Genomic DNA, 115,343 nt, shown 5'->3' on the forward strand with positions numbered 1-115,343 from the left:
ATTGGCGAATTTTAATGGCAAAAGAACCTTTCGTATGGATTGCTATGACCCTAATCGTTTAAAATTTAGCTTTAGTATGGAAAGAATTCCTGTAATTGATACTGAAATTCAGTATTCTGATCATTTTCATGAGGTGTGCAATTTATCCGGCTCAGTAGAATTTAAACTGAAATATAAAGATGGAAATGTGACATATGAAGATGGTAAAGTGTTGCTTACAATTCCTAAAGCATTAGAAGACTACAGAGCTGGTAATGACAATCTGCTCGATAAGCTTACTGATATTATTAACAAGGTTGTTGAATATTTAAAAAAGCTCTGTGAGAAATTGGGCTTTAAGTTTGATACAAAAATAGAGTACAATTCTGAGCGTAATATAAACATAGAGCACAACCTTGGCAAGCCACTGCTGGTGATGGATGAACCAGATATATATGCTGTCAATGGCTTAAGGCACAGAGAACACTGAAGCTTTTCCTAAAATATTTTAGCTAGAAGCAAGGACTTTTAGTTGAGTTTTTTTGCTAAAATCTCATTATAACATAAATGTGTTAAGGTAAAATAATGATCGGTAATGTAAAAAAATTATCAAATGAAGCGCCAATAATACTAACTTGGGTACCAAGAGTATATGGTGCATCTTTACCTGATGGTAAAAACAGTGACTTTAATTACTTAGAAATAATTACAAATCATAAATCAAAAAACAAAGAGGAGAGGGACATATATCTGGTTATAAATGGTCCTGGATTTGAAGAAAATCAAATAGATTATTTAAAACATGCACTAGAGGACACTAAAGGAGTGCATGTTATAGACTTGCATCAATATGACTGGAGTGAAATAGACACAGGATGGAAGATAGATGGAGAGGATATCAGTATAAAGGAATTCTTTGAGAATATGTATAATATGGAAGAAAAGCAAAGAATGTATTTTGCTGTTGAAATAGATACTTTTAGATTAGTTGCTCTGGCACTCTTAAAGCAGTTTACAGGACACGAAGGTGGGATATATATAGATTTTGATTCTTTAAAAGCCATTGACTCTCATATAGGGAAGGATATAACAATTCCTGAGGGAATTTTATTAGGGCAAGTTACTGCACATGTTAATCAAGAGACCGGCAAAATTATTAAAACGGATTTAAATAATGATCTGATTGCAGTAAGTTGTCCACATATAGCGATTAATATTTTATCTCAATATAAAAGCGCAATACTGAGTCAAGAAAAAATGTGCTATGAGTTAGCAGAGCGTTTATCTAATTTTGTGAAAAAAGAAAAACTACGGTTTTTTGCTATTTATAAAGGGTTGGGAGAGAAACAGCTGTTAGATGATGAAGCGAAGAAAAAAGGGAAGAGTGTTATAGAGGAATTAGATAAGATAGAGCACAAAATAGTTGATCTAAGAAATGGTAAGATAAGAGAACTATATGATCCGCTAGTCTGTCATTATTCTAGGTATCGTGAAATAGGTTTAAATTTAGGTCAATTTTATACCGTGGAAGTAGTCCGTAATGAATTGATCGGTCAAGACGAAAGCAAACTAGGGCTATTTTTTTTCGAAAAGAACAATGGCAATTACGTTTGTACAATAAATGGTGACCTATCCTGGATGAAGGGAAAAGATCTATACCATGAACGAGTAGATAACAAGCTAGAAGAAGCAGAAGTAGACCAGGCAGCAATGGAAAAGCTATCATTGAAATAAATTGTTGGAACTTTCTATCATCAAACAGTGCGAAGTAGGGGATGTGTTCTTCGAAATGCAGCTAAGAAAAAGATTTTGCCTTAAAATAGTTGCTGCGGTGGCAACATCTGCGTTAGCGATTGGTGGGATTACATATATAATTTTGAAGCCTAATTCCGAACGAAAAATAAGTGCAAATCTTTGAAGCATAACCTTTACTTATTGTGGAAAATATGGAATAAAAATTAGTGTTAAAATTAATACATATAATATGAAATTATGATATGGCAAAAAAAAATAGTTAATGCATTAAAATCTGAAGTGGAAAAGCTCAAGTATGCTGATTTAAAATCTGTGCCAATAAAATCAGATTGTTGGAACTCTGGTTACAACACATATATTGACCTTAGTAGATCGCACAACCTTACTATTAACGAAAAGGAAGTAACCAATGAGCTTGTCAAGGAGCTATATTCAAAACATAAAGATCTCATTTTAGAAGATGAGAATGGAAGAAAGAACTATAGTCCATTTCTTAAGCAAATTTTCATAAAAATATTTGAATATGCTGGTGCAGAAGTTCCGAGTGACTCTATCATGGAAGAATTGATAACTAACTATCATCAAGAAGGGTATAATCATTTTCTGTTTCTTCATATATTAAAGGCTCTTTCTCCATTTGGCTTGCTTGTGTTAGATTCTAGCATAACAATAACTTATAGTATGGATTGCCGTGACTCCAATTGTCTAAAATTTAATTTTAGCATGGATTGTATAAAGGTGTGCAGCAGTGATCTTGTTAATGATATTAAAACACCAAATTTTCACAGTTCAATAAAATTTAAGTTAAAATCTAAGGGTAGAAGTATAACATATGAGGATGGTAAAGTGCTTATTACTATTCCGAAAGAGCTGAAAAATCATAAAGCAAGTGGTAGAAATTTTTTTGATATTGCTACTGAACGTTTTCAAGAATTTTGTGAGAATTTAGGATGTAATTTTGAGACAAAAGTGGAACATAGTCTAGGTGAACCACTTAAAGTGTTAAAAGATGTAAACACATACCATGATAAGAACTTAAACTTGAACCAACAGTTAAGTAATTCAAGATAAGATATTGAGATTCGCATTTTTAAAGCTAGAAAACACATTCATTGAGAGAATAATTTCGCTACTGAAAGCAAAAGGCGTTTTTATAATCTTCTATCTACTACTCCCTCATGAACAGACACGTTAATCTCATCTAACTGCTCACTAACTTCTTCATTACTTGGCAAGTGTCCTCTAAGAGATAAGTTACGTACTGCATGCTGACATCGATCCAAAGGAGTTTGTAATCGCTCAACATATACTTTTGCTAGCAACTCAGCGTCAATTAGCGCTCCATGTAACTCCCTACTCTCTAGTGATATACCAAAACGCTCACACAATGCACTTAAAGAAGCCGGTGGTCCAAATTTCTTTCTTGCAAGCGGTAATGTATCTAACACTCTGTCTGAAGAGATTAATTTGGCATTCAGTTTACCAAGTTCCATGTTCAAAAATTTAATGTTAAATCCAGCATTGTGAATTACCAAAGTATCGCTAGATATAAAATTAAGAAATTCAGATGCAATCTCTGAAAATAATGGCTTATCCTTTAGAAATTCTTCGCTGATACCGTGAACTTTAAATGCACCTTTGTCTATGCTCCTTTCTGGGTTGATGTATCGATGAAATACTTTGCCTGTTGGAATATGATTAATTAGTTCTACACACCCTATTTCGATAATTCGATGGCTATTGACATCAAGACCTGTAGTTTTAGTGTCAAGTACTATTTCACGCAGCCCATCTTGTTTGAAAAGTTCTATACTTAACCTACTACTAGGATCTGACTGACTATTGGTAGCTTGTATCGTTTTTTTTCTTTTAGCTACTAATTTTTTTGTAGCACCTTCACCATCTTTTACTCTAGAGTGTCCAGGCGCTTCGGTTATTGAGCTTTTTTTTATACTATCAAGGATAACTTCTTTATCATTTAAGAATTTTTTACCGTTACCTTCTACATAAAGTGAGGTGAGATTTTTGAGTGCTATATCTCCTCCATAGTGGTGGCGCCACACTCCAACAATGTTGTTGTTTTCTACATTTAATAAAGTAAGATTTGGGAGACGTTTGCTGCTAATCAAAAATGCAAAACCTCTGTCTCCAATATTGTTATTACTTATTTCAAGTAAAGTAAGGTTTTTTAGATTGCATTGACCTATATATCCTGCACCTTCAAAACCGAGTTTATTGTTCCTTAGAGTGAGCGAAGTAAGATGTGTAAGTTTACTTAACTCTTTTACATCTTTACTATCAATCTCTACATTTATTAAATTAAGCATCGTTAATGCCTTTTTTACTCTGTAGAAAGTTTGCTAGCTCTCTTATATCAATTTTAGCACTTACATCTGATATTGTTAAAGCTTTATCATGTACATATCCACTAAAACCCACCTTACCCTCTGTTAATATACTATGTAAATATTTTAGCTGGCATCTCAGTGGCTGTCAATTGCTTATATAAGATCTTAAACAGCTGGTTTAGGTGCTGTAAAATTCGTACTTTTTGTGATCAGCTAAGTAAAAAGTCAAGCCTAGGGCAACTCACTAAGCTTTTCTGATTTATTGTTATACAGTTCTTGAGTTTTTTTCTTCCTTTACAAAAGAATCTGTTACTAAATCCTTTAAAGTTTCACCAGGCTTTTCTAGCAATTCAGGTTTAAGTAAATACTCAAGTTCATATATTGCTGCTGTAATTGCTATAGCAGCTAAAGCTGCAATTAAAAATGGTGAACTTATTTCTTCTGTTATGAGTGTTAAAGTTATTAAACCTCCTAGAAGCCCAATTACTGGTGGAACAATAATTGCTGCACCTCTTTCCCATAATTGTGTTTTCTGTACTCGCCCCCGTATTAACAGAAAATATGGTGAAGGCGCCGGGTACTGCCCTCGGGTCCAATTCTTTTTTTTGCTCTGTTTCTTTTTCTTGCGTCGTTTACACTCTCCTTTTTTTTTCCTTCAAGTGGAATTTCTTTAACTTGGACTTGCTGAAAAAATGTTACCTTTCTTTTTGGCTTTATTTTGTCAGAAAAAGAACATTTTGATAACTCAGTGTAGTCAACTTTTTCGTTAGAATCGCCCATAACTTTTTCGCTTCATCAATACCTATATTAAATTATACTCTAAATAAGGTCGAAATATTAATTACTATATTAAACTGTACTCTGAAAATATTAAGATATTAACTACAAGCCTTGAGCCTGTTAAAATCTTCTTCAGCGTGGTACGATGACCGAGTCAATGGGCTTGATGCAACTACCAAAAAGCCTTTGGAATAAGCAATATATTTATAATGCTCAAACTCTTCTGGGGTAACATATCTATCAACCTTTACATGCTTTGGAGTTGGTTGCAAATATTGACCAATTGTAATGAAGTCAACTTCGGCGCTACGTAAATCATCCATAACCTGAAAGATTTCTTCTTTTTTTTCTCCAAGACCAACCATAAGCCCTGACTTCGTGAAAAGTTTAGGATTAATCTGTTTCACCATCTTTAGCAAATATAGTGAATGAAAATAACGAGCTCTTGGTCTTATTTTTGCATACAGCCTTGGTACTGTTTCGATGTTGTGGTTATAAACATCAGGTGATGCAATAGCTATTGCTTCAAACGCTCCTTTCTTATTTAAAAAATCAGGAGTGAGGATCTCTATTGTTGTTTCCGAAGTTATCTTTCTAATTTCTTCTATACACCTTATAAACTGATTTGCACCACCATCTGGTAAATCGTCACGGTCAACAGAGGTAATGACAACGTGCTTTAAATTTAACTTTTTTATTGCTTTTGCTAAATTTCCTGGTTCATGAGGATCGAGCTTATCAGGAATGCCAGTTGCAACGTTGCAAAACGCACAAGCACGAGTACAAACAGAACCGAGAATCATCACAGTAGCATGACGTTTATTCCAACATTCACCAATATTTGGACACGCAGCTTCTTCGCATACTGTATGTAAGTTATGTAGCTTAACAGTATTTAAGGTTTTATTGAATACTTTACCAGCTGGAGCTTTTGCTCTGAGCCATGTAGGCTTACTATGCATTTGAAACAGCTAGCTCTACCTCTTGTTTTGCTAAAACTTTCTTTAATCTTCTTTTTATCTTTTGCGCTTCTTTACTTAGTTTAATTGTTTTTGTATTGAGCAAGAAAGCATCAAGATCACCTTTGTAATCTATAGTTCTTAAAGTTCTTGTTGCTATACGAAAGCTAAACTTTTTGTCTAATATATTACTCGTTAATGTAACCTTATGTAAATTTAAGAGAAAGGTACGCTTTGTTTTACGATTTGAGTGCGATACCTTATTACCAAAAGACTTTTTTCTATTTGTTAATTCACAAATTCTACTCACTTCAATATACCAATTTATCCTATGTAACTAGGTTAACCTGATATAGTTAAATAGTCAACTCCCTTGCTTGATTTTTATACCGTATACTGCTTTATAGCCAAAAAACACTGTAATTTTTTCTATTACAAGAGAAACCATATGCTGCATTTCTAATGCTTTACTGCCATTTGTTACTAACAGATGCAGAACACCAGAATTTACGTTTTGTGCGTATGAGATCTTTTGTGGTTTTGTACATTCTGCTAATTCCTCTCCAACTATACTTTTCCAGTTTAAAATAAGACGTATTTCATTTTTGCTGATCTTATTTTTCATGCATTTTAATGCATAGTTTTCTATTATAGATTTTAATTTCTTTGGCCCGCTATATTTAAACATCTTTCCAGTGCTTAAAATTAAATTATATTACAACTTTCTTATACAAAAAACTAACTTATTGTTTTCATGATCCTCGGCCTCACACATAAAAAGCAGTATTTGTATATCTAGCATTTGCCAGAATTTTGTGTTTCCTACCTTGTAATCATTTTTAATTTTAATTTGTTAAATTATTATGAAGCTAATTAAAATTCGGGTAAAGTATAGTATTTCCAAGAAAATTATCTTTTTACTGTATGCAGTAATTTTCTTATAGCTATCTGTTTTTTAAGATCTTTCTGCAATCCAAGCTGCTTGAATGGCCTCTAATATTTTTTCATTACAATACTTTTCATCATCATCAAACTCTTCTAAATCCAAGACTTTTCTTTTAAGTTCAGTGAATCTAATACTAATTATATCTTCATTTGGAAATTTCTCTTCTAGAGCTTCTGCAATATCTTCTATATCAAGCCATTTCATACTTTTTTAATAAATTAAACTGGTGCCCATGGGGAGACTTGAACTCCCAAGGTTGCAAAACCCACGGATTTTAAGTCCGCTGCGTCTACCGATTCCGCCACACGGGCCTTATGTTGTTTATCTAGAGTAAAATTCTACTACTAAATTGACTTCCATGTCTGCTGAATAGGGGACTTCGGAATATTGAGGCGCTCTCAAATACTTCACTGAAAGTGCTTTGCTATCTGCCTCTAAATAATCTGGAGCCTTACGTTCTTGTTTTTGTTCAGCCTCTATTAATATAGGAATTTTTGCTGCTCTTTCCCTTATTTTTACTATATCACCAGGCTTCACTCTATAACTTGATATGTTAACCACCTTATCATTAACTGTAACATGTTTATGAGATATAAGCTGTTTTGCCGAGTAAATTGTTGGCACAAAACCAGAGTGATATAAAACAGAACTTAACCTTGATTCCAAGGCACCAATAAAATTATCAGCCGTATAACCTTTTCTTTTGTAAGCATCTAAAAATGTACGTCTAAGCTGCTTACTTGAAATTGCATAGTAGAACTTAAATTTCTTATGTGCAGCAAACTGCTTACCAAAATCAGATAACTTCTTAAATCCAAGAATACCATGCTGACCTGGAGGGTATTTTCTTTTATTGACTGAATCTTTTGCTCTACCCCATAAGTTTACACCAAGCCTGCGACTGATTCTATACTTTCTATTGATAACAGTTGTCATACAAAAATTCTCACAATCTAACTATAAATTATTAATGATTTTAACATTAAGTGTCAACTTGTTTTTACCACTATGATATAGTATACTTCACTTTTAAGTTTTCCTATTAATACATGAATCATCTACTACTAAAATCCATGGCAAATGCTGTCCGCTTTTTATCAATTGATGCAGTACAAAAAGCAAATTCTGGACATCCAGGTATGCCACTTGGCATGGCAGATGTTGCCACTGTATTATTTGCTAAATATCTAAACCATAACCCTGATGATTCTCAATGGATCAGTAGAGATCGTTTCGTCCTATCAAATGGTCACGGTTCAATGTTGCAATACTCTATATTATATCTGACAGGCTACATTAGTATAGATGAACTAAAAAACTTCAGGCAACTTACATCAAAAACTCCAGGTCACCCAGAATTTGGCTTAACTTCTGGTATAGAAGCAACAACAGGCCCGCTTGGTCAGGGATTTGCCACTGCTGTTGGCATGGCACTTGCTGAATCGATTCTTGAAAAGCAGTTTGAAATCAGTCACTACACTTATGTAATGCTAGGAGATGGTTGTCTTATGGAAGGTATAAGCCATGAAGCAGCGTCCCTTGCTGGGCATCTTAAATTAAATAAGCTGATAGCACTTTTTGACGACAATGACATCTCTATAGACGGCTCTACTAGCCTCTCTTGCTCTGATGATGTAGAAAAGCGTTTTTCAGCGTATGGATGGAATGTTGACAAAATCGATGGGCATGACTTTGATGCTATATCCCTTGCAATAGAGCAGGCGCAAAAGTCTGATAAACCTACACTAATCTGTTGCAAAACTATTATCGGAAAATTTTCAAGCCGTGCTGGCACATCTTCTGCTCATAGTGGTGCCTTTACAGAGGAAGATGTAAAACAGATGAGAGAAAAATTAAATTGGGACTATGAACCATTTCATGTACCAGAAGATGTGAGAAACGCTTGGATAGAAACAGTTAAGAGGGCAAAGCAAAACTATACATCCTTGATCAATAAAGAACTACAAAGAAGACTTGAGAAACGTTTGCCGAATAATATCGAGAGTGATTTGGCTGATCTGAAGAAACAAATATGTAAGCTAATGCCAAACGAAGCTACTCGATCTTCTTTCGGCAGAGTAATGGAACTATTAACTAAGTCTATGCCAGAACTAATTGGTGGCTCTGCTGATCTTACCGGTTCAAATTGTACTAAATATAAGCATATGCAGACAATAGATAGTAATAATTATAGTAGCTCTTATGTCCACTATGGAGTGAGAGAGCACGCTATGGCAGCTTGTATGAATGGTATGGCTCTTCATGGTGGAATTATTCCTTATGGTGGAACTTTTTTAGTATTTTCCGATTACTGCCGCCCTGCTATACGTCTTTCAGCTTTGATGAAACAGCAGGTTATATATGTAATGACTCATGACTCAATTGGAGTAGGAGAAGATGGTCCAACTCATCAGCCAATAGAGCATTTAGCCTCTTTGCGAGTTATACCAAATCTATATGTTTTTAGGCCAGCTGATGCAATTGAAACTTTAGAGTGCATTAGCATTGCACTTAAAAAAAAAGAGTCACCTGCACTATTTGCGCTTTCAAGGCAGAATATTAATTACATGCACTCTTATACTGACCAATTGGCCAACCTATCAAAATTTGGTGCATATATACTATGCGAATATTCAGGGAAGCTAGAAGTGACGATATTTGCTACCGGATCTGAAGTTGAAATTGCAGTTGAGGCAAGAGAAAAATTACAGGAAAAAGGTGTAGGTACAAGGGTCATTTCTATGCCGTGTTGGAGGCTTTTTGACGAGCAAAGTGATGAATATAAAGGGGCAATATTAAATAATGACAGCATTAAAGTTGCAATTGAGGCTGGAAGTGAAATGGGTTGGCATAAATATGTAGGCTCAAACGGTATATTTATTGGCATGAAAAATTTTGGAGAATCAGCACCTTATGAAGCTCTTTATAAGCATTTTAATATTAGCGCTGATTATGTAGTAAAATGTGTTTGTGAATAACACTTTTTGTCATTACGCTGCGCATAAAATTACTTAATGAACTCAGCCAGTACCGTTATTATGATAAGAAAGCTAGTGAAATGTTTCGAGTAACTTTTTCTTTTCTATGAGCTACTTGACGGCAAGAATAAAGTTTTAATCATTCCATGGTTTCTGTATAATTTTCAAAACTTAATTGGTATATATGAAGGTAATAATAGGTAGCGCTAGTAAACGATTAGGAGATTCAATAGCAAGTGGGCTAAATGCTCAGCTATTCCCCAATCAGGTGTCAAGATTTGCCGATGGTGAGGTAAATGTAGAAGTAGCAAATGATCTACGTAATCAAGAAGTATATATAGTACAATCTCTTTCTTCCCCTGTAAATGATAACCTTATGGAGCTTCTGCTTACAATTGATGCAGCAAAGAGATCTGGAGCCAAGAGAATAACAGCTATTATTCCTTATTACGGATACAGTAGGCAGGATAGGGTTATTAAAAACAATAATATGCAATCTGCTTTAAGTGCTAAATTAACTGCAAATCTTATTCAAACAGCTGGTGCAAACAGTGTTGCTGCTATTGATTTGCATTCAAGTCAAATTGAAGGTTTTTTTGATATACCAGTTACTAATCTAAGCTGTTTTGAAGTATTTGTTAACTCTATATACAAGGAAAACTTGGCAATAGTTGCGCCTGATGTTGGAGCAATTGGCAGAGCTCGTGCTTTTGCAAAGATTTTAGAGGAAAAACACAAGTTGGATAATGATATTGTTGTAGTAGATAAATATAGAGAAAAAGCAGGTACATCTGAGGTAATGAATGTAATCGGAGAAGTTGCAAACAAAAATTGCGTCATTGTTGATGATATAGTTGACTCTGGCGGAACATTATGTAATGCAGCTCTTGCTTTAAAAAACCGAGGAGCAAAGTCTGTAGTTTCGTGCATTACACATGGAATACTTTCAGGAAATGCAGTTGAGAAAATCTCTTCCTCTTCTTTGGATAAAATAGTAATTACGGACACCGTATTTCACAAATTTGAAAAAAATGATAAGATAGAGGTTGTTTCAATTGCAAATATTTTAATTTGCTTTATGCAAGGAGGTAAAAGTGCCAGCTAGATCAACAGAAGATGTTATCACTTCGTTAATAGAATTTGCAAATAAGAGAAAAATAGCAATTACTAAAGAAGAAATGCTTAAAACTGCACAGCTTGTGAGGATTAAGTTATCCGATGATGAGATTCAATACTACTCAAAAGAACTGACAATGCTGGATTGGATACATGATACTTTGTTGAAAGTTAATACTGAAGGTGTTTCTCCTATGCGTTATGGAACTATAGATAAGGATGTCCATGTACGCGATGATATTATAAATTCTCAAAACATTAAAGAAGAAATATTATCCAATACAAAATCGGAGCATGGGTATTTCGTAGTACCGAAGGTTATAAACGATTAAGATAAAGCAAGATTTATACCGATTTTATAGATCTACTTTCAAAAATAAGACCAATCTGGTAAAGAAGCATTCGTTGGAGTAAAAACCATTTTTTGATTTTTCTTTACTAAATCTACTAAATATAATTTAGAGTTGCTTGGTGATTCTGCGTTAGTAAAGATAATTTCTCTGCCATTTGGTAGCCATGCCGGAGATTCAATTTTATGTCCCTCTGAAAGCAAGCGCTCTTCTTTGCCATCTGGCTTCATAACTCCTATGTAAAATTTTCCTGACTGAATTTTTGTAAAAGCTATCAGATCTCCTTTTGGCGACCAAACAGGTGTAGCATATCTTCCATTTCCAAAACTAATTCTCTTGGGTTTTTTGCTTTTTTTAGTGAAATCTATGATATATAGTTGCTGACTTCCACTTATATCAGAACTAAAAACCATGTACTTTTGATCTGGAGACAAAGAGGGAGAAGTACTTATAGCTGAACCTTTAGTAATTTTTTTTGTTCGTTTACTGCTTAAGTCTAGAGATAATATATTTGTTTCACCACTCAATGAGTGGGAAATAAAAAGAGATTTACCATCAGGAGAAAATCTTGGTGCAGAAATAACTCCTTCAAATGCGCTGATTATTGATTCAGTGTTATCTTTTAAATTTTTTAATATTATATAACTTTTACCATTTGTGTATGAGATATAAACAATACCCTTTCCATTTGGTGAAAATCTTGGTGTTGACACAAATTTCTCACCATTTGTTAAGTACTTTATATTACTTCCATCTTGATTCATCACAGCAATTTTACGGACGGATTTGTAATTGCTATCTTTTTCTTCAGCGATATATGTAATTTTTGTATTGAAATGCCCTTTCTCACCAATCAATCTATCATGTATCACATCTGAAACAAGATGACTAATTTTCCTCCAGTCTTTTGCTAGAAAAACAACCGACTGAGTAAGTAATTCTCTGTTTGTAAAGCTGTCAGATAAACGAAAAGATAGCTCTAAATTTCTGTTTGATACTTCACTTAAACTTACTGTGACTACAGTATCGCTTTTCCAAGACTCAACTTTCGTGTTACGTTTCACATTAAATAAGCCACAATTAGATAGATTTGTTTCAATTACTTTTGTGATGCTTTCACTTAGCTCACTTTCCACTTCTGTCTTGCATGCACATTTAGATACAACAAGATCAATATTACCAATATTGCTTTTTTTTATATCAACATATAAAACAGCTTTTGTGGAATAAGGAATAAATAACGAAATAAATAACACCAGTTGAACGAATAGCTTCATTAGATTTCTTGCATTACCTCCTGTCATCTCAGCAAATAGCTTACTTTTGAAGTTAAACTGCATGACAGTAGAGTAAATCAATTTCTGCAGTACTTGACACTGGAATCCAGAAATTTGACTGCAAGTAAGTGCACTGAGGTGGCAAGCATAAAAGTAGCTGTTTTATTCTAAAATAAACGTCTTTGACAAGATTGCATGAAAAACTGGATTCCAGTGTCAGAGCACTGGGATGACACTCTACTGGTGGAGATTGCTCTAAAACTACAATGTTTGCCTGGGCGTTGAGATGCCACCCTTCTGGTAGATTCAAATCACAATGTTTGTATAGTTGTGTGATCTGACACTGATTTTTTTTTACGGATTCCAGTATTTCATGCTGAAATAACATCAAAGAATACATTGTTAACTTCTTACTCAAATAATGGTTAATAAAAAGAGGTATATTTCTATACCTGTTCTATTTGGACTTCAATTATAGGTCTTTTTAGTAAATATTCCTTTAAGATACTAAATATTGAACTTTCAATCTTATTTCTTATTTTTTTTATCGGTTGTGGACTAAATGCTGACTCAACCTTCTCTATGATCTTTTGCATAATGGCTGCATCTTCTTGCGCTTCGAAAACACCAGGTGCAAATACTTTTGGCTTAGCGAGCAATTTGTTTTTCTTATTCACAATTGCTGTTACTACAATAACCCCAGCATCTCTCATTCTCTCACGCATCTTTATAACGCTGCATTCTGGATGGCGTAGCAACGTACCATCAATACCAAAGTAGTCAACATCAATTGAACTAACTTTTTCTCCATTCTCCAAATTAACAATATCACCTGGTGCAATCATTATTGCTTTTTTCACACCGCACTCTTTAGCGAACTTTACATGTGCATCCGTATGAATATACTCACCATGAACTGGAATAGCTATCTTAGGTTTTATCAAAGAATACATTTCCCTTAGCTCTGCTTTTACTGGATGTCCGGAAGCATGAACATTCTCTGTTTTTTCAGTAATAACTTCCACTCCCATCTCAATAAAGGCATTGAGCATGTTATGTGCACGAGTTTCATTGCCAGGAATGATTTTTGATGAAAAAATCATGGTATCACCTTGCTGCATTTTAAATGCTTGATGACTCTTAGCGGCAAGTCTTGCGGTAGCTGCCAGTGGCTCACCTTGACAACCTGTGCAAAGTAGCACCAGCTTTTCCCTTGGAAAATTTACTGCCTCCTTTGCTTCTAGAAACTCAGGAGAATCAGTTAAATAACCACTATCCTGCGCAACTTTCACTATTCTCCATAAAGATCTGCCAAGTAAAACCACTTTTCTATTTAGTGCTTTTGCAGCTTGGCTTATTGTTTCAATTCGCGCCACATTCGAGGCAAATAGCGAGACAGCAACCAATTTTTTAGACCGCTTTATTATATTGTAAATATTATCATAAATTTCACTTTCTGACTCAGGGTGATGCTTGCTTAATATATTGGTTGAATCGCAAATTGCTGCAAGCAGATCACCTTTATCGCCAATTTCTTTTAGACGCTCCATATTAGAAGTTAATCCAACAACAGGTTTTGGATCAAATTTCCAGTCCCCAGTATGAAGTGCACTACCTGCTTCAGTGCTAATTAATATTGAATTTGCTTCAGGAATTGAATGAGTTACATTTATAAACTCAACGGTAAAAGGACCCAAATTTATGCTGCCATTTATGTCCACCTCTTTCAAAGGCACTATACCTTCCAATCGAAATTCTTTCAATTTTTCTTTGAGAAAGTTAACCGTAAACTTTGTTGTATATATGGGACATTCTAACTCTTCCCACAGATGAGGCACTGCACCACAGTGATCCTCATGTGCATGTGTAATGATTATTCCAAGCAAATCTTTTTTTCTTTGAGCAATAAAATCTACATCAGCGATGAGCAGCTCAACACCTGGCATAGTTTCATCTGCAAAACCGATACCAAGGTCGATCATAATCCACTTGCCTTGATAATGATATAGGCTAACGTTCATCCCAATTCTTCCTACTCCTCCAAGAGGAAGAAATAAAAACTCATTTTTGTTTATGTTCATTAATTTTAAATTATTAAAATGCGAGGATAGCAAAACTTCGACCTTAAATAAAGGAATTTATCACTTTTGCATAACTTAAAAAAATCTTTTCACTAAAAGAGAAGGCTTTCAAATTGGTAAAAAGAATTAAGTGTAGACAGCTACCTCTTTATATCATTTAGCAAATTTCTCATTTTTTTTTACTTTTTCAAAGAATCCTTCAGATTTCTGCTCTACACTTTCATGTTCCTCTTCCTCAAGCGCTTTTAATAGCTCAATCTGCTTTTGGGTTAAATTCTTTGGATTTAAAGTCTCAACTATTACCTGTACGTATAAATCACCACGAGCATGTGAGTTCATATATGGCATACCCTTTTCCCTACAACGTAGTTTGGTACCAGTTTGAGTGCCTTCAGGGACCTTTACTTTTATTTTAGCTCCATCAATTGATTGAATATCGATTTCACCACCAAGTACTGCTAGTGTCATTCTTATAGGCACTTTACAGTGTAAATCTGCTCTATTGCGAGTGAAGATCTGATGAGTAGCTATTTTCACACATACGTATAAATCTCCGCTTTTTCCACCTCTTGCTCCAGCTTCTCCTTTACCACTGACCCTTACCTTAGCTCCTTCTTCTATGCCTTTTGGAATTGAAACGGAGATATTTACTTCATCTCTTTTACGCCCACTTCCACCGCATTTCTTACATTTATTTTGTATTATTTCTCCTTCCCCATAGCATGTAGTACACGTTCTTTCAATGGTAAAAAAGCCCTGTTGAGTTCTAATTCTACCGCTTCCCTGGCATGTGTTGCACTGAACTGGTTTGATTGCTCCTTCGCTACCTGTGCCTTGGCATGTATTACATTTTATATTTGTCACATAATGTATAGGTGCTTGTATTCCTTTAAATGCATCTTCTAAGGTAATTTTAAGATCGTAGCGCAGATCTGCTCCAGATACTCCTGTTGTACTTCTTTTTGTTCTTGACCTACTTGTACTACCGCCGAATCCTCCACCAAAAAAATCGTTAAATATATCGCTAAAATCCCCTCCAGCTTGGCTGAAATCAAATCCACCGGAAGCACCATCGTGACCATAACGATCATAACCTGCTCTTTTTTCAGAGTCAGATAGAACTTCATATGCAGCTGTTACTTCTTTAAATTTTTCCCCTGCTTCCTTATTACCAGGATTTCTGTCAGGATGATATTTTAATGCTAGTTTTTTATATGCTTTTTTTATCTCGTCAGTACTAGCATTTCTGCTCACTTCTAGCAGATCATAATAGTCTTTTTTGTTCATATATAATAGCTCAGTATTTTACCTTTAAAGATAGGTATTACACATATGAATTTCAAGTATGACCTCTATTTCCTATAAAATATGGTGCACCCTGAGCGACTTGAACGCCCGACCTTTTGATCCGTAGTCAAATGCTCTAATCCAACTGAGCTAAGGGTGCTTGCACAAAGTTGACTTTAACAGATTTTATAGCTTATTTCAATTGGTTTAGCTAAAAATAAAACTCTTATCATGTATGAAACCTGTAAGAAATTGTACTAGCTCTCTTAAAGGATAACTTAAGTTAACAGTTTCCAATTACTTTGATTTTAGAACCGCTATCCGAATAAAAGCTTTTCACATTATACTGCCAAGCTGCTAACAAATAGCGGAATGACGGTTATAGTTAAATCTAAACTATTTTGGCTATATCAGAAGACGGGTTATGCAGAAACCTTAAAATACTTCTTGCTTGCCAAGGAGAATAAATACATTCCTACAAACAAGCAGATACTCAATATCGATGCATAGGAAAACTTGAAAATTAAATCTTTAATATATCTTGATAAGCATTTACCTGCAGAAATTTTGTATAGTAGTCCAACACAAACAATCGTACTATCAATGACTGATGCTATAATTAAAGTGATGAAATTTGCCATATAAAAATTCAATTTCGACTTTAATTCTTCAAAAACAACTATGCTTGAGAGAAGAGAGATTAAAATTGCAGTATATAGAACCAGTATCATAAAACTAAAATTTTGCAATTTAAAAAGACAGCATATCACTGTACACACTATTAAGCTGTAAGTAGCTTTGCTTCTACCATAAAACTCAACCATTGAGTTTACAACTAAAGTAGCTCCCACAAATAAGGCAGCACATATCATTAATTTATTTGAAGTGTTAAGTAAAGAAAGACTGATAAGCAAGAGTATTGATAAAATGGACATAATCACCTACCCAAATTTAATAATATGCATTTATTTTAATCAGACATTACACATAATGAAAAATTTGTCTAGCGTAATCAAAAGTTATTTAAACTAGTACCTAAGTCTTTCAAATCTATTCTTATAATATCCTTTATATTGAGAGCTTTCTCCTCTGTCACTTTTCCAATACATGAAAAAACTATACCTTTAAACAATTCTTCAAACTTCCGCTGATTTTGCGGGGCAATGGTTACTAATATTCTACTTTGCGATTCAGAAAACATTATTATCTTGTTTATTATGTCTGTATTTTGTGTTTTTCCTATTGGCACTAGTGAAAGATCGATTTCAGCACCAAGGTCTCCTGCAATTAGCGATTTTGCCAGAGCAATAATTAATCCGCCTAAGTTTGGTGTAATTGCAGAGGCAATTATGCCATCTTTTATTGCCTGGTTGTAATGTTCATACAACTTCCTAGCGCTCTTTGCATTAACTTTTGGCACGTTGTTATTATCTATTCCACTATATAACTGATATTCAGATTTACCAAGCTCATCGTGGGTTGTACCAAGCACATATATCAAGTCCCCTGGCATTTTCACATCAAGCGATACCGCATTTTCAATATTGTCTATAACTCCAATTGCTGAAATGAGTAGTGAAGGTGGTGCAGATATCATCACTTTCTCGCCATTTTCATCATATCCCTTGAAGTCATTAAACATACTGTCTTTTCCGGATATGAATGGTGTTTTAAATGCAGTTGCAAAGTCGTAACAAGCCTCTGCAGCTCTCTTTAGTTGCCACAGCCTTTCTGGATTATAAGCATCATACCAGCAAAAATTGTCGAGCAACGCTAGATGATTTATATTTCCTCCTGCGGCTACATAGTTGCGTATTGCAGTGTCAATCGCACATGCTGCCATGTGATAAGTGTCAATTTCTCCATAACTTGAGCCAAATCCCTGCGATTTTACAACACCTTTGTTTGAAGAAAGGACTGGCCTCGAGACAATAGCTTCACTGCACACTCTTCCCTTGCCTTGCAGTGGTTTCAGTATTGACGATCCTTGAACCTCATGGTCATATTGCACCACTATAAACTCTTTGCTGCGTATGTTTGGTCTGCTTAGCATTTCTTTTAGTGCAAAGGTGTCATTCCAGTGCTTGACACTGGAATCTATCTCAAGCTCAACTCTGCCATCGCACGTATTTTGACATAAAGTTTTAGATTTATTTGCAGACAAAGCCTGCTGGGTTCCAGTGTCAAGCACTGGGATAACAGGAGAGAATTCTGGAATGACAGCGTATGGGTTAGATTTTCCAGACCATGGCTTTGTTTGTAAATGCACTTTGGGATTACCGTCATGCAGAAATTCAGTTTCGATGTCCATTATTACTGCCCCTGGGGGACATTTAACAACGGCTTTGCCACTTTTGTTGAATTCTCCAATTACACAGACCTCCACATCATGTGTTTTCATGATTTGCTTAAACGCAGGAAGATTTTCTTCTGGCACTGCTAAGGTCATTCTCTCTTGTGATTCTGATATCCATATTTCCCACGGAGCCATACCATCGTTTTTAAGGAGAACCTTGCTCAAATCAACTTCAAATCCGTCTTTTCCCATTTCACCAATGGACGATGATAGACCGCCTGCTCCATTATCCGTTATTGCATTATAAAGACCAAGATCTCTTGCTTTTACGACGGCGTTGGATAATTTTTTTTGTGTTATAGGATCACCAATTTGCACAATTGTTGAAGGGCTGTTTCCCGACAATGCCTCTGAAGAAAAAGTTGCACCGTGAATTCCGTCCCTTCCAACTCTTCCACCAATAATTACGATTTTATCACCGTTTTTGGGTTCTTTTATGTGTGAAGGTGCATTATTTATATTCCGTGGAATAATTCCGATGCTTCCAACAAAAACTAATGGCTTTCCACAGAATCTATCGTCAAAGTATACCGATCCAAGTTGCGTTGGAATACCGGAGCAATTACCAGCAACATTAACACCGTGAATCACTTCTTTCATTATATATTTTGGTGGTAAGATTTTATCAGTACGCTCTTTATCTCTATAAAGTTTGCCTTTTGATTCTTTGGCAAAGCAAAAGTAATAAGTATTCATGATAGGTTCTGCACCTTTGCCAAAACCGACTATATCTCGATTAACTCCAAGCACTCCAGTCATTGCTCCACCGAACGGATCGAGAGCTGAAGGACTATTGTGAGTTTCAACTTTATCTACAATCAAGTAATCGTCATCAAAAATTATTCCTCCTGCGTTGTCGGAGAAAACTGACACGCATATGTTAGAATTTATCTCACGCGTTGCACGCTTAATATAATGAGCATATAGACCATCTTTTATTTCATCAATAGGGGAGCAAAAAATATTGTGTTTACAATGTTCAGACCAAGTCTGTGCCAGAGACTCAAGTTCAATATCATATGGATTTCTACCGAGTTTTTTAAAGTAATCCTTTATAGCTTTCATTGCTGCCAGCGAGAGCCCTAAAGTGCCATTACCATCGATTCCATCTCTGCTGATTTTTTCAAGCTCTTGGTCACTTACATTGAGTTTGACAGATTTTGCTCCATTATTACCTGGTGTCATCCCAGTGCTTGACACTGGAATCCATTCTTTTTTTTTTTGGTCACGCGCTGTAATGACACCAGGTGGGGTATTTGGTTTACTGTAATACTTCCAATGGCAATTGCCGTTTTCTTTATAGACAAGTGTGCAATATTCAGTAATAGGATTGAATTCCTGTTTTATGTCATCTTCGGTTGGAAAACCTCCTTGACTTAGAATCAATTTTGAACTTCTTGCCTTGATAGAAACACTTTCATCAATGTGGCCTTTGCTCATTAGATATTCTCTAACAATTTGTTTTGCCGTGTTTCCTACGTTATCGGTCATGCCAGGTAAAAAGCTTATCTCCAAGCCCCACTTTGCTTGTGATTCTATGAAGTTATATTGAACTTTTTTAAGGTTTTCATTGTAGGAATAATAACGGCAGTCTTGTATGACTTTATTATAAAATAGCCCACAAATTTCTTCATGTAATTTTGATGGTAATTCTTTGCTTATGTAAATCAAGTAAACATTAACTACCCTTCTGCGGCCAACTTGTTCACATTTATTAAAAACTTCTATTCTGATGTTTGCCATGTAATATTGTGAAAGACTTTAATATATCATAGCATAAGAAACTGCGAGCACATTTATATTTTAAATAATTTCTATACAATAAAAGTGTTGTATTAATTGTTACTGTTAGTGGGAAGAGTTTTTACCGTTAATGTGAATGAGTCCTTTTTCAATGTATTGGTTCAGCACATATTTTCTGAATATGAAAGAGAAAAAATTCCCGAGATAAAGATCATACTTCCCTGCAAGAGGGATGTGATAGCATTGCTGAGTGCATTCAAGAATTACAGAACTATAATTTTGCCAGAGATAGTTTTACTAGAAAACATTGATGAAGAAGATTTAATATTAAATCTTGATAGAGTTAAAGTTATTAACCCGACAAAGAGAACGCTGCTACTCATTCAATTTATATTGGAGTGGAATAAAAAACACAATGATAGTTTTCCAATCGATCTAGTTTACAGTTTGCCGTCATTACTTCAATATACCCAAATAGCGGATTGTTATCAGCTTGATGAGCATTCGAAGAAAATGGAGAATTTCATAAACTTACTTATCAAAACTTGGAGTAACACTTTAAAAAAGTTAGGAGTAGTAGATATACTAAAGCATAAGAGTGACTACATAAACAATATGATAGCCTCCCTGAATAAAGATCAGCATATGATCTTTATTGGAATTGGAAAGGAGGAGATTTATAAGTTGTTGATTAAAGCTGTATACGACCTGCCATTTGGAAAGATAATTTTACCTAATCTGAATTTGAAAATTAAAGAGAAAGATTGGCAATCACTTGATAAAAAACATTATCAATATTGCCTAAAAGATCTGCTCGATTATTTAAGTATAGGCAGAGAGGATGTAAGTTTTCTGTCAGAAGCGTGTTCTGATGTCATTCCAGTGTCCAGACACTCGGATCCAGAAAACTTAACTTTAAATGAGTGCACCAGGTGGCTGTACAATAGAAACTGGATTCCAGTATCAAGCACTGGAATGACATCATCTACTACTCAAATTACCTGCAAATTACAATGTTCGTACACTAAAAATCAGAGGGCTGGGATGACAGGCAGTCCTGAACTAGATTATGTCTTTGATACAACTGCCGATCTAAGTAAAGTTAGTAATGGATATATTGGCAATATTGAAGTCATCACTTGTGATTCCAGAGAGGAAGAAGCACAGGTGACGTCACTAATTATGGAGAATGAAGGTTATGAAAACGTTTCTTTGTTTGTCTTTGATAAATTACTTGCAGCTCGTATGGTGTGCCCCATATCGAAAAACTATTCTTATGTGACGCTTCTGCTTTATAGTATTGAGATTTTGAACTCAAAATGGAACGGTGTGGCATTGCTTTCTCTTCTTAAACATAGGCTAGTGACTTTTGGTTACGCTCAAGAAGAGTACACTCGTATTTTATCTGAGTTTGAGATAGAAGTATTGCGTAGCTTTGATATAAATGGTCTTAAGGATATTATCAACGCTATTAGTACTTGTAAAAAGCTAAGATATAAAGAAGATATATTAATTATTATCAGTAGATTAGAAACTATATTTAATCTTTTACTTAATCTTATAAATTATCCTATTTCTGATATAGCAGCAGCTCATTTACAGTGTGTTAATGTGCTTTCTAATGTGAATTTTCTAGAGCTAAATGGTGAAATAGGTAATTTTACTCGTGATTTCTTAAATGCATGTGACGGTATAGCAATTGAGTGTTCCTTAGAGTTATATAGTCAAATCCTGATATTATTTTTAAAAAGGAAGTTTTTTTCTCCAGAAAATAACTTTGATAAATTTAGCTTATATCAAAATAAAGTTGTAATACTTGCTGGATTTAATGATATACCAAATTTTCAGAATCCGTTTTTGAGTGCACTGAATAGAGAAAAATTTAACCTTCCTTCTGTGCAAGAAGAGCAAGGGTACTTTTTGTATACTTTGCGCAATTTATTTGGTGCCGGCAAGGTTTATATTACGAGGCTAGTGAGTGATAGAAAATCAATTCTATTGCGCCGTTTAGAAGTTCTGTTACAAGAACCAAAATATCCTTATCGCAATTGGCTAAGAATATTAAATACACCTGAGTGCATTGTTCCATGTACTCAGCCTATGCCAAAACCTCAAGCCAAAGTCAGAGAAGAAAAAATGCAAGTGATGTCTTGCAGTGCGGTAGAAAAACTGATTCGTAACCCTTATTCATTTTATGTTGAATACATACTGAACCTTAGACAGTTGAAAGACTTAAATTTTAAGCCATCGATATTGGAGTTTGGCACTATGGTACACAATATTCTTGCAAGATATTTACGCAACGAAAAGTCGCTGATGAGTATTGCACGAGAAATATTCTCGTCTAATCGATTCCACTTTTCAAATATGTGGTGGGTAAGGTTGCAGAGGATAATTCAATCTTTTGTTGAGTTTGATAGGACTGGAAACAATCAAGTTGAGTTGGAGAAGAGCTTTTCCTATCCGATATTTCATATTCCAGCGCGTGACACACAACTGCGCGGATGCTGTACAACTTCCACTAAGAATAAGGGTGTCATCCCAGTGCTTGACTACTTGGATCCAGAAAATTTGATTGCAAATGAACACACCAGACAATTGTGTAATAAGAGCTGGTCAGATACTCGAATGACAGAGGAAATTTTATTGACAGCAAGATGTGATAGAGTTGAGTATCTACCAGGTGGGCAAGTAGCAATTATAGACTATAAACTTGGTTCACCACCTTCCAATGAGGAAGTTATGTCAGGATTTTTCCCGCAATTAATTTTACAAGCTTTAGCAGTGGAATACACAACAAAAAAAGAAGTCTCGGAGCTTGCTTGTTGGAAACTTGATTATGATAAAATAAAGGTTATTGCTTTGAAAGATTATAGACAAAAAATGCATGAATTTCAGAATATTCTACCAGATTTCTTATCTAATTATTTAAGAGATACTACTCCCTTCATTGCCTCTCCTTATTTTGATAAATTCCTGAGATTTAACATCTACAAACAACTAGAAAGGATAGGGGAGTGGTTATAAATTATATCTCCTCTCATCCAGATCAAAATAGCTGGTTGTACAGCTGGTTTACTAAGTGCAGTAGGAGAATTACTAGATTGTGATATAGACTCATCTTTGCTAGACTCAAATAACCATAAAAAAACACTAAAAAGTGATTCAATCAATTTTAGCCATTAAAACTTGAATAGTGGCTAAAATAGCTTTAAATTGTATATTTTTGGGGAGGAGTATATGCCATCACAAAAACAGCTAAATGCGCAGCTAATTGATGCTGCTAAAAAAGGACAGCTAGATTTTGTTCAGCAAGCTATACAGGGTGGAGCAATTATTAATACAATAGATGATGATTATGGGAGAACTGCTTTAATATGGGCTGCTGACAATGGTCAACTAGAGATATTACAATACTTGATAGAAGAGGGAGCAAATGTTAATGCAGAATCTCTGGGAAACATAACTGCTCTAATTCATGCTGCTGCCCATGGTCATCTTGAGGTAGTACAACTTCTAATAGCAAATGGAGCTGATTTAAATGTGAAACGTAAAGGTCAATTCTCTGCCCTAACATATGCTATTGTAAATGGCCATACGGAGGTAGCAAAGCTTCTAACTAGATATCATTTAATAGCTAATCTTGATATGTCAATACCTCGCTTGCCTCTTCCTACTTGTATACCAGAGTTATCATCTCATTGGTATGACTGTAAGGATGAGCTCAATAAAATGAAGGAAGAAGATAGTGAATTATATAATTTTCTTGTAAGTAAGAGAATTAATGAACAGGTAAGAATTTGGACAGAGAGTGAGACAATACAAAATATTTCACAAGATAGATTAAATATAGAATACTCAATCTATGCTAAAGATTTAACAGGTAAAATAGAATTAGTGATATTTTTTCTTAACAACAGGGAAATAATCAATTCTTTATTGCGGTATTATAAGGTAAGAATTCAAACAATTGATCAGGTAAAAAGCCTACTTGATCGTTTCACAAGAGAACATGTAGAGCTTGAAGTAGAAATTGTTCCAGCACAATTAAACTTTAATACTAAAGAGTTACAACCCTCTAAACTAAAAATATTATCATTTGCACAAATGATTAACAATCATGCAGGATTATTTTTAGCTGCCAAAAATGGTCAATTAGAAACAGTAAGATACCTGATAGAAAAACAGAAAGAAGATATTAATTCAGCAGATCACTATGGAAGAACTGCTCTAATGTGGGCTGCTGGAAGTGGCTGTTTAGAGGTAGTAAAGTACCTGATAGAAACAGCAAAAGCAAATGTTAATGTGAAAGATGGCTATGAAAACACTCCTCTGAATTATGCTACTAGAAACGGGCATTTAGATGTAAAAGAATATCTAAAAAGTCATATACAAAAAGAGCTACGGAAGAAATACGTCTGCATTGGTGTTAGTGGTATAGTAGGTTATGTTGCTGGTATGACAATATCATGTTCTGCGGGAGCAGTGATTACAGTTTGTGCAGCATCAGCGACCGTTAGTCTAGCGTTAGGTGCAATGTTGGGTTATATGATTGTAGAAGTAAAAAAAGAGAAAGCAAACAAAGGTATAGCTTCTGCGCTTAAAGATGTTTTCACTATTCAATCTCTAAGTAGAATAGCCTTATAGAGAGTGAAAGTAGGTTTATTGCTTAAGGTTGCATGATTGCCTTAATAACAATAAAAAAGTAATAGAAGCAAAAGATATGGCTTGAAAATTTTCTACGGTCTGGACTAAAAATGTCTCAACTTGACACTAAAATACAATTTGATTTAACTAATCATATATGTAGGTAATGTCAAACACTAGAATGAGGAAATATGGATAAAAAAGTTAGAATAGAATCAGATAGCTTAGGAAAAGTAGAAGTACCAAGTGAACATTACTGGGGAGCGCAGACTCAGCGTTCTTTGGAAAATTTCAAAATTGGTACAGAGAAAATGCCAGAGCCGCTGATTAAAGCGCTAGCAATAGTAAAACTTGCAGCAGCACGTGTTAACATGAAACAGAGTAGCATAGATAATAGAGTAGGGGATGCAATCTGCACAGCGGCACAGGAGGTAATAGACGGTAAATTTAATAATCAATTTCCGCTTGTTGTTTGGCAAACCGGGTCTGGGACGCAGACCAATATGAATGTGAATGAAGTGATCAGCAATCGTGCAATAGAAATTTTGGGCGGTGATTTAGGTAGTAAGTCTCCAGTGCATCCAAATGATCATGTAAACTGTGGTCAGTCATCAAATGACACTTTTCCAACAGCAATGCATATAGCAGTAGCAGGGCAAATAAACCGCTTGCTTATTCCCAATCTTGAAGAATTATATAAAGCGCTAAATAATAAGGTTCATGAATTTAAGGATATAATAAAAGTAGGGCGTACTCATCTGCAAGATGCAACTCCTCTAACACTTGGGCAGGAATTTTCTGGCTATGCAGTTCAGATTAAAAAGGGAATAGAGAGAGTAAAGTCAACTCTGATCAATGTATATGAACTTGCACAAGGTGGCACCGCGGTTGGCACGGGAATCAATACTAAAAAGGGTTTTGCTGAGGATTTTGCTGAAGAAGTGGCAAAAATCACTAACTTTCCATTTATTTCAGCAAAAAATAAGTTTGAAGCACTAGCAGCAAATGATGCTTTAGTTGAGCTCAGTGGAGCACTCAATACAGTAGCAGTAAGCTTGATGAAAATTGCAAATGATATAAGGCTACTTGGTTCTGGTCCAAGATGCGGAATTGGAGAAATAATGTTACCAGAAAATGAGCCTGGCTCTTCAATCATGCCGGGTAAGGTGAATCCAACTCAATGCGAAGCAGTGACTATGGTATGTGCTCAAGTTATGGGAAATCATGTTGCCGTGACAATTGGTGGCTCAAATGGTCACTTTGAATTGAACGTGTTTAAGCCGGTGATAATTTACAATGTTTTGCAGTCTATAAGACTTTTAGCTGATGCAAGTTTAAATTTTTCAGAGAAATGCGTAGTTGATATTAAAGCAAACGAAGAAAGAATAAAGGATTTACTAAATCAGTCGTTAATGCTAGTTACTATATTAAATACGCATATAGGATATGACAATGCAGCAAAAATAGCGAAGCTTGCTTATAAAGAAAATATCACTCTAAAAGAAGCAGCAGCAAAACTTCAACTGATCACTGAGGAGGAGTTTGAAAGTATAGTGAAACCAGAGGAGATGGTAGGTTAAACTACCACCTTTTTAAGGGTTCTGTCGCATTTGTAGGGAAGTAGAAAGAAGAATGATATAATTGTCTAAAAAAAAAACAAAGATGTTTCGTATCAATCAAAAATTGTTGCCATATTTCAAAGGATTTAGCTTTTTAGAGGATGTTATCTGTATACATGAAATGTCGATTCTCTTTGAGCTATCGAGATTTGGAAGAAATGATGAGTATAAGGGGAGCAAAATGCTACGTTACAAAGGTGGGTTATCACCACTGATAGATGAGGCAGTAAGGAAAAGAAAGAAGCAGGTTGGTAGTAGTTGGAGAGACTTACATTAAATTAAATGGTAAATGGGTTTATTTATATACTGTACTCTTGTGTGTTAGTAGAGACAAGTCTGCAGCACTTGCATTCTTTCGTAAAGCCTTCAGGAGTAACTATCTTCCTGAGAAAATTGTAATTGATAAAAGCGGCAGTAATACTGCTGCTCTTGATGATTTGAATGCAGAAATTTCTGAAGATTACAGTTCTTCAAATAAAATATCTAAATAATATTGTTGATAGATTTATCAAAAAACTAATAAAGCCAATGCTTGGGTTTAAAAGCTTCCATTCCGCAAAGATTACCATCACAGGCATAGAAAATATTCGTATGATTCAAAAAAGACAAATTATTAAATAATGTTTCTACTTTTGAGAATTTTGCTATGTTAATGGCTTCATAACTCCTATAATCCCACCTTTAATGATCTTCTTTCCTATGGTTTATAGATGCGACAGAACCGTTTTTATAGGATTGGGGCTAAAGAAAACTTGCATGTAAATGTATCAAGGTATAAAATTATAAATATTAAGAATGAATAGGTTAGTTATGAATCTTGTAACAAAATCCGCTATCGATTTTACTGCTTCGGCTGTTCTTGCTAGTGGAAAAATAGTTGATGATTTCTGTTTAAGTAAACATATAAAGGATAAGTATGCTGTCCTTTTTTTCTATCCACTTGATTTTACTTTTGTCTGTCCAACTGAGTTGATATCATTTAGCAACAAAATAGAAGATTTTTCAAAACGTAATGTTGAAGTGATAGGAATAAGTATAGATTCAAAATTTTCACACTATAAATGGCGAAACACTCCAGTTAATGATGGTGGTATTGGAGAGGTTAGCTACAATTTAGTGTCTGATATCAAAAAGTCTATATCAAGAGACTATGGGGTCTTATATGATGACTCAATTGCACTAAGAGCAACTTTTGTTATTGATGATAAGTTTGTTGTACGTCATCAATCGATAAATGATTTTCCTTTAGGGCGTAATATTGATGAGTTTATTAGAATTATTGATGCAATAAAACATAATGAAGAGCATGGTGAAGTATGTCCAGCAGGGTGGAAAAAAGGTAAGCCAGCAATGCAGGCAAGCGATGAAGGAGTGGCTGATTATCTAAACTCACACAGTGCAGAATTATAAATTGAGTACAAAAGTTCTTATTATTGGATCTGGAGCAGCGGGTTATGCTGCTGCTATATATGCAGCACGTGCAAATTTAGAGCCAATTGTAGTAACAGGAATGCAACCTGGTGGTCAGCTTACACTTACTACGGATGTTGAAAACTATCCAGGTTTTGTTTCTATACAAGGTCCAGAACTCATGGAACAAAAGAGGTTGCATGCAGAGAAGGTGGGGGCAAGGGTAATAAATGACGAAATAAAAAGCGTTGAACAACTTGAGGATTCTAATGAGTATAGATTTAGATCTTGTGGTAATGCTAGTGACTACTATTCGAATGCAATTATAATCGCAGCTGGTGCGCAAGCGAAGTGGCTTGGCCTGGAGAGTGAAAAGAAATTTCAAGGTTACGGAGTTTCGGCATGCGCAACTTGTGATGGTGCATTTTTTAGAAATAAAGTTGTAGCTGTGGTTGGTGGTGGAAATACTGCTGTTGAAGAAGCAATATTTTTAACTCGATTTGCTAAGGAAGTTATACTGATACACAGGCGTGATAAGTTAAGAGCAGAGAAAGTAATGCAAGACAGGCTCTTTAAAAATGATAAGATAAAGGTAATATGGAATCATACCGTAGAGCAGATTCTTGGAGAAGAAAATCCTAAAAAAATTACTGGCATTACAATTAAATCGACAGACATCAATAAAACCCAGGAATTGAAAGTAGATGGAGTGTTCATTGCAATTGGGCATGCACCAAATACAGGTATTTTTAAGGGCTTTGTTGAAATGGATCAGCAAGGTTATATAATTACGAAACCTGGAACAACTCTAACCAGTAGGGCAGGGGTGTTTGCTGCTGGTGATGTTCAAGATAAGGTATATCGCCAGGCAGTAGTTGCAGCAGGTACAGGGTGCATGGCTGCACTTGATGCAGAAAAGTTTTTGGAATCATAATTAGTTCTAAAATTTTTAACTAAATTGCTTGCAATTTTCTTTGTTTTTTTTTTATAATTATGTTAGTAAATTATAGTTTAGGGAGAATTTAGTATGCTTTCGGGAGGTAATGTAGATTTTAGAAGAAGGGTTGTTAATGATGCAGGATTACGAGCTCAAAATCAAACAACTTCAGGACAATCAACAAAAAAATTATTTAAAGCTATTCAATTTTAAGGCACTGATGATGAAAGAGTAACACCTGAAGAAGCTTTGAATCATTTTCAACAAGCATTGCAAGAAGGTGCGGATGTTAATGCGTTTAATGAAGAAGGCATGACACCTTTGATATCTATAATTTATGATTTATCTGCAGGCTCTGAAACAGAAGAAGAAAAAGAATATCAGAGTATGATTAGGTTACTTCTACTTCACCGAAGCATAGATGTTAATATTCAAAAAAAAGGTGATGGCAATACAGCTTTGCATCTAGCAATGTCCTTTCAACAAAGGAAAGTGTTACAACTCTTACTAAGTCATCCGAGAATAATGATGTATCTACTAAATAAAAGACTTCAAGATCCTGAGGAATGTGCTAAAAAAATCGTGCTGAGCATTTGATCATAGAAATACAAAAAGCACAAACAGGAAAAGAATTATTGAATGCTCTTTCTCATGGAAATTTCCATGAAGCAAAAAGACTATTAAATGAAGAATTCAACCCTAATTGCTGGAAAAGAAATTTCAATGGAGAAATAGAAACGCTGCTTAGCCTGATTATCAAATCATGTTTACAAGGAATAACACAAGATAACGCGGAAGTATTGACTAAACTTTTAGAACATAAAGACCTAGATTTTAATCAAATAAAACCGATACCAGCTATAGAGCAAAATCTATGGGTGAAGCAAATAATTGAGCAAGTTATGAAAGAGCGATTAACTGATGCTATTAATAGAAAAGATTTGGATGATATAAAAAAAATTAGTAGAAGATAATTGCTTTATGAATGATCAAATTGTTATTGAGTTGCTTAAAAGTTTTAATCCTGTCAGAGAATATCTAAATGGAAAATTCCCTGCAACTGTGGAACAGTCTTCAGCAAATGTACATAATGTTGCCCCGGAAATAAACGATGATTTGATTGCTCAAGAATTGCAGCAGCTCGAAAACCTTAGAAATGAGCTTGAAAGAACAAAGGCTCAACTTACAGAAAAAGAGCAAGAGCTGAATAGGGTCGTAAGTGAAAGAACAAGAGACACTGACAAAATTTCACAGTTAGAAAGGGATTTAAGGCAAGAGAAATTAGAACTTCAAGCTCAAAATCAAGACTCAAAGAACAAAAACAGAAAACTTTCAGAAGCAAGCATTTATAATAGAAGGCAAAGTAACTATGCCTCTGCCTCTTTTGTGTTATCTGGAGCATTTGCTGTTGGTACAAGTCTAACAATGGTTCATTTAGCAATGTGTGTTTCGCTTGCTGTAGCTGCATTAACTTTTCTTGCAGTAGGATGTTACTGTTCTTATAACGCAAATACCGCACTTAATAACGTTGAAATCGAAAATGGTAGTTATAGAATAGCTGCTTGAGTATTAATTTAAATATTCTTTATTGCTAGTTTTATATCATCACTTTAATTTGGTTGTGTTTTACTAAAAAAACTTTAGATTATATTTTATAATTGATACTCAAATATGATTTTGAATTTATTGCAGACAGGGCAAAAGGAAGGCTATAAAATTGCGTATACCAATGCTCGTATTATTGACCCGGAAACTAAACTTGATATAAAAGGTTCATTATTGACTGAAGGGGATAAAATTGTTGATTTTGGCGAATCATTATTTTCAACAAGTGGAGTTGATGAAACAATAGATTGTGAAGGGCTTGTTCTAATGCCAGGTCTTATTGACATTCACGTGCATTTTCGTGAACCAGGTCAAGAGCATAAAGAAACTATACATACAGGCAGCAAATCTGCAGCTGCAGGGGGCGTTACAACTGTAGTTTGCCAGCCAAACACTGTTCCAGCGATTGATAGTGTTGTCTTGGCTAAGTATTTGAAATATAGAGCATTTGAAACTTCGCATGTGAATGTTCAATTTTACGCTAAAATCACCACTTCGGAAGAAAAATTAACTGAAATGGCACTCTTAAAGGAAGAAGGTGCAGTTGGGTTCACCGATGATGGTATGCCAGTTATGAATCCAATGATTATGAGACAGGCACTGCTTTATTCAAGTATGCTTGGTGTTCCTATTGCTCAACACGCAGAGGATTTGAATCTATCTGCTGGTGGCGCAATTAACGAGGGTAAGATTTCTGAAGAATTGGGAGTAAAGGGAATCTTGAGTGCGTCAGAGTCGGTCATGGTAACTCGTGATATACTGCTAATGAAGGACATAGAAAATGTACACTATCATATTTTACATGTCTCTTCAAAAGATTCACTTGATGCTATTAAACGTGCAAAAGATTTGGGATTAAATGTTACATGTGAAGTAACTCCTCATCACTTTACTTTAACTGAAGATATAGTAAAGCAACATGGGGCAATCGCAAAAATGAATCCGCCACTACGTACTGAGGAAGATCGTTTAGCTATGATTGAAGGTTTAAAAACAGGTGTGATTGATTGCATTGCAACCGATCATGCTCCGCATGATCTTAGTTCTAAAGATCTTCCACTTAAAAATGCTGCATTTGGTATTGTTGGCCTTGAAACAATGCTGCCCCTTTCACTTGAACTATATCATAGTGGACAAATGGGTCTACTTGATGTGCTTGCAAAATTGACATATAAGCCTGCAGATATCATACATATGCCACGTGGCCGCATACAGAAAAAACTTGTAGCGGACTTAATTTTAGTTGATTTGGATCATGAATGGGAAATTAAAGTTGACAACTTTGCTAGTAAATCAAAGAATTCGCCTTTCGGTGGACGCAAAGTGAAAGGGCACGTAGTACGTACCGTTGTGTCTGGCAAAACTGTATATTTACAGAAGAGTTAGTTATTATACAATTGTGCTCTCAACTTCAATCAATTGTAAAGATTTAATATAAGTGGTAAAATATAGCCACTGAATAAAAAATATATGCTAATTAGTACGACATCGGAACTGGAAAATGCATGTAAAGAATTGATGGAAAAAGATCCAAAATTTATAGCAATTGACACGGAGTTCATTAGAAATAATTTAACCTACTACCCAAAATTATCGTTAATTCAAATTTCTTACGGAGAGAAGAGTTTTATTGTAGATGCATTAGTGCCAGAAATTGATTTATCATTCATTAAGAAAATGATGCTAAATCAGGGAATAATCAAAGTGTTTCATAGCTGCCGGCAGGATATAGAATCCTTACTCACTGTGTTTAAATGTGTTCCCACTCCTATTTTTGATACCCAAGTTGCTGCTATGTTTTGCCATTATTATCATGACTTTATTGGTTATTCAAAAGTAGTAGAGCAATATCAAGGAATAGCACTGGATAAAATTAAAGCTAAAAATTCAGACTGGTTAAGGCGTCCATTGTCTGAGGATCAACTAGACTATGCAATAAACGACGTGGTATATCTATATGATCTATACCAAATATTGTGCAATAAACTTGAAGAAAGTAATAGGATGAGTTGGTTTCAAGAAGAGATGGAATTATTGGTTGATATAAATAAGTATTTGCATAGTCCAAAAGATGCATGGAGGAGGATTAAATTTAACTATGAAGCAAATCCGAGGCTAATGTTAGTTGTTAAAGCAGTGAGTGAGTGGCAAGAGACTTTAGCACAACGCTATAACATCAATCGTAATAAAGTAATTAATAATGCTGTAATAATTGGTCTTATTGAAAAAAATGTGGAGCGTATTGACGAGGTTTTAGATGATCTTGAGAGGAACACAAAAAATATAAAAGAGGAAGATTTATTAGAATTTATGAATATTTTCAATGAGAATGAGAAGGAGTTTGTGCAGCAAAATTATACTCTGTCAGATAATTATGATAAATCTGTATTTGATATACTCTCGATTATTTTAGAGAGCAAATGTAAGGAAAATAACATATCAAGAAAGTTAGTTTCATCAAAAGATGAGTTAGCTGGTTCAATATCTGGGCAGATAGATAAACTATTCAAGGGGTGGAGATATGATTTTTTCGGTAAGTCAGTTGAATCATTTTTGAACGCAGGCTCAAGGTTTGAGATTTTAATGGTAAAATCTGCTGATAGTACAGCTAAAATTCGGAGTAATCTCGTGAAAAATAACCGTATCACGTGCTGAGGTCTAACGAGTTTATTATGTCTTTCACTTGAGAAAAAACATTTGCGCTGCTATCGATTATGAAGTTACTCATTTGCCTTTTTTCTTCAATAGGTAGCTGAATACTGAACATTAGATTCAGCTTTTCTTTATCCATATTACGCTCACTAATCCTTTGAGCTTGCACAACGCTATCTGCATGGATAAAAACAATAAAATCGCAATACAAATGGAATCTCGTTTCCAGCAGGAGTGGAATGTCTAGAACTAGAAGTTTTCTGTTGTTTTCTTTCTCATGATCAATAAAAAATTCTAATTCATTTCGCACAGCGGAATGTACTAAAGACTGGAATTGCTTCCAATTTTCATCATGTGCTAAAAAATATTTAGACAATACTGTTCTATCAATTTTTCCATTTACTACTACCCCAGGAAATTTTTCTTCTGCATAACTTATTATGTTTTTGTCCACTTTATAAAGCTGGTGCACGACAGAGTCGGCATCAAACAAAGCGGCACCAAATTCTTTAAAGCAATTGGCTACAAAGCTCTTTCCAACTGCAATCCCACCTGTTAAACCTATGATCATATAGCAAATTTCTTATAAAACTATATTTATAGCATCTCCTATGCCTATTTAAAACTGAATGCATAGGTATAAAAAGAAAAGCTATTATTTTTTTAGTAATTAAGTAAAATAGAGTGAAAGATTAAGAGGAAATTTTGAAAGATAAGATAAAAAAGATAGTGATTTCAGGGAAAGAAGTGTGGCCAATCATTGAGGGCGGTAAAGGTATTGCAATCAGTGATGGAGGATCAAGTGGGGCATTTGCTGCAGCGGATGCTGTTGGTACGTTTTCTGGTGCAAATGCTAAACTTATCGATGACAATGGCGAGCTGGTACCACTAATTTATAAAGGTAAAACAAGAAATGAAAAGCACGAAGAGTTAATCAAGTATAGTATTGAGGCTGGAGTTAGTCAAGCAAAAATAGCGAATGAAATATCAAAGGGCCGTGGAAGAATACATATGAACGTGCTTTGGGAAATGGGAGCAGCAGAACAAGTCCTTCATGGCATATTAGAAAAAGCAAAAGGCTTAGTTCATGGCATCACTTGCGGTGCTGGTATGCCTTACAGGCTTGGAGAAATTGCAGCTAAATATCAAGTTTATTACTACCCTATTATCTCATCGGCGCGCGCTTTTAAAGCGTTGTGGAAACGTGCTTACCAAAAAATATCTTCTTTTTTACTTGGTGGAGTAGTATATGAGGATCCGTGGCTTGCTGGTGGTCACAATGGGCTCAGTAATAGTGAAGACCCAGAATTACCGCAGGCTCCATTTGAAAGAGTTGCAGAGCTTAGATCTTTCATGAACGAGGTTGGTCTTGCTGAAACGCCAATTGTTATGGCAGGGGGAGTGTGGCATTTGAAGGATTGGGAACATTGGTTTGACAATTTACAAATCGGACCAATAGCTTTTCAGCTTGGTACTCGTTCACTTTTAACAAAAGAAAGTCAGATTTCTACAGAGTGGAAAAAGAAGTTACTTACTTTAGAAGAAGGTGATGTATTTTTAAACAAATTTAGTCCAACAGGGTTTTACTCATCTGCAGTAAGAAATAACTTCATACATGAGCTACAGGAGAGGAATTCACGTCAAATAAAATTTTCGGAAAGTGCAAGCGGAGAGTTTAATAATGAATTTGCAATGGGTAGCAGAGGTAGAAAGATTTACCTCACTGTAAAAGACAAAGAGCTAGCAAATGCATGGATTAAAGCAGGGTATACAGAGGTAATGAAAACTCCAGATACAACTGTTATTTTTGTGACACCAGGCAAATTTGCGGAAATAAGACAAGATCAAATTAATTGCATGGGATGTTTAAGCCATTGTCTGTTTAGCAATTGGAAAGATCATGGTGACCATTCAACAGGGCGAAAGCCAGACCCACGGAGTTTCTGTATACAAAAGACACTGCAAAACATTGTACATGACGGCAATGTTGAAAATGAACTCATGTTTTCTGGACACAATGTGTACAGATTTAAGCAAGACCCATTTTATGAAAATGGCTACGTACCGACAGTAAAAGAATTGGTGGAAAGGATATTAACTGGGTATTAGGGTATGGTTGAATTGACAAGTAAACTTTACTTTGTTATAATAAATATTTATTAATTTAACCTTAATTTAGGGGGAACTTTTATGCGTGATAGTGTTTTAAAAAGGTATGCACTTGCCTATATAAAAGAAAATGGCAGTGACAATGGTGTTCAAGAATTTTTATGTTCTTGTGGTATGCAAAATATTGAGAACTGGAGTGATAAAATTTTTGAAGATGCGTATAAGGGATTTAAGCGCAGTAATCCAACTAATGATCAGCACAGTACAGAATATGATAGAAGCAATAGGCAACAAACTACAGGCCCTCAAGTCACGCACGTACATGATAATAGAGGTTTAGATTTTTGGGATTATTTACTACTTAGCAACCTGTTTGGTGGTCGTACTACAGTTATAAATAACCCTGGTTTTGATACTGTTGGCTACCAAAGCAGAGAAGATAAGAAAAAAGACTCAGAAGACAGCAGGAAATTATTAGCTTTAGGGATAGTAGCTGTAGTTGCGTGTGTTGCTTTCCATGCTTTAATGTGTGTTTGGTACAACAGCAGCGAAAAAACGGCTAGAAAGTCAGAAAAAATAGATTATCTAGATAGTCAACTTAAAATGTTCAGAAATATAGAATTTGCAGTTGGTGCAATTTCTTTAGCAGCTTTGATAGGTTGCGCTATTAACCCAGTCTTACCAGTTTGGGGTTTAGTCATTCTTGGCATTAATTCTCTTGTGTGTCTTGCTGGTGGTCTGGCTTTTTATATGAAACATAAGAAAGAGTCAGAAAATATTAAGAAGGCTGAAGAAGCGGTAGATAGCTATCCTGGACAAGGGCGTAGTTGTGGAGGTTATGATTCATCACCACCTCCTTACCCTAATACTGTTCCAAGTGCTCCTTCTTATGATGAAACCAGACCTGGTGGGTTGTTTTCTCATTCTAATGCGGAAAAACATTCTGGAAATCATGGATGTAATGTATGAACATTGATTTTAGAAGGTAAATTGTACAGCAAATAGTGTCATTCCAGTGCTTGACACTGGAATCCAGCTTTTTTGTAATTTTATTGAACATGTTGTATAGTCGTTTGTTTACAATTAATTTTTCTGGATCCCAGTGTCTGGGCACTGGGATGACATTTTTGTGTTTGAGGCAAAATCTGCTATAATATTTAACACACTGCTTTCACAGACGAATGTTTGTACAGTTGTGAAGTTATGGACAACAATATCATAGCAACTCAAACGTAAGTTACTCACATTATACCGCTGCAAAACGCAGCGGTATAATGGCTTTTCAGATTGCTTGTACGATAGGATATATATTGATTTTTATTACTAGTGCAGATACGATAAAGCTTTAAGCACTACAAGATGGAGCAATTTGAGAGCTTTTACATCACTACGCCAATATATTACGTAAACGACAAGCCACATATCGGCCACGCATATACTTCCCTTATCTGTGATGTTACAGCTAGATTTATGAAATTAGCTGGAAAGAACGTCAAATTTACCACTGGTACAGATGAACATGGACAGAAAATTGAAAAAGCGGCTAAGGTAAAGGGAATAGAGCCAAAAGAATTTACAGATGAAATAAGTGTTACGTTCAGAAAATTGGCTGAGCTAATGAACTTTGATTATGATGATTTTATTCGCACCACAGAAGAACGTCATGAAAAAGCAGTTATAGCTCTATGGAATAGGCTTGAAGAGAGAGGGCAAATATATCTGGATTCTTACTCAGGTTGGTATTCAGTTCGTGATGAAGCGTTTTATCAGGAATCAGAGTTGATAGATGGCAGAGCACCAACAGGTGCTGAAGTTCAGTGGATAAAAGAAGAGAGCTACTTTTTTCGTTTGTCAAGTTGGCAAAATAAATTACTAGAGTTATACGAAAATCAGCCGAATTTCATCTTTCCTGAGAGCAGAAAAAACGAGGTGGTATCGTTTGTAAAATCAGGACTTACTGACCTTTCGATTTCTCGTACTATAGTATTTTCTAAAATGAATGATAAATTTCCATTATGGTATTACCAACCAAAAGTTGTAAGTCTGTACATTTATACATTAGAGGTCTGAGGCGGCTTTTGATGGTATGCCAACAGTGTTCTATGGGATTCAAATCTGGTGAATATGTTGGAAGATACAGCACATGACAGCCAAAAGACTCTATTAATGATTTTGTTTTAGTGGTCTTATGAAATGTAGCATTATCCATAACTATGGTTGTGCCAAGTGGCAATTTAGGTTTCTCCAACCATATATTGAATACCTCTTTGTCACACCCACCTTTGAAAGTCATTGGTGCAATAAATCTCATTCCAATCCACCCGGCTACTATACTGATTCTCTCTCGCTGGAATATCTGCATAAATTTTCTTTCCTCTTGGAGCACGTCCATATTCTCGGTATAATTTATTATCAACTCCTGCTTCATCTATATATAAGATGCTGGAATGGTCTATTTTTGAGATTTTATCAATAAACTGCTTCTTGATTGCGCTCTTGATATAGTGTGACTTTTTTTAAAAGTAATTTTTAGCTGTTTTAGTCTATACCAAATTGAATTTATTCCAAATCCAAGATTTTGTTTCATCTCTGCCAGAGTATGATCTGGATTCTTTGTAACATATTCTTCGAGTATTTTGGGGTCTATTTTTCGAATGAAGCTGCCGTTTTTAGATGGCTTGAGGCTTTCACCAGCAGCTTTCTTTTTTAACCAGCGGTACAAAGTTGCTATTCCTATCTCCAGAAGCTCTGCCACCTCAACCTTCGTCTTCCCTTTTCCTATCATCGATATTGCCTTTTCTCTTAAATCCACACTATACGCCATTATAACCCAAATACCTTATTATACCTTTATCATTTACTTTGGGAAATACTATAGTTTCAAGAGATGCTAATATTGATAAGGCAATAGACAGTATTTGTAGAGTATGTCTACAAAATCAAGGGCAAGATTGTGCAGCTCCGAATTCAATACTAGTACATTCAAAAATTTCGAACTTGGTTGTTAATAAATGTATTCAAAGATTGGATTTGATTAAGAATTGTATTGGTGATTATGCTAATTATAATAATATTATTGGACCCAATACTGACTGCTCTCACGCTCTAAAAATTGCACGAGTGTTATATGAAAACAGAAATTTCCTGCAGTATGGTGGAGAGATTAATCCAGCAACAGGCTTAATTAAGCCTACAGTACTTGTTAAACCCTTATTAGAAGGCGGTAATTTTTCTGAACTTTTTGTGCCAGTTATTATTTTACAGCCTTACGAGACAGATGAGGATTTAAAAATGTTGAACATCCTAATTATAAGTCACATGCTATGTATGTAACCTTGTTTGGTACAAGCAAATATGTTTCAACATTAATTGAAAAAGGTTTGCATACCAGGGATAACATATTGCGTGATACGGATCTTCATGTAGAAGAGAGAGGATTTAAGCCATATGGAGGGTTAGGCATAGAGGCAAGTTGTATACAGTTTTATAATAAAATTATACCAGGTGCAACTTTGCCACAGCGTGATATATATACTTACTTAATTGGCCCAAGCATAAAACGGACAAAAGGAATAAGTATTTCCCATTAATAACTGTGATCTTACTTAGAAAAAGTGGTGAAAAAGTTAGGGATGTTTTTATTTAGTGCAGATGCGTTTTCTACTGAAAATGATGATATTAATCAGAAGGATTTTATTCCATTTGGGATAAAAACTATTACAAATTTTCCTGTTATTTCCAAATAAATTGCTTTTAATTTAGTAAAATATATTGCTAATAACTTAAGCAATTAATCATTTTCAGCAACCAAAACCAGCTAGTGAGAGAAGAGTTTGTTTTGGGATGGCATGGTCTACCATGTGTACCGTGCGAACTTTTATTTATAATAATTTTACTATACGCTAAAATCAGCTATATTAGCTTACTTTTGCTAAATTTACATATGAACTAATTTACCTAGCTTTGTTACAGAAATTTTGCTCCCCTTATACTCATCATTTCTTCTAAATCTCGATAGCTCAAAGAGAATCGACATTTCATGTATACAGATAACATCCGCTGAAAAGCTAAATCCTTTGAAATATGGCAACAATTTTTGATTGATACGAAACATCTTTGCTTTTTTTTAGACAATTATATCATTCTTCTTTCTACTTCCCTACAAATGCGACAGAACCGAAAAACTTCCTCTTATGGCTGTAAAAATGTTATGATAAGAGCTAATTTTCATGAGTAGGAAAATACCAAAATATTACTATCTTCCATCTTTTCTCTTTTCAATTCGTGCAACCATTTCTTTTACACTTACATTCGTGGAAGGTAAATTTTTGCTGGCAAGATGGTTGATCGAAGATTTTTTATTCCCTACTGGAAATGAACAAGATTGTTTTCTCTTCACACTGATATCCGTTTGTATTACTGAAGTAGTTTTGTTTTAGCAGGCAACACGTTCTTTACTTGATTTCGCTCAAATCTTTCTTTTAATGCCTTTACTTTACTACTCTCGCGAGTCACTTCTTTTTTCATAGCAACTACTAGTACTTTTGGTCCATCAGCTTTTTTTGCTGATTCTTTACCATCTTGATTTTTAGATTTTAGTGGTAGTATAGGGTTACTCTCAGCTGATTTTTCCACTACTATTTTTTGCTCTGTGCTTACTTTTTCGCCTAAATCTTTAGGCTTTGGTGGTACTGCAGGTTTATCTTTTTTCGGTTCTTGTCTAATTTTTTGATTGGCAGTAAACATTTTCTCTGGTACTGGTGGTACTCTTGGTGGTTTTGGTGGTACAAGAGATTGAAGTTGTTGTTTCTTCCTATGTTCTCTTTTTGCTTCTATATGTTCTTTAGAGATTGTTGCATAAATCGGCTCCTCTTTAATTGATTGTAGATTACGCAAATCTTTTGTTAAAGATTTACTTTTTTCCTCTTGATAATTTGATATTTCTTCATACTGAGGATCTTCGTTTAATGAACCTCCATAACCTGAATCTTCTCGCTCATATAAGAGATTTTTCTTTTGCTGTCTATTTTCTAAATTTACTCCATATGACCTATATTTATCTTGACTTCTTTCTATTCGCTCTAAATCTAAAATTTTTTGAATAACATCTGTATATTCGATTACTGTTCTAGCAGTTGAAGGAGGCAATTTATCTTTTATAAAATTACTTATATTCCTAATCGAAACATCTCTTCCTAATATTCTATTGAATATCCTAAGAATTAATGGCTTTTTATTTGCCTTCTTTACACAATTACTCAAGTCATCACGTATAACAAGTTTAGCTACATCTTCTGCCTTATCTGTAAAACCCTCTAAAGCATGAGATAAATCTGTTACTGTTTTACCATATTGTTTCTCTGGATTTCCTAGCTTTATAGCTTTGATCAGAGAATCAAGATTTTTTTTATAATCCTCACTTTTAAATGGATCATGCATACTAATTGTAATATTTTATTGAAATATAGATCTAAAATATTAAGATCTAGTGAATATTACTTTTTTAGTTCACATATAGCTATAGTTATACGGCGATAATGCGTAGCAGAATAACGATTTTGTCATTCTAGTGTCCGCTGTTACCCCTTATCTAGGTGTGTAAAGGTGAAATCTAGTTTCGCTATATAACACAGTCTCATACAAGTAGCTTCTCGATTGAGAGTTGTCTTCTGCATTGAGCTCAACATTATTTACTACTTTTTCAGTAATAATTTCGGCAAACTCAGGAGAAAGTTCTTTTGCAGAAAATGCAGCATGTACATCATTTTTAACAAAGAAACACGTAGCAAGTGTAAATACTGCTGTTGGTACAAAGCACCAAGGAAAAGCTATACTAAAAAAAGTTGTAGAAGCTACTAAAGTAAATATTGCTTGAAGCATAATATACTGTTTATCAATGCCAACATATTCAGCCATCAATTTTCTAATTTTGTTATTGCTGTCGTATGGTAAAAAAATATCTTAATAAAAGCTGTTACACTATTACTAGCAAGATATCAATCACGCTCTATTGGATCTACATTTTGATTTAAAATCGCCTATTTTCTTGCACCTTTTTGCCATTCATAGAATGTTAACTTTAAACCTCTTGGCTACAAATGCTCTACTTCCCCCTACATCCTAATGCTTTTTTCCTTAAATCATAACTATATGCTACTGGCATTCACATCTCCTCGCTACTTTACCTATTCCACCATGTTCACACTATTAGGAAAAGAGCTATAATTTTCAATACTAACAAAACTACTTCCCAATCTTTTACACAGCAACCTATCGAACTTAATTCTGTGAATATATGATCAACAAAAAAAACTTTGAGAAAAGGAAGAATAGACTTCTTCCTTTCACTTAACTACGCTGTTATATTTACCCCTGTATCAACAACTCCTTGTCCTACATTAACTCTATCTAGATTCTCACTAAGCTTTGAAATTACATATGTAATACCACCAGCAACAAGTCCTGTTACTAGAGCAGCAGCTATAGCTATACCAATTAAAGCCAATATCGGTAATGCAACACCAGCAGCAAAACATCCACCACCAGTTGCCAATGCAGCTATAGCACCATAAACACAGCCAATTATTATTGGTTTATTAGTAGTTTTTACTTTGTCTTTTTGTTTACTACTCTCTATTTCAGATGTACTACTTTCATCAGTTATATTTCCTTCAGTTTGAGGTACGCTGCTTTCATCTACTAAAGACTGTTCTTTACTTTCGTAATCAGGCTGGTTCTTTCTAATTAATGTTATCATATCAGCATTTCGCTGTGAATCTAATGATACTTTGAAAGTCTCCTCGTTAAAAATCTTAGAAAATATTTCACACTTGTCTTTATTTTCGTGATTAGGCACGATCCTTTCAAGGGTTAATTTCCAATCCTCTTGCTCTTGCTTTTCACATATCTCCTCAACTCTATCGTACATTTCAATTGTGTTAGGATCATCTTTACTTTCACAACTAGATATGCTCTTTGCAAGTATTTTTAGCCAACCATCAATTTTAGCTTTTTGCTCTTCATCTTGCTCTTGATTTTTTAGTATTTCTAAAATATTCTTGGTTTTGTTAAGATGATCTTTTTTTATACTAGCGAAAACTTTTTCTAACATATCATTATCTTGAGCTACATCTATAATAGCTTTAATACTTTTCTGACTAACTTCCTGATTAATAAGATTTATAGCACAGCCAAGCGGTGTTAGAGTATGTTCTTGATCATCTGAAAGCCTGATCTTTATATTCGCAGTAGTAAGAACTTTTTCTAATATACTATTTCTTTTAGCTACATTTAGGATAGCTTGAATGCCTCTCTGTTTATTAAGAATAATAGCATGGACAAGTGGTGTTGAAGTATATTCTTGACCATTTAAGAGCTTGATCTTTATATCCGCAGTAGTAAGAACTTCTTCTAATATATCTTTCTCTTTAGCTACACTTAGAATATTTGTAATATATCTCTGACTATTTAACGAGTTCTTAAGATTTATAGCGTAGGCAAGCGGTGTTAGAGTATGTTCTTCACCATCTTCAAACTCTATACATTTCACAGTAGTAAGAATTTTTAGCAAATCCTCTTTTGAAAATCCTGTAAGAAGATCAATAATCTTCTCATGTTCTTCCATCGCAGCCTGTAACTTACCATATAATTCTTGTTGTGTTCCGTTTAACTCTTCATATTTTGGCATATAAAATTCTCCTATTCAAAATAATAATATACTTTAATTATTATATATTTAAGCAAACAAGTCAATAAATTAATAAAATGCTGTGGTGCCAAAAACACTCAAACAAGAAAAAGCGCTCCGGTGCTCATTCTTTGTTTATAAATAATATTCTTGATTCAATCCTTTGCTTTCTTTTCAATGTATCTACATATCAGAATAGACAGCTCATATAATACCAACATTGGAATTGCAAGCCCTACTTGGCTTAGTACATCAGGTGGAGTTAAGATTGCAGCAATAATGAAAATTACCACTATCGCAATTCTGCGTTTATTTGACAAACTTTGTGCAGTGATTAGCCCTACTCTCACCATTAAGGTTAGTATGACTGGAATTTGAAATGCAGTACCAAACGCAAACATGAATTGAAGAACAAGGTCTAAATATTCACTAACTGATGGCATAAACTCTATTGGTATACCGAAAGATTTACCGCTATGTTCAAAAGCAATAAAAAATTTCCAGGCTAAGGGAAATATGTAGTAGTAAACTACAGCGGCTCCCGTTACAAACAAAACCGGTGTTGCAATTAAGTATGGCAATAACACTGCCCTTTCTCTTTTATATAAGCCAGGTGCTAGAAACATATAGAATTGCCATGCAAACACAGGAAAAGAAAACAACAGTGCACTCATTATTGCAACCCTGAGATATACAAAAAACGCTTCTGTTAAGTCTGTATAGATTAGAGAAAAATCATTGCTATCTTTTGTAACTTCTATTAAAGGTGCAAGTAAAAAGCGGTATATATTTTCTTTAAAGTAGTAACAAAACCCGAAGGTAACACAAAAAAATAGAAAGCAAAAAATAACCCTTTTTCTAAGTTCCGCAAAGTGCTCATAAAATGAAGCATATTTTTGTGAGTTTTCGTTCATACTTTACAATAAAGCTATATCTAACATTCTCAGTGAAAAAGCCCATTCATTGTCATACCACGCTGCAACTCTACAGATATCACCTGTGACATATGTACCAGCTAAATCCACAATTGCACTATAAGGGTTATGGACAAAGTCTATTGAAACTAAAGGCTCGTTACATACGGAAAGCACATGATTTGCTGAATTCTTAAACATTTCATTTATTTCTCCAGCTGTTACCTTCTTATCAGTCGTAAATTTAAAATCAACCATAGAAACGTTGCTAACCGGAACTCTAATAGCAGTACCATCTAGCTTACCCTTTAACTGAGGAATGACAGAACCAATTGTTTTTGCTGCTCCAGTTGTAGTTGGCACCATAGAAAGGCCACAAGCTCTTGCCCTACGTAAGTCTCTATGGTTGCCATCAAGAATATTTTGATCATTCGTATAGGCATGTATAGTGGTCATAAAACCGCTTTTTATACCTAAATTGGAGTGTAAAACGTGTACAATCGGAGCCAGACAGTTTGTAGTACAAGAACCTGCTGAGATCACTTTATGCTCCTTTTTTAGCATATCGTTATTTACGCCGTAAACTACAGTTACATCAGCATCTGAAACTGGAGCAGAGACAATTACTCTCTCTGCATTATGCTTTGCTGCTTCCGCACGCTTGTTGAATGCACCAGTGCATTCAAGCACTACATCAACATTCCAAGGAATATTTTTAGGGCTACGTTCTCTATATAAAGAAAATTTCCTGCCATTTATAGATAGCCAATTTTCAGACTCGTTAAAATCAATATCGCCGTTAAATTTGCCATGAACAGAGTCATATTTAATCAAATGTGCATGCTGCTCAGCACTGAGCGACCCATTTACCGCCACAACTTCTATTTGCTCGCTATAGTTTTCTACTTCAAAAATAGCACGCAATACACTTCTGCCTATTCTACCAAGACCATTAATTCCTACACGAATTGTCATTTTTCCATCTTAAAAGTTTAATTATAGAGGATATTGCCTGATATTTCATTCTATTCTTTTAGCTGTTAATCCTAATGTTATAATATATTGATTGACTAAAGAAACTGTATCACTTAATTAATAATATCTAAATTTTAACTTGGAGTAGGTTATGCATGGATTACCAATGACAAATTCAGATAATCAGTATCAGCAAAGAAAAATAGAAGCATTGCAAAAAGAAAATAAAGGACTGTCAGAAAAAGTGAAAACACTACAGAAAATGTCAGTGCTGCACAATGAAATGCTAGTAATGCTACAGTGGAAATCAATACCAGAGAAACTGCGCACAGAAATATTAAAAAAACTGCTAGAAACACCTCAAGCAGCAGCATTTCAATTAGAAGAAAGAGATGAAGATCAGCAAGTAATAGAAGACATACTGGATATGCAAGAAGAATTTGAATCTTCACAAAATTTGGAAATGTGGGAGTGTTAAATAAACTGTGTCAAACCGAGAAGTAAAGTAATAAATTGATAAAAAAATGGAGGTTTGACAATGAGTCAAGCAAACAGAACTACCGGTTTGGTAGACTATAAAGAATTAGAAACAAATATCTTATCATCTATACGAGAAGGAAGACCATTGACGGAAAGAGATGGAGCATTAACACCATTCATAAAAAAAACTGCTAGAGGAAAGGCGAGATAGAAAACCATTTGTCGGCTGAAAGCGAAGAAAACAACCGAAGAAATTCAAAGACTTTACGGACAAGTATTTGAACTATTGACACCAAGAGATAGAGAAGGAAGTTTCGAGCCACAAGTAGTCAGAAAAAGGCAAACAACCGAACTTGAAGCAAAGGTTTTAAGTACATATGCCAGTGGCATGGGATATAGCATCGCATGTAGAAGAAATATAAAATATCTGCAGCAGAGATATCAAGTATTACTGACAAATTGTTACTGGTAATCAACGAATGGCGCAGTCGTCCGCTGCAATCTGTATATCCAATAGTGTTCATGGTTTTTTAAGGTCAAGGAGGACGGGCATTGTGTAAGCAAATGTATGTATAACATATTAGCAAAATGGCAGAAAAGAAGTTTTAGGCTTTTATATAGCAGAAAGTGAGGGAGCTAACTTTTGGCTAGGGATGTTAAATAACTTAAAAGAGAAAGGAGTAGAAGATATCCTGATTGTATGTGTTAAAAAGCTTTCCTAAAGCAATAAACAGTGTATTTCCTAAAGCAGAAATGTATAGTACATCAGATAAGAAATTCACTGAAATATGTATCGAGCAAAAGTTTTCATGAATGATTTTAAAAAAAACATATCAAGTAGAGAAATAGCCGAGAATTTACTAAAACCAAGGGCTCATTTACTAGCACAAATGCCTTGTATAAACAGGCATATTGTGCTATAAAGAAGGCAGGAGAGAAATGGACTATGCCTATACATGATTGGGCTTTAACTATCTCTCAACTTGATATCTTTTTTCCTGGTAGGTTAAAAATCGAGTTGAACTAAAAATGCGATTTGACACAGTTTATTTAACACTCCCTATTTATCTTATTTTTTATTGGCAGACAGCTTGCTTAAACCCATAAAATCTCTCCATCTGCTCACTCCACAGCATCGGTATTTCTCTCAAGTCAACCAACTTCAAATCTCTTGGCTGCCTTCCATTTACTATATCTTCTTTAATTTTTGGTGCTAAATAATTTAATCTTAAAATTTGGTGTATACGTCTTGTACCTATATTAATTTTGCACTCAGCTCTTTCACACTTTCGTATTTTCCTTCTTCTAGTTCCCGTTTCCACAGGTAGGCTCTTACCACTGCTTTTAGCAATGCATTATTTGTTTTTCCTTCTGGTTCTATTACTACACATTTGTTTCCTTTCTTTTTTATTGGTATAAATTTTTCCTCTGATTCAGAACTCACCTCTATTCCATCCTCTCTCACCAATACTGTTCTTATTAACTTTTTCACTACTTCTTTCTGTTTTCCAAAACTTAAATTTTTCCACTCTTCTGCTTTTTCTCTCCATTTTTCATATAGCTGCTCCGCTTTCTTCATTATTTCTTTTTCCACTTCTCCTGCTACTATTGTTCGGTTTATTGATTCACAATTCTTTCCCCTTAAGTGATTGTTGCATACGTAATATCGGTACCTTTTATTCTCTTTTTTTGAGTACGTCAAAGGGTTCTGTCGCATTTGTAGGGAAGTAGAAAGAAGAATGATATAATTGTCTAAAAAAAAAGCAAAGATGTTTCGTATCAATCAAAAATTGTTGCCATATTTTAAAGGATTTAGCTTTTTAGAGGATGTTATCTGTATACATGAAATGTCGATTCTCTTTGAGCTATCGAGATTTGGAAGAAATGATGAGTATAAGGGGAGCAAAATGCTACGTTACAAAGGTGGTTATCACCACTGATAGATGAGGCAGTAAGGAAAAGAAAGAAGCAGGTTGGTAGTAGTTGGAGAGACTTACATTAAATTAAACGGTAAATGGGTTTATTTATATACTGTAGACTTGTGTGTTAGTAGAGACAAGTCTGCAGCACTTGCATTCTTTCGTAAAGCCTTCAGGAGTAACTATCTTCCTGAGAAAATTGTAATTGATAAAAGCGGCAGTAATACTGCTGCTCTTGATGATTTGAATGCAGAAATTTCTGAAGATTACAGTTCTTCAAATAAAATATCTAAATAATATTGTTGATAGATTTATCAAAAAACTAATAAAGCCAATGCTTGGGTTTAAAAGCTTCCATTCCGCAAAGATTACCATCACAGGCATAGAAAATATTCGTATGATTCAAAAAAGACAAATTATTAAAATAATGTTTCTACTTTTGAGAATTTTGCTATGTTAATGGCTTCATAACTCCTATAATCCCACCTTTAATGATCTTCTTTCCTATGGTTTATAGATGCGACAGAACCTTTTTTTTGACTCTGTTGAATTAAAAAGGCTAACTACAGAACGGCCAACTCAGTCTAGTCTTGTAACGGCTTACTAAGGATTCTTTAAATATCGATCCTCAAAAAAATCGGCGTAGGTTTAGGCAGTGTAATGCCTAAGCTTACACATGCGTTGCACAGAGATTTTAAATCACGTTGTTCTTTTGGAATTTGCAACTGATCGAGTATCATTTTTGCTGACTTTGGAGCAATTGGCTGCAGCAAAATGCCAATCATTCTAATGTATTCAAGTAATTTGTAGATTACTAAATCCATGCGCTCTCTATCGGTTTTACTGAGTGTCCAGGGTGCACTTTTATCTATGTAAGCATTGGCCTTGGAAGAGATATTGATAATCAGGAGTATAATCTGGTTAAATTCATACTTTGATAGATGATCCATTACTTGATCAATTATGGCTTTGCAATTTGGTAAACTCTCATCATCTTTAAGCAAATTGCGATCGACCACTGGTACAACTCCAAAGCATTGCTTGTGCAGAAATGAAATTGTTCTTTGCACTAAATTGCCTATATTGTTTGCCAGCTCTGAGTTTATGCGGCTGATCATGTTCTTCTTACTGAAATTACCATCTTGACCGAAACTTGCTTCCCGAAGGAGAAAATAGCGTAGTTGATCAACACCAAACTCTTCTGCCAGACCAATTGGATCTATAACGTTACCAAGGGATTTGGATATTTTTTCCCCCTCGTTCAGCCACCAACCATGAACTGCAATTTGCTTTGGCAGTGATAAATCTGCTGCAAGGAGGATCGCTGGCCAGTATACAGCGTGAAAACGCAATATGTCTTTACCGATCACATGAACGTTGAAGGAGTTTGTCCAAAATTTCTTATATTCCTCATCTTCCATATTAGGAAAGCCTATTGATGTGAGATAGTTAGTGAGCGCATCTATCCAAACATAAATTACGTGCTTGTCATTCCCTGGTACTTTTATTCCCCAATTAAAACTAGTACGAGAAATCGAAAGGTCAGTAAGTCCTGATTTTACAAACGATACCACCTCGTTTTTTCTGCTCTCAGGAAAGATGAAATTCGGCTGATTTTCGTATAACTCTAGTAATTTATTTTGCCAACTTGACAAACGAAAAAAGTAGCTCTCTTCTTTTATCCACTGAACTTCAGCACCTGTTGGTGCTCTGCCATCTATCAACTCTGATTCCTGATAAAACGCTTCATCACGAACTGAATACCAACCTGAGTAAGAATCCAGATATATTTGCCCTCTCTCTTCAAGCCTATTCCATAGAGCTATAACTGCTTTTTCATGACGTTCTTCTGTGGTGCGAATAAAATCATCATAATCAAAGTTCATTAGCTCAGCCAATTTTCTGAACGTAACACTTATTTCATCTGTAAATTCTTTTGGCTCTATTCCCTTTACCTTAGCCGCTTTTTCAATTTTCTGTCCATGTTCATCTGTACCAGTGGTAAATTTGACGTTCTTTCCAGCTAATTTCATAAATCTAGCTGTAACATCACAGATAAGGGAAGTATATGCGTGGCCGATATGTGGCTTGTCGTTTACGTAATATATTGGCGTAGTGATGTAAAAGCTCTCAAATTGCTCCATCTTGTAGTGCTTAAAGCTTTATCGTATCTGCACTAGTAATAAAAATCAATATATATCCTATCGTACAAGCAATCTGAAAAGCCATTATATGCAGCGGTATAATGGCTGGTTCTGTCGCATCTATAAACCATAGGAAAGAAGATCATTAAAGGTGGGATTATAGGAGTTATGAAGCCATTAATATAGCAAAATTCTCAAAAGTAGAAACATTATTTTAATAATTTGTCTTTTTTGAATCATACGAATATTTTCTATGCCTGTGATGGTAATCTTTGCGGAATGGAAGCTTTTAAACCCAAGCATTGGCTTTATTAGTTTTTTGATAAATCTATCAACAATATTATTTAGATATTTTATTTGAAGAACTGTAATCTTCAGAAATTTCTGCATTCAAATCATCAAGAGCAGCAGTATTACTGCCGCTTTTATCAATTACAATTTTCTCAGGAAGATAGTTACTCCTGAAGGCTTTACGAAAGAATGCAAGTGCTGCAGACTTGTCTCTACTAACACACAAGAGTACAGTATATAAATAAACCCATTTACCGTTTAATTTAATGTAAGTCTCTCCAACTACTACCAACCTGCTTCTTTCTTTTCCTTACTGCCTCATCTATCAGTGGTGATAACCCACCTTTGTAACGTAGCATTTTGCTCCCCTTATACTCATCATTTCTTCCAAATCTCGATAGCTCAAAGAGAATCGACATTTCATGTATACAGATAACATCCTCTGAAAAGCTAAATCCTTTGAAATATGGCAACAATTTTTGATTGATACGAAACATCTTTGCTTTTTTTTAGACAATTATATCATTCTTCTTTCTACTTCCCTACAAATGCGACAGAACCGTCTTGAGCGCCCATGCCTTTCTGCTTAGACACTTGCTTAGTTTTCTGCAATGGTTTAACATTATTATCTGGTTGCTTGTCAATATTTGGTGTGTCTTGAAGCTGTGTCATACCTGTTAAGTAAAATCTTATACCAAAATAAGTATATTAGTTAATTATGTAAAAATGATTAACATAGAATGAGCAACTCTTTATGCGGACACTTATGATTTATGATTATGGATTTTTAAATTTTTTCTTGTTGTAAGGTGACTCTAATCATTATTCACAGGCTGCTATATTAAAGAAGGAAAGAGTATCTAATGCTAATGGCGAGATTAACTGGCCACAAGTTTCTCAGGTTAGCCAAAAAGATTGGCAAGATGCAAGAAAAAGTTATCAATATTGGAATGATACTGATGACGGTAGTTTAATTGTCACCTAGATATGTCCATGCTATGAAAATTAGAAGCTGAATTCTTTATTACAGGCGTATTAATCAACCCTCATTCTAGAGCTAGAAGTTAGTAAAATCTCCTGTATAATAAACTTATATGACGCAAGTCTATTATACAGGCTATGTGCATTATCTTCCGCGACCTGTGTTTGTTTTTTCTACTTCAGGAGTATTGACAGGCGTTACCGATGGATCATCAATTTGCTTTAAACCTTCACTTGCGCTTTGGTCTTGATTTGAAAGGAGCTCATTTTGTTGTTGCCCTTCATCATTTAGCGTACTTTTTTGAGCAGTTCCTTTTATATCCTTTACACTCTTTTTATCTTTACCAAAAAGTTTTTCGAATATTTTCTTCAGAAAACGTACCAAAAAGCCTTCTTCTTTTTGATTTTCTTTCGTTTGAGCTATATTTTTCTTTTCACTCAACTGAGATTTTTTATTATTAGATTTTTTTTCTGTAGCATTCCTATCCACTGAGACTTGTTTTAACGAAATTTTAGGCTTTTTGTCGTTCGGTTTATCTTTTATAGGATCTTTGCTTACTGAAGGTTGTGACTTAGTTACTGTATCTGTTTGGACAGAAATCTTTTCTTGTTCAAAGTTTCTACCTTCTGAAACAGCTTTTTCATAAGTATCTGCCTCACTAACTGAGTCATGAATTTTGTCTGTTTGCACAGAAATTTTTTCTTGTTCAAAGTTTTTATCTTCTGAAACAGCTTTTCCAGAAGTGTCTGCTTCACTAACTGAGTCATGAATTTTGTCTGTTTGAGCAGTGGTCTTTTCTTGTTTATTTTGCTCAGAAATTTTGTCTTCTAGTATAGTTGCGGTATCTTGAGATTTTTTACTACTTTCAAACTCTGCAGCTTTTTCACTTGTAAAAACGTCTTTTCCTTCATATTTTTGTTTAAATTCAGTAACCTTTTCAAAATCTTGAGCTATTCTTGTAGCTGCACGATCCATTCGACCTTCAAGATTCTGAATCAATTTTGCAATAATCTTCACTTCATCTTTACGCCCTTTTTGAGCTTTAAGTTCCCGGTGCAATTCAACAATAATTTTTACTTTGTCTTCCAATGAAGAGTCTCTGGTTTAAACTCCCGATTCAATTCGACGATCTTTTCAAAATCTTTAGCTACTTTTTTAGCTGCACGGTTCATTCGATCTCTAAGACTACGATTCAATTTTGCAATAGTCTTGATTTTATCTTCTAGTGAAGAATTATCTGCTATAGAAAAATCTTTTAACCTTTTCTCGAGACTTTGTCTAGTTACTTGCCTTTTGTAAGCTTTAAGATCTAGACGCAACTCATTGATAATCTTCACTTTATCTTTCAGCGACGTGCTTTCTGGAAAAGCGCCTGCAAAAGCATCTTGAAATTTCTTCTCAATATTTGATATATCTTGAAGCTGTATCATACCTACTATATAAAAGCTTATGCTAAAATAAGCATACTAGGTAATTATGTAAAAATGATTAACATAGAAGCTTTATCATCAAAATATTATTTACTTATTAGTTTAAAATACGTCACAATATAAAAATGAAAAATAGCCGATTAGCGGTAGTATTCGATTGGGATAATACCTTAGTTGATACTCAAGATAATATTTCTAATGCCATTAAGCATACTTTAGATTTGATGGGATCTGGCAGTAAAGTTGTTGATAGAAATTCTCATGAATCAAGAAAGAGCTACATGGTCAATTTGTTTGGTGATCAGTGGAAAAAAGCGAATCAGATATATCAAAAATACCTAGATAATGCATTGTTACAAAATATTACTCTGAATGAAGGAGTAGAGAAAATGCTGCAGACACTGAAAAGCCACAATATTTACCTAGCGATAGTTAGCAATAAGAAAAATACTAATTTACGTCAAGAAGTTGCCTACTTTAAACTAGATTCTTACTTTGAAAGAATAGTTGGATCATGTGATACTGCAGAAGATAAGCCATCTGCAACTCCACTGCTATTTGCACTAGAGGAGAGTACGCTACCTGTAAATAGAGAAAATGTGTTTTTTGTTGGTGACAGCATCACAGACATTCTATGTGCACAAAATGCAAATTGCTTACCTATTGTATACGGACAATCAATAAGAGGTTATGAAGATTTGTTATATTTTCAACATTTTAATAAACTTACAGAATTCATAGTAAAGTATTTGAAAGATAGGTGGTAATGACAGAGATCGCTAGTGTACACAGGCGCTTTTGCGCATATTTAATAGATGTAGCAATTTTATTAATTCCAACCTTACTAATTGTGTTGTCATTAGGGGATTTTCCATTAATTTTACACCTGTCATACATGTGTATAAATTGTGGCTACTTTACATATTTTATATCTTCAACAGCTCAAGCAACTCCTGGTCAACAGTTAATGAATATATATACTATCACTTTAGATAGTTCTAAAATAGGTTTGAGCTTAGCATTTGATCGCACTATCTCTCAGTTTTTCCTTCCTATGCTAAATAATTCAATTATCACCTTTATCAAACTTTTTCAAACATCAGTAAATGCTTTAAGTACACTAGAAGTGATTATAGTGATGCTTACCTTCAGTTGGTATTTAGTTGCTTACTTCTCTCAGAGGAAACAGGCATTTCATGATGTGCTATTTGATACGATTGTTGTGAGAAAAATGAATTGATGTTGCCTTGATTGTTATGTAGATTACATTGGTATATTAGCTAAAGAAAGGTTATGAATAAAGAAATAGTAGAACATTTAAATAAATTACTTACAAATGAGCTGACTTCTGTACGCCAGTATCTTTTGCATTCTGCGATTCTTAAAAATAGCGGAATCAATAAACTTGCAGAAAAGATGAGAAAGGAGCTTAATGAAGAACTTGAGCATGCAAATAGGCTGGCAGAAAGAATTTTACTGCTTAAGGGCATGCCAAATTTTCAAGATACAAATAAAATCTCAAAGTATGAAGGAAAGTTCACAAAAGATACAATGCAGAAAATCTTAGAAGATAATTCTAACTTAGAAGAAGAAGGTATCAAGGGCATCAAAGAGGCAATTTCCGTTGCTGAAAAAGAAAAGGATTTCGTGAGTGTAATGTTATTAGAAGAACTACTGAAAAATGAGGAAGAGCACTTACATTGGATCAAAGAACAGATTGACCTTATTGAGCTTATGGGTATTGAAAATTACTTGAGAACACAAATATAGAGTGTTAAGAAAAACAGTATTTATTTTCATTATACCTTTTTTACTTCTTTTTTCACTCGGGTTATGGCAGTTATTTAGATTGAGCTGGAAGAATAATATTATCAAAAATATGGATCTTCCGGTTATTCATCTACTGCCTAGTGATAATCTTTCAAAGTTTAACTACAGAAACGTTAAAATCGACGGAATTTTAAGTGATATAGAACTATATGTTTTCGCAGGTCAACGTGGCTATCATGTGCTGTCTCCTATGTTGCTTATCAATGGACATTACATGTTAATAAATAAAGGAATAGTCAGAGAAAAAAAAGAAGAAAAAGCAAAAATTGAAAAAGTAGCTGCTGATGGCGTTTTGTATTGTGATGGTAGCAAAAATTGGTTTATCAAAAATGATATTGCTTCAAATACATGGTTTACCTTAAGTACAGAAGAAATCTCCAATGATCTAGGTATCAAGCTAGAGAAATGTATATTGTGGCAAGATAATTTTGGTGGCAAATTGACTATACAGCCAATAAAGCATCTTGAATACGCAATTACTTGGTTTGCACTTTCCTTGATTTGGCTCATTATGTGCGTATTTTACTATAGGCAAAATATATATAAGTCGTAGAGATACAGTGTGGAAAAAGAAAAGCTACAAATAGAAAAAATGCAACAAAGTGGAAGAAAATACTTATTACAAGGGTTAGTGATATGTCAGTGTTGCAAATCCGTTTATTATGGAATGAGTAATGCTAAGGGAGGAAGAAGTTACTATCGTTGTCCTGGAAAACGTTTTGGTGAATGTAACAGCAAATCAATACGCGCAGATATACTAGAAGGGGTAGTATGGGAAGAAGTGAAGATGTTAAGAGGGCATATAACGAAGGAAAAGTGTGATTTATCAGAGGTAGATTGGGAGACTAAATTTAATATAATTAGAAAGTTAGTTCAGCGTATTGAAATTGATGATGATAATGTACATATGGTGTTTCGATTAAAAGAACTCGCTCTCGAAAGACAAAAAGAAGATATTCAACCTTGTACCAGAATTATAAAGAATGTAGTGCTATCAAATGCAATAGGAATGCATAAAGTTAGCAATGCCCTGGCTGCAATATCAGTTGCAGTGAAACTTGGAATTAGTGATGAAGAGATTAAAAAAGGTCTTTTGGAATTTAAAGGAGTAGCAAGGAGATTTTCTTTAATTGCCGATATTAAAGGTGTTAAGTTAATTGAGGACTATGCTCATCATCCAAATGAAATACAGGCAACCCTGTCAGCAGCACGTTTGACCACTAAAGGAAAGGTAACAGGAATTATCGAGCCGCTTCGTTTTGCTCGTATTCGTAATTTTTTTGATGAGTTCGTACGAATTTTCATGATGTTTGATTATGTAATTCTCACTCCTGTCCATCCCCCAGAAGATAAGCCTATTCCTGGCTGTGGAATTGATGATATACAAAAAACCTTGATCAGTAATGGGTTTAATGATGTGAAGATTATGAATGATGCTTTACTCATTTCACATTTTATTAGTAATTCGACAAGTTCAGGAGATGTAGTATTATTTATTGGTGCTGGTAGTAATATAGCTAAACTAGCGAAAGAAACTGCAAAGCTGCTGCTAGTAAAATAAACTTAAGCATTGGTGATTTATATGATAAAATTGTGTAGTAAAACTGGATCCCAGTGTCTAGGCAAACAACTGTACAGACATTGCGATATGGGGATAGCTTCCATTAAGAATGGTGTCATCCCAGTGCCCAGACACTGGGATCTAGAAGACTTAACTTTAAATAAGTGGCTGTATAATAAAAACTGGATTCCAGTGTCAAGCACTGGAATGACACCATCTGCTACTCAAATTATCTGTTTATCTGTAGGTTGCAATGTTCGTACACTGAAATGTTACAGCGCTGGGGTGACATTTCCCGAACGTGAACACAATTGTGAATCTAGTGGAGGTTTAGCATGATGAAAAAGACGATCAGCAGTGTATTTGCAAGAGAAATTTTAGATAGCAGGGGTTACCCAACAATTGAGGTAGAAATAGAACTATGTGATGGAGCAACAGGTAGAGCCGCTGTCCCTTCTGGGGCTTCGACCGGTAAACTAGAAGCATTGGAGCTGAGAGATCAAGATGAAAAAAGGTATTGTGGTAAAGGAGTGCTGAAAGCTGTTCAATCTGTGAGTGGAGTGATAGCAAATAAAATCATTGGCATGGATTCAGCAAACCAGAGTGCAATTGATAAAGTTTTAATTGAACTAGATGGAACAAAAAATAAATCTAAACTTGGAGCAAATGCAACTTTGGGTGTGTCTCTTGCTGTTGCAAAAGCAGCAGCAAACAGCTTTAAAATGCCGTTATATAAGTATTTGGGAGTAGGGGAAGAGCAGATGCCAGTTCCGCTAATTAACGTCATTAATGGTGGAGTACATGCAGATAATAAACTCGATTTTCAAGAATTTATGATTCTTCCGGTTGGTGCTGAAACTTTCAGTGAAGCAATCAGAATATCTGCAGAGGTATTTCATAACTTGAGCAGCATTCTTAAGAAAAAAGGTTATAGCACAAACGTAGGAGATGAAGGTGGTTTTGCACCAAACATTGGAAGCACTGAAGAAGCTCTTAATTTGATAATTCAGGCTGTTGAATCTGCCGGTTATTCGATGAAAAATCACTTTGCACTGGGTCTTGATGTTGCTGCATCTACTTTTTATGAAGATGGAGTTTATAAATTTGAAAACAGAGAACTCACTTCAGAGGAATTGGTTCAGTATTATTTTGACCTTGTAGGCAAATATCCAATAATTTCTATAGAAGATGCAATGAATGAAGACGACTATGAAGGTTGGAAATTACTTACTGTAAAACTTGGGAATAAAGTTCAATTGGTTGGAGATGATTTATTTGTTACAAATTGTGAACTAATAAGTAAAGGAATAGAGGAGAAAATGGCAAATGCTGTACTAATCAAGCCAAACCAGATAGGAACACTTACGGAAACTTTTGCTGCTATTGAAATGGCAAAATCAAATGGCTATAGGGCTATTATTTCGCATCGCTCAGGTGAAACAGAAGACACAACGATATCCCACATAGCGGTTGCATCGAATTGTGGACAAATCAAGACTGGCTCGCTGTCGCGTTCTGATAGGCTTGCAAAGTATAATGAATTAATGAGAATAGAAAGTTCATTAGGAGAAAATGCTAAATATTATTGTGGGTTATCATGGACTTCATAGACGAAGTTAAATTATATTTAAAAGCAGGTGATGGTGGCGATGGCTGCGCGAGTTTTCGTCGAGAAAAATTCGTTGAATTTGGTGGCCCAAACGGTGGTAATGGGGGCAGGGGAGGAGACATAATTTTCATCAGTGATGCAAATCTCAACACTTTGCTTAATTTTCGTTGTCGAAGACATATTAAAGCAAGTAGTGGAAAAAGTGGTACGAGCAGAGATAGATCTGGCACGGCAGGAAAAGATATTATACTTAAAGTTCCAGTTGGTACACAAATAATCGATGAAGAAAGTGAGGAAATAATAGTAGATCTTGATAAACCTGACATGGAATTTCAAGTAGTGAAAGGTGGAAAAGGTGGGCTTGGAAATACTAACTTTAAATCTGCTACTAATAGGGCACCAAGACATTTTACCCATGGTCAGCCCGGTGAAGAAAGAAATATAATATTGAAGCTAAAAGTTTTATCTGATGTTGGCATTATTGGTATGCCAAATGTAGGTAAATCTAAATTTTTAACCCGCTGCTCGAATTCTGATACGAAAGTAGGCGATTATGAATTTACTACTATAAGACCACATTTAGGTGTAGCAAAAGTGGATTATAGCGAAATTGTAATAGCAGATATTCCTGGAATAATCGCTGATGCTCATCTTGGAGTTGGGCTCGGACACAAATTTTTAAAGCACATAGAAAGGTGCAAAATTTTACTGCATTTAATTGATGTAACGCGCGATGACGTTATCTCAGCTTATAATTGTACGCATAATGAACTGAAGCTTTACAATAGCGATCTTGTTGAAAAAGAGGAAATTGTAGTGTTAAATAAATGTGACTTATTGGAAGAAACAGAAATTCTTGAGAAGAAGAATCATTTAGCCAATTATCTTGATAGAGAAGTACTGTGCTTATCAATCGACGATGATTTACAGCCCATCTTAAGATTATTAAATGAAAAAGTGAAAATTAAGGAAATTAATGTATATGATCCTTTTAAGATGTGAATTTTTTATTTGACAATCAAAGTCTGGATTCCAGTGGGTGATTTTCCACAGTTGTCTGCATTTTTTGTTCCACAACTTATCTTTTTTTCGGCTTGTGCCATTTCTCATACTGTCTCTTGCTTTCTTGAACTCAGAAATTCAATAGCTACAAAAGCATTTGAGTAGTTTTTTGTTAAGAATTAGGCATAGAATCCCCCATATTTATTAATAAAGAACAGAAAAAATGTAACGCACATACGACAGAGATTAAGCATATGTGTGCACCCATTTGCGCTGAAGAAGATACTCTACATTCTTTACTGAGTTTGATTATTTGATAAAAAAGTCTGCAGACGAAGATAGATTTTGAGCTCTAAAAATATCTCTACTTTGATTATACTAAGATTAGATAAATAGGCGAAGTAATTTTTATATTAATTTTTTAGCTTACAACCGATTTTACGTTCAACAACTTGACATTTATTCAATACTACTGTATAATAAAGATGTGCATTTTTTGTACTATGGCAATAAAATTACCTTGTAATAGGTGTATTGGACCCGAGGGCAGTACTCGGCGCCTCCACCATATTTTTTGATTGATACGGGGGCGAGTAAGGATCGACATGCATAGTAAAGATGGTAGCTTTGCTCGGTTAGATACCACCGCTAAGAGTTCACAATTTAGATGCAAACGATAACTTTGCTGCTGAAGACAATGTTGCATTAGCTGCTTAATTTAGGCACTATAACTTCATTGCTATAAGCACGGTTTAGGGAACGCCGGGTAACAGAAGTTCCCCCAAACATGTAAGGGTTATATGGATAAAACAGATTATCAGAAGTCGCTTAGTTATGCTAAATTTCAAGTTATCAAAAAGGCTTTGAATACTATATTAGATAATGTTTTTACTCCTCACTTAGAAATAGTATTTTCTACGCGCTTTAATGGTGTTGTCATGCCAGACTACTTGAAAGAATCATACCCTACTCAAATGCTTATTATATTACAGCATCAATTTTTTGGTCTAAAAGTTCTTGAAGATAGGTTTAGCGTCAGTTTGAGCTTTCGTGGAAAACAAGAACAAGTCACTGTACCGTTTTTTGCTATTAGTGAGTTTCATGATAAAATTTCGGGAGATACTTTAGTATTTAGCGTTGATTCTGATAAAGAATATGAAAGTGAGAAATGTGCTGAAAAGTCATCAAATGGTAGTATTATATCTATAGATCAACTTTACGATAAGTAGTTACTTCATTTTATAAATAAAAAATATTGTATCTGTTCAGGATATCGACAAGACCATAGAGTAAAAGTGAGTTTATAACAAATGGTATCATTTGAGTAGCTGACATTGGCTTTCACATAAAAAATGTTGTAAAGCGCTTTCATGTTTACCAACGGTTCTGTCACATCTATAAACCATAGGAAAGAAGATCATTAAAGGTGGGATTATAGGAGTTATGAAGCCATTAACATAGCAAAATTCTCAAAAGTAGAAACATTATTTTAATAATTTGTCTTTTTTGAATCATACGAATATTTTCGGTTCTGTCGCATTTGTAGGGAAGTAGAAAGAAGAATGATATAATTGTCTAAAAAAAAAAGCAAAGATGTTTCGTATCAATCAAAAATTGTTGCCATATTTCAAAGGATTTAGCTTTTTAGAGGATGTTATCTGTATACATGAAATGTCGATTCTCTTTGAGCTATCGAGATTTGGAAGAAATGATGAGTATAAGGGGAGCAAAATGCTACGTTACAAAGGTGGGTTATCACCACTGATAGATGAGGCAGTAAGGAAAAGAAAGAAGCAGGTTGGTAGTAGTTGGAGAGACTTACATTAAATTAAACGGTAAATGGGTTTATTTATATACTGTAGACTTGTGTGTTAGTAGAGACAAGTCTGCAGCACTTGCATTCTTTCGTAAAGCCTTCAGGAGTAACTATCTTCCTGAGAAAATTGTAATTGATAAAAGCGGCAGTAATACTGCTGCTCTTGATGATTTGAATGCAGAAATTTCTGAAGATTACAGTTCTTCAAATAAAATATCTAAATAATATTGTTGATAGATTTATCAAAAAACTAATAAAGCCAATGCTTGGGTTTAAAAGCTTCCATTCCGCAAAGATTACCATCACAGGCATAGAAAATATTCGTATGATTCAAAAAAGACAAATTATTAAAATAATGTTTCTACTTTTGAGAATTTTGCTATGTTAATGGCTTCATAACTCCTATAATCCCACCTTTAATGATCTTCTTTCCTATGGTTTATAGATGCGAAAGAACCTTTTTTAGTGCTGTGCATATTTGGCAGTAGACGTTTACTTATTACTAAATTTATTATAGTATAATTTAAAATCCTCATGGTATCGAACCATTTCACTAAGTACAATGATAAAAAAACTAGCCTTTCTATGTCTAATATTCGTTTTGATGAGTAGTTGTAGTTTTAGCAATAGGTGTAATCACACTGCAGGTCATTATAAAATTGGCAATAGCTATACAATAAATGGTATCACCTACCACCCAAAATACTGTAGCTGTTACGAAGAAGTAGGAATAGCATCGTGGTATGGAATAGAAGATCATGGCACAATTACAGCCAACGGTGAAGTGTTTAATCGTCACTTGATTTCTGCAGCACATAAGACCTTGCCCCTACCCTGCTTTGTTCGTGTTACTAATTTAGAAAATGGAAGAAAGCTTGTTATAAGAGTTAATGATAGAGGGCCATTTGTTGAAGGTAGAATAATAGACTTGTCAGAAAAAGCAGCACAAGTTTTAGGACTTCATAAGTCTGGGCTTGCGAAGGTAAAAGTCGAGTACTTAAGAAAGAGGTCAGAACAATTGATACAAAATACTCCTCATTACAAAAGGCAATATGAAAAAGAAATGCAGAAACGTCACCCAAAACAAAACAATGCAGAAAGTAAGGGATATGTAGCATTTTTTGTAAACGCTCAAGTAGCTAAATCAGCTGCATCAAAGCTTCGTAATCAAGGAATAGAAAATGTTAGATTGCTTTTCAAGAATGATCAATATTGCGTAAAAGTAAGTTAAAACCTGCATTACAGATTGTGTAGCATGCCAGAAACTATTTGACAAATGAGAATGTTCCAAAAGCATGTGCGCAAGTTGAGAAATTATCGTGAAATATAGCAATATTTAAGATTGGTATTTTATTTGTTACATTTCAGGTAGTGACAGCTACCTAAGCTAGAGCTGTAAAAAATAATCTACCACTCAAGAAATTCCATTAAAAAAATAGCATAATCTTTCTCGGGAGTGTTAAATAAACTGTGTCAAACCGAGAAGTAAAGTAATAAATTGATAAAAAAAATGGAGGTTTGACAATGAGTTAAGCAAACAGAACTACCGGTTTGGTAGACTATAAAGAATTAGAAACAAATATCTTATCATCTATACGAGAAGGAAAACCATTGACAGGAAGAGATGGAGCATTAACACCATTTATAAAAAAACTGCTAGAGGGAAGGCGAGATAGAAAACCATTTGTCGGCTGAAAGCGAAGAAAACAACCGAAGAAATTCAAAGACTTTACGGACAAGTATTTGAACTATTGACACCAAGAGATAGAGAAGGAAGTTTCGAGCCACAAGTAGTCAGAAAAAGGCAAACAACCGAACTTGAAGCAAAGGTTTTAAGTACATATGCCAGTGGCATGGGATATAGCATCGCATGTAGAAGAAATATAAAATATCTGCAGCAGAGATATCAAGTATTACTGACAAATTGTTACCGTTAATCAACGAATGGCGCAGTCGTCCGCTGCAATCTGTATATCCAATAGTGTTCATGGTTTTTTAAGGTCAAGGAGGACGGGCATTGTGTAAGCAAATGTATGTATAACATATTAGCAAAATGGCAGAAAAGAAGTTTTGGGTTTTTATTTGGCTGAAAGTGAAGTTCTGGTTGGGAGTACTAAATGACCTAAAAGAGAGAGGAGTAGATGATATTCTGATATCTTGTGTTAAAAAGCTTTCCTAAAGCTATAAATAGCGTATTTCCTAAAGCAGAAATGTATAGTACATCAGATAAGAAATTCACTGAAATATGTATCGAGCAAAAGTTTTCATGAATGATTTGAAAAAAAATATCAAGTAGAGAAATAGCCGAGAATTATTTACTTGAACTGGAGGAAAAATGGGGAGAATTATTTACTTGAACTGGAGGAAAAATGGGGAGGAAAAATGGGGAGAAAAATATCCGTTGGTTTTGGGAGAATAATTGGGAAAATCTGTCTAGTTATTTAAAATATTCTGGCCCTGTAAGAAAATTAATTTATACCACAAATCCTATTGAGGGACTACATAGACAGATCAGAAAATTTACTAAAACCAAGGGCTCATTTACTAGCACAAATGCATTGTATAAACAGGCATATTGTGCTATAAAGAAGGCAGGAGAGAAATGGACTATGCCTATACATGATTGGGCTTTAACTATCTCTCAACTTGATATCTTTTTTCCTGGTAGGTTAAAAATCGAGTTGAACTAAAAATGCGATTTGACACAGTTTATTTAACACTCCCTATTTCTCTAAAAAATACTATCTTCAACTTGAATATGTTGAAAAATATTTTGCGTATTATCCAAAAAGTCATCCTTTATAGCAGCTAGCTCGGATTGTTTTTGAGATAGATTATCTTCTATTGTTCTATTGAAACAATCAAGATCATTGCACTTTAGTTGAGAGCGCATGTCTCCATTTTCATATAAACCTCGTATAACGTCATAATATGCTCGAGTTTCATCAGTTTCTGGTTGTTGCTTTTCTTTGAATATTGCCTTTAATTTCGAATCTATGTCTAATTCTTTTTTTATAGCTTCAGTAGCATTTTCATGATACTGTTTATAATCCTCAAGACTCTTTGATATTTTATTTTTTACTTCGTTTTGTAACATCCCTAGAAAATCTTTAGCATGAGGTTTTTCAATTTTTTCCTTCCACTCATCATACGTATATTCTTGTCGACTACCATATTTTGTATCTTGACACTCACTTCCTATGTTAAACAGCTCTTTGTTACAGATTTTATCACCCTGATAAAAGTAATCGCTTATATTAATTTTATCGCTAGTTAAAGTTTGTCTAATTGCTGCTTTATTTTCTGCAAGTTCTTCTCTGTACTTGCTAATGCAATTTAGTAATTCTTTTTTGCAATCTGTAGTCATAAGCTGTTTCCTTTAACAAAATAAAACCCATTTTAGCATAAAATAATTAATACTTTATTACTAATCTGAGGTATACTAAGGTAGTGATAAGAAGTCTAGCATCTACAAAGTTCGTTTAAACTATTTTCAAAATGGGTAGAATGTAATTTTAGGTTAATAAAATGAATTACGATGTAATCATTTCAGGTAGTGGGCTAATTGGTCTTATTACTGCTATTGGCCTGAGTAATGACTCTGTATCTGTAGCCGTAATTGAGAAAAATAGTTTACCACGTGCAGTTGATGATAATCGAGCATTTGCTATTTCTCAAGGATCAAAAAAAATACTAGAAAAATTAGGGATTTGGCGGCTCTTAGAAGGCGAAGCTGAACCAATACTTGATATATGCATATTAGATGGAGATAGTCCATTTACTGTGCATTATGACCATAAAATGGTTGGTGAAGAGCCAATGGGCTATGTAATCAAGAGCGCTATTATATGGAATGCAATCAATAACAATTTTTTGCATAAACTCAATATATATTCTCCACGTTCCTATAAAACAATCTCTTGTGACGAAGTATACATGGAAGTTACTCTTGATAATGATCAAAAATTGATATCATCACTATTTATCTGTGCTGAAGGTAAAAACTCTAAGTTGCCAGAGTTGTTTTCTATACCAATGATAAAATTTGATTATAAACAAAATAGCATGGTATTTAATGTAAAACATGAACTACATCACCAAAACTTAGCTGTAGAGAGGTTTTTTCCTGGTGGTCCATTTGCAATTTTGCCAATGAAAGGTGGCTATACTTCTTCAATAGTTTGGACAGAAAAATGCGAAATTTCAAAAATGCTGATGAGCTTATCTGAAGAGGAGTTTATCATAGAACTCAAAAAAAGATTTGGTTCTTATTTGGGAGAAATTGAATTAGAGGGTGAAAGAAAATCTTACCCTTTGAGTTTTACTTTTGCGAGAAAGCTTCATAAAAGCAGAATTTTGCTTATTGGCGATGCAGCACATTCAATCCATCCAGTTGCAGGTCAAGGACTGAATCTTGGAATGAGAGATGTAGAGAGTGTTATTAGACAAATAACTGCTGCAAAATCCTCTGGCATTGATGTTGGCAGTAATTATCTATTGAAGAAAATTTCACGTGATAGATACTTTGATAATTTTACTATGGCACTTGCAACTGATGGACTAAATAGAATATTTTCCAACAGAATACTTTGCGTTAAAGTTCTGAGCAATCTTGGTTTAATGGTAGTTGAAAATTCAGATTTTCTTAAAAAAAGCTTCGTTCGACATGCTATGGGGTTGGTTCTGTCGCATTTGTAGGGAAGTAGAAAGAAGAATGATATAATTGTCTAAAAAAAAAGCAAAGATGTTTCGTATCAATCAAAAATTGTTGCCATATTTCAAAGGATTTAGCTTTTCAGAGGATGTTATCTGTATACATGAAATGTCGATTCTCTTTGAGCTATCGAGATTTGGAAGAAATGATGAGTATAAGGGGAGCAAAATGCTACGTTACAAAGGTGGGTTATCACCACTGATAGATGAGGCAGTAAGGAAAAGAAAAAAGCAGGTTGGTAGTAGTTGGAGAGACTTACATTAAATTAAACGGTAAATGGGTTTATTTATATACTGTAGACTTGTGTGTTAGTAGAGACAAGTCTGCAGCACTTGCATTCTTTCGTAAAGCCTTCAGGAGTAACTATCTTCCTGAGAAAATTGTAATTGATAAAAGCGGCAGTAATACTGCTGCTCTTGATGATTTGAATGCAGAAATTTTTGAAGATTACAGTTCTTCAAATAAAATATCTAAATAATATTGTTGATAGATTTATCAAAAAACTAATAAAGCCAATGCTTGGGTTTAAAAGCTTCCATTCCGCAAAGATTACCATCACAGGCATAGAAAATATTCGTATGATTCAAGAAAGACAAATTATTAAAATAATGTTTCTACTTTTGAGAATTTTGCTATGTTAATGGCTTCATAACTCCTATAATCCCACCTTTAATGATCTTCTTTCCTATGGTTTATAGATGCAACAGAACCCCTGAAAATACCTTGATAATTCGAGTGAATGTGAACCTGAGTGGTTTCAAGACTGAAATAGTTGTTGTAAACTTGCTTTTATTATCTTTTAGTTTTAGAAATTAAAAATTTAACGATGAGAATTATAATTACAGACCAAAGTAAAAAGTAGGCTTTTCCATTTGATCTATTTTTCACTTGTAATTTTTTGTCAGCTATTAGGTTTAATTTTTCTATAAGGCTAAATATTCCTTGGATTGTTTTGATGGGATAAGAGCTTTTAATTTTTTCCCTATACCCTATTTTACTTTCATGTTGACTGTTTATCCATGTTTCAACTACTTTCCACATATTGATTTCTGGATAGACTTTCCTACATGTTCCTTCTAATAAAATCATAGTTTTCTGCAGCAATAACAATTGTGTTTGAACTTTCATATCAAAATCACCAGTTATTTTTAGTAGCTGAGTAAGTAATCGAGCAAATGAAATCTTCTGTATAGGCTGTCCAACAATGGGCTCACCTATTGCTCTGCAAGCTGTAACAAAATTTCTATGCTGTGATGGAACATAACCGGCTCTAAAGTGCATTTTTGCAACGTGATCGTAATCCCGATTTAAAAATCCCTTGAGTATCTCTATAACGTAATAGCATGTCTCACGATCTATTCTACCCATGATTCCACAATCCAAGGCAATAATATTGTTGTTACTATCAATCATTAGATTTCCTGGATGCATATCAGCATGAAAAAAGCAATCCCTATACACCTGATTACAAAACGATTCTATAAGATTGATAGCTATTTGCTTGCGGTTATTCAGCTTTTCAACTTCGTATATTGGTATAGCTTCCATCCATTCTAATGTTAAAACCTTTTTTGAAGTTCTACTCCAATCTATTTCAGGTACGTAGAAACCTCTGTCATGTTTAGTATTTTCCTTCAGTTCCGAAGAGTGGGCAGCCTCAAAGCGTAGATCTAACTCTAATCGGCAAATTTCAGCAAAAGTTTTGACTAATTCAACTGGCTTCAGCCTTTTTGATTGTTCACTAAATTTTTCTGCAATTTCTGCAAGCCAAGAAAGCATTTTTATATCCCTTGAGAATGTTTTCTCAATATTTGGCCTCAAAACCTTTACAGCAACTTCCTTACCCTCAATTGTAACTGCTCTATGCACCTGAGAAATTGATGCTGCTGCAATTGGCTTTTCAGAAAAACTTAAAAAAATGTCGCTTAATTTACAATTAAACTCACTTTCTATAGTTTTAACTGCTATTTTATACGAAAATGATGGCAATCTATCACATATCAATAGCAAGTTATTTGTTATGTCCTCATTTAAAATATCAGTGCGTGATGAAATGGATTGCCCAAATTTAATGAACACCGGACCTAATCTTTCAAGAGCACGCTTTAGTTTATGACCTTGTATTTTATTTATTGATTTTTTTGATGGTGGAAGTAAATAAGGTAACACATTGTAGCGTGTTAGCACTGTAGTTATTTGCAGAAGACGTAGAATATTTTGAATCATTTCGCTGCGTAACTGCCAAATATTTCATTTATCTCCATAATTTCATCAGGTTTACCTTGATAATAGATAGTATTATTTATGCAAATTATGTAATCTGAGGATGGTAGAGCAGAGTTAAGGTCATGAGAAGTCATGAGAATCGACACTGATCGTTCTTTTGCGATTTTATTTATAATATCATAAAATTTAGCTCGTGCGTTAATATCCATTGCACTGACTGGCTCATCTAAAATGATCAAATCAGATTCTGAAATTAAACAGCGTGCAAGCAGCAGTAATTGTGTTTGTCCTGCAGAGATTTCTAATACTTGATTTTTTAGGATGTTACCGATACCAACCAATTCTATTGCTTCTGTAACAATGGGTTGATTTTTCTTCAATTTCTTCGAGGAGCTATTGAAAAGGAAAGACTCAACTGTTATTGGCATCAAATTACCAATACTAAAATTTTGTGGCATATAGCTAATTTTTATATTGTCAGCGAATACAATACTGCCAATAAAACCTTTATTTATACCAGCAACTGCTTTCACTAAAGAGGTTTTACCTCCGCCATTTGGACCAAGTATTGTAACTATATCTCCTCTTTCTACTGATATATTGATATTATCAAGAACTTTTTTACTACCATGTGCAAGAGTAAGGTTTTCTATTTTTAGAATGCAGTTATTGACATTACTTAACTTTTTGGCGAAAATTGACTTCTTCTCAATATTTATATGAGACATTTACTGATTTTTTTTCTATTACTTTTACTTACACTATACTACAATAGTGCCTTTTCATCCAATTTGAAAATTGTAGCTACAATCAAACCTATACACTCACTTGTAGCTTCTGTTACAGATGGGATTTCAAAGCCAGAATTACTAATGTACGAAATAGTGTCTGAACATAACTACATGCTCAGGCCTTCAGATGCAAGTAAATTAGAATCTAGTAATATTATATTTTATATCGATGATTCTTTGGAAACATTTGTTAAAACTTTCGCTAAAGAAAATAAGAAGTTAATACCGCTATCAAGTGCAATCGATCTACTTCCTGCTCGACCACATTCGTTTTCTAGTCACATTCAAGATGAAAAAGATTTGCATATTTGGCTGAGTCCTGAAAATGCAAAAAGTATGATACTTTCTATCAGTGCAACATTATCTAATATAGATAAAGAAAATGCCTATCGATACAATACTAACGCAGAGGAGGCTATAAGAAAGATAGACCAAGAAGTAGAAAAAATTACGAAAGAATTGGATGAGTTAAAAAATCAAAAATACATAGTTACTCACGATGCTTATCAATATTTCGAAAAATATTTTGATTTAAGTTACCCAAGCGCCATTCTTTCTATAGAAGAGGATTCTTACATAGGTATGAAGAGTTTAATGAAATTAAAAAAGGTAATGAAAGAGGAGAACGTTAAATGTATTGTTTCTCATTCACGAGAGGATAGCATAAAGCCTAATGTCTTTTCTAGTGACGTAAAAATGGTGATTCTTGATCCTATTGGATCAGATGTAGAGCCTGGAAAGGATGCATATCTAGATATAATCAGCAGCATTGCACAAAATTTCAAGTCTTGTTTCACTGAGTAATGAGTTCTTTTATCTATTCAGATAGCATTGCAAACTTAGTGCTTTCTATTCCAATCACAACTATACCGACATTATCTACCAGAAGTATATCATCCCAGTCTGGGATTCAGTTAAGTTGGTAAGCATAAAAATATTATGTTAAAGCACAACGTTCTTGATGAGATTAGGGCAAGCCAATGTCAGCTACTTGAATGACACCATTTGCTATGCCCTCAAAAATGAATGCTCGTACAGCTGTGTGCCAGCTACTTGCATCTGCTATTTTTACTCATAATTATCTTGCCTGAACGAACTTAATTTTAAGTAGTTAATTATAGAAATAATCGTATAAAAAAAAGAAGATAACCAATATCTTCTTTTACTCTAATTAAAAAGACATTGAATTGTAATTGTCTATTTCATCTGATATAAGCGATAATTTTATGCTCTCAAAACGGAGATTACTTGCAATATCTGTTAACTGTTCACTAAGGTTACTTTTTCTGGTGAATGGTGTTCAGGAGCTTTTAATTTTCTATTACAGTCAGCCTTACACTAAGATCTATTAATTTTTGTCAATAAATCATTACCCTCGTATTTATTTTCACACTGTCTGTGGCACAAATTAAGTAAATCAACACCATGCACTGTCAATGAAGCAGAATCTTGTGTAAATTTTACCATAATATACTCCTTAATCTGATTATATCTATATTAATATACAAATGTGAATATCATACTAATATAGTTACTTTTTATGGCAAGTGGTTTTTGGTTATTTTCTAAACTTTCTTTATAAAAACCATAGGCGCCTATGGTTTTTAGCTAAAGTAAAGATCAAGTATCTGGCATTCTGGACATAAAATCCTCCTGTGTAAAAAAGATTAGAAAAAAAAGTGCGGCGCACATACGACAGAGATTAAGTATGTGTGTGCACCCACGTACGCTGAAGAAGATACGCCACATTTTTTAATGAGTTTGATTGTTTAATGAAAAAAGTCTGCAGATAAAGATAAATTTTGAGCTCTTAAAATATCTTTTACTATGATTATAGTCAGATTTAAAATATGCGCAAGCAATTTTTTTCTGTAAAAGTTTAACAAAAGAATTCAAAAGTTTGTGAACAACCTCTAAGTGTATGGTCCCAGAGTGTGATGGTATATAGACTATCTGGATCATTTAAAGTATCAGATCAAGTCCCATTTAAGCAATAAAAAGACCAGATCAGGACAAAAACGCTACCATTTTCAGCCCTTATTCAGGTGGCTCAATTTCCCGTAACTTATATAAGTTACCGTAATCTTTCAAAACCTCAAACAGACTTTCTCTAATGCAAAACAGTATAACTAGTGAGCAATAAGCTACACTCCTTTTAGCTGTAAGCTTTGCATGATAATATACTTACTTTAATTTTTCTTCTTTAAATAATACGTGTCTTCTGACCACTGGGTCATACTTCCTAAACTCGAGCTTCTTGGGAAGGTTCTTAGGATTACGTTTTTTTACACAAAAATAGCCTGTTAGTTTCTCTTCTCCAGTTTTTGTTGTTTTAGTTGCGGTGCTAACTAGCTTGACAAGCAAAGAAGCATTTTTTTTCGCCATAATTGTAGTGATATAATAAATTCTATGCAAGTTTAGAACGCAAAACACTGAAAGTCAACCCAATAATGCAGGTCGCAAAATTCTTGACAATCAATAATATATTAAGTAGTATAAAAAGATTTCAGAATGAAAAGCAGACGGTAAATAAGTGGCGAGTGATGGCAAAAGGTTATTATTGATAGAAAGTACTACCTGTTCTAACGAGGTAAGGGTTGCCCTACTAGTTAATGGTAGGGTTGTAGAGTTTGAACAAGAATTCAAGGAAAAAAGACAATTAAGAGGTAATATATACGTTGCTTATGTAAAGCGTATAGAGCCTGCTTTGCAGGCCGTGTTCATTGAGTATGGAAAAAATAAGCAAGGTTTTTTGTCTTTTTCTGAGATATCTCTAAATTACTTTAATATTCCAGAAAAAGAGAAGGAAATTTTCCCTGACGAAGGCTATTCGAGCGGTGTGGACTGTTCAAATGATAATTGCACAGAAGAAGGCCTAGATTATACAGCTAGTAATGAATCCAGCAGTGGTTTTGTGAGGGAGGTACCTTTACATAGAAAATATAAGTTACAAGATGTGATTTTAGTAAATCAAAAGTTATTGGTTCAATTAACTAAAGAAGAACGAGGAAATAAAGGAGCTTCATTTACAACATACGTAACTTTGGTCGGTAGATACTGTGTTTTCATGCCCAATTCCATAAGTAGGGGTGGAGTATCTCGCAGAATTGAAGATACCAACGTTAGAAAACAGTTAAAGGATATATTAAATTCAATAAATTTACCAAAAGGGTCAGGTTTAATAGTAAGAACTGTTGGTGCAGGAAAAAGTAAGAAAGAAATTGAGCAAGATTACGATAATTTGACCTTATTATGGCAAAATATCCAGCAAAACTTCTCTTCTTTAAATGTTCCATCATTAATTTACAACGAAGCAGATGTAGTTATGAGATCTGTACGTGACTTTTGTAGTAATGATACAGAAATTATAGTATCTGATAGAGAAGTTTGTGAAGCGGTAAGAAAATACACTAAAAATGTGTTACAAGGAAAATTACGTCCTAGGTTATATAGAGGCTCTGTTCCAATCTTTACTTACTATCGAGTCGAAGATCAAATTTCTGAATTATATAGCAATAGAGTAGAATTACCATCTGGTGGGTCTTTGGTGATAACCTTAACTGAGGCATTTGTTTCAATAGACGTAAATTCAGGGAAAATGACAGGAGAAGATAACATAGAAGAAACAGCTTATAGAACTAATATGGAGGCATTATCTGAAATATCAAGGCAAGCGAATCTCAGGGGCTTATCAGGGTTAATAGTTGTTGATTTTATTGACATGTTGAAACTTGAGTATTGCAAAAATGTTGAATTTGCTATCAAGCAGGCGTTTAAAGATGATAAAGCTAAAGTTCAATTTAGCTTTATCAATGACTTTGGTTTAATGGTCTTTTCAAGACAAAGAATTAAACCAAATATACAGGAAATTAATACTACAGAGTGCTTACGCTGTAAAGGTATTGGAAGAGTGAAATCAAACGAAGTGGTTGTTGCATCGATACTAAGGGATTTGCAACATATTGCTAATAAAAATCAAAATAAGTCCTTTGATTTAATAGCACGCAGTGCAGTTATAGCGCACATTTTTAATAATAAGCGTGATATGGTTTCTACAATCGAAAAAGAGTTCAATATTACATTAAATGTTAGTATTGATAATAGTTTAGATGCAGATACATTTATTTTAAAGCAAGGAGACCATATTAATTTTAATGATTATAAGCCATTGCAGAATTCTGGATGTCAAATTGTGAATAGTAGGGATAAAGAAGCTGGTAGTTCAGATAAACTACCGGGCAACTTTTGGTTAACTAAATGGCTTTCGCGCCTTTTGGGCTCTAACAACTAAACGGGACTTGTAATTAACGAGTTTTATACTTATATATTTTACATCAGATAATATTTAAAAGGGAGTATTCATTATGGGAAGAGCGATAGGTATAGATCTTGGAACAACAAATTCTTGTGTTGCAATAATGCAAGGCAAGAATACAAAAGTAATTGAGAATAAAGAAGGAGCAAGAACTACTCCATCTATAGTTGCATTTACTTCATCTGGAGAAAGGTTGATTGGTGCTCCAGCAAAAAGGCAAGCAACTACCAATGCAAGTAATACTTTTTTTGCAACTAAGAGATTGATAGGTCGCCAATATAGCGATCCTGAAATGAAGAATCTAGGTGTACCGTATAAGGTATTTGCAGCAAAAAATGGTGATGCATGGGTTAAAACAACTGATAGTAAAGAATACTCTCCTAGTCAAATTGGTGCATTTATATTGCAAAACCTGAAAGAAGCAGCGGAAGCTTATCTTGGGGAAGAAGTAAAGGATGCTGTGATAACAGTGCCGGCGTACTTCAATGATTCTCAACGTCAAGCAACAAAAGATGCAGGAAAAATTGCTGGATTAAATGTCCTCAGAATAATTAACGAACCAACTGCTGCAGCACTTGCTTATGGTCTTGATAAAAAGCACGGACACACAATAGTAGTGTATGATCTTGGTGGTGGTACATTTGATGTTTCAGTTCTTGAAATAGGTGACGGAGTTTTTGAAGTAAAGGCTACAAATGGTGATACTCACCTTGGAGGGGAAGACTTCGATAATGCAGTAGTAAATTATTTACTGGGTGAATTCAAGAAAAGTAATGGCATTGATTTGAAAAACGATCCAATGGCTATGCAAAGAATCAAAGAAGCTGCAGAAAAAGCAAAGGTAGAATTGTCAAGTGCAATGGAAACAGAAGTAAATCTACCGTTTGTTACAGCTGATGCAAGTGGCCCAAAACACTTAAATATGAAGCTAACAAGAGCAAAGCTTGAAAGCTTAGTGAATGATTTGATTGAAAGGACTATAATTCCTTGCAAAAAAGCTCTTGAAGATGCTGGTTTGTCTGCTAGTCAAATTGGTGAAGTAGTTCTTGTTGGTGGCATGACTCGTATGCCAAAAGTCATAGAGAAAGTTAAAGAATTTTTTGGCAAAGATCCACACAGAGGGGTTAACCCTGATGAAGTTGTAGCAATTGGAGCTGCAATACAGGCGGGAATCATTCAAGGTGATGTAAGAGATGTATTACTACTTGACGTAACTCCACTTTCTCTTGGTATTGAAACTCTAGGTGGAGTATTCACTCCACTTATTGAACGTAATACTACTATTCCCACAAAAAAATCTCAGGTGTTTTCAACTGCAGAAGATAACCAAACAGCCGTTACAATTAAGGTACATCAAGGTGAAAGAAAATTGGCGATTGATAATAAACTGCTTGGTCAGTTTAGTTTAGAAGGAATACCACCTGCTCCTCGCGGGGTTCCTCAAATTGAGGTGACATTTGATATAGATGCAAATGGAATAGCGCATGTTTCTGCAAAGGATAAAGCTACTGGAAAAGAGCAAAAAATACGTATTCAGTCTTCAGGTGGTTTATCGGAGGATGAAATAAATCGGATGGTGAGAGAAGCTGAGGAAAAAGCACAGGAAGATGAAAAGCGTAAGAAATTTATTGAAGTGAAGAATCAAGCGGATAGTTTAGTTCATTCTACAGAAAAATCTTTGACAGAATATGGTGATAAAATTTCTCCAGAAGATAAATCTGCTATTGAAAATGCAGTTAATGAGTTAAAGGAAGTGAGTAAATCTGACAACATTGATGATGCTGATTCAATACAACAGAAGGTTACTAATCTTTCTCAACTTTCTATGAAGCTTGGAGAAGCTATGTATCAAGCATCTCAGCAAAACAGTGCTGAAAATGGCTTTTCATCAGAAGGAAATCCAAATGATAAGGAAGAAAAAGTAGTAGATTCTGATTATCAAGACATAGATAATAAAGAAGAGAATAAGTAATTCGATTGTCATCCCAGTGCCCAGATACTGTGGGATGACAAGAGGAGCGTATTGTTGCTTAAAGGAACCATTATGGATATTATTAAAACGATGGAAGAAAAGCTGCGCGGTTCAATAGGTATAATTGGTATTAATGTTATAGATGAGTCAGCGAAGCATGCAGATCATTATTTTGCTTCTTCTTCGACACTACCTTCACATATCAAATTAGTATTAATATCTAACGACTTTTCTGGAATGAGCTCTTTAAAGAGGCATAAATTGATCTATGAATTATTAAAGAGTGAAATAGAACGAGTACATGCGATTTCTCTTCACTTGTATACGCAAAGCGAATACAATCTAAAAAATAAATAATAAAAATGTGAACGAAGAGTCTATATTAGTTAAAGCAGGAAGAAAATTTAATGACTATAAAGGTTCTATGAACCCGCCAGTTTATCATTCTTCTACCATATTATTTCCTACTTACAAGGATTACTTAAGTGCAGCGAATGGGGAGAGTATATATGATGTGATCAATGATGGTGTTGCAAGGGATTACAGCTATAGTAATGTTGGTACGCCTACTGTTCATTATTTTTCAAATGCACTGGCTGAAATTGAGGGTAGGGGACAAGCACTCATCTACCCTTCTGGATTATTTGCACTTACTTTTGCTATTTTGACTTTCACTAAAGCAGGTTCACATGTCCTGATACAAGATAATAGTTATTATAGGCTAAAGAGATTTGCCGAAAATGAGCTACCAAAAAGAGGAGTAGAAGTAACTTTTTATAATCCGACACAGGATATAACTGATTTAGTTCAGAGTAATACTTCACTCATCATGATTGAGACTCCTGGTTCTATAACGTTTGAGATTTCAAATATAGAGCATATAGTAAAAGTTGCTAAAGCACGTGGAATCGTAACCGTTTGTGACAATTCATGGGCCACTCCTTTGTTGTTTAAGCCGCTTAATTATGGAATTGATGTTGCACTATACGCGGTGACAAAGTATCTAGCCGGTCACTCAGATTTAGTTATGGGAGCTGTTATTGCTGAAGGTGAAATTTTTAAATTGCTTTATGAGAGCTATAAAAATTATGGAGTAACCATTCAATCGCACGACTGCTACCTTGCACACAGGGGACTAAGAACACTGCACACACGTATGAAAAGGCACCAAAATACAGCAATGGAAGTGGCAAAGTGGCTAGAAGCACAGCAAAAAGTTAGAAAGGTTTTATATCCAGCACTTCCCTCCCATCCTCAACACGAATTATGGAAAAGTTACTTCAAAGGAGCAAGCGGCACATTCAGTATAGCACTGGATAGAGAATATTCATGTGAAGAACTAGGCTGCATGGTTGATCACATGAAAGTTTTCGGCATTGGTGCTTCTTGGGGAGGATGTGACAGTTTGATATTACCAATAGACCATAGATCTATTTCAAGATCTGTAATAAATTCAGATTGTGGTGGAAGTTTTGTGCGAATATTTTGCGGACTAGAAGATCCTGAAGATTTGATTTTTGACTTGAATACTGCATTAATAAGACTGCCATGTTCAAGTGTTAAAGATGATTGTGAGACTGAAAGAGCTACTGCATAACATTGTAAATGCTGACTTTGATATTGAAATCAAAGGCGTCACATGTAATCCTAAGAGAGTTAAAGAAGGTTACCTTTTTGTTTGTGTGTCAGAAAGGAGTAAAGAACACGTAACATGTCTTCCTAATGGATGTGTACACAACTGTGTAGACGTTGTAATACAAGGGGCCAAGAAAGATGTCATCCCAGTGCTCAGACACTGGGATCCAGAAAATTTAATTGTAAACAAGCATACTAGACAATTGTATAATGAAAACTGGATTCCAGTGTCCGCTACTCGAATGACAAGTACTCCAAGTTTTGCAGTGCTTTACCACTCGGACCCTCAAGGAATATACAGTGAAATAGTCAGCAGGTTTTATCAATTCAAACAACCTAAATATGTTGCTGCTGTAACTGGTACGAATGGTAAAACTTCAGTGGTGGAATTTTGTCGCCAGATTTGGCAAGATAATGTAGCGTCTATAGGAACACTGGGAACATGTGTCAATAATAATAGAAAAGATAATAGCCTTACAACGCCAAGTGCAGATGATCTTTATTCCACATTGCGTGACATAAATAATAAGAACGTAGAACACTTAGCATTAGAAGCTTCAAGCCATGGAATCGATCAATACAGAATCCATGGACTCAGGCTCAATGCTGCAGCTTTTACTAATTTCTCTCAAGATCATTTGGACTATCACAAAAGTATCGATGAGTATTTTGAGGCCAAGAAAAGGTTGTTTGATGAGGTATTGCCAAAAGAAAAAACAGCGATTTTAAATGCAGATATAGGCGAATATGGAGAGTTGCTCAACATAGCTGAAAAGCGTGGCAACAAAGTTATAACCTATGGAAAAAAAAACTCTGACATTACTTTATTAAAGCAGATACCCACTGCCAATGGTCAATACCTGACAATTCAAATCGGTGATGAAATTTATAACGCATTTTTTCCGATTTTTGGGCAATTTCAAGCATATAATTTGTTGTGTGCAATCGGTATAGTTATTTCATCTGGTATGGACTATCAAAGAATGTGTATAGATAAACTCGCTTCTCCATCTGGAAGAATGGAAAAAGTGAACACTTTTGCATTTGTCGATTACGCTCATACTCCAAGTGCACTCAAACAAGCTCTGTTGTCTTTAAAATGGCACTTCAATAAAAAGATAGTTCTAGTGTTCGGTTGTGGCGGGAATCGTGATCAAACAAAACGTTCAGAGATGGGTAAAATAGCACAAATGCTTGCAGGTAAAGTTATAGTCACAGATGACAATCCGCGTGATGAAGATCCGGGGAAAATTCGTCACGATATTTTGTTACATTGCCCTGATGCACTGGAGATAGGAGATAGAAAAAAAGCTATAGAGAAAGGTATAAATATAGCACATGATGAAAATATGATTCTGCTAGTTGCAGGAAAAGGACATGAAAGATTCCAAATAATAGAAGGCCAATCCCTTGAATTTAGTGATGTTGAAGTTATTAGAGAGGGCCAAAAATTTGCTACTGCTGTTTTGCTCTCTCCTTCATCCAACGCCTGAATGGCTTTTTTCCTTAAGTCATAACTGTACGCTGCTGGCATTTTTACCTTCTTGTTACACTAAATCACTATCTTATCTTGTTCCTACTATTATGAGAAGAGCTATACAAGGATATGAAAGTGGAGATTGTGGTTACAAGATTAGTGAGAGAATATAGAAAAATTGAGGATGAAATATTGCGTGATATAGTTCATTTAGTGATAAAGGCTCTTACAGGTATAGTAGCGCTTCATAAGTAAGAATATTTTTACAAAGAATTTAATAATCACAATTTAGGCAATGATGAAAGTTCTTTAAGAAAAAAGTTTAATACTATCAAGAAAAGTTTGCATAGGCATAGCAATATAATACATAATAATCAAAATATCTAAAATTCTGTCAATTTATTTGCACAGTCAATCACTTGAGAATTAGGAAATTGATTTTTAAACCAAGTGTACTGGCGTTTTGCATAATGCCTTGTGTTTGTTTGAGCAATCTGTATTGCTTCGTCTAAAGTAATCTCCCCTTTTAAGTATCTTATAATTTCTGGTACTCCATGTGCTTTCATAGCTGGCAAATGTGGAGATGGGTTCATGCTAAGTAGGTTTTTTACTTCATCAATTGCTCCATTTTCAACCATTTCAATAAAACGAGAATTTATTTTTCGGTATATATCCTCACGTTTAGGTAGAATTGTATATACCTTAAAATTATTGAACAAAGGAGGCTGTCTATTTTCTTGCCATACAAAGATTGTCTTGCCAGTTTCAGTGATAACTTCAAGTGCTCTTGAGAGGCGATGTGAGTCATTAATAAATATTTTACCTTGAATCCTTGGATCTTTGCTTAGCACTAATTTGTAGAATTCCTCTTTACTTAAATTTTTCCTAAGTTCATTTACGTTTTCTCTCACTTCCTGGCTTATTTGTGGAATCGATGATAATCCCTTGATTAAGCTGCTAATGTAAAGCCCACTTCCTCCAGTGATGATGGGTATTCGTGAATTTTTCAGCGCGTTGTTAACTTCCCTCTTTAAATCCTCTAGCCATAAACCTACGGAATAATTTTCTCTTGCTGAAACATAACCGTATAGCCTATAAAATTCTTTCTGCTTTGGTGGTTGAGCAGTAATTACGGGAATCTCTTTGTATACCTGCTTTGAGTCACAGTTTATTATGCTAATGTTTTTATACTTTTTTATCAAGTTATCGCATAATTCTGATTTACCTGAGGCTGTAATTCCTGTAATAATTACTATATTATCTTTCATTTATATTAATTTAACTAACCTATGATAGGGTGTAGTAAAAATTTGGATTCTACAATCTAAAATTTGGAGACTTTTATGGCAGAAAATGATAACGATAACTCGTTTACTAAGCGTTTTACAAATAGGACCTCTAATGAGACAAGAGGAGGTTTTTCCAGTAAGTATTCATCTAAAAATACCAAAGAACATGCACTAGGAGCAAAAGGAAAAATTTCTGAATTAGCAAACAAAAAAGCTGAAGCCAAGGAAGCTTTTTCTGAAAGTGGCGGCATAAAGAGTAAAAGCAGAACTATCAATGAAAGATCCTTTGCTGATGCAACAAGAAGAAGTAGATCAGATCTCATATATCTAGTTCGTGGTAAAGATCGAGGAAGATCAGCTTGGCACTATGTATTAGTTGATAAAGATAAAAGAGAAATGTTTCTGGCAAAAAGTAGAACTGGCTCTATAGATGTTGCAGATTATGGAGAGATTTTATATTCAGGATGGGGAGATGATCCACCACAGGAGATAGTCGATAAAATCAATGCGGAGTTCGGATTGTAGTAAATCTGTTGTAAAAGCAACAAGGACAACATTGCAAATTTAGAGTTCAAGAGGGTTATTCCTCGAGAACTCCTGCGTCAGAAAGCTGGCGTTGAATTTGTATATAATGTTGATCTTGGAGGTTTTTATGAATAATAGTGAGAGAAAAGAAAAATTAGAAACTCGTATTCTATCAAGCAGAGGTAGGTCTTTGCTTGACCATGAGCTACTGGAACGTAATCTATCTGCATACACAGAAGGAAGAGAAGTTGCCAAAAAGCTAATGGAGCTCTTTAGTAGTTTAGGAAGGGTAATTAATGCTGATCTTCACGAGCTAAAAAATGTTACAGGAATGAACGATGGAGCAATAGCAAATATCTTTTGCCTGAAAGAGATTTTCGATAGGATATTGAAAGGTAAGTTAAAAAAGCTGTCGATTCTTGATAATAGAGAAGAGCTACTAAAATACTTTAAAGCAGCAATAGGACAGTCAAGAAAGGAAAGCTTACGAGTGGTATACTTAGATCGAAGTGGTCATTTAATATATGAGTATGTTCAAGACTGTGGAACTATAGATAGAGTCCCTCTATATGTGAGGGAAATAATCAAACAGGGATTACTGATTGACGCAGCATCTGTTGCAATTTCACATAATCATCCAAGTGGAGATATAGAGCCATCTAAAGAGGATGAAGATAACACACTTACATTAGCTGCAACCTGTGAAAATGTAGGAATGAAATTAATAGATCATATAATCGTAACACAGAAGAGCCATTTTAGTTTTTATAACAGTGGTTTATTGTAATCTTTAGACTGGAAGGAAAGTTCTCTAGCTTTCCTTCTTTTTTTCCACTTCATAAATTAAAAAATTCAATATAAGCTTGAACAGCTAAAATTAGTAATAAAAAGTGGAATTAGGCAAAAAAATAAAGGAACTTAGGTTATACTGTGGTTTAACACAAACTGAGTTGGGAAAAAGAATAGGTGTTTCATATAGGCAGATACAAAGGTACGAAAATGGTTCAAATTGTGTTTTGGCCAGTAGATTATATGATTTAGCAAAAGCACTATCGATAGATGTTGCTGATTTCTTTACTGTTATGCATACTGACTCACATGAAAGTTATGATGAAGAAATACTAAAATTAGTTAAAAAATATAATAAAATTAAGAGTAAAAGGCTGCGTAGTGTAGTTTATACGTTAGTAAAATCTTTTTCTCAAGGTTACAATGAAAGTTAGTATTGTTTGTATATATGAATTAAGACATTAACAAATGGATACACAACATCCTATTGATAAACAAATAGGTGAAAGAATAAGAAAGCGAAGGTTAATGTGTGGTTTTAGTCAAAGGGATTTGGGAAAAAAGCTTGGAATTTCATTTCAGCATATACAAGGATATGAAACTGGAGAGGTAAGGCTTGTAATTGATAGATTGTACAATTTGGCAGAAGCTTTGTCCGTTGATATGTCATATTTTTTTACCAAAGCTTCTGAAGACTTACACGATAAGGCCTTTTGTAGCGATGTGGGTAGTGAAGAAATATCAAGGCTAGTGAGGGAATACAGGAAAATTAAGGATGAAACGTTGCGTAATATTGTGCATTCAGTGATAAAAGCGCTTGCCAATAAATAATATTGCCTGAATATATCTTCAATCCACTTCTACAAGCAATGCTAGTTAAGGTAAAATTTTTATGGTAATCTTGATTAAATTCCAAGAACTACTTTACTTTGCAATAATTATGGCTATGTAAAACATAGCCATCAATCAAAAACGTCCTACAGATGTCGTTTTATCATTTTTTAATTTATCTACCCAAGAAAAAGTCTCACTACTCTTAGAATTTGGATCGCCCCATCTTCCACACCTAGTAAAACTGCCTTTTTCTACTGCTTCTTTAACAGACATGCCACCAAATAAACAACCTTGTCCTACGATTTCTCCTATTTTTTGCAACTCATTCCACATTTCTTCATCTTCTACCTCAACTTGTACTTGATGATAGTCTTCTGTGTCATGATATACCATTAAATTTAGCTCTCCTAGGCTAGTGCAAAGTGTTACTGTAAAAGCACTGCTATCTGATATATCCACGTAGTTTCTTTTGCCGTCTTTCCCAGTTTTGACTTCAACTTCACCATCACCTATTTTTAGGATATTGCCACCAAGGTTTAAGTCTCCTTTACTTAAGCCTAAATTTTTTGCACCTTCTACAACTTTTGCAACATCAACTATGCAGCTATGTGAAAATTCTATATAGAAGGTCTTATTATCAATTTCTATATTTTCAACAGTTCCTTCTATAGTAGCGTTCTCTCCAACTTCCCTGAGCTTTTTGAGTAGATCATATATTTGTGGCTCAATTTCTTTTTGCACCTTTTGATAAATTTCAGTTATTTTATTATCAACTTGTACATTAAAATCTGCCCCATTTAAAGCTAACTTCCTGATTATATCCTCTTGTTTATTTCCTTTGAATCCATCACGATACATCTTAAACATTGTAACGTTAGCGAAGCTAAAGCCATTTTTATTGCAGCATTTATTCTTATTCCTAAATCCAAAGCTTCATCAACAACTTTACTTAACTCGTTTATATTTTTAGCTGCAATAGCTTTTTCCAAGAATTCATTTAGTTTCATATTTTCATATTCACTTAGCCTTATCTTGGATAAAGCTGATCGAAATGGATTGAGCTCCTCAGGATATGACAAGACAGGTAGTTTACTGATCTTTTTATTTGCTGTTGGAGCAGCTTTTATAAAATTAGGTAACAACCCTTCTTTTGCTATTCGCTCTACCGCTTTTAACATTTTACTAGACAATTTTTTACTTTTTATTTTTTTCATTGTAACCCTCACTTAATCTTATTACTATTCGATCATAACGTGATAAATGTTATTTAATTGTCAACGCTATACGACTTATTGATTTACTGTATATTATAATAACAAACTTTACGGGCATTTACACTAGAAAAACACATCCTATAAAAATTATTTCAGTTTCAACAAAAATGGGGTATTGTGATTATAAAATTGAAAGAAATGGATCTCCTATCTTACTCTACTGAAAAGCTGAAAAAGCATTGTCAGCTACTTGATAATAAAGAAAAAATAGTTCTATATGAGCAGCTGCTAGACAAGGCTAAAGATATACTTGAAAATTCAAGAGATAATGTTTCTGAGCTGAAAAGGATCAGTAAAGCAGCTGTAGCGATAGAGGAAATTACCGATAAGCAGTTACTAGAAAAGTTTAATGATGACCACCCGCTAAGAGAAGTGGACATTTTAATCTACTCTCCTCAGGGAAATACTGAATATCTGTTCAGCACAGATAACTCATCAGAACTTTATGATTTAAAAGAAGATAAGGAAAAAGCTCTTTATAATGTAGTTAAGTCAAATGATGTTGAGCTTGTAAAAAAGCTGCTGATGATTCTTTTACCTACAGAAGTAAGTAATTTTGATACGAAATACTTGGAAGAATTGAAAATATCGCTGTCAGGAATCAGCAAAGAATTACCATTATCACAGGATATGAAAAATTATCTTGAGAAGATGATAAAGTTCTATAGTTTTTTATATAGTAATTTTAGCTTATTAGTTGCAAATCCTACTGATGTAAAAGCCCTAATTAATCTATTTGCTGATCAACCAAATATTGATTACCAAATAGATAAGCTTCTCCTTTCTTTTATTGTGAGAGATATTGAGGAAAAAAAGCTAAATTCTGAAATCAGTCACATGATAGAACTCCTTGAAAAACATGAAAAATTTGCTGAGCTCGAATATAAGGTTAGGAGATTAAGATCAGAGTTTACAGGTGGCAAAAGTAGATATTCAGCTGAAGTAATAAGAAATAGCATTGCAGAGCGAGAAAAAGAGATGAGGGAAATTGAGAAAAAATACGTAAGGCCAAGCGATTTAATTAGCGAGAGGCAGAAATTATTAAAGCAATTACTTTGCTAGCTTTTTCATAAAATTTGTTGTAAATTGAATAGCTAAAATTAAAGGTGGATCGCATACAATTAGGTAAAAAAATAAAACAACTTAGGTTAGATCGTGGTTTGACACAGACCGAATTAGGAAAGAGAATAGGTGTTTCATACAGACAGATACAAAAATACGAAAATGGTTCAAATTGTGTTTTAGCCAGTAGGATATATGACTTAGCAAAAGCTCTATCTATTGATGTTGCTAACTTTTTTACTGATATGCATGCTGACTCACATGAAGCTTATGATTAAGAGGTGTTAAAGTTAGTTAAAGGATATAACGAAATTAAGAGCAAAAGGTTACGTAGTGCAGTTTATATATTGGTAAAATCTTTTTCTCAAAGTGATAATACATAGTTAATATTACCTGATACGTAAAATGACTATACAACATCCTATCGATAAACAAATAGGGGAAAGAATAAGGAAAAGAAGGTTAATGTGTGGTTTTAATCAAAGAGACTTAGGAAAGAAGCTTGGAATTTCATTTCAGCATATACAAGGATATGAAACTGGAGAGGTAAGGCTTGTAGTTGATAGATTGTATAATTTGGCAGAAGCTTTGTCAGTTGATATGTCATATTTTTTTACCAAAGCCTCTGAAGATTTGCATGATAAGGCCTTTCGTAGCGATGTGGGCAGCGAAGAAATATCCGATTAGTAAGGGAATATAGAAAAATTAAGGATGAAGCATTGCGCGATATTGTTCATTTAGTGATTAAAGCTCTTGCTAACACAGGCTTCAAATGGGATGTTAAATGCACGTCAATCTCAGAGTAGAGAAGTTAAGGTATTGTTTCAGTATTCTTTCCTCAAGCCACCTAATCAGTTATTTGTACTTTATACTATAGAAAGACAGCAATTCCATTTTTTTAATTCTTTAACATGGATAGCGCTGTTTCGCGCAGGAAATTACTTTATTCCAGAAGACTGTATTCTATTTTGTAATTATTGAGTTTACTCTACTTTCCGGTCTTTTCTGTTTTCCTTTAATCCAAAACTTGCATTTTTAAAATAAATATTGCACTGTAAAATGTTTATACATAACCTATTAATGCAAAGAGCTTTTTGGTGAGGATTTTGTCAATTTTAGAGAGGGTTAGATGCCATCAGAGCAGTTTGAAAATATAAAACAAGCTATAAGAAATAATAATAACAGAAAAGTTGTAGAACTTATAAACGATAATGTGACTATTGCTGGGCATTCTGACGTAGATGGGTGGAATTTGCTACACTATACTGCTCAGTATGGCAACTTAAACGCTACAGAATTTTTAGCAAACTTAACAGGTATAAACCTTATCGATGGTAAAACCAATGCTCAGCAGAAGCCTATACATATTGCTGCAGATAATGGACATACAAAAATCGTAGAGTTTTTTATTAATGAGAAAAAAATGGATGTTAATGATCCAGGAAAAGATTACGTGACGCCACTTCACTATGCCGCTAAAAAAGGTGAACTTGAGATGGCAAAGTTTTTAGTAGGAAAAAACGCAACGATTGATGCTCTAGCTAATGGTGCTTGGACACCATTGCATTACGCTTCTGAAGAAGGTAAGTACTCAGTTGTGGTATTCCTCGTAGAAAATGGAGCAGATATTAGCAAAAAAAATCCTGTTGGTAAAACACCATTACAGCTTGCTGAGGAAAAGAGGTTTCAATCTATTACAGAATTTTTTGGGGAAAAGAATCAGAAAGGGAAAAGTTACGACAAAATAAAGCATTGCTTGATGCTGCAAAGGAAGGAAGTAGTAAAAAAGTTCAGGAATGTCTTGAAAAAGGAGAAATTGATTATAAAGATCAGAATGGTTGGACAGCCTTACATTATGCTTCTAATAGAACAGTAGATGATTTGGAATTTGTAAGGTTTTTAGTAGATAAAAATGCAGACATTAATTCTAGAAATTCTGATAATAATAAGCCCTTGCACATTGCTGCAAGAAACGGACATGAAAATATTGTAAAGTTCTTTTTGGATGAAAAAAAACTAAGTGTTAATGATCAAGGAAAGGATAATTGGACACCCCTACATTATGCTGCTGAAAGTAATCGCGTTGATGTCGTTAGGTACTTAGTAGAGAAAAAGGGAGCAAATATCAATGCTAAAAATTATGGCAATAAAACTCCATTTGACCTCATTAAAGACAAGGACTATGAAAAAGTGAAAGAAATACTGCTAGGTAAGGCATTAATTGATGCTGTAAAGCAGAATGATATTACAGAAGTCTCAAATCTTATTGAGAGGAAAGCTAAAGTTAGTTATCTGTATGAAAGTAATAAGTGGACTCCATTACACTATGCTGCAAGTTTAGGTTATAAATCTTCAGCAGAAGTGCTCATAGCAGAGGATTTAAGTGTTATTAATGCTAAAGACTATGAGAGAAATACGCCTTTACATATTGCTGCTGATCAAGGTCATAAAAATATTGTAGAGCTTCTTCTTGAAAAGGAAGCAAATATTGAAGCTATAAATTCTGGTAACAAGACACCGTTACAATTAGCTAAAGAAAAAGACCATCAGGCAACAACACGGTTATTATTGAGTAGAGCATTGCTTAATTCAATAGAAGAAGGAAATATTAATAAGATCAAAAAATGCCTTGAGGAAGGAGCTGAAATTAACCGTGAAGATAACAACGGATGGACCCCGTTACATTATATTGCTAATAAAAAAACAGAAGCTCAAGAGCTGGTAAAGCTACTAGTGGAAAGAGGAGCAAACATTAATGCTACAACTAATGATGGAGATAAACCCTTACATATTGCGTCCAGCCATGCACATACAAAAATTGTAAAATTCTTCATTGATGAGAAGGGACTAGATATTAATGATTAAGGAAAGGATAATTGGACACCGCTACATCATGCTGTTAACAAAGGTAGCAGCGATTTAGTAAAGTTTTTGATAAAAAAAGAAGCAGATATTTATGCTGAAAATTCTAATAGTGTAACTCCACTTGACCTTGCTCAACAGCTTTCCCAAGGTGAAAGTAATCGGCAAGAAGTTAAAGCAATGTTGCAGGGCAAGGCGTTGATTGATGCTATAAGGAAAAATGATGTATCAAAGGTCAGAAAATATATTCAAAATCTTAATTATTCATACGAGAAAAATGGATGGCAGCCGTTACATTACGCTGCTAGCTTAGGGTATAAAACGCTAGCAACAGAACTTATCAATAAAGATCCAAATGTTGTTAACGCTAAAGATTCTGACGGAAATACACCTTTACATCTTGCTGCTACTTATGGCAAAGGTGACGTGGTAGAGCTTTTTCTGAGTAAGCAAGCAAATATTGATGAAGTAGGAAAAAATAACTGGACACCGCTTCACTATGCCGTTTATAAAAATCAATTACCGGTAGTAAAATTTCTTATAGAAAAAGGAGCAAATATTGGCGCTACGGGTTTAAGTGGAGAAACGCCGTTGCAACTTGCTGTTGAAAAAGGAGATAGTCACAGGGAGGTGGCAAAGTTATTGCGGAGTAGAGAGCTATTCAATGCTGTAAGAGGAGATAACTTTGGTGATGACATTAATAAGATTAAAGGTCTTTTTGCAAATGAGATTGATGTTAACTATTCAGATCTGAATAACTGGACACCACTCCATTATGCTGCTTGCAACGGTTATACAAAAGCAGCAGAATTTCTGGTAGAAAAAAAAAACAAATGTAAACGCAAGAGCAGATAGTAGGGAAAAACCTTTGCACATTGCTGCAAAAAATGGGCATAAGGTGTAATAGTTTAGACTTGATATGACAGACTAATAAAGTAAGATAAAAATATAAATAAATTTTAAAGGAGTGTCAGATATGAGTATAACACAAGAAAAAATACTAAAACCAAAGTTGGGTTGCAAAACAATTAGGGAATGTATCACAGGCATGTAAAGTGATGGGATATTCGAGAGATACATTTTACCGTTTTAAAGAACTGTATGAAGCAGGAGGAGAAAAAGCATTATATGAGATAAACAAAAGCAAACCATTACTTGCCAATAGAGTACCAAAGGATACAGAAGAAGCAGTAGTTAAAATAGCAGTAGAGTTTCCAGCATATGGACAAGAAAGAGCAGCTAATGAGTTAAAGAAAAAAGGAATTCTAATATCTGCTAGCGGGATAAGGTCAATATGGCAAAGAAACGACCTCGAAAATTTTAAAAAGAGATTGAAAGCACTGGAAGCGAAGGTGATCCAAGACGGTATAATTTTGACAGAGGAGCAAGTTGCTGCTTTAGAAAAAAACAAGGAACAAAAAGAGGCCAATGGCGAAATTGAGACACAACACCCTGGATACTTAGGTAGTCAAGATACCTATTATGTAGGTAATATCAAAGGTATTGGACGAATTTATCAACAAACTTTTATTGATACCTACTCTAGAGCGGCCTTTGCTAAACTTTATACGGAGAAAACTGCTATCACAGCTGCAGATCTTCTCAATGATAGAGTTATACCATTTTTTGACGAACAGAAAGTTCCATTGCTACGCATTTTAACTGATCGTGGTACAGAGTATTGTGGCAAGCCAGGAAATCATGCTTACCAGTTATATTTGGGAGTAGAAAATATTGATCATTCTAGAACCAAAGCTTACTCTCCACAGACTAATGGTATATGTGAAAGGTTTCATAGAACTATGCAAGATGAATGTTACAATATTATCTTCAGGAAAAAGATTTATAGTACTTTGGAGGAGCTTCAGTTAGATGTCGATCATTGGTTGCATTCTTACAACAGAACTAGACCTCATTCCGGTAAGTATTGCTATGGTAAGACTCCTATGCAGACCTTTTTTGATAGTATGCATATTGCTTACCAAAAAAATATTGATAACATTAAAACAGATTCTGATATCGGTTTTGACTTCGTCGATTCTTCTGTCAGATAATTCATGACTGTCAGATCAAGTCTAAACTATTACACATAAGGATATTGTAGAATTTTTTATCGATCAACAAGGATTAAGTGTTAATGAACAAGGGGAAAATAAGTGGATGCTGCTGCAAGCAATAGCCTTAATGTTGTACAATACTTGATTGAAGAAAAAGAAGCTACTATTGATAGCAAAGATAGAAATAATTGGACAGCTTTACATCATGCTTCTAAAGGAGGTCATATTGAGATTGTAAAGTTTCTTAGAGCCTGTTCATAATCTTTTCAGAAGCAAAGCAGCGAAAGCAAGAAAGACCATTTGTAGGCTAGTGTTGAGTTTCCGCTCGCAATTTTTCCACAATCGCCTACATTTTTGCAACCAAGCAAAAGATCTCTCAACAACCCATCTTTTCGGCAATACGACAAAGGTGTGTAATTCGTTTCGCTTTATTATAGCGCTTCCCATAATAGTCCAAAAAGAGTAAGATGTAGATTTATAGTAGTGAAGGTAAGGATGCCAGTAGCATATAGTTATGACTTAAGGAAAAAGGTAATGGAAGCGTTGGATGAAGGGGAGAGTGGAGAAACTGTTGCCAAGAGATTTAAGATCGGAAAAACAACTTTATATGAGTGGAAGAAAAGACGTGAGAAAACGGGAGATTTTCAGTCAAAAAAGCCTGGAAGCGTGGCATAAAATTACCGACTGGAATGCATTTGCCGAATTTGCAAATGAGCAAGGTGGCAAAACTCAGTCAGAGATGCTGGGGCAATATTAGTAGACAAACAATTCATCGAGCACTTAAAAATATAGGATTCAAATCTGGTGAATATGTTGGAAGATACAGCAAATGACAGCCAAAAGACTCTATTAATGATTTTGTTTTAGTGGTCTTATGAAATGTAGCATTATCCATAACTATAGTTGTGCAAGTGGCAATGTAGGTAATAACATCTTCTCCAACCATGTATTGAATACCTCTTTGTCACACCCACCTTTGAAAGTCATTGGTGCAATAAATCTCTTTCCAATCCACCCGGCTACTATACTGATTCTCTCTCGAGTTCTCCCTGGAATATCTGCATAAATTTTCTTTCCTCTTGGAGCGCGTCCATATTCTCGGTATAACTTATTATCAACTCCTGCTTCATCTATATATAAGATGCTGGAATGGTCTATTTTTGAGATTTTATCAATAAATTGCTCCCTATCTTCTTGATTGCGCTCTTGATATAGTGTGACTTTTTTTTAAAGTAATTTTTAGCTGTTTTAGTCTATACCAAATTGAGTTTATTCCAAATCCAAGATTTTGTTTCATCTCTGCCAGAGTATGATCTGGATTCTTTGTAACATATTCTTCGAGTATTTTGGGGTCTATTTTTCGAATAAAGCTACCGTTTTTAGATGGCTTGAGGCTTTCACCAGCAGCTTTCTTTTTTAACCAACGGTACAGAGTTGCTATTCCTATCTCCATAAGCTCTGCTACCTCAACCTTTGTCTTACCTTTTTCTATCATCAATACTGCCTTTTCCCTTAAATCCACACTATATGCCATTATAACTCAAATACTTTATTATACCTTTATCATTTACTTTAGGAAATACTATAGTTATAACTTGGGAGGGTTTACATATGAAATAACTGAATTTATACCCAGGAAATATCGAAGTGCTTTATCGTTCCGTCCAAAACAAAATCCAAGAATAACATGACTATCGCTGCAAATAATGTCTCTGAATTTATAAACGCTCATTTCAGAAATATCAACTATACTAATCCTACTCCGTAGTGATTAAAATTTTTTATCTCCTACAAATCTTTCAACATCTTCAACCCAAAAATCAGGATCATGCTGCCAGGGAGACCTAATAATATGTGGTAAAGGTCCAGGAGGACCGCTATCTCTTACTCTGGTCCAGTTAGCACCAAACTCATTACCATGACCGCCGCTTAAAATAATAATTGAACGTTGATCCTCTTGAATCTTGGATAAATGTTTGATTGGAATAGTAATATCACTACTTGTTATTTGAGTGTCTGCACCAAACTTCAGGGCATTATTGTGCTCAATTATATGCCATTTCGGTGATATTCTTTTGTTTTTTAATTCTCGGACCACAGCATCATGGACGTCTTCAAACCAGGCTTCTTCATAGATTGAATGTCCCTGATAGCTGTCTCCTCTATATCTATACCCCGTTTTTCCACGATAAACTCGCAATCCCATACCAATACCAACAGCCATTCCAGTCAGTCCCATGGCTAGTGATATCCAGCTTAGTATCGAAGAAGCTTCAGGACTAGCTTCCTCTGTTGCACCGCTGGCTATCGCCGTGATGTCCGATGCAACACCAAAAACATCAATAGCAAATGATGGAGCCGAGGCTGAACTGATGGCCGCCATTACCCCGCCAGCCGCAGCTATTGATGATCCAGCTGTATACACTGCAAAAGCAAGCCCTATCGCTCCAGCCACTATTCCAACAATACCCTGCCAGCTAAGATGACCTGACGGGTCTGTGTGGTTTATTGGGTCGCCAGCACAGTAGGCATAAGGGTTAATACCGCCAGCACCAAATGGGCTCAAGCTATCTGGACAGTTAAAGCGCATCAAAACTGGACTGTAAGCGCGGTAACCATTACCCAGATGATAAGTACCGCTTACCGGGTCAACACGTTCACCGTTAAAGCCTAGTAGTCTGTTGTCGGGTGTACCACTGCCGTAAGGTGACCAGACGTGGAGCTGACCTTCTTTGTCTGAGGTGCTAGCATTTTCGGACCACAATAGACTGTCATTATTGTCTCCATTCGTTAGAGTCAGGCCCTTGTCGTTACTTATAGCCAGGCAGGTATGACCTGTTTTAATCAGTCTGGTTTCCTTGTTTGCTGATGCGGTAACTTCATTGACCAGTTCAGCCCCACGGTAATATAATTCCACAATATCATTGTTGCCGGTGTTGCGGGTAATCAAGCGGTTCAACGCATCATAACCATAGGTGCCTGAGCGGCCATTGTTTCCGCTAACGCTAGTCAGACGTCCCATTACGTCATAGGTCAGTATTTTGCCAGTTTCATCACGGTTCATCCTACCTTCAGCGTCATAGGTTAGAATGATATCTACTGGATACTCTAGGTGTGAATTGGTGATCTTTGTCAACTGCGTCGGGTCACTACTATTGTCATAACTATACTTTGCTTTGTTTGCGCGCCCGTCAGAAAGCCAAGTAAACACGGATGTAAGGTTATTCAGTGCATCGTAGGTGTAATTCTGCGCTGTCATTAAATGACCATAGGCATCAACAGGAAGGCTACTACCTGATGCGCTATAACTGATTAATCGATTACGGTCGTCATAGTCATATTGCTCTTTGCGTAGTTCAACATTATTTTTCTGCGTAGTGCGTTCGGCAAGGAGACCATTTTTTTCCATTTCTGTGACAATACCAGTGTCATTTTAGAGTTGTTAGTCAACGTACGCGTAATTTCGCGACCAAAGCTATCATAGTTTAGGGCGGTGGTCAGCCATGAGGTGGAGGCAATGTCGCGAACAGTTTGCTTTTTTAACCGCCCCAAATCGTCATAAGATATGCTAACTATCAATGTATCATCGGTAATACTGGTTACTCGACCATGAGCATCCATACTGTACTGAGTCTTTTTGTCGGTAACATCGGTATAGGAGATAGGAGCCCCATTTAGTGTATAAGTATACTTTGCTTTACGGTTCTGCCCATCATGCGAAAATGCCTCCTCCTTTAGCTTACCGGCCTTTGACCAGGTATTCTCAAGCTTTGAGCTGGCTTCCTGAGCTTCCAGCAATTCCCCGGTTTTCTTATTATAGTTGAATGTTTGGGTGATACCATCAGTAACAATGCTGCTAACTAAATTGCCCAGTGCTGGAATGTAGTTGTATTTCACAGTTTTACCAGATGGTAGGGTAACAGTTGACGGCCCTGGCGATGCTCCCTGATAACTGTATAAAGTGGTGCGACCACCGCTAACACATTTTGTTATCCTTCCCAGACTGTCAAAAGTTTGAGTGCCAAGCTTCCAGGTCCGGAAAGTACCATTAGTATCACGCCCAGAGACGCTTATGGAAACGACCTGATTACCGGTTAGGTGAGGTGCATAGGTTCGGCTCACGATAGTACCATCAGGCAGAATTTGTGTTAACACTCGACCATATTCATCATAGGTTCTTTTCGTAATATGACCCAGTTCATCTTTTTCCTCACATAGCTGGCCGAGCCCGTTCCAGGTATAGTGGCTCGAGCTGTATATTTGTTTGCCGTTTGGGTCTTCTTTTAGTACTTTACTAATCGGCAGTTGACTTTTTTCATCCAGTACCGTGGTTATGCTGCCGCTTGTTATACCTGTGGCTTGGCTATAAACCGTCTGGGTGAGAGTAATGGGGTCAGTCTGTTGCAGTGTTTTTCTACCGTCAGAAAATGCAACTTCTTTCTTTTCTCCCCATCCACCATAGGTAACGTTTGATGTCAAAGGGAAAACATCGGTACCACCTGGCAGCCAGTCCCTTACCGTGCAGGAGATTACTTCACCTAGAGGATTATGGCTGCAGAAAAAGCCTCCATACCACGCAGCAGTATCTACATCAAATCTTTGCTGATTGATAGCACCTCCAGCACCGTCAAAATGCGTTTTATTTTTATTCCCTGATGCATCAGTTTCTATTGAATAGGGACCTTCTTCTTTACTAATACCATATTCCCATGTGCTGGTATTTTCATACTCGGAATCTGGACATAAGGTACGGCGTGTTATTCGACCCAGAGTGTCATAGCAATAACGAATCTCCACATTTTGTGGAGTGATTTCAGACATCACTGTGCCGTGCCACATATGCCGAACTGTCGTTTTTTTGCGGTTAAACCATCGTGTCCATTGAACTCACGGCATTCTAGGATTTGATCGGATGCCTTACTAATTACATACGTAAATATCTCTTTGCTTGTAAACGTTCTTGCTTGGTTGATATCGGGTGTCAAAGTAACATCTTGGCAATTAATTCGACCATATAGTGCTGATAATCTTTTTTCAGAGTAATAGGTATTATTAGTCAGGCTACTTCTATTACCTATAGTCTGCTCCATAGTCTTCTGCACTACTGCGTATCTGTTACTCGTTAATGACTCCAACTTCTGCCAACTGTAACGAGTCATGCTTGCTGGTTCATTACCACTTTTTTTTTCGGTGGTGTAACAGTTTGTATTTTTAAATACCGGGTAAACCCATACGGGTCTGCCGGACAGTTACTTCCTTCTCCTGTTGCAGGATAATAGGTATATTCACTAATCGTCCCGTCCGACGTTTCCTGGTAAACAGGATTTCCGAATTCATCAAATTGATAATGCGTCACCATGGTACGGGAGGAGGTTACACATTGCTCGCTGAGCTCAGACCAAGACTCTGTCCGCTTTTTTGGTAATGCATACTGGGTGTGTTGGTTATTAAAATTGACACCCGCTTTTGCGTAATACTCGGTTTCACTGACGTATTTTTTTCCTTTCCTAACAATTGTTTCAGATATCAGTAGGTGATAGGAGTTATAACGCCTGGTTACCTTACTTAACCCATCTGCATTTTGATGTTCCGCAGTTGAACCATATTGATAATTGGCAAGCAGTATATTCAACATCTGGTCCTGGTCCGGTTGCACTGATTGAAAGGAGCATCTTTCCCCAGATAATTTTCTTGCGTGTAAGACCATATAGTAACACTTGGAGGATTCCCCCCACCAGGAATAAGCGTGTGCTGATGTACACATGGTAGTGGAGTTAGATTGGCAGTATCAGGAAAAGCCATTCTGTCTTCAGCTTGAGTATAGTAGCTAACTTTTTCTATCAGCCCAGTGGGTGAACGAACATCTGTAATCGCCAAATAATTTTTTTTGTGGACCAATATACTCGTATCCAAAGGACCAGACCAGACCGGGGTTAACTGCCTCACTGGTAACTTTTTCTAGCATTCCATTATGGAACTTAAAGATAATTTTATAACTAAGATTTGCCTTCCCCGGTAAAAGTGTGAATATGGTATCAGCCGAAGTAATATCAGGATAGGTTACAGAGCACAAAAGTGTTCCTTCATCATCGGTTATCTGGGTTAGCCTAGCCGGAGAGAAGGAGGAATCCCAGGTTAAGTTCAGTGTTCGTCCATCAGCGGATGAAATCTGTGAGGGAACATAAATTTCACCGCTACGTAGGGATAGATGTTCTATGAGGCCAGATTTATAGACAATCTGACAGGTGTTGTTATCTAGTTTTTTAAAGATAAAGCTTTTGAGTTTTTGTTGTTGCACCTGATCATTGTTACCCATTCGGTATTCTTCACCATTGGAAAGCAACAACTGTCTGGTGTTTTTATCATACCGGGAGAAGTTCAAGCGAAATCCTTTCCCGAAACCATTATCGACTGTGGATAAAGGTGAATACAGTAGGGTAAGTGACAGCATTGGTCCCATTAGTGCATTGGCTTGAGCGTTTGCTAGCGGCAGGTGAACATTAAAAAGTCCGGTGCGTGGATCGACGCTACCTTGAACAGCGCTGATGAAATTACCAGCACTAGTATAATACGATGGTGTATACATAATACTTTATCATTCTCCATTTACATATAATATTGGCCATAAATGCTCATTATTAGGTGCTTCGATTGTAACAACTCCGCCATTTCCATAATTATCTATTACATTTAACTTAATCAATTTACCTTGATCTTCCCATTCATATTTGATTATATCAGGCCATGGGATGCGGTGATTACAGATATCTACGGTGATAGAACCATCATCTAAGTTTTTCTCCCAATAATGTCTTGTATCGTTTACGCCAATCTCGTAATGGTATAAATAACCTCTCGCACTACTATTATCATGAACATTGATTTTACTATTAGAACTTAATCCATAAGTTTTTTGATTAACAAATATAAACTGAGCATCGAAATTAGCACCCCCTGTTCCCCGAATCATGTCAGGTTTTATGTTATCCGGAAAGTTACATGAAGACAGGTTTGCATTATTCCTAATTGGACTAATTAATTTAAATGCATATCCATATTCTACAAGCGCAGGTTTAATAGTAAACCTTTTCTTTGAACTAACTCCTACATACCACACAGATTCTTCTGGGTCATTAAGACTTCGCCTTACTGCCATATTAGAAACAATTTTACTGAAATCATCTATACTTTTAGGCATGCCATCTAATTTTATATTTTGTCGTAGGCTATAATCAATTTTTGGTAACGCATTAACAGTAACAGACATGGTGTCAATGCTAGTCGAATTATCTGCTGTGGTAAAATGTTTACCGTTATTGGTATCCACACTGACTGCGATACGCTCAGTTTCTCCCTTTGTCAGGTTAGCATATACATACATACAGATAATAACAGTACCTTCATCATTTACACTAAAACATGAAGTCTTTGAAGCTGAATTTACCCCAACTTCTCCGCAATAATCATTTTTGTCACCAGTAAAACACCAGCCGCTGTTGCCTTTACGGTTAAGCTTTGAGTCAGATTGAGCATAGCGTAAGTTTAATATACCAATCCACGTATCTTTCGAAAAGTGAAGAGGTTTATCTTCATCACCAACTTTCTTCGTTGCCTTTGCGGTAATTTCTACTTCGAGCTGATTCCTGCCGTTAGCGTATATCTTAGGTGATAGATTTCCGGTTGACACTTTTATTTTCAGATTATCCATGTTTTCGATGTCATTCGGATTGTCAAACTGGGTTATTTTAGTCATTTTTATTCCTCGATTAATTTATTGGTTGATAGATAGTCTTGTACCATCCATCCTCTTTCTGGAGATATATTACATTATTTTAAAAAGTCCCTTGCCTCGACACAAGCTGTCAAATGCAGATCACATTTAAAAAACTTTTTCAAGTTTATGTTATATATATACAAGATTGGTAGAAAAAACGTCCAAATTATTTTTTAAAAGTTTATTTTTATCAAAAAAGCTTTGAATTTTATAACTCTCTCATCAGAAAAAAAAAGTTTTTTCATAAACTTATATCATGTTGATAGCACATCAATTACTCTTTGATAACTTTCTATCATTGCCTTTGCTTCTTGCTACAAACATTTAATATTTTGAGGTGTTATATCATCCATCTCAACTGATGCAACTTTCAATTGTGATTGTATTCGCATATATTTATCATCTATTACTTGCTCTAGAAAGTTAATTAAATAAAAACTTCATAGCTTTTTGATAATCAACACAATCCAGAGGCAAACATCACATTCAGTAGTAGCTTGACCCATCATGCCTTTCCAGATCATCATCTTTAATTAATCTTAGTATTCCTTCTATTTGATCGATGACTACCCTCATTTTTCTGTAATAATAGCTCTTTATATCCTTTTACCACCACTTCCAACACTTATGATTGACTTTCCCACCAAATTAAATCTTAACTGGCTTTTTTGTTCTACATCTAATTTCTGCTAGAATAATGGCAGGAGTGATTCCCACTGCCATTAAGTTAAGGGAAAGTGATGGACTGTATTGTAAAATCAGGTAAGATCCAAAAATTAAAAGAAGTAATGACATGAGTAAAAAAAAGAATAATCATGTTTATAAAAAATAAATTGATGAGTTTAAACTTTATAAACGCACACAGAGCATCCTCAAAAGACTTCTCACGAAAAAGAAAGCTGCCCTTCATTAATGTATTTCTCCTGATTTTTAGAAAGAGTGTAAAGTCATTACAAGTAATGCTTAATGAGTTTGTTCTGCATACAAGAAAAGATTACACAATTACGGCAAGTGCATTTACTCAAGCAAGAAAGAAGCTAAAGCATACTGCGTTTTCAGAGTTAAATGATGATATAGTTTCCCTATACTACCAAGATCAGGAATTTAAAACCCACCATGGCTTCAGAGTACTTGCATTTGATGCTTCAATACTGATTCTGCCAAAGAGCGACAAAATAATAGGCGAGTTTGGCTCAAGAGCAGTATGGAATGGAATCCAGAGATTTGAAGACTATACAAGTGCAACCTTTGAAGTTTGCTACGATGTGCTAAATAATATTGCAATAAAATCTGTGCTAAGTAGAGGTGACAGCTATGAGGTTGATTTAGCGATCGGTATGCTTGAATCCATAAAATCAGACGATTTGTTAATCTGTGATAGAGGATACGTATCTTATCGATTTCTTGCTGAGCTTACAGGAAGGAAAATCAATTATATAATTCGCTGTCCAAGTTCGTCTTTCAATGAAATAAACGCTATGTTTAAGCCGGAAAGCCCATCTAGTACGGTGGTAGTGTCATTAAAGTAGCAAGACAGCTACGAAAGCTAGGATTACCTGATGAGATGAAATTCAGGTTAGTCAAAATAATACTTTCTTCTGGAGAAGTTGAAGTGTTAGTAACATCTCTGTTAGATGAGCAAAGTTTTACAGTCGAAGAGTTTGAGAGATTATATTACTTGCACTGGGGAGTAGAAACATTTTTTTCTAGGCTGAAGGGAAGATTAAATTTAGAGAATTTCACAGGAAAAAGTATTGAAACTATCAAGCAGGATTTTTGGTCAACTATCTTCATCAGTAATCTAGAAAGTATCATGATAGAAGATGATGAAGAGACATTGAGCGCACAGAATAGTAAACTAAAAAAAAGCATCAATAAATCTGTCTCATTTAATGCGATTAAAAACTTAGCCTTTGATATTTTTTCTACAGAGTCAGACATAGACTGCATTATGGATCGACTATCACAGTTATTTTTGATGAACACTTTAGTGGTAAGAAAAGGGAGAAGAGTTGATCGTCATAAGATATCTGATATTCGTTCACTCAACTAACAGAAAAGAGCTAGAAAACATGTGTTTTAAATTCAAGATATCTTTTCAGTATCATTGCATTAGTACATTCTTTGCAAAATAACCTGCAATTATTACTTTTTTAAATAACTTGCACTTTTTAGACTCCCTTTTCTTAAAAATTCACCCTAGTATTTACCATAATTATCAATCACTTCAAATTTTTTGTCCAATCTTAACTTCTCTTTCCCTTAACTTAATGGCAGTGGAGTGATTCCTCTGATTCCGCCTCCATCAGAAGATTAAATTTAGTGACTTTTTGAATTTGAACACGAATTTACTAATTTAAGAATCCTAATGTCATTAGCATAGTCCGGATGTGGGTCTAAAGATGCTTGAATTTCAACTTTTAACCCTAGATAAAAGGCGTCCTCTGCCAATTCACATATACTTTTACTATTAGTTTCATGAAATTTATTATTATATTTCGTTTTTGATGGGCGAGGATCATTAATTGCAATATAGCAACGACTATTAACAGCATTATAATAGATATCTTCTATATTGCCTTTTAAAGAATATGATTCTTCAATACCATCTTTATTTGTAAACCAACTGGAATTTCTGTCTAAAAAACGCACACCTTTGAGTTTAGTTATGCTATCTATAGTGCTAGGATCACCGATCATTTCAACAGTAACTTTTTGTCAAAATCCCTAGCTTTTCTTATAAAATCACAGAAAATTCTATTGTATATTTTTATACCAGGCTGTTGATAGTTATCTAAAATAAAACCACAATAATTAAAATTATCTGACATTAATGTGACTTTACCACTTAACAAATAATTTTCATCAGCAAAACAGTACGATGAAAGAAAAATCGAACCTGCCAAAATACCCTTTGCCAGTTGTAATGTTTTTATATACTTCAAATATTTTTTCATGATGGCTTAAATCCTATAAATTTTATATAAATAAATCGATGACTCACTAAGTTGATGAACAATCTCAACCATTGTATTATATTTAGAGATTAATTAAATCTAACAGGTTTATGATCTGAGGGGTTTGGCACCTGCATCTGTAGTAATTGTACTACTATTGCAATGATAGCAGTTCGATGGATTGCTGGACCACCCACAATGCTATAGTCTAACTCACCTGATGATCGTGTGTTCTGCCTTGAATTCATTATATCGATAAACCTACCATTATTAGCACTAGGGAGATCTGACCTAAGTTGTGCTGGAGTTCTGTTGAAGTCTCCCATCACCATCCAGGTTTGATCAGGATAATATGTCTCCATATAATTTTGTATAACGTTTATCAGTTCAGGAGCTTCATTACGCGTTCTATTTGGTTCTGGATGAATATTAAAGAAAACACTATTGGCAATACGTATTCCTAAAACTGGTCGATTTATAAAAGTGCGGGATTGATAGTTCTCTGACGCAGCATCTATTGGTGTATGTCTAACTCCAGATGGAATGAGTACAATTTCACCTGCCCTTTGCCTGGAAATTATTGCCATATTTTGCTTAGTAGTCCCTTGACTCGTTCCCGGAGCTGACGGGGTATCTAAACGATTGTTGTAATAATACATATAAAAAGTTCCTGATCCAGTATTCCAAATATATTCCTGAACGCCTACGTCTGAGTTAGGCTCAAGGTCAAACCCTCCAAAGCAAATCTGTAATCGATTGCCGGCCGGACTAGACAATTGACTAGAAATATCTCCAATATTTCCAGCTTCTTGAATGGCTAAAATGTCTAATCCATAATTCATCAACGCTTGCACAACATTCCAGCGCGGGCCGTTGGTATTCCATGTGGCTGATGTGAACTCATGTACGTTATTTTTTTGAGGTGGCTGAGCGTTACATATTGGCATAATAAAGCATGCAAGTAACATTGTGAAAAAACATTTCGACATTTTACTTTTGTATAATAAAGATTTCATGCCTTTTAACATATTACATCCCTTTTTTGATTAGAAGATTTTTTTTACTATCTTTTTTCTCTTAAAGCTGAATTTTCTTTTGTAGTTCCTGCGCTTCAAGTTTATGTTATATATATACAAGATTGGTAAAAAAAACGTCCAAATTATTTTTTAAAAGTTTATTTTTATCAAAAAAGCTTTGAATTTTATAACTCTCTCATCAGAAAAAAAAAGTTTTTTCATAAACTTATATCATTTTGATAGCACATCAATTACTCTTTGATGATTTTCTATCATTGCCTTTGCTTCTTGCTGCAAACATTTAATATTTTGAGGTGTTATATCATCCATCTCAGCTGATGCAACTTGCAATTGTGATTGTATTCGCATATATTTATCATCTATTACTTGCTCTAGTTGATAATCAACACAATCCAATCCAGAAGCAAACATCACATTCAGTAGTGGCTTGACCCAACCTATTTTTCCAAATCTTCTTGAATTAACATACTCTATGCTTCTATCTGTTCTGCCAGTACCTATCGATACCAGTACAATATCATCATTTAGAAATAACCTCTTAGCACTTGCATATGCACAAGCAGCTGGATTATTGGCAAACACTCCGCCATCTATCAACACTCTCTCTGTTTGGCTAATTTTCAGACGTTTTGGTGTGAAATACGTTGGGGCAGCTGTTGTAGCTCTGAGTGCATCTTTCAACTTAATGTTTTCTTCTTTCCAACTTTTGAAGAAAAATTCACAATTGTTGTGAATGTCATAACTGGTGAGCAGTAGATTACTCGCGATATCGGCCATAGTGCTTTCGCCGAAGTATTTGTTGAGAATAAATTCCATATTTTTATATGAGTACTGAGAACCACTCAGCCAAGAAGCGATTGATTTTCTCCAAAGTGATGCTTGAAAGATATATGCTCCATACTCTTGGTAAAGTTCAACCAAATCATTGGCAGAGTATTGAAGTTTATTGCTTTTACAAAGTCCAGCAACAATAATTCCACCGGTTGAGGTTCCTGCCATTAAGTCAAAGATCTGGGAAATTGGCTTTTTTGTCCTAGATTCAATTTCTGCTAGAATAATGGCAGGAATTATTCCTCTAATTCCTCCTCCATCTACAGATAAAATGTACTTTGTCATTTGTTATAGTTATTTTTGTCTCTGCTCAAGCTCGTTAACTTCTTCAGCAAGGTTTTTGACCCTTTCTTCAAGACGATAGATGATTTCTGTAGTCCTTTGATTTTGCTCTATAAATTTATCATGCATATGAACTCTTAAGTCGAGCTTAGCTAGCCACCAGATCAATGCTATTGTTTGTATCACCATAGTAGCAATTACTGCTACAGGAATCTTTCCTGTACTTTGGTTTTTCATGTTTTTGTACAAAAAGCTGTATACTAATATATACAAGATTTGTCAAAAATACGTCCCAAAAAATCTTAAGAATTTTTCTTAAAGCTAACTCATTGCATTAAGCAAGTAATGTAAATAATATCATAGATATGAAATTCAGCATTTTTCGAAAACTATTAGTAAATTCGATAATACCAATAATATGTGTTATCTTTTTGTTTCAGCATTGTAAACCATCAAAAATTATACCAATAGAAAGTAAAACAACTAGTGAAGATAGAATAGCATTACGTATTGCAGCTGAAAGCTGCAATTTGGATAACATAAAATCCTTAATAAAAAATGCAGTAAATATCAATGACACCTACTATTTTGGTGCAACATCATTACACTATGCTACAAGTGGAGGCTGTTTAGAAGTTATAAAATTTCTGGTTGAAGAAGGCATTGATATAAATACTACTGATGCTTTTGGCTGGACAGCTTTGCATTATGCTGCACGAAAAGGACATCTAGAAATCACTAAATTTCTACTGGAAAACGGAGCAAATCCTCTTGCTAAAAACAAAGATAAAAAAACTCCTTTAGATCTTGCTGTAGAGGAATTAAATAATAATAAAGAAAAAAAAGATATCTATGAGGAAATTATCAATTTACTTTCCCGTGCCTCCGTAACAGCTGTTATCATACTACGATAGCCCAGGTTATCAATTACATGCTCAGCTTTATTTATTATCCAACCACCATAAACTCCTTTGCGAAATCCCAAAAGGTTGATCTTTGCTTCGGTAAATAATTCAGGATTTCCTGCCATTGTAATGTTGAGTGTTGCTGTACTGCTCATCAGCTGATTTAATTTTGCAGATGCTGCACTTTGCGCCAAATCACTGCTTGCATAAACATCTCGCAGAATATAGCTTGGTTCTTGATCACCTATTTTTTCTGTTATAGTCTCTGCTTTTTCATAATCATACCAATAGGCAATAACCGAGCCATATTGATTACGCTCATTAAATCTTACTTGCCAACTTGTAATATCTCTAGGTGTTAAAGTAATAGTGCTTAAAGTTTTTCCGGTAACTGATTTTGCTTTCCCTTTTGAAACAAAAAGTAAATATCCTCCTGCAGGTTTTGCTATTGCTCCATAAATTTGAGCAAGCCTGGTTAAAAAATGCATATCGCTCTCTGCAGTCTGATCAATATGCGATATCATGATATTTGCAAACTCTGCAGCAACTTTAGCTTGATAGCCCTGTTTGTTTGCAATTTTTTCCACTAAATCATTTAAAGTAATTTGATGCCACTCATTAAACACTTGTTCCTTTAAAGACTGTTTTAAATCTGCTGCATAACTCTTAATCTTTAGCACCTGTGGTGGACCTTGTAGCGTAATTTCATTCACTATGTAATCTCCCATTGGCACAATACCAGTTTCTTTATATCCAAGTAAAATATTCAGCTTTGCTCCAGTTCTAGGAATCTCAAATAACGAATCACGGTCATCAAGGTGAATTATAGCAGTATCGCTTATTACTCCAGCTTCATCAGTAATATGAATTGATACTAACCGACTCTTTATCAACTCAGTGATGGAAATTCCTTCTACTGAAATACTAAAATCTGGTGTCACTTCAATCCCATAGTTTTACTACTTGCTTTTGTATTGCTTTTTGAATTACAGGCAGTTTAACGGTTAACCCTGCAGGAAGAAGCTCGTACTCTGCAAGACCAGGATTAGCTTCCAATACAACCTCAACTGTGCCAGAGCTGAATCCATAGTGTCTCCAGCAAATAAAATCTAACATGTCATTTTCTTTAGTTTTGTAGTACATCATCATCAAATTGTATATCGTCAACGGGATTATTTAGTGATCCATCTAACAACACGTTATCGTAGTGTTTCAGGCTTAAATGAAACTCAATCTTCCTTGGTTCTCCATTTGGAAAAAAATATTTCTGTGTTTCTTCTATTTTTACGATAACAAAATGGCCTAAAATGTTACCCTGGCCATCAATAAGTAAAAGAGGTTTCGATGAATTTCGCATATTATTTATTTGCTTCAGCCCTCCTGAATAGATTACTCCTGCAAGCTCAACAATGTCATCTCCAGGACCAATACTTTGAAGCAATGGCTTTTCCCCAATAAGCTCAAGTGCAGGCCAGCGATATTCACTTCTACGTGTAAAACCTTGCTCAGTTAATGCAAATCTATATGGACCAAGAGATAACATAATTTAATTTATATCGTAAAGTGCGCCACTAAATTGTTCTCTAATTCGTTCCATTACTTCATCAGCAATGCTGCGTGCATTTTGCCCAGGGCTTGAATGAATATTGATACTAAATTGCATTTTGTTCTCTATAGTCTTATTTTGTGCTGTAATAGGGTGCTTAAGGGAATCACTGATAACGTTATTTACAGATCTAACTTCTAGTCTAGCCTCATTTTTTTTGCTCCACAGATTATTGATTGTTTTAAAAGGCTGAGTAATATTATTCCAAAATTTTCCTATCCAATCAGAAAAAGACTTCCATACAACTTTCACTGATTCCAAAATGGTAATAAAGAAGTCTTTTACTGCTTGCCACTTGATAATCATCAGAGTTGCAGCAACAGCAAAACCACCAATAACCAGTCCCATAGGGTTACTCATTAAGGCAATTGTCAATGCTTTAAATCCAGCAATTATTGCTGGAAAAACTGCAGAAAGACCTATTTTTACCAAAGTAATAACAGATCCAAACATTCTCCAAGTAGATAAAAGAGCGAATAAAGAACCTTTTACAAAAGTCCAAGCATAGCCAAGAGATATAGCTGCTATTTTAATGCTAATCAACGCTGTAGTAGTACTCATGATTACTGTAGTCAGTACTCTATACTCCTTGGCATAAAGTGCTACTTGTGTAGTTGCTGACCTCAGAAGATTAACAGTAAAATTTAAAGGTGGTAATAATACATAACCAAGATTCATTCCTACTTCTGCTATTGAATTCTTAAGTAGCTGAAGATTATTTGCTTTAGTATTTGCTCTATTTTTAAACTCTCTTTGCATTGAGCCATGATATTCTTCGTTTATTAATCGCAAAGATTTTCTATATTCATCTAGACTACCAGTAAGTAGCGCTATATCATCCTGATATTCAAGACCAAAGAGGTCAAAGAGAACGCTAGAACGTTCTTGCTTATCTAATTTTGCAACTGTTTCTAAAAACTTAAGTAATGTACCTTGTGCATTCTTACCGATTGCTTTCTCAAACTCCTGAGCATTTATTTTTAGCACTTGAAACGCTTTTTGAAAATTGCCACCTTGTTTACTCGCTGTTTGTAGTTTGCTAAGCATTGCATTAATCGCCGTACCTGCCTTTTCAGGAGCTTTACCAAGACTAATAAAGCTGCTTGCTAAAGCTCCTGCCTCCACTGCAGTTAAGCCAAATTGCCTTGCTGTACCACCAATTCTGTTTAGCGTTGGAACAATTTCTTTAGCTTTTGCTGCAGTATTATCAGAGATATGGTTTATCGCATCACCAATATTTGCCATTTCACCAATTTCAATTTGGTAAATATTAGAAAGCTTAGCAATAGCTTCTCCTGCTTCTTCTGCTGACATATCAAATGCAGTTGCCATTTTGGCCACAGTATCTGTAAAAATTGCAAGATCTTTAGCTGCAATACCAAGTTGACCACCACTTGCAGTAATTTGCGCAAGTTCTGCTGCAGATAGCGGAATTGTTCGTGACATTGCCTTTAATGTTTCCCCAAGCTTTGTTAAGCCATTTACATCTTTATCTTCAAATTTTACAACTTTTTTTTACATCAGCCATAGCACTCTCAAAACTAATTGCAGCCTTAAGTGGTGCTGCAAGGGTGAGTCCAAGTGTTACAGCATCTATCATTTGAGCTTTGAAATTTACTCTTTGCGCTAGAACTCCTTTACGTTTTTGCATTACGGAATTTAAAGCCATATAGTTATTTTTAAGCTTTTCAATAGAAGAGCCAAGTTTAGCTTGATCTCCAATAAGAGATTTTATGTCTCTACCACTTTTACTGAACTCCGTGCGTAGTAGGCGAAGAGCACTTCTTTTTTGTAAATAAGCTGTTTTAGCTTTCAGTGCTGCAGTTTTAGACCTTGTAAACTCATTTTGCAGACTCTTACTCGGTTCTTCTGCGTTTTTTATCTGCTGAGCAAGAGATTTTGTTTTTATTTCGAGTTCATTCCAAGAACGCCGAGCAAGCAGAGCATCGTGGCTGAGCTCTTTAAACTTAGACACTGATTTACTTGATGATTCAAGTTGTTTTATCGTACTACCAATACGAGAAAGCTGCTTCGTACTACCTGCCATCGTACTATTAAAACTGCTTTGCAGTCTTGCTCCAATTACTATAGAAATTGCTTTCATTTGTATAACTTTTTGCTACTTTCAAACCACGTAATAAACTCTTCAATATCCATATCAAGCCACTGATTGATTCCACCACCAACCACTGAGCTAAGCGATAATACGCTCAGCCTCAAATCTTCTGCTGAGACAAAAAACCTTGTAATGCTCCTTGAATCTTACTGTAGTCTGCAAGATCAAGTTCTTCTACTGCTTCTCTTGAAATACTTGCAAGATTTGCAATTAGTGCTACTTCTTTCTCTGCATCGTTATTACTCATACGTTCAACAGCTAAACGATCTCGAACTTTTGGACGGCGTAGAGTTAGCTCTGAAACTAAAATTCCATCGATTTTTATTGGTTCAGTTAATTTAATTTTTTGCATTATTTTACCTCTTTATTTAAATTCCTAGAGCTATGCGCATAGAAGTCATTTGATCAACACCATCGATTTTGCGAATCATGTTTTCTGCATCAATTTCAATCAATTCTCTGCCATCAATGGTAAGCTTATAATAGTTGGCAGCAATTATACATTTTAGTGTTGCTTTTTCAGCAGCCTTCCAGTTACCAAAATCAAGTTCCTTAAAGAGCCCTCTTAAGTTAATTACTACTGATTCGGCATCACTACTTCCCTGCAAACCTCCTCTTAAAGTAAGAGAAACAGCATTATTGTTTATCAATCCGAAAAGTCTAAAGAGCTCAGAGTCATATTCAGAAAAAGTGAAATCTGCTTCAAGCTTTTCCATGCCCATATCAATATTTATTGGAATATCCATACCACCAGCTCTGTATTCTTCTGTTTTTATGGTAAGTTTTGGGTGTGGCGTAGGGACACAAAGAATGCTTAAAAAAATGAGCAAACTAAGTGCAAAGCTGCACAATAGATGAGGGTGGGCCCCTCGAAGTCGGTTTGCAAGAACAGGCTTCAAACAGCCATAAGCTGCTGTGGTAAAGAGCCGTGGTAGTGAGCGTTATGGAAAAGGTACAATTATGCATCATGTGTAAAATAGAGAGGCGAATGAAAATGAACCACTGATGAAGTGTCGAAATTCCAAAGACGACGTCAAAACCATGGGCTCCTCAATCTCTTGGGATAAACCTATCAGGAACTTGTTTACTGGATAGGTGGCGTCCGGCATAGAGGTGGCGTGAATCTATTTTAGGCTATTGTGTGGAACTGCGGGAACCTGTCGTTTCGATGATAAGGGAGAAGTCCAAGGAGCTAAACTCTAAGGATGAGAGTACGATGCGAAGAACAGGGGCGGATCAGCTCGTAGTAGTGAAGAAGTTTCTGTAATGGAAATGGAGCGAAGGGGCTGGGTTATTTAGTTTTAATTATTTATCAACCGAAAGGGGAGGAATTAATGAGTAAAACAAAGTCTTTTAACATACCGAAGCAGCTTATTTGGAGAGCTTATAAACAAGTATTGAAAAATAAAGGAGCTGCTGGTGTGGATGAGGTTTCGATAGCAAAGTTTGAGGAAAATCTAAAAGATAATCTCTACAAACTATGGAATCGGATGTCATCTGGAAGTTATTTTCCAGAGCCTGTAAAAGCTGTAGCAATACCGAAAGGTACTGGAGGAGGAAAAAGAATTTTAGGTGTTCCTTCAGTATTTGATAGGATAGGGCAAACGGCTGCTGCTATGTATCTGGAGCCGCTAGTAGAAACAAAATTCTATGAGGATTCATATGGTTATAGATCAAATAAATCTGCATTGGATGCGGTAGATACAGCGCGTAAAAGATGCTGGAGGTACAATTGGGCGATAGATCTTGATATATCAGGATTTTTCGACAATCTGGACCACGAGTTGGCATTGCAAGCTATCAAAAAGTACACAGACTGCAAATGGATCATACTGTATGCTGAAAGATGGATGAAAGCTCCAATTCAGCAAGCAGACGGTAGTAGGGTGGTGAGGGATAAAGGAGTTCCGCAGGGAGGTTCACTTACCCCGCCAACAATGTTGCAAATTTTTCTTTTCTTCTCGATTGTTTCCAGGAGAGTTTGGTAGCTCTTTTACACGAAATACCACATTTACGTCCTCAAGGTTAATTTCAATTCTCTTGACTAACGTTCTAATAATATCACGTTTAGTTAGCCAGTCTGCGTTATCAAGGTTTGATGTAATATTGGAAGAAAAGTCTTCTAAATTGGTTACAACCAAAGTTAATTCCTGTTTTAATTTCTTTTGATCGAATATCCTTTTCTTCTCCTCTTCAATTGTTTTTAAACTTTGTTTCATTGCTTTAATTCGTGGCTCAAATTCTTCTTGATTAATATATTCTTGAGCATAACTATCAATAAGTCTAGCAATACCACGTTTTAATTTATTTTCTTTTTTCTCTAGTAAATCGCTTTTTTGATCCCATGATGATTTTTTAAGCTCTGAAAGTCTACGCCTATATTCTTCTAAAACCCTATTTGGATTTTTCAATAAATGCTTAACCTCTTCCCACACGGCTGTTTCTAATGCATCTGTACGAATGTGTTTATTATCACAAATTTTATTACCACCAAAACGGTAAGAATCTCTACCAATACAACGATAATAAGCATAATGATCAATTTTTTCTCCTCGCTTATTTCTTACAGGACTTCCGTAATATGCATAACGACAACGCTTACATACGATTAAACCTTGTAGTAAATGTTTTGCTCCTCTTTCTCTTGTCCTTGCTATTTTTCTATTCTCAGCTAATTGTTCTTGAACTATATCAAATACATCTTCGTCCACTATATTTGGCACTTTAACATAAATCCAATTTGCTTTTTTAACAGAATAGGTAGAGTAATTATCTTTCGGTTGTTCACAAGAATGTTTCTGTGGTCTGATATGTTGTAACTTTATACCTACTTTTGTTTTACCAAAAGCCGCTTGTCCTTTGTAAGCAGGATTTTTTAACATACCCCAAATCACACTTCTATCCCAGCACTTTTTTCCTGTTCGTGTTATAATAGACATAGTGTTTAGCCGACGACACACTTCCCCAATACTTGTCCTTTCTCTTCCTATCCACAAAAATACTTTCCTAACAACATTAGCTTCTTCTTCGTTTATTTCAAATAAAGCTTGTCCTCCTCCCATATATTTATCTATATAACGATAACCATAAGGAGCTCCTCCCATTACGCTTACACAACCTTTATTAGCTGCATAAATCTTTCCGCGACGACTTCGTTCCATAATTTTCGCTCGTTCATATTCTGCTATCATACCTTGCATTTGTAACAGCAATTGAGATTCTGGATTATCGTTAATCTCATAATTTAAGAAAACCGTTTCTGCTCCTGCTTTCTCAAATTCTTCAAGTAATACCATTTGATATGCATATTTTCTAGATAAGCGATCAGGTGAATGAATGTAAATTCTATCAATTTTACCTTCTGTTACTTTATCACGTAACTTTTCTAGATCAGGACGGACTAGATTAGATCCACTGTAGCCATTATCAATAAATTTATACTCACTTAATAATTTGTATCCATCCGTACTAATTTGCTTCTCTAAAGCTGCAACTTGACTTGCTATTGTATTTTCTTGTGCTTGTTTCCCCGAAGAAACTCTTGCATATAAACTCACTGTTACCATTTGATCCTCCTTGAATCCCATTTTTATGTTTTAAATTTTTTTGGCTTACTTGCTTTGACACGGCTTTTTCATAAGCATCTAACAAATACTTTTCTGCCAACCGGTTAGTTTCATAGCTACAGCTAATCCGTATAGCTAATCTCTTATTTCCCATGAACTTTCCTTGAAATAATATGTTCATATCATTCATTGAAACTGATGGTTAATTGATTGTTGGCACTATAAATAAATGGCACTCTTGTTTTTGGACATAGAAGTTTTCGAGAAATGCTTTTCTCTAATTTTACGTTTTTTGCAACATTGTTGGCGGGGTAAGATCAACCATCTGTAGGGTTGATTTTATGTAAATCTAAAAATGATGTACTAGCAAAATACACTCTAAAAGATATGACAAAACCAATAGGACTAGCAGAATATCGAATAACTGAAAGTCTACCAGAGAATATAAAGACAGCTTTACCAACGATAGAGGAATTAGAAGCTGAGTTATCTAAAGTTTCAGATAAAGAGAAGTAATGCTACTCAAATCATTCAAACAACTATTTAGTAAGCCAAAAATCAAAAGCTCAGCGTGGGATGCAGCAGGATCAGGAAGAAGATTTTTTCACTTTCAACCAGAGTTAGGAAGTATAAACAATTTGCTGTCTCAAAGCCTTGAAACTTTACGTAGTAGATCACGTGATATGGTGAGAAAAAATCCATATGCAGCAAATATTATTGATACAATAGTAAGTAACTCTATTGGAACAGGAATAAAGCCGCAATCAAAAGCAAAGAATGCAGAATTTCGAAAGAAGGTGCAAGAATTATGGCTAAAATGGACAGATGAAGCAGACAGTAACGGAGTAAGTGATTTTTATGGATTACAAGCTCTAGTGTGCAGAAGTATGATAGAGGGAGGAGAATGTTTTGTACGTTTAAGAACGAGAAAGCTGGAAGATAGATTTTCTGTACCATTACAACTACAAGTACTTGAGTCTGAACATTTAGATAATAAAACAAATCAAACTTTAGGAAATGGTAATGTAATAAGAAACGGGATTGAGTTTAACAGGCTTGGGCAAAGAGAAGCATACTACCTATTTAAAGAACACCCTGGTGAAAGTATGTTTGGAGAATCAGTGAGAGTGCCAGCAAATGATGTTTTACATATTTATAGACCATTAAGACCTGGGCAAATCAGAGGGGAGCCTTGGCTTTCTAATATACTGCTGAAGCTTTATGAGCTTGATCAATATGATGATGCAGAGCTGGTGAGAAAGAAAACTGCAGCAATGTTTGCTGGATTTATTACGAGACTCGATCCAGAAGCAAATATCATGGGAGAAAGTGAAAGTAATGAGCAAGGAGTGGCACTATCAGGTTTAGAGCCAGGAACAATGCAGCTTTTAGACCCAGGAGAAGACATAAAATTTTCAGAACCGTCAGATGTTGGAGGAAGTTATGAAGCGTTTATAAGACAGCAACTCAGGGCAATAGCGATTGGTACAGGGATAACATATGAGCAACTAACAGGAGATTTAACCGGTGTTAATTATTCATCAATTAGAGCAGGATTAATAGAGTTTCGTAGGAGATGTACAATGTTACAGCATAACATAATGGTATTTCAGTTTTGCCGTCCTGTATGGGATAGGTGGTTAGAGTTAGCACTACTTTCTGGAGAGCTAGACATAGGTGAAGAATGGACAAAGGGAAAAGAAGGAGCAAAAAAAAGAAGTAAAATGGATACCACAGGGATTTGATTGGGTCGATCCGCTAAAAGATCAGCAAGCACAGCAAATGGCAGTAAGAAATGGATTCAAGAGTCGAGCGGAAGTAGTATCAGAAATGGGTTATGATGTAGAAGAAATTGACCAAGAAATAGCAGAAGATCAAAAACGTGCAAGTGAACTGGGCTTGAGTTTTGATTCTGACGTTACGGCCAATCAAGAGGTGATATGAAACAACAATGGCTAAACAGATGTGTAATGGTAGAACCAAGGAGTTTTGAGTTACTGTCACTACAAACAGGAAAGCAGCCTATCTTTAAAAATATAAAACATGCAGTAAGAAATAGTGAAAGAGGAATAATACCGATACATGGCATTTTAACTAAAAAACCTGGTGCATTTGATGAAATGCTCGGAATGACATCATATGAGCAAATAGAAGAACAAATTACACAAGCATTAGCAGATAGTAGCATAGAGACAATTATACTGGAAATAGATAGCCCCGGAGGAGAGGTAAACGGTATATTTGACCTAGCTGACTTTATTTATGAATCAAGAGGAAAAAAGAGGATAATAGCGATAGCAAATGATGATGCATATTCTGCTGCGTACGCTATAGCTTCTAGCGCTGAAAAGGTATTTGTGAGTAGAACTTCAGGAGTAGGAAGCATAGGAGTAATAGCAAGTCATATAGATCAAAGTGGGTTTGATGAAAAACAGGGAATAAAATATACGACAGTATTTGCAGGAAGTAGAAAAAATGATTTAAATCCACATGAGCCAATAACGTCTGAAAGTCTGGAAAGCTTACAAAAAGAAGTAGGCCGACTATATGAAATGTTTTTGCAGCTAATAGCAAGGAACAGAGGTCTTTCAATTGAAAAGATTCGATCAACAGAAGCAGGGCTATATTTTGGCAAGAACGCTGTGGATATTGGTCTTGCAGACGGAATGACAATTCTTTCATCTATTAATCAAAACAGGAGTATTATTATGAATGAACAAACTACAAATGACCTAAAAACTAATAATTTAACTAAGTATCGTACTGAAGTTGTTGAATTAATACGTTTGTGTAACTTATCACGAATGCCAGAGAAAATAGGAGAATTTATTGAGCAGGGTGTAAGTGTTGAGCAAGCAAGGGAGGTTTTAATGGAATTACTTGCAGAAAGAACAAAGAAGACAGAGATAATAAGTACAATACCACAGAATTCAGGAGAAGAGTTGATGATGCAGGTAGCGAAAAGTCGTAGGCATTTAAAATATATAACAAAAGGAGAAAAGCAAAATGAGTACTATAACCGAACAAAATAATCTGAGTGACTTATTAAAGTATGAGGCATCAAGCCTGTATTCAAGAGATCAAATAACAGTAGCAAAAGGGCAGAACCTAAAGCTTGGTACAGTAGTGGCTCTCGATAAAGATAGCATGGTTAAGATAATAAATCCAACTGCCACAGATGGTACACAAACAGCGATAGGTGCAATAGTAAGTGATGTAAATGCGACAGAAAATGCCAAAGCAGTAATCATTACACGTATAGCAATGCTAGCAGATCATGCAGTTGTATGGCCAGCAAATATCACTGAAGAGCAGAAAGCTGCAGCAATAAAGCAACTTGAAGGACGAGGGATCATTGTCCGCAAGGGAGTGTAACTTAAATTAATAAGGGGGAAAAAGAATGCAAAATCCATTTACAAATACAGCATTTAGTATGACGGCACTAACAAATGCGATGAATATATTGCCGGTAAATTATGGACGAGTTGAAAATTTAAATTTTTTTCCAAGTAGGTCAGTAAGATTTAGACATATTACCATAGAAGAGCAAAACGGAGTATTAAGTTTACTACCAACGCAGTTACCCGGAGCACCAGCAACAGTAGGAAAAAGAGGAAAAAGAAAGGTAAGAACATTTACGATTCCACATATTCCACATGATGATGTAGTGTTACCAGAGGAAGTACAGGGAATAAGGGCATTTGGATCAGAGAGTGAACTTAAAGCGCTGGCAGATGTAATAACCGATCATTTGCAATTGATGAGGAACAAACATGCAATAACATTAGAGCATTTGCGAATGGGAGCGCTGAAAGGAATAATTTTAGATGCTGATGGGTCAGAATTATTAAATCTGTACAACGAATTTGAAATCACGCCAAAAGTAGTAAATTTTGCACTGGGAACAGCAACAACAGATGTAAAACGTAAGTGTCTGGAAGTATTGCGGCACATAGAAGATAATCTAAGTGGTGAATATATGACCGGAATTCATGCCTTGGTAAGCCCTGAGTTTTTTGATGCACTAACTTCACATACTAAAGTGAAAGAAGCATACGAGAGATGGCAAGAAGGAGCAGCGCTTCGAAATGATATGAGGTCAGGATTTACGTTTTGTGGTATAACATTTGAGGAATATAGAGGGCAAGCAACTGACCCTGAAGGAACCGTGAGAAGATTTATTGAGAAAGATACAGGGCACTGTTTTCCACTAGGAACAGCAAGCACATTTACGACATATTTTGCACCAGCAGATTTTAATGAAACGGTAAACACACTAGGACAACCACTTTATGCAAAACAAGAGCCAAGAAGATTTGATAGAGGAACAGATTTACATACGCAGTCAAATCCATTACCAATGTGCCATAGACCTGGCGTATTAGTAAAAGTCGCTATAGCATAACATACTGGTAGAGTAACTACAAGGTGGTGAGGCACAGAACGACTCTACCGGTATGCGCTTTCTTAGCATGTAAAGGTTAGTATATCAAAAAGAAATATGCAAGAGAATATTAAGCGATTATTAGAAGATTGTTTTGCCCATTTAGGAGAAGTGGCTTTGTATAAATCAAAGGATAAGTCATACATGGTACAAGTATTAAAGCAACAGCCAGATAAATTATACGAGATTGGTGAAGGACAATTTGTGGAAGAAACTTTAGCGTTAGAAGTAAGTGCGTTTGATGTGTTAAAGCCAATAGTGGGAGATGTTTTTGTTATAGGTGATCGAAGATATAAAGTACACTCACCGCCACTTAGAGACAAGTCTGGAATAACGTGGAAAATAAAAGCGTCTGGGGTGTAAAATGTCTGTTCATATAGAAGTTGAGGTAATAGAAAGTGTAAATGCTAAAAGAAGAAAAGTAGAATTAGCAACGGTAAAGGCATTAAACAAAACGGCACTATGGTTAAAAGCGCAAGCAGCTAAGGAAATCAGTGAGGAAAAGAAGATAAAATTAAGTTTGATAAGAAAGAGATTAAGAATTTTTAAGGCGAAAACTAGCAGATTAGACGTGTTAATTAGAGCAAATCTCTATGACATTAGAGCATCGGCAATTGGCAAAATACAAAAAACAAGAAGAGGATCGAAAGTAGGAAAGCATGAGTTTATAGGAGGATTTGCAGCAGTTATGCCAAAAGGAAATAGCGGTATGTTTAAACGTGAAGGAAGGGTAGCATTGCCAATAAAGGAAGTTAAGTTGCCACTAGAACCTGAGGCTTCAAGGATAATATTGTTAATTATGAAGTTGAAAAGGTATTTGAAAAATATTTTATACATTACATGAGTTAAATTATATGCATGACAAAGTTCTGGAAAGATTTACATCAAGCAATTTGCAGCACACTGAAGGAAGAAATACCGGCTATACAGACATGTGAAATTTATCCAGCAATAAGGAAAGAACTGTTAGCACCAGCGGTATTTGTAGAACTTAGTAGCTTTGAAAAAGGACATGATCCTGGAACAGAGGAATTAGCGCTGAAAGCAAGATTTGAAGCACGAATTGTGATTGATAGCACAATAGAAAATGCCCCTATTATTGTCAGAACATTAGCTGCTGAAGTTGCGAAAGTAGTAAATAAAAATACTTGGAACGTGAAAAATGTTTCACCAGGAGAATTTATATCAGGAGGAGGAGATGACTTTAGACCAGAGCTCGATGCATATTTAGTGTGATGGTTGAATGGGTGCATACAATACACGTAGGGCGATCTATTTGGAAAGAAGGAAAATTTATGCCACACAAAATAGAAATCGGTGAAATAAATGTTAGAAAATAATTTTGCAATTTCGGAACTACAGAGGAAAATGGCCAACATTGTTCGTATAGGAGTTGTAAAAGAATTAGATTATGAAAAAGCAAAAGTAAGAGTAAAAATAGGTGAACTTTTAACAGATTTTCTTCCATGGATAACTTCTAGAGCAGGAGAGGAAAGAAGCTGGCTACCACCAAGCATAAATGAACAGGTAGTAATATTGTCACCATTGGGAGAGTTATCATTAGGAGTAGTACTGTCTGGAATATATCAACAGAAGTATGCTGCACCAGAGAATAAAAAGGAAATAAATAGTGTAAAATTTCAGGATGGGACAAAGTTTACATATGATAAAGGGAAGCATCATTTAGAGATTGAAGTAGTGGACAAAATAACACTGAAGGCTGGGGAATCGAGTATAGAAATGACAAAAGATAGTATTAAATTAAAAGCAAGAAGAGTAGATTTAAATTGATATATATGAGTAAAGCAGTTGTTTGCATAGGAGATCATTGTACAGGTATGCCGATTCATGTCTGTGTGAGCGGGAGTGAAGATGTATTTGTTAATGGTAGACCTGCTTGTAGTAAGGGTGATATCTTGAGTATTGGGGAAACACTAACGCAAGGATCAAACAACGTATTTGTAAATGGTATTGGTGTAGCGAGAACAGGTGATGTGGCATCCTGTAGTTTTCAAATAGTAAGTAAAAATCAAAGTGTGTTTTCAAAATAAAAAAATTAAAATAGTCGAAAAATGAAAGGAATGGACGCTAAAACAGGTAAAGAATTAGAGGGAATAGAACATCTAAAACAATCGATAATTGATATATTGACCACTCCTATTAACAGTAGAATAATGAGAAGAGATTATGGCTCAAGACTATTTGAATTAGTAGATAAGCCAATAAATAGGGATTTAACTTTGGAAATTTACGCATCAACTGCAGAAGCACTGGGGAAATTTGAGAAGAGATTTAAGTTAGAAAAAGTAAAAGTTGAAGGAGTAAAAGAAGGAAAAGTGACGCTTGATCTAGAAGGATTGTATCTGCCAATGGGAAGAAAGATTCGCTTCGATGGGGTTGTAGTATAAAGATGCAGCAGCCAAATATTA

111 protein-coding genes, 2 tRNA genes, 1 other RNA gene and 24 pseudogenes (2 of these 138 running past the window's edge) are annotated in these 115,343 nt (G+C 35.0%); 76 read left to right on the forward strand and 62 right to left on the reverse strand.

Annotated elements, in window-relative coordinates; all coding sequences use genetic code 11:
- The 3 genes from OPR44_RS02885 to OPR44_RS02895 all read left to right on the forward strand — a co-directional run.
- Positions 1 to 469, forward strand: partial view of a hypothetical protein gene (locus OPR44_RS02885; RefSeq protein WP_265015282.1) — the 3' portion only. Its footprint begins 350 nt before the window's first position; only the last 469 of its 819 coding nucleotides appear in the window; its start codon lies beyond the left edge, outside the window; the stop codon is at positions 467 to 469.
- Positions 470 to 564: 95 nt separating this feature from the next.
- Entirely contained in the window at positions 565 to 1,713 is a 1,149-nt protein-coding gene (locus tag OPR44_RS02890; RefSeq protein WP_265015283.1) for a hypothetical protein, read from the forward strand.
- A gap of 258 nt (positions 1,714 to 1,971) precedes the next feature.
- Positions 1,972 to 2,805, forward strand: a complete 834-nt coding sequence (locus tag OPR44_RS02895) for a hypothetical protein (RefSeq protein ID WP_265015284.1) — start codon at positions 1,972 to 1,974, stop codon at positions 2,803 to 2,805.
- A gap of 80 nt (positions 2,806 to 2,885) precedes the next feature.
- On the opposite strand, the gene dnaQ is transcribed toward OPR44_RS02895, so the two are convergent.
- From dnaQ to rpsD, 8 genes are all read right to left on the reverse strand, one after another.
- Entirely contained in the window at positions 2,886 to 3,545 is a 660-nt protein-coding gene (gene dnaQ / locus OPR44_RS02900; protein ID WP_406829276.1) for a DNA polymerase III subunit epsilon, read from the reverse strand.
- Between the two features lie 1,086 nt (positions 3,546 to 4,631).
- Positions 4,632 to 4,862, reverse strand: a complete 231-nt coding sequence (locus OPR44_RS02905; RefSeq protein ID WP_265015285.1) for a hypothetical protein — start codon at positions 4,860 to 4,862, stop codon at positions 4,632 to 4,634.
- 98 nt (positions 4,863 to 4,960) lie between these two features.
- Entirely contained in the window at positions 4,961 to 5,824 is an 864-nt protein-coding gene (gene lipA, locus OPR44_RS02910) for a lipoyl synthase (protein ID WP_265015286.1), read from the reverse strand.
- A complete protein-coding gene (gene rpmB / locus OPR44_RS02915; protein ID WP_006012685.1) occupies positions 5,817 to 6,131 on the reverse strand; it encodes a 50S ribosomal protein L28 in 315 nt (104 codons plus the stop codon). Before rpmB ends, lipA begins: the two co-directional genes overlap by 8 nt.
- 54 nt (positions 6,132 to 6,185) lie before the next feature.
- Positions 6,186 to 6,509, reverse strand: coding sequence for a DUF721 domain-containing protein (locus OPR44_RS02920; RefSeq protein ID WP_006012687.1), 324 nt, complete (start codon positions 6,507 to 6,509; stop codon positions 6,186 to 6,188).
- A 267-nt stretch (positions 6,510 to 6,776) separates the two neighbouring features.
- The gene (iscX, locus tag OPR44_RS02925) at positions 6,777 to 6,971 is read right to left on the reverse strand and encodes a Fe-S cluster assembly protein IscX (protein WP_007302643.1); all 195 of its coding nucleotides are present in this window, start codon (positions 6,969 to 6,971) and stop codon (positions 6,777 to 6,779) included.
- A 20-nt stretch (positions 6,972 to 6,991) separates the two neighbouring features.
- A tRNA-Leu gene (locus OPR44_RS02930) sits at positions 6,992 to 7,078 on the reverse strand.
- Between the two features lie 10 nt (positions 7,079 to 7,088).
- Positions 7,089 to 7,703, reverse strand: a complete 615-nt coding sequence (gene rpsD, locus OPR44_RS02935) for a 30S ribosomal protein S4 (protein WP_006012690.1) — start codon at positions 7,701 to 7,703, stop codon at positions 7,089 to 7,091.
- Between the two features lie 113 nt (positions 7,704 to 7,816).
- Between rpsD and tkt the strand changes: the two genes are divergently transcribed.
- The 3 genes from tkt to gatC all read left to right on the forward strand — a co-directional run bounded on the left by tkt (position 7,817) and on the right by gatC (position 11,193).
- Positions 7,817 to 9,745, forward strand: a complete 1,929-nt coding sequence (gene tkt / locus OPR44_RS02940) for a transketolase (RefSeq protein ID WP_265015287.1) — start codon at positions 7,817 to 7,819, stop codon at positions 9,743 to 9,745.
- 184 nt (positions 9,746 to 9,929) lie between these two features.
- Positions 9,930 to 10,850 carry a ribose-phosphate diphosphokinase gene (locus OPR44_RS02945; RefSeq protein WP_265015288.1) on the forward strand — a complete coding sequence of 307 codons (921 nt, stop codon included), beginning with the start codon at positions 9,930 to 9,932 and terminating at the stop codon, positions 10,848 to 10,850.
- Positions 10,840 to 11,193 (forward strand): Asp-tRNA(Asn)/Glu-tRNA(Gln) amidotransferase subunit GatC, encoded by a 354-nt coding sequence (gatC, locus tag OPR44_RS02950; protein WP_265015289.1) that lies wholly within the window; start codon positions 10,840 to 10,842, stop codon positions 11,191 to 11,193. Before OPR44_RS02945 ends, gatC begins: the two co-directional genes overlap by 11 nt.
- Before the next feature lie 38 nt (positions 11,194 to 11,231).
- On the opposite strand, the gene OPR44_RS02955 is transcribed toward gatC, so the two are convergent.
- The 6 genes from OPR44_RS02955 to OPR44_RS02980 all read right to left on the reverse strand — a co-directional run bounded on the left by OPR44_RS02955 (position 11,232) and on the right by OPR44_RS02980 (position 19,955).
- The gene (locus tag OPR44_RS02955) at positions 11,232 to 12,488 is read right to left on the reverse strand and encodes a Tol-Pal system protein TolB (RefSeq protein WP_064085826.1); all 1,257 of its coding nucleotides are present in this window, start codon (positions 12,486 to 12,488) and stop codon (positions 11,232 to 11,234) included.
- Between the two features lie 446 nt (positions 12,489 to 12,934).
- Positions 12,935 to 14,569 carry a ribonuclease J gene (locus OPR44_RS02960; protein WP_265015290.1) on the reverse strand — a complete coding sequence of 545 codons (1,635 nt, stop codon included), beginning with the start codon at positions 14,567 to 14,569 and terminating at the stop codon, positions 12,935 to 12,937.
- 153 nt (positions 14,570 to 14,722) lie between these two features.
- Positions 14,723 to 15,856 carry a molecular chaperone DnaJ gene (gene dnaJ, locus OPR44_RS02965; RefSeq protein WP_265015291.1) on the reverse strand — a complete coding sequence of 378 codons (1,134 nt, stop codon included), beginning with the start codon at positions 15,854 to 15,856 and terminating at the stop codon, positions 14,723 to 14,725.
- A gap of 82 nt (positions 15,857 to 15,938) precedes the next feature.
- A tRNA-Arg gene (locus tag OPR44_RS02970) sits at positions 15,939 to 16,016 on the reverse strand.
- Positions 16,017 to 16,278: 262 nt separating this feature from the next.
- Positions 16,279 to 16,791, reverse strand: a complete 513-nt coding sequence (locus OPR44_RS02975; protein ID WP_320157104.1) for a hypothetical protein — start codon at positions 16,789 to 16,791, stop codon at positions 16,279 to 16,281.
- A gap of 77 nt (positions 16,792 to 16,868) precedes the next feature.
- On the reverse strand, positions 16,869 to 19,955 hold the full coding sequence (locus tag OPR44_RS02980; RefSeq protein ID WP_265015293.1) for a phosphoribosylformylglycinamidine synthase subunit PurL: 3,087 nt from the start codon (positions 19,953 to 19,955) through the stop codon (positions 16,869 to 16,871).
- A gap of 108 nt (positions 19,956 to 20,063) precedes the next feature.
- Between OPR44_RS02980 and OPR44_RS02985 the strand changes: the two genes are divergently transcribed.
- The 12 genes and pseudogenes from OPR44_RS02985 to OPR44_RS03040 all read left to right on the forward strand — a co-directional run bounded on the left by OPR44_RS02985 (position 20,064) and on the right by OPR44_RS03040 (position 32,828).
- A complete protein-coding gene (locus OPR44_RS02985; protein ID WP_265015438.1) occupies positions 20,064 to 22,982 on the forward strand; it encodes a PD-(D/E)XK nuclease family protein in 2,919 nt (972 codons plus the stop codon).
- Positions 22,983 to 23,195: 213 nt separating this feature from the next.
- The gene (locus OPR44_RS02990) at positions 23,196 to 24,602 is read left to right on the forward strand and encodes an ankyrin repeat domain-containing protein (protein ID WP_265015294.1); all 1,407 of its coding nucleotides are present in this window, start codon (positions 23,196 to 23,198) and stop codon (positions 24,600 to 24,602) included.
- A gap of 191 nt (positions 24,603 to 24,793) precedes the next feature.
- Positions 24,794 to 26,182 (forward strand): class II fumarate hydratase, encoded by a 1,389-nt coding sequence (gene fumC, locus OPR44_RS02995; RefSeq protein WP_265015295.1) that lies wholly within the window; start codon positions 24,794 to 24,796, stop codon positions 26,180 to 26,182.
- 82 nt (positions 26,183 to 26,264) lie between these two features.
- Positions 26,265 to 26,885: pseudogene (locus tag OPR44_RS03000) on the forward strand (IS6 family transposase).
- 146 nt (positions 26,886 to 27,031) lie between these two features.
- Positions 27,032 to 27,631 carry a peroxiredoxin gene (locus tag OPR44_RS03005; RefSeq protein ID WP_010401485.1) on the forward strand — a complete coding sequence of 200 codons (600 nt, stop codon included), beginning with the start codon at positions 27,032 to 27,034 and terminating at the stop codon, positions 27,629 to 27,631.
- Positions 27,618 to 28,565: a thioredoxin-disulfide reductase gene (gene trxB, locus OPR44_RS03010; RefSeq protein ID WP_264375322.1), complete on the forward strand. Its 948-nt coding sequence runs from the start codon at positions 27,618 to 27,620 to the stop codon at positions 28,563 to 28,565. Before OPR44_RS03005 ends, trxB begins: the two co-directional genes overlap by 14 nt.
- Positions 28,566 to 28,658: 93 nt before the next feature.
- On the forward strand, positions 28,659 to 28,781 hold the full coding sequence (locus OPR44_RS03015) for a hypothetical protein (RefSeq protein WP_265015296.1): 123 nt from the start codon (positions 28,659 to 28,661) through the stop codon (positions 28,779 to 28,781).
- 36 nt (positions 28,782 to 28,817) lie between these two features.
- Positions 28,818 to 29,165, forward strand: coding sequence for an ankyrin repeat domain-containing protein (locus OPR44_RS03020; protein WP_265015297.1), 348 nt, complete (start codon positions 28,818 to 28,820; stop codon positions 29,163 to 29,165).
- Positions 29,162 to 29,542, forward strand: coding sequence for a hypothetical protein (locus OPR44_RS03025; protein ID WP_265015298.1), 381 nt, complete (start codon positions 29,162 to 29,164; stop codon positions 29,540 to 29,542). Before OPR44_RS03020 ends, OPR44_RS03025 begins: the two co-directional genes overlap by 4 nt.
- Positions 29,543 to 29,885: 343 nt before the next feature.
- A pseudogene (locus tag OPR44_RS08750) lies at positions 29,886 to 30,134 on the forward strand (TomO hydrophobic C-terminal domain-containing protein); the annotation flags it as partial.
- A 105-nt stretch (positions 30,135 to 30,239) separates the two neighbouring features.
- Positions 30,240 to 31,559 (forward strand): dihydroorotase, encoded by a 1,320-nt coding sequence (locus OPR44_RS03035; protein ID WP_265015300.1) that lies wholly within the window; start codon positions 30,240 to 30,242, stop codon positions 31,557 to 31,559.
- Positions 31,560 to 31,643: 84 nt separating this feature from the next.
- Positions 31,644 to 32,828 carry a ribonuclease D gene (locus tag OPR44_RS03040; RefSeq protein ID WP_264375319.1) on the forward strand — a complete coding sequence of 395 codons (1,185 nt, stop codon included), beginning with the start codon at positions 31,644 to 31,646 and terminating at the stop codon, positions 32,826 to 32,828.
- On the opposite strand, the gene coaE is transcribed toward OPR44_RS03040, so the two are convergent.
- The gene (gene coaE / locus OPR44_RS03045; RefSeq protein ID WP_264375318.1) at positions 32,818 to 33,396 is read right to left on the reverse strand and encodes a dephospho-CoA kinase; all 579 of its coding nucleotides are present in this window, start codon (positions 33,394 to 33,396) and stop codon (positions 32,818 to 32,820) included. The two genes, OPR44_RS03040 and coaE, sit on opposite strands and share 11 nt — an antisense overlap.
- Before the next feature lie 134 nt (positions 33,397 to 33,530).
- On the opposite strand from coaE, the gene OPR44_RS03050 reads away from it, so the two are divergent.
- From OPR44_RS03050 to OPR44_RS03060, 3 genes and pseudogenes are all read left to right on the forward strand, one after another.
- Positions 33,531 to 34,934, forward strand: a complete 1,404-nt coding sequence (locus OPR44_RS03050) for an NAD(P)H-dependent flavin oxidoreductase (RefSeq protein ID WP_265015301.1) — start codon at positions 33,531 to 33,533, stop codon at positions 34,932 to 34,934.
- 81 nt (positions 34,935 to 35,015) lie between these two features.
- Positions 35,016 to 35,903, forward strand: a complete 888-nt coding sequence (locus OPR44_RS03055) for a DUF1129 domain-containing protein (protein ID WP_265015302.1) — start codon at positions 35,016 to 35,018, stop codon at positions 35,901 to 35,903.
- Between the two features lie 390 nt (positions 35,904 to 36,293).
- A pseudogene (locus OPR44_RS03060) lies at positions 36,294 to 36,914 on the forward strand (methionine--tRNA ligase); the annotation flags it as partial.
- A gap of 10 nt (positions 36,915 to 36,924) precedes the next feature.
- On the opposite strand, the gene OPR44_RS03065 reads toward OPR44_RS03060, so the two are convergent.
- Together OPR44_RS03065 and OPR44_RS03070 are read right to left on the reverse strand one after the other, a co-directional pair.
- Complete coding sequence (locus OPR44_RS03065) at positions 36,925 to 37,362, reverse strand: transposase (protein ID WP_265014909.1); 438 nt, start codon at positions 37,360 to 37,362, stop codon at positions 36,925 to 36,927.
- A 24-nt stretch (positions 37,363 to 37,386) separates the two neighbouring features.
- Positions 37,387 to 37,758 carry a transposase gene (locus tag OPR44_RS03070; protein ID WP_265014908.1) on the reverse strand — a complete coding sequence of 124 codons (372 nt, stop codon included), beginning with the start codon at positions 37,756 to 37,758 and terminating at the stop codon, positions 37,387 to 37,389.
- A 38-nt stretch (positions 37,759 to 37,796) separates the two neighbouring features.
- Between OPR44_RS03070 and OPR44_RS03075 the strand changes: the two genes are divergently transcribed.
- Positions 37,797 to 38,267, forward strand: coding sequence for an aldehyde dehydrogenase family protein (locus tag OPR44_RS03075; protein WP_264374777.1), 471 nt, complete (start codon positions 37,797 to 37,799; stop codon positions 38,265 to 38,267).
- Positions 38,258 to 38,524: a hypothetical protein gene (locus tag OPR44_RS03080; protein WP_264374778.1), complete on the forward strand. Its 267-nt coding sequence runs from the start codon at positions 38,258 to 38,260 to the stop codon at positions 38,522 to 38,524. The genes OPR44_RS03075 and OPR44_RS03080 overlap by 10 nt, the downstream gene beginning before the upstream one ends.
- Before the next feature lie 385 nt (positions 38,525 to 38,909).
- Here the strand turns inward: OPR44_RS03080 and OPR44_RS03085 are convergent.
- From OPR44_RS03085 to gap, 7 genes and pseudogenes are all read right to left on the reverse strand, one after another.
- Positions 38,910 to 39,048, reverse strand: a pseudogene (locus tag OPR44_RS03085) (IS6 family transposase); the annotation flags it as partial.
- Positions 39,049 to 39,189: 141 nt separating this feature from the next.
- Complete coding sequence (locus OPR44_RS03090) at positions 39,190 to 39,333, reverse strand: hypothetical protein (RefSeq protein ID WP_265015303.1); 144 nt, start codon at positions 39,331 to 39,333, stop codon at positions 39,190 to 39,192.
- Positions 39,334 to 39,350: 17 nt separating this feature from the next.
- Complete coding sequence (locus OPR44_RS03095; protein WP_265015304.1) at positions 39,351 to 40,373, reverse strand: hypothetical protein; 1,023 nt, start codon at positions 40,371 to 40,373, stop codon at positions 39,351 to 39,353.
- Positions 40,374 to 40,520: 147 nt separating this feature from the next.
- On the reverse strand, positions 40,521 to 40,850 hold the full coding sequence (locus OPR44_RS03100) for a hypothetical protein (RefSeq protein ID WP_265015305.1): 330 nt from the start codon (positions 40,848 to 40,850) through the stop codon (positions 40,521 to 40,523).
- A 436-nt stretch (positions 40,851 to 41,286) separates the two neighbouring features.
- Positions 41,287 to 42,621 (reverse strand): WD_0033/WD_0034 family tandem repeat-containing protein, encoded by a 1,335-nt coding sequence (locus OPR44_RS03105; RefSeq protein WP_265015306.1) that lies wholly within the window; start codon positions 42,619 to 42,621, stop codon positions 41,287 to 41,289.
- A 155-nt stretch (positions 42,622 to 42,776) separates the two neighbouring features.
- A complete protein-coding gene (tatC, locus tag OPR44_RS03110) occupies positions 42,777 to 43,535 on the reverse strand; it encodes a twin-arginine translocase subunit TatC (protein ID WP_010401503.1) in 759 nt (252 codons plus the stop codon).
- Between the two features lie 3 nt (positions 43,536 to 43,538).
- A complete protein-coding gene (gene gap, locus OPR44_RS03115) occupies positions 43,539 to 44,510 on the reverse strand; it encodes a type I glyceraldehyde-3-phosphate dehydrogenase (RefSeq protein ID WP_265015307.1) in 972 nt (323 codons plus the stop codon).
- Between the two features lie 151 nt (positions 44,511 to 44,661).
- On the opposite strand from gap, the gene OPR44_RS03120 reads away from it, so the two are divergent.
- Together OPR44_RS03120 and OPR44_RS03125 are read left to right on the forward strand one after the other, a co-directional pair.
- Positions 44,662 to 44,988, forward strand: a complete 327-nt coding sequence (locus tag OPR44_RS03120) for a hypothetical protein (RefSeq protein WP_265015308.1) — start codon at positions 44,662 to 44,664, stop codon at positions 44,986 to 44,988.
- Between the two features lie 60 nt (positions 44,989 to 45,048).
- Positions 45,049 to 46,017: pseudogene (locus OPR44_RS03125) on the forward strand (IS256 family transposase).
- Positions 46,018 to 46,066: 49 nt separating this feature from the next.
- Here OPR44_RS03125 and OPR44_RS03130 read toward each other — a convergent pair.
- Positions 46,067 to 46,692: pseudogene (locus tag OPR44_RS03130) on the reverse strand (recombinase zinc ribbon domain-containing protein); the annotation flags it as partial.
- A 67-nt stretch (positions 46,693 to 46,759) separates the two neighbouring features.
- Between OPR44_RS03130 and OPR44_RS03135 the strand changes: the two are divergent.
- Positions 46,760 to 47,380 (forward strand): annotated as a pseudogene (locus OPR44_RS03135) (IS6 family transposase).
- Positions 47,381 to 47,523: 143 nt separating this feature from the next.
- On the opposite strand, the gene metG reads toward OPR44_RS03135, so the two are convergent.
- From metG to OPR44_RS03160, 5 genes and pseudogenes are all read right to left on the reverse strand, one after another.
- Positions 47,524 to 49,053 carry a methionine--tRNA ligase gene (metG, locus tag OPR44_RS03140; RefSeq protein ID WP_265015309.1) on the reverse strand — a complete coding sequence of 510 codons (1,530 nt, stop codon included), beginning with the start codon at positions 49,051 to 49,053 and terminating at the stop codon, positions 47,524 to 47,526.
- 166 nt (positions 49,054 to 49,219) lie between these two features.
- Positions 49,220 to 49,841, reverse strand: a pseudogene (locus OPR44_RS03145) (IS6 family transposase).
- 37 nt (positions 49,842 to 49,878) lie between these two features.
- Complete coding sequence (locus OPR44_RS03150) at positions 49,879 to 50,016, reverse strand: hypothetical protein (protein WP_264375388.1); 138 nt, start codon at positions 50,014 to 50,016, stop codon at positions 49,879 to 49,881.
- Positions 50,017 to 50,470: 454 nt separating this feature from the next.
- Positions 50,471 to 51,415, reverse strand: coding sequence for a hypothetical protein (locus OPR44_RS03155; RefSeq protein ID WP_265015310.1), 945 nt, complete (start codon positions 51,413 to 51,415; stop codon positions 50,471 to 50,473).
- A complete protein-coding gene (locus OPR44_RS03160; RefSeq protein WP_265015311.1) occupies positions 51,400 to 51,756 on the reverse strand; it encodes a hypothetical protein in 357 nt (118 codons plus the stop codon). Before OPR44_RS03160 ends, OPR44_RS03155 begins: the two co-directional genes overlap by 16 nt.
- 125 nt (positions 51,757 to 51,881) lie before the next feature.
- Here OPR44_RS03160 and OPR44_RS03165 point away from each other — a divergent pair, with 125 nt between their 5' ends.
- The 13 genes and pseudogenes from OPR44_RS03165 to OPR44_RS03225 all read left to right on the forward strand — a co-directional run bounded on the left by OPR44_RS03165 (position 51,882) and on the right by OPR44_RS03225 (position 62,264).
- Positions 51,882 to 52,523 (forward strand): HAD family hydrolase, encoded by a 642-nt coding sequence (locus OPR44_RS03165; RefSeq protein WP_010401658.1) that lies wholly within the window; start codon positions 51,882 to 51,884, stop codon positions 52,521 to 52,523.
- Positions 52,523 to 52,996 carry an RDD family protein gene (locus tag OPR44_RS03170; RefSeq protein WP_265015312.1) on the forward strand — a complete coding sequence of 158 codons (474 nt, stop codon included), beginning with the start codon at positions 52,523 to 52,525 and terminating at the stop codon, positions 52,994 to 52,996. The genes OPR44_RS03165 and OPR44_RS03170 overlap by 1 nt, the downstream gene beginning before the upstream one ends.
- A gap of 53 nt (positions 52,997 to 53,049) precedes the next feature.
- Positions 53,050 to 53,526, forward strand: a complete 477-nt coding sequence (bfr, locus tag OPR44_RS03175; protein WP_264377929.1) for a bacterioferritin — start codon at positions 53,050 to 53,052, stop codon at positions 53,524 to 53,526.
- A 1-nt stretch (position 53,527) separates the two neighbouring features.
- Complete coding sequence (locus OPR44_RS03180) at positions 53,528 to 54,139, forward strand: SURF1 family protein (protein WP_052264983.1); 612 nt, start codon at positions 53,528 to 53,530, stop codon at positions 54,137 to 54,139.
- A gap of 9 nt (positions 54,140 to 54,148) precedes the next feature.
- A complete protein-coding gene (locus tag OPR44_RS03185) occupies positions 54,149 to 55,147 on the forward strand; it encodes a recombinase zinc beta ribbon domain-containing protein (protein ID WP_179943897.1) in 999 nt (332 codons plus the stop codon).
- A 120-nt stretch (positions 55,148 to 55,267) separates the two neighbouring features.
- A pseudogene (locus OPR44_RS03190) lies at positions 55,268 to 55,416 on the forward strand (WPE palindromic element domain-containing protein); the annotation flags it as partial.
- 66 nt (positions 55,417 to 55,482) lie between these two features.
- Positions 55,483 to 56,757 (forward strand): phosphopyruvate hydratase, encoded by a 1,275-nt coding sequence (eno, locus tag OPR44_RS03195; RefSeq protein WP_265015314.1) that lies wholly within the window; start codon positions 55,483 to 55,485, stop codon positions 56,755 to 56,757.
- Entirely contained in the window at positions 56,745 to 57,758 is a 1,014-nt protein-coding gene (gene cgtA / locus OPR44_RS03200; protein ID WP_264375381.1) for an Obg family GTPase CgtA, read from the forward strand. Before eno ends, cgtA begins: the two co-directional genes overlap by 13 nt.
- A 448-nt stretch (positions 57,759 to 58,206) precedes the next feature.
- Positions 58,207 to 58,542, forward strand: a transfer-messenger RNA (tmRNA) gene (ssrA, locus tag OPR44_RS03205).
- A 16-nt stretch (positions 58,543 to 58,558) separates the two neighbouring features.
- Complete coding sequence (locus tag OPR44_RS03210; protein WP_265015315.1) at positions 58,559 to 58,987, forward strand: ClpXP protease specificity-enhancing factor SspB; 429 nt, start codon at positions 58,559 to 58,561, stop codon at positions 58,985 to 58,987.
- A 364-nt stretch (positions 58,988 to 59,351) separates the two neighbouring features.
- Positions 59,352 to 59,973, forward strand: a pseudogene (locus OPR44_RS03215) (IS6 family transposase).
- 163 nt (positions 59,974 to 60,136) lie between these two features.
- On the forward strand, positions 60,137 to 60,805 hold the full coding sequence (locus tag OPR44_RS03220; protein WP_012481726.1) for a septal ring lytic transglycosylase RlpA family protein: 669 nt from the start codon (positions 60,137 to 60,139) through the stop codon (positions 60,803 to 60,805).
- 320 nt (positions 60,806 to 61,125) lie between these two features.
- Positions 61,126 to 62,264, forward strand: a pseudogene (locus OPR44_RS03225) (IS256 family transposase).
- A 41-nt stretch (positions 62,265 to 62,305) separates the two neighbouring features.
- Here the strand turns inward: OPR44_RS03225 and OPR44_RS03230 are convergent.
- Positions 62,306 to 62,941: a hypothetical protein gene (locus tag OPR44_RS03230; protein WP_264377924.1), complete on the reverse strand. Its 636-nt coding sequence runs from the start codon at positions 62,939 to 62,941 to the stop codon at positions 62,306 to 62,308.
- 161 nt (positions 62,942 to 63,102) lie between these two features.
- On the opposite strand from OPR44_RS03230, the gene ubiH reads away from it, so the two are divergent.
- Together ubiH and OPR44_RS03240 are read left to right on the forward strand one after the other, a co-directional pair.
- On the forward strand, positions 63,103 to 64,272 hold the full coding sequence (gene ubiH / locus OPR44_RS03235; RefSeq protein ID WP_264377923.1) for a 2-octaprenyl-6-methoxyphenyl hydroxylase: 1,170 nt from the start codon (positions 63,103 to 63,105) through the stop codon (positions 64,270 to 64,272).
- A 46-nt stretch (positions 64,273 to 64,318) separates the two neighbouring features.
- Positions 64,319 to 64,940: pseudogene (locus tag OPR44_RS03240) on the forward strand (IS6 family transposase).
- Between the two features lie 140 nt (positions 64,941 to 65,080).
- Here the strand turns inward: OPR44_RS03240 and ubiB are convergent.
- Positions 65,081 to 66,514, reverse strand: coding sequence for a 2-polyprenylphenol 6-hydroxylase (gene ubiB / locus OPR44_RS03245; RefSeq protein WP_265015316.1), 1,434 nt, complete (start codon positions 66,512 to 66,514; stop codon positions 65,081 to 65,083).
- Entirely contained in the window at positions 66,511 to 67,242 is a 732-nt protein-coding gene (locus tag OPR44_RS03250) for a metal ABC transporter ATP-binding protein (protein WP_265015317.1), read from the reverse strand. The genes ubiB and OPR44_RS03250 overlap by 4 nt, the downstream gene beginning before the upstream one ends.
- Between OPR44_RS03250 and OPR44_RS03255 the strand changes: the two genes are divergently transcribed.
- The gene (locus OPR44_RS03255) at positions 67,234 to 68,109 is read left to right on the forward strand and encodes a zinc ABC transporter substrate-binding protein (RefSeq protein ID WP_320157105.1); all 876 of its coding nucleotides are present in this window, start codon (positions 67,234 to 67,236) and stop codon (positions 68,107 to 68,109) included. The two genes, OPR44_RS03250 and OPR44_RS03255, sit on opposite strands and share 9 nt — an antisense overlap.
- 534 nt (positions 68,110 to 68,643) lie before the next feature.
- On the opposite strand, the gene OPR44_RS03260 is transcribed toward OPR44_RS03255, so the two are convergent.
- Positions 68,644 to 68,772: a hypothetical protein gene (locus OPR44_RS03260; protein ID WP_264374830.1), complete on the reverse strand. Its 129-nt coding sequence runs from the start codon at positions 68,770 to 68,772 to the stop codon at positions 68,644 to 68,646.
- A 717-nt stretch (positions 68,773 to 69,489) separates the two neighbouring features.
- The gene (rpmG, locus tag OPR44_RS03265; RefSeq protein ID WP_012481745.1) at positions 69,490 to 69,690 is read right to left on the reverse strand and encodes a 50S ribosomal protein L33; all 201 of its coding nucleotides are present in this window, start codon (positions 69,688 to 69,690) and stop codon (positions 69,490 to 69,492) included.
- 148 nt (positions 69,691 to 69,838) lie between these two features.
- Between rpmG and OPR44_RS03270 the strand changes: the two genes are divergently transcribed.
- From OPR44_RS03270 to OPR44_RS03295, 6 genes are all read left to right on the forward strand, one after another.
- The gene (locus tag OPR44_RS03270; protein ID WP_265015319.1) at positions 69,839 to 71,596 is read left to right on the forward strand and encodes an Rne/Rng family ribonuclease; all 1,758 of its coding nucleotides are present in this window, start codon (positions 69,839 to 69,841) and stop codon (positions 71,594 to 71,596) included.
- A 73-nt stretch (positions 71,597 to 71,669) separates the two neighbouring features.
- Positions 71,670 to 73,592, forward strand: a complete 1,923-nt coding sequence (gene dnaK / locus OPR44_RS03275; RefSeq protein WP_265015320.1) for a molecular chaperone DnaK — start codon at positions 71,670 to 71,672, stop codon at positions 73,590 to 73,592.
- Between the two features lie 72 nt (positions 73,593 to 73,664).
- On the forward strand, positions 73,665 to 73,949 hold the full coding sequence (locus tag OPR44_RS03280) for a BolA family protein (protein ID WP_264374834.1): 285 nt from the start codon (positions 73,665 to 73,667) through the stop codon (positions 73,947 to 73,949).
- A 7-nt stretch (positions 73,950 to 73,956) separates the two neighbouring features.
- Positions 73,957 to 75,189: a cystathionine beta-lyase gene (gene metC, locus OPR44_RS03285; protein WP_265015321.1), complete on the forward strand. Its 1,233-nt coding sequence runs from the start codon at positions 73,957 to 73,959 to the stop codon at positions 75,187 to 75,189.
- Positions 75,158 to 76,720: a Mur ligase family protein gene (locus OPR44_RS03290; RefSeq protein ID WP_265015439.1), complete on the forward strand. Its 1,563-nt coding sequence runs from the start codon at positions 75,158 to 75,160 to the stop codon at positions 76,718 to 76,720. Before metC ends, OPR44_RS03290 begins: the two co-directional genes overlap by 32 nt.
- A 113-nt stretch (positions 76,721 to 76,833) precedes the next feature.
- Positions 76,834 to 76,959, forward strand: a complete 126-nt coding sequence (locus tag OPR44_RS03295; RefSeq protein WP_006013387.1) for a hypothetical protein — start codon at positions 76,834 to 76,836, stop codon at positions 76,957 to 76,959.
- 128 nt (positions 76,960 to 77,087) lie between these two features.
- On the opposite strand, the gene miaA is transcribed toward OPR44_RS03295, so the two are convergent.
- Positions 77,088 to 77,972, reverse strand: coding sequence for a tRNA (adenosine(37)-N6)-dimethylallyltransferase MiaA (miaA, locus tag OPR44_RS03300; protein ID WP_010407423.1), 885 nt, complete (start codon positions 77,970 to 77,972; stop codon positions 77,088 to 77,090).
- 75 nt (positions 77,973 to 78,047) lie between these two features.
- On the opposite strand from miaA, the gene OPR44_RS03305 reads away from it, so the two are divergent.
- From OPR44_RS03305 to OPR44_RS03320, 4 genes are all read left to right on the forward strand, one after another.
- Entirely contained in the window at positions 78,048 to 78,518 is a 471-nt protein-coding gene (locus tag OPR44_RS03305; protein ID WP_265015322.1) for a hypothetical protein, read from the forward strand.
- A 127-nt stretch (positions 78,519 to 78,645) separates the two neighbouring features.
- A complete protein-coding gene (locus OPR44_RS03310) occupies positions 78,646 to 79,305 on the forward strand; it encodes a JAB domain-containing protein (RefSeq protein ID WP_264719936.1) in 660 nt (219 codons plus the stop codon).
- A gap of 103 nt (positions 79,306 to 79,408) precedes the next feature.
- Entirely contained in the window at positions 79,409 to 79,741 is a 333-nt protein-coding gene (locus tag OPR44_RS03315) for a helix-turn-helix domain-containing protein (RefSeq protein WP_265015323.1), read from the forward strand.
- A gap of 34 nt (positions 79,742 to 79,775) precedes the next feature.
- Positions 79,776 to 80,138 (forward strand): helix-turn-helix domain-containing protein, encoded by a 363-nt coding sequence (locus OPR44_RS03320; RefSeq protein ID WP_265015324.1) that lies wholly within the window; start codon positions 79,776 to 79,778, stop codon positions 80,136 to 80,138.
- A 135-nt stretch (positions 80,139 to 80,273) separates the two neighbouring features.
- Here the strand turns inward: OPR44_RS03320 and OPR44_RS03325 are convergent, their stop codons facing one another.
- Positions 80,274 to 80,999, reverse strand: a complete 726-nt coding sequence (locus OPR44_RS03325; protein ID WP_265014708.1) for a hypothetical protein — start codon at positions 80,997 to 80,999, stop codon at positions 80,274 to 80,276.
- Positions 80,957 to 81,355 carry a hypothetical protein gene (locus OPR44_RS03330; RefSeq protein ID WP_265015325.1) on the reverse strand — a complete coding sequence of 133 codons (399 nt, stop codon included), beginning with the start codon at positions 81,353 to 81,355 and terminating at the stop codon, positions 80,957 to 80,959. Before OPR44_RS03330 ends, OPR44_RS03325 begins: the two co-directional genes overlap by 43 nt.
- 198 nt (positions 81,356 to 81,553) lie before the next feature.
- Here OPR44_RS03330 and OPR44_RS03335 point away from each other — a divergent pair, with 198 nt between their 5' ends.
- The 8 genes and pseudogenes from OPR44_RS03335 to OPR44_RS03370 all read left to right on the forward strand — a co-directional run bounded on the left by OPR44_RS03335 (position 81,554) and on the right by OPR44_RS03370 (position 87,657).
- Positions 81,554 to 82,477 (forward strand): hypothetical protein, encoded by a 924-nt coding sequence (locus tag OPR44_RS03335; protein ID WP_265015326.1) that lies wholly within the window; start codon positions 81,554 to 81,556, stop codon positions 82,475 to 82,477.
- A 44-nt stretch (positions 82,478 to 82,521) separates the two neighbouring features.
- The gene (locus OPR44_RS03340) at positions 82,522 to 82,755 is read left to right on the forward strand and encodes a helix-turn-helix domain-containing protein (RefSeq protein ID WP_265015327.1); all 234 of its coding nucleotides are present in this window, start codon (positions 82,522 to 82,524) and stop codon (positions 82,753 to 82,755) included.
- 127 nt (positions 82,756 to 82,882) lie between these two features.
- Positions 82,883 to 83,164 (forward strand): helix-turn-helix domain-containing protein, encoded by a 282-nt coding sequence (locus OPR44_RS03345; protein ID WP_265015328.1) that lies wholly within the window; start codon positions 82,883 to 82,885, stop codon positions 83,162 to 83,164.
- 442 nt (positions 83,165 to 83,606) lie between these two features.
- Positions 83,607 to 84,089 (forward strand): annotated as a pseudogene (locus OPR44_RS03350) (ankyrin repeat domain-containing protein); the annotation flags it as partial.
- Between the two features lie 140 nt (positions 84,090 to 84,229).
- Entirely contained in the window at positions 84,230 to 85,342 is a 1,113-nt protein-coding gene (locus OPR44_RS03355) for an ankyrin repeat domain-containing protein (protein ID WP_265015329.1), read from the forward strand.
- Between the two features lie 66 nt (positions 85,343 to 85,408).
- A complete protein-coding gene (locus tag OPR44_RS03360; protein WP_265015330.1) occupies positions 85,409 to 86,194 on the forward strand; it encodes an ankyrin repeat domain-containing protein in 786 nt (261 codons plus the stop codon).
- 161 nt (positions 86,195 to 86,355) lie between these two features.
- Positions 86,356 to 87,393 (forward strand): annotated as a pseudogene (locus OPR44_RS03365) (IS481 family transposase); the annotation flags it as partial.
- Between the two features lie 102 nt (positions 87,394 to 87,495).
- The gene (locus OPR44_RS03370) at positions 87,496 to 87,657 is read left to right on the forward strand and encodes an ankyrin repeat domain-containing protein (protein ID WP_265014714.1); all 162 of its coding nucleotides are present in this window, start codon (positions 87,496 to 87,498) and stop codon (positions 87,655 to 87,657) included.
- Here OPR44_RS03370 and OPR44_RS03375 read toward each other — a convergent pair.
- Positions 87,652 to 87,831: pseudogene (locus tag OPR44_RS03375) on the reverse strand (transposase); the annotation flags it as partial. The gene OPR44_RS03370 and the pseudogene OPR44_RS03375 sit on opposite strands and share 6 nt — an antisense overlap.
- Before the next feature lie 60 nt (positions 87,832 to 87,891).
- On the opposite strand from OPR44_RS03375, the pseudogene OPR44_RS03380 reads away from it, so the two are divergent.
- Positions 87,892 to 88,190: pseudogene (locus OPR44_RS03380) on the forward strand (IS630 transposase-related protein); the annotation flags it as partial.
- On the opposite strand, the gene OPR44_RS03385 reads toward OPR44_RS03380, so the two are convergent.
- The 10 genes and pseudogenes from OPR44_RS03385 to OPR44_RS08770 form a co-directional block, all read right to left on the reverse strand.
- Entirely contained in the window at positions 88,166 to 88,342 is a 177-nt protein-coding gene (locus tag OPR44_RS03385) for a transposase (RefSeq protein WP_320157106.1), read from the reverse strand. The pseudogene OPR44_RS03380 and the gene OPR44_RS03385 overlap by 25 nt on opposite strands.
- A complete protein-coding gene (locus OPR44_RS08760) occupies positions 88,294 to 88,572 on the reverse strand; it encodes a transposase (RefSeq protein ID WP_406829277.1) in 279 nt (92 codons plus the stop codon). The genes OPR44_RS03385 and OPR44_RS08760 overlap by 49 nt, the downstream gene beginning before the upstream one ends.
- Before the next feature lie 10 nt (positions 88,573 to 88,582).
- Positions 88,583 to 88,930 (reverse strand): IS630 transposase-related protein, encoded by a 348-nt coding sequence (locus tag OPR44_RS03390; protein WP_213864026.1) that lies wholly within the window; start codon positions 88,928 to 88,930, stop codon positions 88,583 to 88,585.
- A 54-nt stretch (positions 88,931 to 88,984) separates the two neighbouring features.
- A complete protein-coding gene (locus OPR44_RS08765; RefSeq protein WP_406829274.1) occupies positions 88,985 to 89,128 on the reverse strand; it encodes a hypothetical protein in 144 nt (47 codons plus the stop codon).
- 39 nt (positions 89,129 to 89,167) lie between these two features.
- The gene (locus OPR44_RS03395) at positions 89,168 to 90,160 is read right to left on the reverse strand and encodes an RHS repeat-associated core domain-containing protein (protein ID WP_265015332.1); all 993 of its coding nucleotides are present in this window, start codon (positions 90,158 to 90,160) and stop codon (positions 89,168 to 89,170) included.
- A gap of 548 nt (positions 90,161 to 90,708) precedes the next feature.
- Entirely contained in the window at positions 90,709 to 92,235 is a 1,527-nt protein-coding gene (locus OPR44_RS03400) for an RHS repeat domain-containing protein (RefSeq protein WP_265015333.1), read from the reverse strand.
- A 316-nt stretch (positions 92,236 to 92,551) separates the two neighbouring features.
- Positions 92,552 to 93,031: a hypothetical protein gene (locus OPR44_RS03405; RefSeq protein WP_265015334.1), complete on the reverse strand. Its 480-nt coding sequence runs from the start codon at positions 93,029 to 93,031 to the stop codon at positions 92,552 to 92,554.
- A 192-nt stretch (positions 93,032 to 93,223) separates the two neighbouring features.
- Positions 93,224 to 93,982 (reverse strand): hypothetical protein, encoded by a 759-nt coding sequence (locus tag OPR44_RS03410; protein WP_265015335.1) that lies wholly within the window; start codon positions 93,980 to 93,982, stop codon positions 93,224 to 93,226.
- Positions 93,983 to 93,991: 9 nt separating this feature from the next.
- Complete coding sequence (locus tag OPR44_RS03415) at positions 93,992 to 95,149, reverse strand: hypothetical protein (RefSeq protein ID WP_265015336.1); 1,158 nt, start codon at positions 95,147 to 95,149, stop codon at positions 93,992 to 93,994.
- Positions 95,150 to 95,487: 338 nt separating this feature from the next.
- A pseudogene (locus OPR44_RS08770) lies at positions 95,488 to 95,589 on the reverse strand (patatin-like phospholipase family protein); the annotation flags it as partial.
- A 396-nt stretch (positions 95,590 to 95,985) separates the two neighbouring features.
- On the opposite strand from OPR44_RS08770, the pseudogene OPR44_RS03420 reads away from it, so the two are divergent.
- Positions 95,986 to 97,223 (forward strand): annotated as a pseudogene (locus OPR44_RS03420) (IS4-like element ISWpi18 family transposase).
- 266 nt (positions 97,224 to 97,489) lie between these two features.
- On the opposite strand, the gene OPR44_RS03425 reads toward OPR44_RS03420, so the two are convergent.
- From OPR44_RS03425 to OPR44_RS03445, 5 genes are all read right to left on the reverse strand, one after another.
- Positions 97,490 to 97,870 carry a hypothetical protein gene (locus OPR44_RS03425; RefSeq protein WP_265015337.1) on the reverse strand — a complete coding sequence of 127 codons (381 nt, stop codon included), beginning with the start codon at positions 97,868 to 97,870 and terminating at the stop codon, positions 97,490 to 97,492.
- On the reverse strand, positions 97,867 to 98,127 hold the full coding sequence (locus tag OPR44_RS03430) for a hypothetical protein (protein WP_265015338.1): 261 nt from the start codon (positions 98,125 to 98,127) through the stop codon (positions 97,867 to 97,869). The genes OPR44_RS03425 and OPR44_RS03430 overlap by 4 nt, the downstream gene beginning before the upstream one ends.
- An 89-nt stretch (positions 98,128 to 98,216) precedes the next feature.
- A complete protein-coding gene (locus OPR44_RS03435; protein ID WP_265015339.1) occupies positions 98,217 to 99,155 on the reverse strand; it encodes an endonuclease/exonuclease/phosphatase family protein in 939 nt (312 codons plus the stop codon).
- Positions 99,156 to 99,374: 219 nt separating this feature from the next.
- Positions 99,375 to 100,280, reverse strand: a complete 906-nt coding sequence (locus tag OPR44_RS03440) for a patatin-like phospholipase family protein (RefSeq protein WP_265015340.1) — start codon at positions 100,278 to 100,280, stop codon at positions 99,375 to 99,377.
- A gap of 9 nt (positions 100,281 to 100,289) precedes the next feature.
- A complete protein-coding gene (locus OPR44_RS03445; RefSeq protein ID WP_262986626.1) occupies positions 100,290 to 100,514 on the reverse strand; it encodes a hypothetical protein in 225 nt (74 codons plus the stop codon).
- Between the two features lie 128 nt (positions 100,515 to 100,642).
- Here OPR44_RS03445 and OPR44_RS03450 point away from each other — a divergent pair, with 128 nt between their 5' ends.
- Positions 100,643 to 101,191 (forward strand): ankyrin repeat domain-containing protein, encoded by a 549-nt coding sequence (locus tag OPR44_RS03450; RefSeq protein WP_265015341.1) that lies wholly within the window; start codon positions 100,643 to 100,645, stop codon positions 101,189 to 101,191.
- On the opposite strand, the gene OPR44_RS03455 is transcribed toward OPR44_RS03450, so the two are convergent.
- The 7 genes and pseudogenes from OPR44_RS03455 to OPR44_RS03485 all read right to left on the reverse strand — a co-directional run.
- Complete coding sequence (locus OPR44_RS03455; protein ID WP_265015342.1) at positions 101,128 to 102,123, reverse strand: phage late control D family protein; 996 nt, start codon at positions 102,121 to 102,123, stop codon at positions 101,128 to 101,130. The genes OPR44_RS03450 and OPR44_RS03455 overlap by 64 nt on opposite strands.
- A 1-nt stretch (position 102,124) precedes the next feature.
- Positions 102,125 to 102,331 carry a tail protein X gene (locus OPR44_RS03460; RefSeq protein ID WP_405197547.1) on the reverse strand — a complete coding sequence of 69 codons (207 nt, stop codon included), beginning with the start codon at positions 102,329 to 102,331 and terminating at the stop codon, positions 102,125 to 102,127.
- Positions 102,309 to 102,725, reverse strand: coding sequence for a phage tail protein (locus tag OPR44_RS03465; RefSeq protein ID WP_265014727.1), 417 nt, complete (start codon positions 102,723 to 102,725; stop codon positions 102,309 to 102,311). The genes OPR44_RS03460 and OPR44_RS03465 overlap by 23 nt, the downstream gene beginning before the upstream one ends.
- A 3-nt stretch (positions 102,726 to 102,728) precedes the next feature.
- Positions 102,729 to 104,240: pseudogene (locus OPR44_RS03470) on the reverse strand (phage tail tape measure protein); the annotation flags it as partial.
- Positions 104,241 to 104,283: 43 nt separating this feature from the next.
- On the reverse strand, positions 104,284 to 104,892 hold the full coding sequence (locus OPR44_RS03475) for a hypothetical protein (RefSeq protein ID WP_265015343.1): 609 nt from the start codon (positions 104,890 to 104,892) through the stop codon (positions 104,284 to 104,286).
- Positions 104,893 to 105,004: 112 nt separating this feature from the next.
- Positions 105,005 to 105,256 carry a phage tail assembly protein gene (locus OPR44_RS03480; RefSeq protein ID WP_265014729.1) on the reverse strand — a complete coding sequence of 84 codons (252 nt, stop codon included), beginning with the start codon at positions 105,254 to 105,256 and terminating at the stop codon, positions 105,005 to 105,007.
- 16 nt (positions 105,257 to 105,272) lie between these two features.
- Positions 105,273 to 105,692 (reverse strand): annotated as a pseudogene (locus OPR44_RS03485) (phage major tail tube protein); the annotation flags it as partial.
- Positions 105,693 to 106,238: 546 nt separating this feature from the next.
- Here OPR44_RS03485 and OPR44_RS03490 point away from each other — a divergent pair.
- A complete protein-coding gene (locus tag OPR44_RS03490) occupies positions 106,239 to 106,892 on the forward strand; it encodes a reverse transcriptase/maturase family protein (RefSeq protein ID WP_265015344.1) in 654 nt (217 codons plus the stop codon).
- Here OPR44_RS03490 and OPR44_RS03495 read toward each other — a convergent pair.
- Positions 106,824 to 108,491, reverse strand: a complete 1,668-nt coding sequence (locus OPR44_RS03495) for a recombinase family protein (RefSeq protein ID WP_265015345.1) — start codon at positions 108,489 to 108,491, stop codon at positions 106,824 to 106,826. The genes OPR44_RS03490 and OPR44_RS03495 overlap by 69 nt on opposite strands.
- Positions 108,492 to 108,785: 294 nt before the next feature.
- Here OPR44_RS03495 and OPR44_RS03500 point away from each other — a divergent pair.
- From OPR44_RS03500 to OPR44_RS03560, 12 genes and pseudogenes are all read left to right on the forward strand, one after another.
- Positions 108,786 to 108,986 (forward strand): annotated as a pseudogene (locus OPR44_RS03500) (PDDEXK nuclease domain-containing protein); the annotation flags it as partial.
- Positions 108,986 to 110,414, forward strand: a pseudogene (locus OPR44_RS03505) (phage portal protein). The pseudogenes OPR44_RS03500 and OPR44_RS03505, both read left to right, overlap by 1 nt.
- Positions 110,411 to 111,502 carry a S49 family peptidase gene (locus OPR44_RS03515; RefSeq protein ID WP_265015348.1) on the forward strand — a complete coding sequence of 364 codons (1,092 nt, stop codon included), beginning with the start codon at positions 110,411 to 110,413 and terminating at the stop codon, positions 111,500 to 111,502. Before OPR44_RS03505 ends, OPR44_RS03515 begins: the two are co-directional and overlap by 4 nt.
- The gene (locus tag OPR44_RS03520; protein ID WP_262986414.1) at positions 111,477 to 111,845 is read left to right on the forward strand and encodes a head decoration protein; all 369 of its coding nucleotides are present in this window, start codon (positions 111,477 to 111,479) and stop codon (positions 111,843 to 111,845) included. Before OPR44_RS03515 ends, OPR44_RS03520 begins: the two co-directional genes overlap by 26 nt.
- A 25-nt stretch (positions 111,846 to 111,870) precedes the next feature.
- The gene (locus OPR44_RS03525; protein WP_265015349.1) at positions 111,871 to 112,875 is read left to right on the forward strand and encodes a major capsid protein; all 1,005 of its coding nucleotides are present in this window, start codon (positions 111,871 to 111,873) and stop codon (positions 112,873 to 112,875) included.
- A gap of 96 nt (positions 112,876 to 112,971) precedes the next feature.
- Positions 112,972 to 113,277, forward strand: a complete 306-nt coding sequence (locus OPR44_RS03530; protein ID WP_262986521.1) for a head-tail joining protein — start codon at positions 112,972 to 112,974, stop codon at positions 113,275 to 113,277.
- 1 nt (position 113,278) lies between these two features.
- Positions 113,279 to 113,763: pseudogene (locus tag OPR44_RS03535) on the forward strand (phage tail protein).
- Between the two features lie 9 nt (positions 113,764 to 113,772).
- A pseudogene (locus OPR44_RS03540) lies at positions 113,773 to 114,254 on the forward strand (hypothetical protein).
- Complete coding sequence (locus OPR44_RS03545; RefSeq protein WP_265015350.1) at positions 114,241 to 114,705, forward strand: phage baseplate assembly protein V; 465 nt, start codon at positions 114,241 to 114,243, stop codon at positions 114,703 to 114,705. Before OPR44_RS03540 ends, OPR44_RS03545 begins: the two are co-directional and overlap by 14 nt.
- Before the next feature lie 5 nt (positions 114,706 to 114,710).
- Positions 114,711 to 114,965, forward strand: coding sequence for a PAAR domain-containing protein (locus tag OPR44_RS03550; RefSeq protein WP_265015351.1), 255 nt, complete (start codon positions 114,711 to 114,713; stop codon positions 114,963 to 114,965).
- A 21-nt stretch (positions 114,966 to 114,986) separates the two neighbouring features.
- Entirely contained in the window at positions 114,987 to 115,322 is a 336-nt protein-coding gene (locus OPR44_RS03555) for a GPW/gp25 family protein (RefSeq protein WP_262986416.1), read from the forward strand.
- 2 nt (positions 115,323 to 115,324) lie between these two features.
- A protein-coding gene (locus tag OPR44_RS03560; protein ID WP_265015352.1) for a baseplate assembly protein crosses the window boundary here: on the forward strand, positions 115,325 to 115,343 show its 5' portion. The gene runs 773 nt beyond the window's last position; only the first 19 of its 792 coding nucleotides appear in the window; its start codon is at positions 115,325 to 115,327; its stop codon lies beyond the right edge, outside the window.

This window comes from Wolbachia endosymbiont (group B) of Camptogramma bilineatum (assembly GCF_947251825.1).
GTDB lineage: Bacteria > Pseudomonadota > Alphaproteobacteria > Rickettsiales > Anaplasmataceae > Wolbachia.

Excerpts from the sequence above, each read along its gene's own strand:
- OPR44_RS02890 (WP_265015283.1), top strand. The coding sequence starts at position 565 with ATGATCGGTAATGTAAAAAAATTATCAAATGAAGCGCCAATAATACTA.
- OPR44_RS02895 (WP_265015284.1), top strand. The coding sequence starts at position 1,972 with ATGATATGGCAAAAAAAAATAGTTAATGCATTAAAATCTGAAGTGGAA.
- OPR44_RS02905 (WP_265015285.1), bottom strand. The coding sequence starts at position 4,862 with ATGGGCGATTCTAACGAAAAAGTTGACTACACTGAGTTATCAAAATGT.
- lipA (WP_265015286.1), bottom strand. The coding sequence starts at position 5,824 with ATGCATAGTAAGCCTACATGGCTCAGAGCAAAAGCTCCAGCTGGTAAA.
- OPR44_RS02920 (WP_006012687.1), bottom strand. The coding sequence starts at position 6,509 with ATGTTTAAATATAGCGGGCCAAAGAAATTAAAATCTATAATAGAAAAC.
- iscX (WP_007302643.1), bottom strand. The coding sequence starts at position 6,971 with ATGAAATGGCTTGATATAGAAGATATTGCAGAAGCTCTAGAAGAGAAA.
- rpsD (WP_006012690.1), bottom strand. The coding sequence starts at position 7,703 with ATGACAACTGTTATCAATAGAAAGTATAGAATCAGTCGCAGGCTTGGT.
- tkt (WP_265015287.1), top strand. The coding sequence starts at position 7,817 with ATGAATCATCTACTACTAAAATCCATGGCAAATGCTGTCCGCTTTTTA.
- OPR44_RS02945 (WP_265015288.1), top strand. The coding sequence starts at position 9,930 with ATGAAGGTAATAATAGGTAGCGCTAGTAAACGATTAGGAGATTCAATA.
- OPR44_RS02955 (WP_064085826.1), bottom strand. The coding sequence starts at position 12,488 with ATGAAGCTATTCGTTCAACTGGTGTTATTTATTTCGTTATTTATTCCT.
- OPR44_RS02960 (WP_265015290.1), bottom strand. The coding sequence starts at position 14,569 with ATGAACATAAACAAAAATGAGTTTTTATTTCTTCCTCTTGGAGGAGTA.
- dnaJ (WP_265015291.1), bottom strand. The coding sequence starts at position 15,856 with ATGAACAAAAAAGACTATTATGATCTGCTAGAAGTGAGCAGAAATGCT.
- OPR44_RS02975 (WP_320157104.1), bottom strand. The coding sequence starts at position 16,791 with ATGTCCATTTTATCAATACTCTTGCTTATCAGTCTTTCTTTACTTAAC.
- OPR44_RS02980 (WP_265015293.1), bottom strand. The coding sequence starts at position 19,955 with ATGGCAAACATCAGAATAGAAGTTTTTAATAAATGTGAACAAGTTGGC.
- OPR44_RS02990 (WP_265015294.1), top strand. The coding sequence starts at position 23,196 with ATGCCATCACAAAAACAGCTAAATGCGCAGCTAATTGATGCTGCTAAA.
- fumC (WP_265015295.1), top strand. The coding sequence starts at position 24,794 with ATGGATAAAAAAGTTAGAATAGAATCAGATAGCTTAGGAAAAGTAGAA.
- OPR44_RS03005 (WP_010401485.1), top strand. The coding sequence starts at position 27,032 with ATGAATCTTGTAACAAAATCCGCTATCGATTTTACTGCTTCGGCTGTT.
- OPR44_RS03015 (WP_265015296.1), top strand. The coding sequence starts at position 28,659 with ATGCTTTCGGGAGGTAATGTAGATTTTAGAAGAAGGGTTGTTAATGAT.
- OPR44_RS03035 (WP_265015300.1), top strand. The coding sequence starts at position 30,240 with ATGATTTTGAATTTATTGCAGACAGGGCAAAAGGAAGGCTATAAAATT.
- OPR44_RS03040 (WP_264375319.1), top strand. The coding sequence starts at position 31,644 with ATGCTAATTAGTACGACATCGGAACTGGAAAATGCATGTAAAGAATTG.
- coaE (WP_264375318.1), bottom strand. The coding sequence starts at position 33,396 with ATGATCATAGGTTTAACAGGTGGGATTGCAGTTGGAAAGAGCTTTGTA.
- OPR44_RS03055 (WP_265015302.1), top strand. The coding sequence starts at position 35,016 with ATGCGTGATAGTGTTTTAAAAAGGTATGCACTTGCCTATATAAAAGAA.
- OPR44_RS03065 (WP_265014909.1), bottom strand. The coding sequence starts at position 37,362 with ATGAAGCAGGAGTTGATAATAAATTATACCGAGAATATGGACGTGCTC.
- OPR44_RS03070 (WP_265014908.1), bottom strand. The coding sequence starts at position 37,758 with ATGGCGTATAGTGTGGATTTAAGAGAAAAGGCAATATCGATGATAGGA.
- OPR44_RS03080 (WP_264374778.1), top strand. The coding sequence starts at position 38,258 with ATGTATGTAACCTTGTTTGGTACAAGCAAATATGTTTCAACATTAATT.
- OPR44_RS03095 (WP_265015304.1), bottom strand. The coding sequence starts at position 40,373 with ATGCATGATCCATTTAAAAGTGAGGATTATAAAAAAAATCTTGATTCT.
- OPR44_RS03100 (WP_265015305.1), bottom strand. The coding sequence starts at position 40,850 with ATGGCTGAATATGTTGGCATTGATAAACAGTATATTATGCTTCAAGCA.
- OPR44_RS03105 (WP_265015306.1), bottom strand. The coding sequence starts at position 42,621 with ATGCCAAAATATGAAGAGTTAAACGGAACACAACAAGAATTATATGGT.
- tatC (WP_010401503.1), bottom strand. The coding sequence starts at position 43,535 with ATGAACGAAAACTCACAAAAATATGCTTCATTTTATGAGCACTTTGCG.
- gap (WP_265015307.1), bottom strand. The coding sequence starts at position 44,510 with ATGACAATTCGTGTAGGAATTAATGGTCTTGGTAGAATAGGCAGAAGT.
- OPR44_RS03120 (WP_265015308.1), top strand. The coding sequence starts at position 44,662 with ATGCATGGATTACCAATGACAAATTCAGATAATCAGTATCAGCAAAGA.
- metG (WP_265015309.1), bottom strand. The coding sequence starts at position 49,053 with ATGGAGCAATTTGAGAGCTTTTACATCACTACGCCAATATATTACGTA.
- OPR44_RS03150 (WP_264375388.1), bottom strand. The coding sequence starts at position 50,016 with ATGACACAGCTTCAAGACACACCAAATATTGACAAGCAACCAGATAAT.
- OPR44_RS03160 (WP_265015311.1), bottom strand. The coding sequence starts at position 51,756 with ATGATACAGCTTCAAGATATATCAAATATTGAGAAGAAATTTCAAGAT.
- OPR44_RS03165 (WP_010401658.1), top strand. The coding sequence starts at position 51,882 with ATGAAAAATAGCCGATTAGCGGTAGTATTCGATTGGGATAATACCTTA.
- OPR44_RS03170 (WP_265015312.1), top strand. The coding sequence starts at position 52,523 with ATGACAGAGATCGCTAGTGTACACAGGCGCTTTTGCGCATATTTAATA.
- bfr (WP_264377929.1), top strand. The coding sequence starts at position 53,050 with ATGAATAAAGAAATAGTAGAACATTTAAATAAATTACTTACAAATGAG.
- eno (WP_265015314.1), top strand. The coding sequence starts at position 55,483 with ATGATGAAAAAGACGATCAGCAGTGTATTTGCAAGAGAAATTTTAGAT.
- cgtA (WP_264375381.1), top strand. The coding sequence starts at position 56,745 with ATGGACTTCATAGACGAAGTTAAATTATATTTAAAAGCAGGTGATGGT.
- OPR44_RS03210 (WP_265015315.1), top strand. The coding sequence starts at position 58,559 with ATGGATAAAACAGATTATCAGAAGTCGCTTAGTTATGCTAAATTTCAA.
- OPR44_RS03220 (WP_012481726.1), top strand. The coding sequence starts at position 60,137 with ATGATAAAAAAACTAGCCTTTCTATGTCTAATATTCGTTTTGATGAGT.
- OPR44_RS03230 (WP_264377924.1), bottom strand. The coding sequence starts at position 62,941 with ATGACTACAGATTGCAAAAAAGAATTACTAAATTGCATTAGCAAGTAC.
- ubiH (WP_264377923.1), top strand. The coding sequence starts at position 63,103 with ATGAATTACGATGTAATCATTTCAGGTAGTGGGCTAATTGGTCTTATT.
- ubiB (WP_265015316.1), bottom strand. The coding sequence starts at position 66,514 with ATGATTCAAAATATTCTACGTCTTCTGCAAATAACTACAGTGCTAACA.
- OPR44_RS03255 (WP_320157105.1), top strand. The coding sequence starts at position 67,234 with ATGAGACATTTACTGATTTTTTTTCTATTACTTTTACTTACACTATAC.
- OPR44_RS03250 (WP_265015317.1), bottom strand. The coding sequence starts at position 67,242 with ATGTCTCATATAAATATTGAGAAGAAGTCAATTTTCGCCAAAAAGTTA.
- OPR44_RS03260 (WP_264374830.1), bottom strand. The coding sequence starts at position 68,772 with ATGGTAAAATTTACACAAGATTCTGCTTCATTGACAGTGCATGGTGTT.
- rpmG (WP_012481745.1), bottom strand. The coding sequence starts at position 69,690 with ATGGCGAAAAAAAATGCTTCTTTGCTTGTCAAGCTAGTTAGCACCGCA.
- dnaK (WP_265015320.1), top strand. The coding sequence starts at position 71,670 with ATGGGAAGAGCGATAGGTATAGATCTTGGAACAACAAATTCTTGTGTT.
- OPR44_RS03280 (WP_264374834.1), top strand. The coding sequence starts at position 73,665 with ATGGATATTATTAAAACGATGGAAGAAAAGCTGCGCGGTTCAATAGGT.
- OPR44_RS03290 (WP_265015439.1), top strand. The coding sequence starts at position 75,158 with ATGATTGTGAGACTGAAAGAGCTACTGCATAACATTGTAAATGCTGAC.
- OPR44_RS03295 (WP_006013387.1), top strand. The coding sequence starts at position 76,834 with ATGAAAGTGGAGATTGTGGTTACAAGATTAGTGAGAGAATATAGAAAA.
- miaA (WP_010407423.1), bottom strand. The coding sequence starts at position 77,972 with ATGAAAGATAATATAGTAATTATTACAGGAATTACAGCCTCAGGTAAA.
- OPR44_RS03305 (WP_265015322.1), top strand. The coding sequence starts at position 78,048 with ATGGCAGAAAATGATAACGATAACTCGTTTACTAAGCGTTTTACAAAT.
- OPR44_RS03310 (WP_264719936.1), top strand. The coding sequence starts at position 78,646 with ATGAATAATAGTGAGAGAAAAGAAAAATTAGAAACTCGTATTCTATCA.
- OPR44_RS03320 (WP_265015324.1), top strand. The coding sequence starts at position 79,776 with ATGGATACACAACATCCTATTGATAAACAAATAGGTGAAAGAATAAGA.
- OPR44_RS03325 (WP_265014708.1), bottom strand. The coding sequence starts at position 80,999 with ATGTATCGTGATGGATTCAAAGGAAATAAACAAGAGGATATAATCAGG.
- OPR44_RS03330 (WP_265015325.1), bottom strand. The coding sequence starts at position 81,355 with ATGAAAAAAATAAAAAGTAAAAAATTGTCTAGTAAAATGTTAAAAGCG.
- OPR44_RS03335 (WP_265015326.1), top strand. The coding sequence starts at position 81,554 with ATGGATCTCCTATCTTACTCTACTGAAAAGCTGAAAAAGCATTGTCAG.
- OPR44_RS03345 (WP_265015328.1), top strand. The coding sequence starts at position 82,883 with ATGACTATACAACATCCTATCGATAAACAAATAGGGGAAAGAATAAGG.
- OPR44_RS03385 (WP_320157106.1), bottom strand. The coding sequence starts at position 88,342 with ATGGTTGGAGAAGATGTTATTACCTACATTGCCACTTGCACAACTATA.
- OPR44_RS03390 (WP_213864026.1), bottom strand. The coding sequence starts at position 88,930 with ATGGCATATAGTGTGGATTTAAGGGAAAAGGCAGTATTGATGATAGAA.
- OPR44_RS08765 (WP_406829274.1), bottom strand. The coding sequence starts at position 89,128 with ATGAGCGTTTATAAATTCAGAGACATTATTTGCAGCGATAGTCATGTT.
- OPR44_RS03400 (WP_265015333.1), bottom strand. The coding sequence starts at position 92,235 with ATGTGGCACGGCACAGTGATGTCTGAAATCACTCCACAAAATGTGGAG.
- OPR44_RS03405 (WP_265015334.1), bottom strand. The coding sequence starts at position 93,031 with ATGTTGAATATACTGCTTGCCAATTATCAATATGGTTCAACTGCGGAA.
- OPR44_RS03410 (WP_265015335.1), bottom strand. The coding sequence starts at position 93,982 with ATGTATACACCATCGTATTATACTAGTGCTGGTAATTTCATCAGCGCT.
- OPR44_RS03415 (WP_265015336.1), bottom strand. The coding sequence starts at position 95,149 with ATGACTAAAATAACCCAGTTTGACAATCCGAATGACATCGAAAACATG.
- OPR44_RS03425 (WP_265015337.1), bottom strand. The coding sequence starts at position 97,870 with ATGATCGGTGATCCTAGCACTATAGATAGCATAACTAAACTCAAAGGT.
- OPR44_RS03430 (WP_265015338.1), bottom strand. The coding sequence starts at position 98,127 with ATGAAAAAATATTTGAAGTATATAAAAACATTACAACTGGCAAAGGGT.
- OPR44_RS03435 (WP_265015339.1), bottom strand. The coding sequence starts at position 99,155 with ATGTTAAAAGGCATGAAATCTTTATTATACAAAAGTAAAATGTCGAAA.
- OPR44_RS03440 (WP_265015340.1), bottom strand. The coding sequence starts at position 100,280 with ATGACAAAGTACATTTTATCTGTAGATGGAGGAGGAATTAGAGGAATA.
- OPR44_RS03445 (WP_262986626.1), bottom strand. The coding sequence starts at position 100,514 with ATGAAAAACCAAAGTACAGGAAAGATTCCTGTAGCAGTAATTGCTACT.
- OPR44_RS03450 (WP_265015341.1), top strand. The coding sequence starts at position 100,643 with ATGAAATTCAGCATTTTTCGAAAACTATTAGTAAATTCGATAATACCA.
- OPR44_RS03460 (WP_405197547.1), bottom strand. The coding sequence starts at position 102,331 with ATGATGATGTACTACAAAACTAAAGAAAATGACATGTTAGATTTTATT.
- OPR44_RS03465 (WP_265014727.1), bottom strand. The coding sequence starts at position 102,725 with ATGTTATCTCTTGGTCCATATAGATTTGCATTAACTGAGCAAGGTTTT.
- OPR44_RS03475 (WP_265015343.1), bottom strand. The coding sequence starts at position 104,892 with ATGAAAGCAATTTCTATAGTAATTGGAGCAAGACTGCAAAGCAGTTTT.
- OPR44_RS03480 (WP_265014729.1), bottom strand. The coding sequence starts at position 105,256 with ATGCAAAAAATTAAATTAACTGAACCAATAAAAATCGATGGAATTTTA.
- OPR44_RS03490 (WP_265015344.1), top strand. The coding sequence starts at position 106,239 with ATGAGTAAAACAAAGTCTTTTAACATACCGAAGCAGCTTATTTGGAGA.
- OPR44_RS03495 (WP_265015345.1), bottom strand. The coding sequence starts at position 108,491 with ATGGGATTCAAGGAGGATCAAATGGTAACAGTGAGTTTATATGCAAGA.
- OPR44_RS03515 (WP_265015348.1), top strand. The coding sequence starts at position 110,411 with ATGAAACAACAATGGCTAAACAGATGTGTAATGGTAGAACCAAGGAGT.
- OPR44_RS03520 (WP_262986414.1), top strand. The coding sequence starts at position 111,477 with ATGAGTACTATAACCGAACAAAATAATCTGAGTGACTTATTAAAGTAT.
- OPR44_RS03525 (WP_265015349.1), top strand. The coding sequence starts at position 111,871 with ATGCAAAATCCATTTACAAATACAGCATTTAGTATGACGGCACTAACA.
- OPR44_RS03530 (WP_262986521.1), top strand. The coding sequence starts at position 112,972 with ATGCAAGAGAATATTAAGCGATTATTAGAAGATTGTTTTGCCCATTTA.
- OPR44_RS03545 (WP_265015350.1), top strand. The coding sequence starts at position 114,241 with ATGTTAGAAAATAATTTTGCAATTTCGGAACTACAGAGGAAAATGGCC.
- OPR44_RS03550 (WP_265015351.1), top strand. The coding sequence starts at position 114,711 with ATGAGTAAAGCAGTTGTTTGCATAGGAGATCATTGTACAGGTATGCCG.
- OPR44_RS03555 (WP_262986416.1), top strand. The coding sequence starts at position 114,987 with ATGAAAGGAATGGACGCTAAAACAGGTAAAGAATTAGAGGGAATAGAA.